Source organism: Exiguobacterium sp. s193 (assembly GCF_018618755.1).
Classification (GTDB): domain Bacteria; phylum Bacillota; class Bacilli; order Exiguobacteriales; family Exiguobacteriaceae; genus Exiguobacterium_A.
The window spans coordinates 288,237-403,579 of the sequence record NZ_JACSMR010000002.1 but is presented as its reverse complement, the minus strand read 5'-3'; the positions used below and the strand labels follow the sequence as shown (position 1 = coordinate 403,579).

Here is a 115,343-nt window from a genome sequence, read left to right as displayed (position 1 = left end):
ATAGAAGTCGTACCATGATAGACCCGATCCTGTTCTTCCGCTCGTTTGGCTTCATTCCAGCGTGCCATCGTCCCGACAAGATATCCCGTAATCCGCCGAATCCGCTCAATGTCTTCTCCGCCACAGACCGGACACGTCTGCTCGATTGTCTGTTCCGTTCGACACGTCAAACACCGATCAATCGGATGATTGATCGAGCCATAGCCGATTCCTTCTGCCGCCATCAACCGAACGATATCTTCGACGGCTTGCGGGTTTTCCGCGAGTGCCCCGTCTGTCTCGACATAGGTGATATGTCCTCCGTTACACAGCGCGTGAAACGGGGCTTCGATGCGGATTTTCTCGCGTATCGTCACCGCTGCCTCCACCGGTAAATGAAATGAATTCGTATAATAGGTTTTATCGGTCACACCGGCAATTAAACCAAATGCCTCGACATCACGCGCCGTGAATTTCCCGGACAACCCTTCAGCGGGTGTCGCAATCAGTGAAAAATTCAATCCTGTTTTGTCACCGAATTGATCAGTCACACCACGCATCGTCTGAATCAAGGCACAACCGATGTTGTGGGCAAGCTCTGATTCACCATGATGCTGTCCGGTCAACACGATGAGCGCTTCCGCGAGACCAATAAATCCGACTGATAATGTCCCGTGACGCAGTACCGGTTCGACACGATCCGTCGGTAGCAGTGTCTCCCCGTCCCGCCAGACGTGTTGGTAAAGAAACGGAAATTCCTCTGCCCGTCGATTCGCTTGGTACTGATACCGTTCGAGCAGCTGCTCGCAAGCAAGTTTCGTATACTCCGTCAATGTCGTAAACATATGATCGACGGTTTGACTCGTCAAGGCAAGACGAACGAGATTCACGCTCGTAAAGGACAGATTTCCCCGCCCCGTCACGGAAACTTCCCCTTGGCGATGTTCGAAGACGCGTGTCCGGCAGCCCATGTACGCAACTTCTTCTGTTGTTTGACTGACGTTGAACGGGGCATCTAAAAACGCAAAATTCGGAAACAGCCGTTTCCCCGTCACTTTCGTCGCGAGCTGAAATAAATCGTAGTTCGGGTCACCCGGATTAAACGACACGCCTGCTTTGACTTTAAAAATCTGAATCGGAAAGATGGGCGTTTCCCCTTTCCCGAGACCTGCCAGTGTCGCTTCAAGTAAGGCTTTTGTTAGCATTCGACCGTAAAATGACGTGTCCGTCCCGTAATTGATCGAGATGAACGGGACTTGACCGCCACCGCGTGAGTGCATCGAATTCGTATTATGAATAAAAGCTTCACACGCCTGGTAGGTCATTTCATATGTTTCGCGATGGGCATAGGCTTCCTGGCGTGCTTTTGACCAGGTTGGAGCAATCTGATGGATTTTCTTCATCTGACGTTCGTATGTTTTTTTGACGAACGGGGCTAAATCAAAGTCAAACGTCGGAAAAGCTTGCCCACCATGCTGCATGTTTTGATTCGCCTGCATGATGATTGCAGCGAGGGCAAGCGCGGAGCGGATATCTTTCGCCGGACGGATCGAACCGTGACTCATCTGAAACCCGTTCGTCAGCAAGCGGCCTAGCGGAATTTGGGCACAAGTCGTCGTTCCCGTGACATAGTAGTCAGCGTCATGGATATAGAGGATGTTGTCCGCTAACGCTTGTTTGACGGTAGGTGTCAAAAGTAAGTCTTCCATCATCGCCCGCGCTGCCGCACTCGCAATCCGGTTCAACTTCGCAAGTGGTACTTTCCCATCGATGTTGGCATTTTCTTGGACATGATTAGTCGTCGGTTCCTCAATCACTTGTTGGTATAAGGTGTTCACTTCCATTTTCTTCACTCCCTAGATATCGGTTTGTTCTGTCTGTACGCCTACTATATCTAGGAAGAATCTGCAGCAGCAATCCCTGCATACTTTTGATTTTTTGCAAGTAAACATGCTAATTTTTCACGAAATGGTTGTAGAATTTAGGTGTTCTTCAGCTCCGGACAGGCTTTTCGAACTTCCAGTGCGCTATGAGGATTCTCACGACCGTCGAGCCACTCCGTCAAAAAAAGAACATCTTCCGGATACATGTGTTCGATAGTGCCGAGTGCAGCACGGGATAGCCACGCCATCTGTTCAATCGTTTCGTCCGGGTCGTTGATTCCTTGACTGTCACCGATTCGGATGACTTCAAAATAGGTCGTTTCCACTTGAATCGTTTCGATGACGGTCTGTTTCGTAAACAAGTGTTGTTTGATTTCCACCGGATAGCCGGTCTCTTCCATGACTTCCCGAACACAGCATTCGGCTGCTGTTTCCCCCGGCTCAATCCCGCCGGACGGAACGGCCCATGCCTCGGATCCATAACTCTTGACCATCAACACTTCATTTTTTTCATTGACGCAGACTGCTGCTGCACCATGCCACTCTCGCATCGTTTAATCCCCTTTCAGCTACTTGTTTCCGTTTAACCATTCGCGATGCCCTTAAACATCTCCTACAAAAAAACTGTCTCTCCAACAAAATAACTTGTTGAAAAGACAGCTTCTTTCATTACTTTTGAGTTGCGTTCGGTAACATGACTTTAAAAAATGCACCGTCTCCTAAGACAGACTCTACTTCAATCGTTCCGTCATGCTCACGGACGATTTCTTTACAGATTGACAATCCGAGTCCCGTTCCGCCGATTTTACGACTATCCGAGTTGTCGACGCGATAAAACTTACTGAACAAGTGCGGCGTCGAACTGACAGGAATCCCGACACCAAAATCACGGACACTCAGTTCGATGTTTACATCATGCTCGAGTAAACCAATGATGATCTCACCGCCGTCTGGCGAGTATTTCACAGCATTGTTCAGTAAATTGCCAAGCAATTGCCTCATGCTGTTACGATCGGCTTCCACCAGGAATGTCCGCCCTTGATCCGCATCGAGTTGCAGGTTATGCCGTTCCGTCGTCGCCTGATGAAACTGAATTTGTTCTTTGACGACATCGAGGAGATTAAATACTTCTTTTTCGTATGACTGCTTGCCTGATTCCATCCGTTGTACGTTCAAGAAATCACTGACGAGATCAGTTAGACGTTTTGATTCGTCATGGATTGTCTGTAAATACCGTTTACTCCGATCCGGGCCTAAGTCCCGTTTTAACATCAACTCGGTAAACCCATAGATTGACGATAAGGGTGTCCGTAGTTCATGTGAGACCGTCGAAACGAGTTCGGACTTCATTCGGTCAACTTCCGTTTCAGGCGTTACATCCCGGAAAACGAGGATCGTCCCGATTGGTTGTCCCTCATGAACGATTTCTTCAGCGTAGACTTGAATAAAGTACGTGCCGTCATCTATCGATAAGGAAAACATATCTGTCGGAATCTGACCAGCGAGAACTTCCTCGAAATACGTTCCGAACGCCTCTCGTTGATCCATCTGTTCGAACATCGTCGTGGGATTGACTTCAAGAAACGTCGTCATATCTGTTTTTTCTTCAATCTGAAGCGACTGGAAGATTTCAAACAATGCTCGGTTACCGAGTATCACTTGTTCTTCATGTTTGACATATAAGATTGCTTCTCGGACAGAATTTAACAGCTGCGCCGTCTCCGCCCGCTCATAGTCCATTTGTTCATATAACGTCATCCGCATCCGTGAAATCGCAATCTGTTTTGCGAACGATGCCAGTTCGGTGATATCATGTTCCGTGAACACTTCATCAAATCGTGCTAAATAAAGGCAAGCAATCAATTCATCTTTTGCCGGGTCCATGATCGGAATGACCGCTTCATGAATGTAGTACGGGTAACCTAACAATCGATCTTCGGTCACTTGTTTCGTCGATTGTGCACTTTCTTTAGAGACCATGACCCGTTTCAACAGTAACGATTCCGTTTTTAAACTCTCTTGCTGCTCATCAGTCATCTCTTTTGGTACAACCGACGTAATCTCATTATTTTTGATGAACAATAATGCCCCGAACTCCGTTTTCGTCAAACGGACGATTGTACTGATGACGGAAGAAAAATCAAACAAACTTTCTTTAGAAGCCAACGTCTCAATCAATTTATTCCGATCTTTCAAGTGCAATTCATTCGAACGTGTTGCCGTCAACGACTGTTCGAGTTCACGTTGCTTACCGGTCAAATCATCTTGTTTTTGTTCAAGCTCTTGGTTTTGTCGTGATAGCTCGGTATGTTGGGACGAAATTGAATCAGCCATCTTGTAAAAGGAGTCTGTTAATTGACCGACTTCATTATTCGATTGGCGGTCATACTCTAAGGAAATCGACTTCCCTTCTGCAAGACGGTGACTTTTCTTCGTCAGCTCTTGAAGCTGTTCCGTCAACCGATTGATGATTGGTCTGACGATGAACATAAGACACAAAATGAAAATCAGTAAGTTCAAGAACCAGAACCATTGTGTTTTCTCTAATTGGTCGAGTACTTGACGTTTCGTCTGACTTGCTGCGCCGTCGATATATAGGTAACTCGCAAATGACGTCAATGCCCCAATCGCGAATACCCCATAAAAAATCGCCATCAGTTGTCTTCCTATCTTTTCAGTCATCCATTTTCTCATAAAAAAATCCCCCTACTTATATTCATAAAAATACAGGGATGTCTTTAACCCATCTCGTATCTTCCTGTTAATTCCCTGAATTCGGGTGAATCAATCATAAAAGATACGTTTACGACGTGGCGGTGCTACATGCAGGTCACAACTTAACAGAATCGCATCAACGACACCTTGCTTCGTCAGTTGATCTGTCTCGATGTGTTGATTGAAAAGCGGATCAGACAATGCTTGAATACGGGCCTCGGCCTGCCGTCCTCCCCAGGAATCCGGTCGTTCGAATCGCCGAAGTAAACGTCGTTTGACGGTAGTCGCAGAAGCCATTAATGAAACATGATGGACGAGGTGCCCCGCCGTCTTAATTCACCGACGATTTCATCAAAATAGACCGGGTTCGTCACCGTCATCGGTACAATCATCGTCCGCTCGCCGGATTGATCACTCTGTTCGAGAAGCATCCGTGTCAGTTCCCGCCACAACGGTTCATCTTGGAAATCACCGTACATGCGTGTCGACGGGATTTGTTCTCTTAACAATTGACCGACTGATTCCGGATCGAAGATTACAGATTCCGGTATTCTATTTTGTAATCCCTTAGCCGCCGTCGTTTTTCCGACTCCAAATGTTCCGTTAATCCAGATAATCATGATTTCCCCGTCTCCCCTGTCCCCTAGCATGATGTACATACGAAAAAGCCGTCCCGCCGGTTTCAACCGTCGGACGACTTTTTGCCTGTTAATAAATGAAGCGGATGATGAAGGGGGCAAGGATGCTCGCAAAAATCGCCGTCAGCACCATCGTCAGCAACCCGACCGCCCCCTCCCGCTGGTCGAGTGTCATCGATTTCGTTGCACCCATGACATGGGCAATCGAAGCCAGTCCGACACCCCGACTGACGAAGTGACGAATCTTTAATCCCGTCATCAAGCGTGGACCGACGAGTGAACCGACGAGCCCTGTCATCAGGACGAACGTCGCGGTTAAGGTCGCCGTTCCACCCGAACGCTCAGAAATCGACAAGGCGACGGGCAACGTGACGGATTTCGGGAGCAGTGCCAGATTCGTCGTCCGTCCGAGATGTAACAACAGTCCGAACAGGATATCTGACGTCAAGGCGATGCTCGTCCCGATGACGACCCCTAGCCCGATTTCCGGTAAAAAACGCCGGACGTGGTGACGGACCGTATAAAGCGGAATCGCGAAGGCGGTGATTGCAGGACCGAGCATTTTCGTCAAGTATTGCCCGCCCGTCATATAGGTCGCGTGGGAGACACCCGTCAGTGACAAAATCAAAATCATCGCTGCCGTCACCGTCAAAATCGGTAACGTCCAGACACGCGGATACCGCCGATATCCGGCAAACCCGATCAAAAAGATGACAATCGTCAGAATCAACCAAAAGAGTGCCTTAATCACGTGGCGTCACCTCGTCTTTCCGGTGGGCGAGCCGATCGACGATGTACGCAGAACCGACGAGCGTCAGCAAGCTACTCATGATGACAATCAATACGACCTGCAGGCCATACTGGCGTAAGAATGCCGTATAGTCCATGATTCCCGACAATGCCGGAACGAAGAACAACGGCATGATGAGCAGCAACAGCCGGCCGCCCCGTTCAACGTGTTTGACTTGGACGATTTTTGCCTTGAGCGCTAAATAGAGCAACAAAAGTCCGACGATATTCCCCGGTAACGCTAAGTCAAAGCTTTTACTGATCAGTTCACCGATTGTCGCAAAACAAGTGATCAGTATCACTTGCCCAATCAATGAAAGAAGTGCGCGCATTTTTGTAGACATAATTCCTTTTCCCCTTGTATGAACCGAATTCACTGTTCATTATCCGCTTCTGTTTGTGAACAATCAATGAAATGAGTCAAATTAGTTGATGTAATCGTTCTCACATGAATTGAAGGGACACTTCTTGATGCACGACAGCTTTAAAGACGAAGAACTGTTCTTGAACAGACAGACGTGTATGAAGCGTGAACATGCGATAACGAGAGACAATCCGGTCGCGCTTCCCTGTCTCGCCTCGTCTTCAAAGCGGCAATCTTCCGCGCCGCTACAGCAAAGCTGCAGGGTCGCGACCGATTGCTTTTCGCGGTTCTAAGCGATTCGAGACGGATTGCGCCCTAAACCGTCTGCATGACTGGCTTTCCCTCACGGTATTTCCTAAAAAGCGTCACGTTTCGTTGACTCCTACGGGGAAAAGTGCGTTTTTAACGCACTTTTAGAGGCAGGCAAGACCCTGCTCGTTGTCCGTTAGGACGAAGGAGCAACGGCTTGCGCCTCGCCCGAGGAAAGCAACGAAAACAGACGCTTGATCTCCCGATGGCACTTTGTCTACAGCCTGAGCGCGTTTTCACGCGATGATAAGAGGCGGGCAAGCAACGAAAAAAAGAAGCTGTTATTGCCTAACACTATGCTTAGACAGCCGGTATTTGACGGGATAGACCATGACATATAAAACACCGATAATTCCATTTTTCATACGGAATCATCGGCGCTGTTTAGGCAGATTTTTTTCGTTTACGATGGGCAAATCGTCTTCTCACATCACCCGTTTAAACAATTTCTCCAGTTCATACGTCGTCCATTCGATGATGACCGGTCGACCGTGTGGACACGTGAACGGCATCTCGGTTTGTGACAGGTCGACGATCAACCGTCGCATCATCTCTTCATTTAACGGATGATTCGCTTTGATGGATTTTTTGCAGGCCATCATGATCGCCGCATCTTCCCGGTACTGTTCGATATCGACTTTTTGTTTTACCAACGCTTCATCCATTAGCTCTTGAATCGTTTCTTCCTGACGGTGTGATGGGAACCAGGTCGGCACTTCACGGACGATGAAGCTTTGTGGGCCAAACGCTTCCAACTCAATTCCGACTTCGAGCAGTAACGGTAAGGCTTCCTCCATTCGTTTCATATCGTCAGACGAGACTTCAAACGTATACGGCAATAACAGTTGCTGTTGTTGCTCAAGCGGACGGCCAAACATCACTTTGTACGTTTCATACTTGATGCGCTCCTGGGCAGCATGTTGATCAATCAAATACATCCCGTCCTCGCCGGAACAGACGATATAAGACGAGTGCAGTTGACCGATGACATCGAGATGGGGAAACTTCGGTCGAGTGTCCTCCGGTTGTCGAACGTTCGCTTCTTCCCGTTGCTCCCCTTCAAAACTGTCTGCTCGATCAGCCGGTCGCTCTTCTGGCTCGTGAACGGCTTCGCGTTTTGGAATCGGGTAGTTCCAGACTGCACGCGACGACGTTTCTTCGACCGGATCAACACTGTACGAGAAGTCGAGCCGTTCCTGAGCACTCGGGTCTTTTTTCGGTTTTGGTTTCGTCACTTGCGGAATCAATGTCTCGCGACTGAGTGTCATCCGAATCGTCTCTTGAATCAATTGACATAGCTCCGCTTCCTTCGACAAACGGACTTCCCGTTTTGCCGGGTGGACGTTGACATCAATCAATAGCGGGTCCATCGTCACCTCGATGACGGCAATCGGAAAACGACCGATCGGCAGCAGCGTATGGTACCCATTCAGGACGGCTTGCGATAAGGCAAAGTTTTTGACCGATCGTCCGTTTAGAATCAAGGTGATGTAGTTTTTTGACGCCCGCGTGACTTCCGGTTTAACAAGATGACACGTCAATTGATAATCTGCGTTTGATGCTGTCGCAACAAGCGTCCCTTGGATCGTCTGATGTCCGTAGACGCTCGCTAAGGCTTGCCGGACGTCTCCGGAACCATTTGTCTGGATCAACATTTTTCCTTCATGGACGGCACGGAACTTGACCTCCGGGTGGGCGAACGCCATCCGGTTCAAAACATCCGTGATCGCCGCAAGTTCCGTATGTGTCGTCTTCAAATACTTCAGCCGCGCTGGTGTATTAAAGAATAAGTGTTCGACCGTCAGCTCTGTTCCGCGGTTCATCGCACTAGCCAAACGCTCGAGTAATGTTCCGTATTCGAGAATCAATTGGACCCCTTCTTGATCGGCCCGCTTCGTCTTCAATGTGACTTTACTGACGGACGCAATCGAGGCTAACGCCTCGCCGCGGAATCCGAGTGTCTTAATCCGGAATAAATCGTGTTCATCCTTAATCTTACTCGTCGCATGACGGACGAAAGCGAGTTCCGCATCGTCCGGATAAAATCCGTGTCCGTTATCACGAATCGTCATCCGTTTCATCCCTGCTTCTTCAAGTTCGACATCGACTTGTGTCGCTCCGGCATCGAGTGCATTTTCGACGAGCTCCTTGACGACGGAAGCCGGTCGCTCGACGACTTCTCCCGCCGCAATCCGGTTCGCTAACGAATCCGATAATTCACGAATGATGCCCATCCCTTATCTCCTCACTTTCTTGCTTCTGCTTGCAACCGATACAACGTATTGAGTGCATCGAGTGGTGTCATGTTGATTAAGTCCAGTGTTGCGACCGTCTCCTTGACAGGGTCCGGTTCTGCAAACAGGCTCATCTGATCGACGGATTCCTTCACGGCAGGTGCCGGGATATCGGCCGGTGGTTTGACGACTTGATCGGCTTGTTCGAACTCTGACAACAGGACCTCTGCTCGCGTAATCAAAGTTTCCGGTAAATCTGCGAGCCGTGCGACATGGATTCCGTACGATTGATCGGCTTTCCCGTCCCGGACTTCATGCAAGAACACGACGCGTCCGTTTTGTTCGACGGCGCGGACGTGGACGTTCGCAAGCTTCGCAATCGTTTCTTCAAGCACCGTCAACTCATGGTAGTGGGTCGAGAAAAGCGTTTTCGCGCCGACTGAGTCAGCAATGTGCTCGACAATCGCTTGGGCGAGTGCCATTCCGTCATAAGTCGACGTCCCCCGTCCGATTTCATCTAGTAAGATGAGTGACCGGTCCGTTGCCCGTGTCAAGGCCTCTTGCGTCTCGACCATCTCGACCATGAACGTCGATTGTCCACTGACTAAATCATCCGCTGCCCCGATCCGGGTAAAGATTTGATCGAAAACGGGAAGTTCTGCCCGCGATGCCGGAACGAACGAACCGATTTGGTGGAGTAAGGCAATTAAGGCAAACTGACGCATGTATGTTGATTTACCGGACATGTTTGGTCCCGTGATCAATAACATTTCCCGTGCTTCGTCTAGCGCAATCCCGTTTGCAACGTATTCACCACGCGGTAAGACCGTTTCGATGACCGGGTGACGCCCGTCTTCGATCGCTACGCTTCGACCATTCGTCGTCACCGGACGAACGTAATCGTGCGTTTCCGCGATTTCCGCGAGCGCGACGAGGACGTCGAGTTCCGCAATCCGGCGGCTGACCCGTTGCAAACTCTCAATGTGTGTTTTGACTTGGTCACGGACACCACAGAAGAGTTCATATTCCATCGTGATACTTTTTTCTTCCGCGCCGAGAATCAATGCCTCTTTTTCTTTCAGTTCCGGCGTAATGTAACGCTCGGCATTCGCAAGCGTCTGTTTTCGTTCGTAGCGTCCTTCTGGGAGCAACTTCGCGTTAGCCCGTGAGACTTCGATGTAATACCCGAACACACGGTTGTAGCCGATCTTTAACGTTTTAATCCCCGTCGCCTGCCGTTCACTCGCTTCAAGTGTCGCAAGCCACGTCTTGCCGTCTTTTGAAGCGGTCAACAGTTCATCGAGCTCGGCGTTAAAGCCCGTCCGGATCATGCCGCCGTCTTTCGTTGAAATCGGTGGGGCTTCGACGAATGCCGCATCAAGTAACGCTATTAACTCGTCATGCGGATCTAGCCCAAGCGCCAATTGACCGAGACGCTGGCTGAGCAGTTCTTCGAGCGCTGCCTGTATCCGCGGAATCAGCCGTAATGTCGTTTTCAGCTGGACGAGATCACGGGCAGAAGCTGTGCCATAGCCGACTTTCGCGACAAGTCGCTCGAGGTCGTAGACTTCCTTTAACGTATCTTTCAACTGTTGACGCTCAAAGTAGTGGCCAAGCAGTTCTTCGACCGCATCAAGCCGCTCCGTAATCGTCTGTTCCGACAGGAGTGGTTTTTCAAGCCACCGCTTAAGCATCCGGCCGCCCATCGCGGTTCCCGTGATGTCGAGTAATCCTAGCAACGAACCCTTTTTATCCCCGGTTCGCGCTGACCGGACAAGTTCCAGGTTTTTGACCGTATTCGGCTCGAGCTGCATGAAGTCCGTCGCTTCGTACACAAGCGCCGGTTGCAAGTGCGACAAGGCACGTTTTTGCGTATCATGCATGTAGGCATAAAGGACAGCGAACGCATCCGCTTGTGCTGCATCGATTGCCCGGTCACCATGCGGGTGACTTTCGCGACGCGTGCTTTCTGTCAATGGAATCCGTAACGACTGTAATGCTGCAACGTGCTCCGGATTCGTGACGACGATTTCCCGCGGCAAAATGATACTCAGTTCCTTGATGACGGCGTCAAGCGACCGGACACTCGTCAAGGCACTTTCGCCTGTCGAAACATCCCCGCGGGCAATCCCGAACCGTCCTTCTTGTTCCGTCACGGCAACAAGATAACGGTTTTCCTTTTCCGTCAGGGACGACATCAGTGTACCCGGCGTGATGACTTGAATGACTTCCCGCTTAACAAGGCCTTTCGTCAGCTTCGGATCTTCGACTTGGTCACATAACGCGACTTTGTATCCCCGTTCAATCAACTGTTCGATGTAACCGTTCGCCGCATGATGCGGGACACCGCACATCGGAATCGGATGTTCAGCATTTTTCCCGTTCTTCGCCGTCAACGTCAGTTCCAGTTCATGCGCCACTTGTTTTGCATCGTCAAAAAACAATTCATAAAAATCACCTAATCGGTAAAATAAAAAGGCATCGGGGTAATCTGCCTTAATTGAAAAATATTGTTTCATCATTGGTGTATTGTGTACTGCTTCCATCTTTCCACCTCATTCGTAGAAAAAGCCGACGGATTTCCGTCGGCTTCCCCATTCATTTCATTGATTAATAGCCGCAACCGCCGCTTTTGTTTTCAGCTTCCATGCCACTGCCGGTTTTTCCAGCTAAGACATCGCCATCTGTTGCTTCGATGATTTGATCCGTAATCCCGTTCGAAATCGTCACCGTGATGTACTGAAGTAAGCCGTTGACTTCTTCTTGTGACTCTTGGAACTGTTGGACGACCGGCATTTCATCAAGCTCAGCAAATAATTTATCCAGTTTTGCTTCGACACGTGCGAGTGCCTCGGTTTTTCCGTAGTGCTGGCAATTGACTGCTTCTTTTTGGAGGAACTTGATTTGCTTCATCATCTTTTGGACTTTTTCATTGCCATTGATGTTGGCTTCGGCTGCTTTAAAGCGTTCCACTTCTGATGTTTCAGAAATCATTTTAGCGATTTCATTTGCTTTTTCGATGATTTGTTCATCTGTATACATACACATTCGTCCCCTCTATGTCGAGCGGTCAGACCGCTACTCGTCGTTTCTGCGAACGATGACTCGTTCTGTCGCATTCATTATACCGTTCTCACTAGAGGGTGACAAGAATTGTTCCTTATTCAATCGAACGCCACAATAAGTAAGCAGCGTGACTGCGGTACGGGGCGAATTGTTCGGCGAGAACCATCGCTTCATTGACAGTCGGACGCTCGCCGTTCAAGCGTTCGAACGCCCGTAAGATTCCGATGTCGGACGACGGAAATAAATCACTCCGTCCGTATCCGAACATCAACACATTTTGGACCGTCCAGGGACCGACGCCTTTTAAGGCAATCAATTGTTCCGCGATGACCGCATCTTTCGCCTGGCGGAGTTGTTCAAAATCGAGTTCGGCGGTCGCCGCCCGTAACAAATAATCGACTTTACGGCCCGATAGCTGCAGCGCCCGTAGTTGTTCTTCCGAAGCACCCGCCAGTTCAGCTTGCGTCGGCGGGAAAACAACGCCGTCAATCGTCGTTCCGAACGTTCGAAAGACCCGGTCCGTCAAGACGCGTGCGAACGACAGATTGATTTGCTGGTGAATGATGGACCGTATCAAGGCCGTAAAGGGATCGACATCGAGCACCAGCCGTTCCGCACCAAACGTTTCAACAATCGGAGCAAGCGTCGTCTGCTTTAGTTCGTGCGACGGGTTCGGTTCATTCAAGCGAAACCGCCGTTGCATCGCTTCGACCATCACGTCTTTCGGTCCGTCCCCTGTCAGCACGATCGTCCGACGGTCTTTCGCCCCGATTTGACCAATCCAAGGCTGGGCGTCAACACGAATCGGAACCCGTAAACCGTCTCCTGTCCGTTGCTGTAACGCGTCATTCAACAGTCGGGTCCGGATGCCGTCAAAATCATAATCCGAGGTCAAAATCACTTCCTGTTGCCACATCAAAAGTCTCCTTTTACGCGAAAAATAGTTTGATTCCACCTAACAATAAACCGATGAAGAATCCGCAAATCGCTCCGTTGACTCGAATCCATTGCAAGTCGCTGCCGACTTTATCTTCAATCATGTGGATCAATGTGTCTGTATCGAACCGGTTCAAGTTCTCACGGACGAGACCACCGATCCGGGCATGGTTTTGGTCGACGAACCGGACGAGTTGTTTTTTCATCCAACGGTCACTCTCATCTTTGAACGTCGGGTGATGTTCCCACTCATCGAGTGCCTGGTACATCAACGGGAGGGCCCGTTGTTCCCAAAACGCATCCGACACTACATACGCCTCAAGCTCCGCAATGCCTGACGTATAGGCGCGGTCGAGGATCGGTTCTAAATCGATCCGCCCGATTTCTTGCATCTTCCACGCGTCGATTTTCCCTAAGCGGACATCGTCTTGTGCGAGCTGTGCCAAGTTACGCCGAATGTGATCGATGATTGCCAGTCGATTCGGATGGTGGACGTGTTTCATGTCTTGAATCACGCTCAAGAGGACACTTTGGATGACAAGACTGAGTCGTTCCTCCGAATAGACTTTTTGGACCGTTTTCGCCGTCACCCGCAGGAACGTATTTTTTTCTTGATCGATCATCGCCTGATAGGCCAGGCGTCCGATTTGATCGCGGATGACCGGGTCTTGGAGCAGTTTTTGACCATAACCGAGCAGTTGATCAATCGCCAGCTCGTCGAGTTTGCGCTCGTCGTTTAAATCAATCAACCGGTCGGCGAGTTTCTTCGCCGGATATTTCTCAATCATGTCGACAATCCGTGCGTCGACCGCCTTGATGATCGATTCGCGCGGCAACTTCCGTAAGATGCCGACGAGCAGCTCCGTCACGGTCGACCGAAATGCAGGCACGAGTACAATCGAGCGTAACAACTTGATGAAATGATCGGCGAGTGTCTGATGACGTAACTTTTCGACGATACTTTCTTTATTCAATAAATCTTTTTCAAGCATCTGGACAATCGATTCGATGACACGCTCGCGATTTTTCGGCAAAAGATTCGTATGGGGAATCTTTAGACCGAGTGGATGCCGAAACAGCGCCGTAATCGCAAACCAATCGGCGATTCCACCGACGAGTCCCGCTTCAAAACCACTCTGAAGCCAAAAAATCCAAGCATTTTCTTTAAACGGTAACGACACAAAAAAACCGACTGCCATAAATATCAAAGAAACCGTCGCGAGACGTCGCGTCGAAGTTTTTGGTGTATTCAACTCTTGTTGCAAAACACTTCCTCCTTTTCTTAAAAAGGGATTGGTTACGCTTATACTTGATTATACGCTATCCTGCCCGGATAAGTTTCGACGTGAAAGAGCCCCAGCCAGATTTGACCGGGACTCAGCTATGTAGTTAAAACGTATACTCTCCAAAATTCTGTCCATCCCATGTTGCCGTCGCCGTCGAGACGAAATAAACTAATCCGTTACCGAACGTATTTTCCATCAACGAAACGAGTTGTTGTCCATTCGTTTGTTCGACGAAAGCTAAACGTACTTCTTCTTTGCCTTGGTAAATCCGTTCATAAACACTCAGTCCACGGGCATTGATGAATGTCCGTGCTGTCATGAAGACGATTGGACCGACTTCAGGACGGCGCTCTTGGATGAAGTCTTGACATTTTTCCTCGAATTGAATCACGCTGCTTCCTCCCTCTCTTTTTATGTGCATGATTACTTAGTTCCCACTTCTTCCCCATCATAATCCTGTTCTAATGAAAAAGCGACCAAACGGCCGCTTCTTTCATTATTTCACAAAGTCGGTCAGAGCTCGACACCAAACTGACGTGCGACATGAATCGCAGAGGTCGTTGCCCCGATCGTCCCCGCTCCCGGAAAAACCGTATCGCCGATCACGTAAAGATTCGGCACACCTGTCCGAAACGATGCCGCCCGAAACAGGCTCGTCGACGGCAGTTGCGGATACCCACCGACTCCTCCGTCCGGTCGCGATGTATACCGGACCCAAGCCCCCGGTCCACCCGGATGGCGTTCAATCGCCTGCTCTTGAAAACCAGGAAACTCCTGCTCGACGATCGTCTCAAATACATCTTGCATCGCCGTGACTTGTTGCTGATAGTGTGTCTTGTCCTGTTTATCAAAAAACCCAATCGGAACGTGACACGACATCGTCAACGTCCGGACGCCGTCTGGTGCACGATTGGTATCTCCTTGACGTGACAAGGAGATGAAGGCATGACCGGACGGTAAACGCCGGTCATGGATTTGACGAAAGGCAACATCCTGCGCAACGAGGTGCTCCGGAAAAGCAGCGTAATAAGTGAACGTCGCCCATTGTGATAACTTTTCTTGCCGGGTATAGTTTCGTTTTAAAATCCGCTCAAGTGACGGACTGACGATACGTTGCACCGCTTCGAGCGGCAGTGCCCCGATGACCGCATCGGCTAGAATAAAACGTCCCCTGCGGTCTTCTAGTATAAATCCGTCCGCTGTTTGTTTGATTGACGTAATCTTCCGACCGAGGAGCACCGTTGCCCCGTCCTGCTCCGCCGCGTCTTTTAATACTTCTGCCACTTTATATAAACCACCGGGGACGTAATAGGCGCCTTCATGATAAATCGATAGGGCGACGGCACCGAGTAACGCCGACGCTTCTTGCCCCGTCTGCATGCTGTCGAGTAAAATCCCATCGATTAACTCCGCGAAGGTCGTCCCAGATAAACCGTGACGGCGCAGCAAATGTCCGACGGTCTGTGTCAAATACGGCAACAGCGGAAGACTCGACCGGACTTCCTTCACAATCAATTGTGCATCCCGGAGCGTCCGGAGCGGGAGCGCCGGCAGCGCACGCATGAGTGGTGCGACATGCCGTTGAATTTGATCGATTTCCTCAAAGAAGGTACCAATCGCATTGGCATTCTCTTTAAAAACGTTTTTTAGCTCGGCGATGAACCGGTCACGATCACGGAAATAAGACACATCGAACCCGTCAATTTTAATCGTCATCACAAGATCGAGTAATTCTGCTTCGAGACGCAAGCCTAAATGGTGCAAGACACGGTCATGAATGCCACCCGGTTGGAAGCCCATCCCGAGCGTCGCCCCGACCGGATACGTCAAGTCTTTCCGGGTGAACTTGCCGGCCGATCCCCCCCATTCACGACTTGCCTCGAGCAACGTCACGTCATGTCCCTCTCGCGCAAGCAGCGCAGCCGCTGTCACTCCCGCAATCCCACCACCAATAATCGCGACTCGTTTCATTGCTCCTTTTCCTCCTCTGCGACTAGATTTTCTTTAAACAAGAAATCCCGGACTTCACGGAAGACCGGTTCACGCCGGTGAATCGTGAAGTGGTCGTATTTATAGGACTTCGTTTGAATATTGTCCGTATAGTTCTCAAGTGCAAACGAACTTTTTAAAGGAATCAAGTTGAAGTCGCCTCCTTTGGCACCAAAGGAATAGACGAGGACGTCCCGCGGCCACGTCTCAAGCCGTGCTTTCAACCGTTCGATTGCCTTTGATTTCTCCGCTAAATCTTGAATCGCGGGACTGTTCGTATTCGTCCCGAACGGTGCAAGCGTCAAACCGAGTGTCGCATAATCAGAACCCCCGATCGGTGCATCGAGCGTGACGACTTTACGAATCGTATAGGGCAGGTTCTCATTCAACGTATATTCGACGACGTCGACGCCCCCCATGCTGTGACCGACGAGTTGAATGTCTGTAAATACTGCTTTCTGTTGTTTATCATACTCGGCGATTGCTGCTTCAAGCCAGACTTGCTGCTTCGCGAGGCTCGCTTCATCATCTTCAAAAATGATCCGGACGAGCGGATAGCCCGTCGAAGAATTGTGAATTTTACATGTCACGTTTCCCGTCCGCGAAACATCACACCGTCCACCGTCATCCGCCAGTTTCTTTTTCGTAAAGTTTTCAATCATCGGTAAGAAGGTCCGTTCCGTCCCGAATAAACCGTGCACCATGAACGTCGGGGTGATTTCCCCTTTTGATTCGGTGACGATTTGAGTTGTCGGTGGTGGTGCACTTGCCGTCTCATCGGCAAAGATTAACCATGCCCCACCCCCAAGTAACAAACAGACGAGGAGCGAGATACTGATCGTTTGCAGTTGTTTTCGCCGCAATTTCCGGACGTGGTGAATGATCCAGAAGATGAGTAAACCAAGTCCAATCAATAAGACGATTCCCGTGATGATCCAGCCGGTTGGATTGGGGACATAGGCGACGAGTTGCAGTTGATTGTCTTTCGTCCCGTATAGCTTCCATGAGACATCATTGTAATTCGCCCAGTCAATTGTTTCAGCATTTTGCAGGGCGACGACTTCCGGAACATGCAACTTGACTTCAATGTCGGCCTGGCGAATGTAGCGATCTGCCAACTTCTTGATTTGTCCTTTCGGATGATAGCCTTTGATATTTAAACGATCGATGCTCAAGTCAATATTTGTATTTAAGCGATACGTATTAAACCAAAATCCCTCATGCTTTTTGACATCATACGTCGTATCGGGTGGAATCAAAATTCCGCCAATGCCCGTCTTCCATTCATCTTTGATCGATGCCAAGTCTTCGAGCTTCGCAAACTTCTTTTGCATATGAATGCCTTCATAATCATCTTTCGTCTTAAAGGTCGATGCCGCATACCCATTTTTTTCAGCTTGTTTGGCGTACATCTCCCAGTCTGGATTAAAGTTCAACAGTCGGGCGACTGGATGCTCTTTTGCTGCATACGTCGTTTTTAAGGTCACACTTTGATCGAGGTGAACCGTTGCATCATACTGAATCCGGATGCAACCACCGAGCAAAAGTGTCAACACCATCAGCGACAAGAGAAGCAGCTTTTTTTGTATCGTCATAAAGCACGTGCACTTCCTTTCTGATGTTCTCTTTTCCCTATCTTACAATTGAAAAAACAGCCGAATCCATCTTCGGCTGTTTTTGATCGACTTAAATCAAATTTAATTCTTGTCCGACTTGCTTAAAGGCTTCGATTGCTTGTTCCAAGTCGTCCCGTGTATGCTCTGCCGTGACGATTGTCCGGACACGTGCTTTCCCTTTCGCGACCGTTGGGAAGGCAATCCCTTGCGCGAAGACACCGTGTGACCGCAATTTGTCGGATAGCTCATGACAAAGGGCTTCATCGCCGACGATGACGGGCGTGATTGGTGTTGTCGATGTCCCGATGTTAAAACCAAGATCACGTAACCCTTGTTTGAAGAACTCCGTGTTTTCCCAGAGACGGTCGAACAGTTCCGTTTCTTCTTCCATCACACGGAGCGCTTCGCGGTTTGCTTCGACGACAGCCGGTGGATGTGACGTCGAGAAGAGGAAGGGACGTCCTTTATGAATCAAGTAGTCTTTGACATGCTGTTCACACGCGACGTACCCGCCGAGGACACCGATTGCTTTCGACAATGTTCCGACCTGCAAGGCGACGCGGCCATCCAGTCCGAAGTGATTGACCGTACCGCGGCCACTTTTTCCGAGTACACCGGATGCATGGGCGTCATCGACCATGACGAGCGCGTCGTATTTTTCAGCGAGCTCAACGATTTCAGGTAAAGGTGCGATGTTCCCATCCATCGAGAAGACGCCATCCGTAACGACGAGCCGTGTCCGCGCGTCTTGCGTTTCTTGCAATGCCGCTTCAAGGTCTGCTAAGTCGACGTGGTTATAAATGCGGCGTTTCGCTTTCGTCAAACGAATCCCGTCGATGATTGAGGCATGGTTCAATGCGTCAGAAATGACGACGTCTTCCGGTCCAAGCAAGGCTGACAAAACGCCAAGGTTCGTCGCAAACCCTGACTGGAACACGAGTGCTGCTTCTGTATGTTTAAATGTCGCGAGTTCCTGTTCGAATGCTTCATGCATCTCGAGTGTCCCGGCGATTGTCCGGACCGATCCCGTTCCTGCACCGAATTCAAGCGCTGCATCCGCTGCCCGTTTTGCGAGACGCGGGTGTGCCGCGAGACCGAGATAATTGTTTGACGACAGTTGAATCAGTTCTTTTCCATCGATTGTCACGCGATTGTGTTGTGCACTTTCGAGTGGGACAAGCTTGCGGAATGTCCCCGCTGCCCGCATATCATCTAATTCTGTCCGTAAGTGTTCGAAACCCATCAATTCGTCCCCCTTGGTTGTAGTACAACTTTTCCACATTTCCCTTGACGCATCAATTCGAATCCTTCTTCAAATCGTTCGAGTGGTAACGTATGTGTGATCAACGGTTTGACGTCGACTTTTCCACTTGAGAGGAAAGCAGAGACTTGGCTCCATGTTTCATACATCTTCCGTCCCGTGATCCCTTGCACACGAACCCCTTTAAAAACAACATGATTCGTCAAGTCGATTTCGACCGGTTTGACAGGAAGACTTAAGATGTTGACATCTCCACCTGCCGTCACCATTTCGAAGGCTTGACTGATTGCGACGGGATGACCACTCATCTCACAGACGACATCGATCCCGTCGCCGTCCGTCATCATCATGACCCGTTCGATGACATCTTCATGGCGTGAGTCGATGACGACATCCGCGCCCATCGTTTTCGCGAGCTCTAAGCGGTACGGATTGACGTCAATCGCGATGACTTCTGCCGCTCCTGCTGCTTTCGCAACGGAAACCGCCATCAAACCGATTGGACCACAGCCGACGATGGCGACCGTCTTGGCACTGACGTCGCTTGCGAGTACCGTATGGACGGCATTCCCCATCGGTTCTTGAATCGATGCGATACTTGCCGGCATCTCTTCCGGGTTGACCCAGAGGTTTTCTTCCGGCATGACGACATACTCAGCAAAACAGCCCTGTGTGTCGACACCGATGATTTTTGTATTTTTACAAATGTGGTACTGTCCGCGCAAACATTGTTTACACTGATGACAGACGATATGCGTCTCAGCCGAGACATGATCGCCGAGTTTCAGCCGTTTCGTCCCCTCACCGAGTTCGACGACTTCTCCTGAAAACTCATGACCGAATACATAAGGTGGATTGACGCGCGATGCAGCCCAGGCATCCCACTCATAAATGTGGACGTCCGTCCCACAAATCGATGTCGCTTCGACACGGATCAATACTTCGCCACGCCCCGGTTCAGGAACAGCAACTTCTTTTAAGACCGCTCCGAAACCACGCTCTTGTTTGACGAGCGCTCGCATCGTTTTTGTCTTTGTCGTCTGTTCTACCGCCGTCACTAATTTCGTCATCATTCCCCGACTCCTTCATGGGTCATCCCGCTTTCTCTAATTCGGTAATGACCAAATGTTTAGCATCCCCAAAAAACCAAACCATTATTCGTCTCTATTTTACATGAATTCAGCAGCGAGTTGGTTAAATGTTTCTTCATTCATCTCAAGATCAGCAAAGGTCAGCCCGGCTTTATCATACCCATCGATTTGTGATTGGTAGTCGAGTCGTGACTCGTCTTGATAAATCAGACCCATGACGAGACCGTCGTGTTCATGGACGACACGTTTCGCTGTATCGAGATTCGACGCATCATATCCTTCGATCTCATCGAGCTTTGTCAAGTTTTGTTTGAACCAATCATACGTATTGACCTTGTTAAACGTCACACACGGACTGAACACATTGATGAAAGCAAACCCTTTATGTGCCGTCGCCTGTTCAATCAAACGTGTTAATCCTTTTAAGTCGTTTGAGAAACTTTGGGCGACGAACGTCGCGCCGGCCGTCAACGCGAGTTCGACAGGTGAAATACTTTTCTCAATCGATCCCTTTGGTGTCGACTTCGTCTTGAATCCAGGAGCAGATGTCGGCGACGTCTGCCCTTTTGTCAAGCCGTAGATTTGATTGTCCATGACGATATACGTCATGTCGACATTTCGTTTAAAGGCATGGACCGTGTGCCCCATTCCGATCGCAAACCCATCTCCGTCTCCACCAGACGCGATGACTGTCAACTCACGGTTTGCCATCTTGACGCCTTGGGCAATCGGGAGTGAGCGACCGTGGACGCCGTGAAACCCATACGTATTGATATAACCAGAAATCCGGCCAGAACAGCCGATTCCGGAAATCAAGGCGAGTTCTTCCGGCTCAAGACCAACGTTTGCGACTGCACGCTGAATTGCCGCTTGAATCGAGAAGTCGCCACATCCCGGGCACCAGTTTGGTTTGACATCATTTCGAAAATCTTTAAAGGTTGCCATTGAGAACGCCTCCTGCTACTACTTGTTCGACGACTTCCGCCGGATAGAACGGATCACCATTGAATTTCAAGATATGCTCAATCTTGTCTGCACATCCGCAATTCATCTGAATTAACTTCGCGAGTTGGCCGGTCGCATTGTACTCGACGACAACAACTTTTTTCGCCCGTTCGAGGTGTGGACGGACGAATTCGCTCGGGAACGGATGCATCTGACGAATATGCAGATGATCGACTTTGATGCCGTCTGCTTCTAATCGTGGCATCACTTCTTCAATTGTCCCGCGTGTCGAGTTAAAACCAACAAGTAAGATGTCTGGTGTTTGATGGTGCTCCGTCACGAGGACGGCGTCCGCTAGGCGGAATTGGTTCAGTTTACGTAAGCGCTTCGTCATTTGATCGACCCGGTTCTTCGTTGCTTCCGAGGGACGTCCTTCTTCGTTATGTTCGACGCCTGTCACGTGATGAATCCCGTTTTTCGTCCCGGGAACGACGCGTGGACTGATGCCGTCTTCCGTCACTTCGTAGCGCTTGAAATAATCTTTCCCGGCAAGTTCCGGTAAGTCGCCTTGCAGCAGTTTCCCGCGTCGGATTTCGACCCGTTTTAAGTCGAGCGGTTCGACCGATTGTTTTCCGAGCGACAACATCAAGTCGGTCAAGAGGATGACGGGACATTGATACTCTTCCGCGATATTGAACGCTTCTGCCGCATCATAAAAGGCTTCTTCGACCGTAGACGGTGCGAGGACGACTTTCGGAATCTCACCGTGTGTGCTGTAAATCATCGCCATCAAATCCGATTGCTCTTGTTTCGTCGGAAGTCCCGTTGACGGTCCCCCCCGTTGTGTATCGATGATGACGAGTGGTGTTTCTGTCATCCCGGATAACCCGATGGCTTCTGCCATCAACGATAATCCCGGTCCGGCTGACGCCGTCAAGGCACGGACACCGGCATAGTTTGCGCCGATTGCCATCGTCACGGCAGCCAGTTCATCTTCCGTCTGGACGACCGTTCCACCGAACTGTGGTAATTTTTTGATTAAGTACTCCATGATTTCTGACGATGGTGTAATCGGATAAGCTGCCATCAAACGGGCTCCCCCTGTCACAGCACCGAGGGCAATCGCATCGTTTCCGATCATAAACATGCGCTGTACCCCATCCGCCGGCTCTAAGATGAACCGTTCTGCGTCGAGTGCCATCGTTTCAAAGGCAGCTGCCCCTTCGCGAATTGCCGACAAGTTCTTTTCGACCATCTCCGGACCCTTTCGTCCGAAAATTTGTTCGACGACGGCTTCAAACCGTTCCGGATCAATTCCGAGAATCGCGCTCGATGCACCGATTGCAACCATATTTTTCATTAAAGCAGTTCCGAGTCCAGCCGCGATTTCCGTAAACGGTATCGGATAAAGAACGGCACGCGAATCATCCGGATTCGTCGGATTGAACTTCGCATCAGCAATGATGATCGCCCCTTGGCGTAACTCATGGAAATTGACATCAATCGTCTCTTGATCGAATGCAACTAAAATGTCGAGATCGTCCGCGACCGTCCGGACTTCATGTGTCGCTACACGAATCTTATTGTTCGTGTGACCGCCCTTGATTCGTGAAGAAAAGTGACGGTATCCATATAAATAATAACCAAGGCGGTTGAGGGCAATCGCAAAAATCTCACCTGTCGATTCGATTCCCTCACCCTGTTGACCGCCCACTTTCCATGATAATTGATTGTACATCGACGTTCGCTCCTTCTCTGTCCCCTGAAATGATGGAAGCGTCTTGCTTCACTATCCTCCCTCATGATACCGATTTACAGATAGTTGTACAATCCTCCTCGTGAATCTACTGAAAATTTTGTTCATTGTTCGACAACAAAAAGACCATCTACTCCAATCGAGTAAATGGTCACGTGTATTTAGGACCTATGTCCGAACGATGTTAGCGTGGCTCGATGATTAGTTTGATTGCAGTCCGTTCCTCTCCATCAATCATGATGTCGGTAAAAGCCGGGATGCAGATTAAATCCATGCCTGCAGGTGCAACGAAGCCGCGCGCGATCGCGACTGCTTTGATGGACTGATTGAGTGCACCAGCACCGATTGCCTGAATCTCGACAGAACCTTTCTCTCGAAGTACACCCGCAATCGCTCCCGCGACGGCGTTCGGATTCGATTTAGCTGATACTTTCAGGGCGTCCATGCATGTACCTCCCAATCAAAAATGGCACTTAATCAAAGAAAATCGATTGATCCGTCAAATGAATCCGCTCAATTTTCGTCGCTTTTTTCGTCGTGTCGTCAATATGAATCAAGACTCCATTTAATTGTTCCCGTCCTTCCGCAACTTCAAACCGTGTTGGGAGCTGTGTCTTGAATTTTCGTAAGACATCATCTTTACGCATACCAAGGACTCCGTCGAGTGGTCCCGTCATCCCGACATCCGTGATATATGCCGTCCCACCATCAAGGACACGCTCGTCGGCTGTCTGGACATGGGTATGGGTTCCGACGACTGCTTGGACACGTCCATCAAGGTGATAGCCCATCGCAATTTTTTCGCTCGTTGCTTCCGCATGAACATCAACAAAAATCGCATCAACTTCCCCTTCGACTTCCGCTATCAATTCATCGACGGTCCGGAATGGATCTCCGAGAGCAGGTAAAAAGACTGTGCCTTGGACATTGATGACGGCAATTTTTTTGTTCCCGACTTTTAAGACCATCATGCCACGACCGGGAGTCCCTTCCGGATAGTTGGCCGGACGGACGATTCGGTCTGCGTCATCAATCCAGTCAAAAATGTCCCGATTGTCGAACGTATGGTTTCCCATCGTGATGCCATGGAAACCGAGTTCGAGCAACTGATGATAAATCGACTTCGTGATTCCCCGACCATGGGCCGAGTTTTCACCGTTGACGAGCATGACGGTCGGATTGTACTTCGACTTCAGGCGTGCTGTGAATTGTTGTAAGATGTGTCGGCCCGGTGCGCCAACGACGTCTCCGATAAATAGAATTTTCATGCTTTTTCCTCCAATACATTAAAAAAGTGGCGGTCGCCCGCCACTTTGCTTATTTTGCGTATTCGACTGCCCGTGTTTCCCGAATGACCGTGACCTTGATGTGACCCGGATAATCGAGTTCTTCTTCGATTTTTTTCCGGATGTCACTCGCCATCTTGTGTGCTAAGACATCATCGACGACATCAGGACGGACGATGATCCGTACTTCACGACCTGCTTGAATCGCAAACGATTTTTCAACGCCATCAAACGATTCTGAAATTTCTTCCAACCGTTCAAGACGTCGGATATAGCTTTCAAGTGTTTCTTGTCGTGCACCTGGACGGGCTGCTGAGAGCGCATCCGCTGCTGCGACGAGGACCGAGATGACCGAAGTCGCTTCCGTATCCCCGTGGTGGGAAGCAATCGCATTGATGACCGTTGGGTGCTCTTTGTACTTCGTACCGAGCTCAACACCGATTTCAACGTGACTTCCTTCCACTTCGTGGTCAATCGCTTTCCCGATATCGTGCAGTAGACCTGCCCGTTTCGCAAGCGTGACATCTTCGCCAAGTTCCGCTGCCATCATTCCCGCAAGATGCGCGACTTCAAGTGAGTGGAACAAGACGTTTTGTCCGTAACTCGTCCGATATTTCAAGCGACCGAGAATTTTGACGAGATCTGGATGGATCCCGTGAATTCCAACATCATATGTCGCTTCTTCCCCGATTTCGCGAATTCGCTCATCGACTTCGCGACGTGATTTGTCGACCATCTCTTCAATCCGTGCCGGATGAATACGACCGTCTTGGACAAGTTTCTCAAGCGCCATCTTCGCCACTTCTCGGCGAATCGGATCAAATCCTGACAAGATAACCGCTTCCGGTGTATCATCGATGATTAAATCGATACCCGTCAGTGTTTCAAGTGTCCGGATGTTACGCCCTTCACGACCGATGATTCGACCCTTCATCTCATCATTCGGTAGGTTGACGACCGATACCGTCGTCTCCGCGATATGTTCAGCGGCGAACCGTTGAATCGCAAGTGACAAGATGTTACGTGCTTTCTTGTCGGCTTCTTCTTTTGCTTTTTGTTCGATTTCTTTTTGTAGCATTGCCGCATCATGCAGCGCAGCTTGTTTTGTCTCATCCATGATGATAGTGCGCGCTTCGTCTTGCGAAAGATTCGCAACACGTACGAGCTCTTGGCGACCTTCTTCATACAGATCCTCAACTTTGCGTTCTAACGCTTCAGCTTGTTGCTTCCGTTTCGCGATCTCAGCGTCTCGTGTGTTGATTTGATCTTCCTTCCGGTCGATTGCATCGACACGACGATCGAGAGTCTCTTCTTTTTGGAGCAAGCGGGCTTCTTGTTTCGTTAGCTCTTGACGACGTTCACGAAGTTCTTTTTCGACTTCATTACGAAGTTTAAAAGCTTCATCTTTCGCTTCGAGTAATGCTTCTTTTTTCGTTGCTTCCGCTGACACTTGTGCCCGTTCGACGATTTTCGTCGCTTCGGTTTCCGCGCCTTGAATCTTCGCTTCAGCAATCGATTTCCGCAAGAAGTAGCCTACGATGAATGCGATGAGCAAAGTGAGGAGAAGTATGATAATCCAAGTTATTGTATCCATGGGTTCACCTCCCCTTTGCAAGGTGTTTCTTAGTTCATTTCGGTATTTCATCGAAGCTGTCTAAAAAACGTACATCTATATTGTAAGGATAGCACTCGTTCATTGTCAACGAACGTGGGGGAAAGAATTCCTATGATTTCCTCTTTTCAACAAAAAATGTGTTGAAATGACGGCGATTTAACGAAAAAACGATAACGTTTACTCAAGGCGAGTCAACGTTATCGTTTAGTAGCATCATCAACAGTGATACTTCTTCGTGTCTTATTCTGCGAATAGATCTTCCGTTTCTTCTTCTACTTCCGCATCAAGCGCACGTTCAACAAGACCGTGATGTTCACGAATCAAACGTTCGACTTCTTCAGCGACTTCCGGATGCTCGACCATGTATTGCTTCGCATTTTCACGACCTTGGCCAAGACGTTCAGAATTGTACGAGTACCATGCGCCACTCTTTTGGACGATATCAAGATCTGTTCCGATATCGATCAATTCGCCGACTTTTGAAATCCCTAGACCGTACATGATGTCGACTTCAGCTTGTTTGAACGGTGGTGCGATTTTATTTTTAACAACTTTGATTTTTGTTTTGTTCCCGACGATATCCGTTCCGTTCTTCAATGCTTCTGCACGACGAACTTCAAGACGGACAGACGAATAGAATTTCAAGGCACGTCCACCCGGCGTTGTTTCAGGGTTACCGAACATGACACCGATTTTCTCGCGAATTTGGTTGATGAAGATGACGATGGTCTTCGATTTATTTGTGGCACCAGACAATTTACGTAAGGCCTGACTCATCAAACGTGCTTGAAGACCGACGTGCGAGTCACCCATTTCACCTTCGATTTCAGCTTTCGGCACGAGTGCCGCAACGGAGTCGACGACAAGCACATCTACTGCACCTGAACGAACGAGCGCTTCAGCGATTTCAAGTGCTTGCTCCCCTGTATCCGGTTGCGATAGCAACAATTCATCGATGTCGACACCGAGCTTGTTTGCATACGCAGGATCGAGTGCATGCTCTGCATCGATGAACGCGGCTTGTCCGCCTTGTTTTTGAACAGCAGCAATGGCGTGCAATGCAACTGTCGTTTTACCAGAAGATTCTGGTCCGTACACTTCGATTACCCGTCCACGTGGATATCCACCTGCACCTAACGCTATATCTAATGTGATTGATCCAGAAGAAATTACGGATACCTTCTGATCTGCGTTTTCACCTAGTTTCATGATTGAACCTTTACCAAACTGTTTCTCTATCTGGCGTAACGCCATCTCAAGTGCTGCTTTACGATCACTCACGTAGCAGGCCTCCTTCTATTTATCTTACTGAGATTATTGTACTTCTTTTGAGACCGGATGACAAGCTTTTTACGAACATTTATTCGCATACTTGAAATTAGACACCATTCGATTCGTTTACGTTTTTTTTGAGATATTTCAACAGAAGGAAGTACGCATCCTTTACAGAACGCAGTCTAATCATACCACGGTCGAACGCAGGATAGGTAAATTCAACGACTTCCGTCCCGTTCGGTGTTGCGAGGGCACAGTAGACCGTCCCGACAGCTTTTCCACTGTTACTCGATGGTCCTGCCTCTCCGGTCAACGCGATGGCGAGATCTGCCCCGTAGCGCTTCCGTGCCCCTTCCGCCATTGCGACCGCGACCTCTTGACTGACCGCCGTCTTCGCTTGAAGCAGTTTTTCGTCAACACCTAACAGATTGATTTTGGCTGCATCATCATAGACGACAGCACTCCCCCGAAAACTCTGACTCGCACCATTGATATCCGTCAATCCACCTGCAAATGCACCTCCAGTCAATGATTCTGCCGCCGCAAGCGTCAGCCCTGCCTGTTCGCATGTCTGTAAGACGACTTCCGGTAAACTCGTCTCCCCATATCCGTAAAAGTACTGGCCGACTTCCGCGAGGACATGTTTTTCCAACTGGTCCAGCATCTCAGTCGCCACTCGCTCTTCTGCTGCTTTCGCCGTCAAACGTAACCGGACTTCAGCGAGTTCCGCGTACGGTGCGATGGATGGATTTTGCGACGAACGAATCAAATCCGTCAGCCGGTCATTCAACGCCGATTCACCGATTCCGAAGAAACGTAGCGTTCTCGATTGAATGGTCTCTCGTCCGAACAGATGACCGAAATGGTCCGCGATAATCTGTTTCATTTCTCTCGGAACACCCGGTAGCAGGATGTACTGGTGCTCGCCGGTCTTCAGTGACATACCTGGTGCAAGCCCGACATCATTCGATAAGACGTCTGCACCGTCGATGACGAGTGCTTGTTTCTTCTCGTTTTCTGTCATGGTGCGACCACGCGTCTTCAAAAATCCTTCGATCCGGTCATAGGCTGCTTCATCGAGCTGAAGACGGCGTCCGAGCAGCTTCGCGAGCACTTCTTTCGTCAAGTCATCTTCTGTCGGGCCAAGCCCTCCCGTGATGACGAGGAGATCCGCACGGGCCTGCGCCTGTTTGAAGACGTCCGTCATCCGCGCCTCATTATCCCCGACGACACTGTGATAATGGACATCGATGCCGCAGCTCGCAAGCCACTCCGATAAGTACTGTGCATTCGTATTGGCGATTTCGCCTAACAACAGTTCACTTCCGACCGCAATAATTTCCGCTTTCATCTACAATCCCTACTTTCTGAAGTATATAAAAAGACTGTCCGAATAAGCGAACAGCCTTGTTTACGATAAGTTACATCGATTTCGTAATTAATTTGATGTTTTTCGAGAAATATTCGACGCCTGAGTAAATCGTTAAGATTAACGCAAGCCACATCGTGATTTCGGCGAATGGGATATTCAGTAATGCAAACCCGACGTCGTGAAGCAAAAATGCGATGATTGACGTGAGCTGGACCCATGTCTTCGCTTTCCCAGAGTTACCGGCCGCTAAGACGATCCCTTCATCTGACGCGACAAGACGAAGTCCCGTCACGGCAAACTCACGGCAGAGAATGATGACGACGACCCAGGCTGCGACGAAGTCCAGTTCGACGAGATAGACGAGCGCTGCCGCGACTAACATCTTATCGGCGAGCGGGTCCATGAACTTTCCGAAGTTCGTCACCAATTTATTTTTACGTGCGAGGTAACCATCCAACCAATCGGTGATGGCCGCGACTGAGAAAATCATCGCCGCAACAAAATGGGAAACCGGCAGTTCGGCACCTAATACGTCCCACTGTCCCCAGTCTGGGTCGATCGCTAAGACTGCAACAAAAACAGGGATGAGTAAGACACGCAACACTGTCAATTGATTTGGCAAGTTCATACTGGTATCCTCCTCCTTTTCTATGTAAGTTCAGTAGCTATGCCGTCTTACGGCGTAGCTACCTTTTTCAAGTAGATATTTTGAACGAGCAGCGAACGGTTTAATTTCAGTTCCTGATTGTTGACAACGATTTTATCGATTCCTTTAATGGAACCGACCCGGATTCGAATTAAATCCGTTTTTGCATTTTTGACGACAATCGGGTTCGGGTCAGACGCGTTGATATGGTCTGGCGCAAGTGCCTCGCCCTCAAGTGACGTATCCCTTACACCTACGAAAGGAGACGGGGATGCATCTTTTTTAATGCTAATTGAAACATTCATCGTTTTATCCGTCGGAACTTCATAAGTGATGTCTTGCCCAGCAGTCGTTTTCGCGACCAATGGTTTCTTTACTTCTTTTTTCGGTTGTTCTTCTTTTTTCGGTTCTTCTGTCGGTTTTTCTTCCGTTGCCGGTACGTCTGTTTCCTTGCTTGGCGCGTCGCCTTTGTCAATCGTGACATCATTTTGTTTCGGCGTCGTCGTTTTCGATTTATCGCTCGAGTCAAGGAATGCCTGGAATGCGTAATATAGCGCGACACCAATCGCAAAGATTAAGAGAATGATGATGATGTTTGGAATCCATCGTTTCGCGACACTCTTTTTCGGAGCGGATGATTTCGAGTACGTCGCGCGCCGTGACAACTCAACAGCAGGTTGTGCTTCCGGTTGCGGTAAGTCACGTTTATATGTTTCAAAGACTTCGTCGACATCAAGACCTAATGCTTCCGCGTATGTCTTGATGAAGGCGCGTGCATAAAAAGCACCCGGCAATTGATCGTAATTACCTTCTTCAATTGCCACGATGTAGCGTTTTTGAATTTTTGTCGTACTTTGGATTTGCTCAAGCGAAACACCTAACGTCTCCCGCTGCTCCTTTAAGTAGGCTCCGAGCTCGGTCATCGGTAACACACCTTCCATTTTCATTACTTATTCAAAATTGAACCATTCATTTCCGCCAACCGAACGTGGTTCCGTGACGATGATTTCTTCCGTCGTATTCCGTAGTTCGATGATATAATCGAAATCATCCCATGTGTATTCACTGGATTTAACGAACGCATCTGGATGCTCGACGATTTTTGTAGCTGGTAATCGCATCACTTCACGCAGAATTTGCCAGTGGCGTTCATCAAAGTGCCGTTGTGAGACGAGTGCATCGATGATATAAACATAATCACCTGACCGTTCATCATCAAATAAAGACGTTCTAACCGTCTGTTTGATTAAGGTCGAAGACAAAAACAGCCATTTTTTATTCGCACTGACACTTGCGGCGACGATTGATTCCGTTTTGCCGACGCGTGGCATGCCGCGGACTCCAATCAGTAGATGACCGTCCTGCTTACATAATTCAGCCATGAAATCGACGAGAATCCCTAAGTCTTCCCGGACGAAGCGGAACGTTTTCCGTTCATCACTGCTATGGTCGATATAGCGTCCATGTCGGATCGCAATGCGGTCACGCAACTTCGGTTTACGCAGTTTGACGACCTGAATCGTCGACATCGTCTTTAAGATGGCTGCGAGGCGTGGAATTTGATCCGGTTGTTTTGTTTGAAGCAACATCCCGCGGCGTTGATGATCAACGCCGTTAATCGTAACGATTGAAATATGGAGCATCCCCATCAGTGACGCAATGTCACCGAGGACACCAGGGCGATCAACGTTTAATTCATATTCGAAATACCATTGCTCGAATTCACCCACTCGCAAACCCTCCTTGTATACACGGTTATCCATTCCCCATCTTAAATGATTTTTTGAAAAATGAAAAGCATTCCTCAATCAATTCTCAAGGGGTTACATCCATGCACCATCGATTTTCAGAACAGCGCCCGAAATATATCCGGCTTCTTTCCCAATCAAAAACGTAATCGCTGCCGCGACTTCGTCTTCTGTCCCGAAGCGACCTGCCGGAATTTCTGCTAATGCCTGTTCCCGGTCCTGATCCGTAAAAACGGCATTCATCGGCGTATCGATCCAACCTGGTGTCACAGCATTGATCCGCCCATTCATCGGACCGATTTCTTTACTGTATGCTTTGACGAAACCGAGTTGCGCCGCTTTACAGCTTGAATAGACGACTTCACCGGCAGCACCGAACTCACCGAGGACACTACTGACGACGACGATTGATAACGGAGCGGAAAATCCTTTTTTAAGTGTCAAAAACTGACTGATCCGAATGAGCGATTCGACGTGTAACGTCATCATCGACTCAATCGAACCCGTCGTTTGATCAATCAATAATCCACTAAAGCTCGTCCCGGCGATATGAACGAAACCTTCGACAACCGGTAATTCCTCACACAACGCTGTGATTGTGTCGCGATTCGACAAATCGCCTGCGACGATTTGGGTCGTCACAGGCAACTCTTGTACGAATTGCTCGAGTTCTTTTTGTCGTGTATGTGTGTGCAGGACAAGGTCATGCCCAGCGTCAGCCAAGCGTTTTGCTGTCGCAAGACCAATCGCCCCACTCGCACCTGTAATAAAAATCCGCATCAGGTCAGACGTACGGTTTGACGATTGAGACGGCCCGGTTCTCGAGGGCGAACAATTCGTCAAAACGTGCTTCGATTTCTTCTTTCGTGATGGAAGCAATCAATGTCGGCAAAGCGAATAAATTCGTACCGGCTAACGCATGACGTGAAAACTGGTTGGCAATGAATTCTGGTGAATTGAGCGAACGCAAGAACTTCCCTTGCATCATGTTCCGTTTACGGACGACTTCCGTTTCGCTGAACGAAGGTCGTGTTGCCAAAAGTTTTTCGTACGCTTCGATGAATCGGTCCGGATCTTCCGTTTCCATGCCGAACGTCGCAAAGGCAAATTCCTCTTCGCTCGAGTAATCAAAGCTAAACGTATCGTCAATCAATCCGTCGTCATACAATTCGAGGTACGTCGATGATGTTTGATCAAATAAGAGATGCAACAATAATTCGCTCGTCATCTCACGACGGACTTGTTCTTCTCCTCGAAGGGACTGATCTTTATAACCAATCAAAACTTTCGGTGTCTTGACGTCAAGTTCAAGCTCAAAGCGTGGACGCGCGACTTCTTTTGGTTCCGTTCCATAATCCCGTTCGATTGCCGGACGGTCCGTATAGTCTTTTTTCGCTTGATTTTGTTTGATCAACTCAAGCGTTTCCGCGGGATTGATATTCCCGACGACGAACAAGACCATGTTCGACGGGTGATAAAATGTCCGGTAACACGTATATAAATCATCCGCCGTAATCTGGTCAATCGACTCCGGTGTTCCGGCGATATCGATGCGGACGGGATGATTCGCGTACATTGATTCGATGAGACCGAAAAATAGACGCCAGCCCGGGTTATCTTGATACATCTGGATTTCTTGCGTGATGATTCCTTTTTCCTTTTCGACACTTTCCGGTGTGAAATAAGGATCTTGCACGAAATCAATCAAAGTCTCGAGGTTCTGCTCAATCAGTGATGTCGCAGAAAACAAGTAAGCGGTCCGCGAAAACGACGTAAAGGCGTTCGCTGATGCACCGAGACGGCCAAATTCTTGGAAGACATCCCCTTGTTCCGACTCAAACATCTTATGCTCGAGGAAGTGGGCGATTCCGTCCGGTACGGTAATCCAGTCGCCGTCTTTTTTAAAGCGATTATCAATTGAACCGTAACGCGTCGTAAACGTCGCATACGTTTTTTCATATCCTTTTTTCTGAAGCAAATAGACCGATAACCCATTGTCTAGTTGTTCGAAGAATACGGTTTCATCTGTGTCATGATACGTTAACTGTTCCATTATTCTTCACCTCGCAATAAATAGACTGCTTCAAGCTCGATTTTCGCCGCGAGTCGGATGACATCCTCACGCGTCGCTGTCTCGATGATATGAATCTCATCTTCGAGTGTCAATCCACGCATTTTCGACCCGTTTAACCAGCCAATCAGTTGTCCCGGTTGGTCGAGAATCTGACGCCGGGCATTGATCAACATCGCCTTCGTTTGTGTCAATTCTTCATCCGTAAAGTTCCCGGCTTTCAACTCCACCAATTGTTCTTTAATGATCGTCTCGGCCCGTTCCGCTTTTTCGGTTTCAACGCCCGAATACACGTACAAGGCACCGTTCAAGGCTGCGTAGCGTGAAGCAGCGTAGTATGCGAGACTCTCTTTTTCACGGACGTTCATGAACAACTTCGAGTGCGGGAACCCGCCAAAAAGTCCGTTAACGATCTGCATCCGAATCGAATCGGCAGACGTCGGATCGACTGCAACACGGTAGCCTAAATGTAATTTCCCTTGTTTGATCGGCTGTGTTTCCGATGACCGTTTAACACCCGCGACTTGTTTTAAAGCCGGAATATAATGACTTGGCTTCTCACTGTGTGAAGGGAGGAAGGATAACGCATCCTCCATCTCGTCACGCGTCACATGACCGACGACGAAAACATCGATCCGGTCGTCCTCGATCATGGACCGATATGTATCGCGTAAAGTCTGTCCTGAAATTTCTTCTAACGCTTCCAGCGTACCGAGTGAAGACAACGAGACGGCTTCGCCTGGCGCCATCAGTTCGAGGAGACGCTGCTGGGCAAAGCGCATCTTATCATCATAAAGTGAGCTAATCCGTAGCGCGTGGAGACGCTTCTCTTGTTTGACGAACTGTTCACGGAATCCACCTTCCGTCAAGTCGGGATAGAAAATCATTTGTTCAAGTAAATCAAGGGCTTCTGCGAGCAGTGTCTCATGGCGGACGAGGTCACCGCGGACGACATCGAGTTGGAACGAGATGACGTGTTCTTCCCCGAACTTCGAGGCATCTGCGTAGAGTCCCGCATCGTACAGCGTTTCGAGTGGTTCACGTAATGCTTTCATCGACGGATAGGCAGCCGTCGATTTTTCCATGATATAGGGTAAAATTGCACGACTCGTCAACGTTTTTTCTTCAAGTGGTGCCGAAAATGTCACGAGGACGGTCGTCGTCTTGAATTTTTCAGTCGGGACGAGATGATACGTCGTCCCCTCTTTTTTCCATGCTTCGAATGACTGACTCATTTACTCTCCATCCTTTCGTTTAAACACATGTGCACTGCGCAGGTATTCGATATCTGCCGTTTGATTAACCGCATTTTCATAACGCGCTGCTGCAAAGAAGAAATCGCTCAATCGATTGATGAACGGCAACAGATGACGTGCCCGTTCGACACCAATCATCGACCGTTCGGCGCGGCGGCAAATCGTCCGGGCGACGTGTAAGGTCGCCGCCGCTTCCGTTCCACCTGGCAAGATAAATTTATCAAGCGGTGGGGATAGTGCAGTTAAACTGTCAATCCAGCTCTCTAAATCTTCCGTCGCTGTTTCACTGAGACGGGACGTTTTCGGTTCGACGTACATCAAGTCACTCCCGCAATCAAACAGGGCGTGCTGAATGACGGTTAATTGTTCTTTCACTTCGATTGACGTTGCTTTCGTCCGGGCCAGACCGACGAAACTGTTCAGTTCATCCAGTTCACCCATCAAGTCGATTTGGACATCATTTTTCTTGACGCGACCACCGACGAGTGACGTATCCCCTGAGTCCCCGGTTTTTGTATAGATTTTCATCTCATTCACTCCTAATAGCGAAAGGAAGCGAATCAGAGAGTTCGCTTCCTTTGTTTTTTTGGTAATTGGATCCGGAAAGTCGATCCTTCGCCGAGTCGACTTTCCACTTCGACCTCTCCCTCATGCGAGCGGACGACGTTCATGACAATCGCAAGACCAATTCCCGTTCCTGTTTTTCCACGCGTCCGGGCTTTGTCCGCTTTATAGAACCGGTCAAAGACGAACGGGACATCTTCTTCCGGGATTCCTGTCCCGGAGTCAATCACGGATAAGAATATGTTTTCCCTATCTTCCGCGATGTTAATCTTGATTTGACCATCCTCCGTGTAACGAAGTGCATTCCCGAGTAAGTTCGTCAAGACTTGCTCCATCTGATCAGGATCGGCTTCAAATACGAGATTTGGTCCCGTGACTTCGAACGAAACGTGTTTGTCCCGTCCCATCTGCTTGAACTTTTTAATCATCCGCTCGGCAAACGGCACAGTTTCCATTCGTTCGATTCGTAATTCTTGATGACCCGCCTCCATCCGGGCAAGGTCAAGTAAATCATTGACGAGACGCGACAGACGTTGTGATTCATCATAGATGATCGAAGCAAACTCTTTTGTCGCATCGTCACTTTCTGTCATTCCGTCGACGATCGCTTCTGAGTAACCTTGCAGCATGACGAGTGGTGTCCGTAACTCATGGCTGACATTCGCAACAAAATCGGCACGCATCTTCTCGAGTTGTTGTGCTTCCGTCATGTCCCGTAAGACAGCGACGGCACCAATCTGTTCTTCGTGTTCGAGTAACGGACTGACGATGATGATATAGTACCGCCCTTCCCGTTCGAACGAGACGGTCATTTCCGTTTCCTCCCGCATGACCGTCTTGAATAAATCAATCAATTCGTCCGGAATCGGTGCCCCTGCTAAAAAGGCTTCCGCTGGTGGATTCGTCGCGAGCAACTCGCCAGATTCGGAGAACGTCAACACGCCGTCTGCCATACAGCGTAAAATCGAAGACAACAAGTGGCGTTCCTTATCAAGATCGGTGACGTATTGGTTCAACTGGCTACTCATCTCGTTAAAGGCTAACGCCAGGTCTCCGATTTCATCACGTGAACGTTGTGTCAGACTTTGGTCGAACTTTCCTTCTCCTGCTTCGACGACGGCTTGGCGGATTGTCCGCAGCGGCGCCGTGATGCGCGTCGATAAGAAAAAGGCAAAGACCGTCGTTCCGATGATGGCGAGTAAGACACACAGTTGAATAATCTGCCGGGCGCCTTCATTCGCTTGTTCGATGTTCGTCAGTTGCTCGATTAAGTACGTCGTTCCGGTCCCACTCGCTGTCACGAGCGGTGCCCGGTAGGCGAGCGCAGCCTTTCCATCGAAGACCTCATAGTTTCCGATTGCCGTCTCTCCTTCTTCACCATCGACCGCTTTCCAGTTTTGACGTTCTAACTCCTTGATGATCCGTCGTGCCTTCTCTTCTGAAATATTCGTTTGAATCGTTTCGTCCTTCGTTGTCGCAATCAACGTCGCCCCGTAGATATCCGTGATTTCGACGGCAGTCGCCGACCCTTCTTCAAGCCCGTCGTGCGCTTGAAAAACCGTTTCAACCTGTTGTCCAAGTTTTGCGAGGTGTCCCCGCTCTTGTTCAATGTGGAACGAATTGAAAAATTCAAGCAATAAAATCGTCAAAGCAATCAAAACGACGGAAACGAGTAATAGAATCGTTCCCCATAATTTGATGACGACACTCTGTAACCACTTCATCGTCAAGCGGGGTTATTCTCGAATTTGTAACCGACACCCCAGACCGTCGTGATCATCTGTGCCGCATTCGGAGATAGGCGGTTCAGTTTTTCCCGCAGGCGTTTAACGTGCGTGTCGACCGTCCGTAAATCGCCGAAGAATTCATAGTTCCAGACTTCTTTTAACAATTGTTCCCGTGAGAACACTTTGTCAGTCTGTTTCGCCAGGAAATACAGCAGTTCGTATTCTTTTGGTGTCAAGTTGACTTCCTGACTTTCGACCGTCACGCGGTGGGCATCATTGTCGATCGTCAAGTGCGGGAAGACGATGACGTCTTTCGTTTTCGCATCCGTGTGTAAGAATTTCGTCGCACTGGCGCGACGTAAAATCGCTTTGACCCGCAGGACGACTTCGCGCGGACTGAATGGTTTGACGATATAATCGTCCGCGCCCATCTCAAATCCATGGACCCGGTTCGTCTCTTCACCTTTCGCCGTCAGCATGACGATTGGTGTCGCTTTTGTCTTGCGCAATTCTTCACAGACTTGCATACCATCAAGCTTCGGCATCATCAAATCAAGTAGAATGACATCATATTCGGTTTCGAGCGCCATCTCGAGCGCCGTCTCTCCATTGTCTGCTTCCTCAATCGTAAAGTTTTCGCGTTCGAGGTACATCTTTAACAAGCGGCGAATCCGTTCTTCATCATCGACGACTAAAATACGTGCTTCTTCTGACATCAGTTGATTCCTCCCATGAACTAGTCTCTCTCCTCTATCCTACTACTCTTTTAGTATACTATGAAACAAAAAGAAAAATCCTGCCGAACTGTCTTCCTTTGCATCGCAAAAAAAGGATTCAACAGTCGACAACATACATCGATCGTTGAATCCTTTTTAATAGTCATTATGCGTAAGAGTGAAGTCCTGCGACAACGAGATTGACGAACACCAAGTTGAACATGATGACACCAAATCCTCCGACACATAACCATGCTGATTTTTTACCAATCCAGCCACGCTGGATCCGCATATGCAAGTAGAAGACATAGAACAGTGCCGTAATCAGTGCCCAAACCTCTTTCGGGTCCCAGCCCCAGTAGCGGCTCCATGCCATTTGAGCCCAAATCATCGCGAAAATTAATCCTCCGAGGATGAAGACAGGTAAACCGATCGCAATCGCCCGGTAACTGATTTCATCCGCCGTCTCTAAATCGATTTTACGCGCAATCGGTTTTAAGCTTTCTGCAAGCCGTTTCCGGAGGATGACGAAGCGCAGCAGCACGTACAAGACGAGACCACCAATCAAGGACCAAAGAACCGTGTTGACTTTATTTGCGTTCAAGAAGTTCGGCAATTCGACGACTGCACCTGATCCAGAGATGACTTTTCCGCCTTCCGGACCTGTCAGGACGGGCATCGTGTAATCGTGTTGCATCGTTGCACCGTTTTTCGCGACATATTCAATCGTCGCATTTGTCGAGAGAGCATTAAATAAAAGACCAACGAGAATGTAGCCGACGACACATGTTAATGCGAACATCACGACTTCAAGCCATGTACGTGTTTTTGATTCTTTTTTGAAGTCCGTTGCGTGGACCAAGTACAGCAATCCTGTCGCAAAACTGACGGCAAGGATTCCTTCGCCGAGCGCTGCTGTCGTGACGTGAATTTTTAACCAGACGCTTTGAAGTGCCGGAATCAACGGTTGAACCTCATCCGGGAACATCGAAGCGTAGGCGATGACGAGCAAAGCGATTGGCATCGCGATCAATCCTAAGACGTTATTGCGGTAAATCCCGTACACGATCAAGAAACCGAGTACCATCATCATGCCGAAGAACGTCGTATATTCATATAAGTTCGACACCGGAACGTGTCCTGCCCCTGCCCAGCGTGTAAAGAAATAACCGAGCTGTGTTGCAAATCCAATGATCGCGAGTGTAAAAGCAATCTTCCCTGACCGTGTCGGTCCCTTTTTCCCACTTGTTGCGACAGCAAAGAATGCCGTACTGATGAGATACAGGATAAACGACGTCAAGAGTAAGTTCCCACTCAAATTAAGCAAATTCATTCCGCTTCCCCCTCTTCCCGCAACTTCTGCCGGTCTTCAAGTTGCGGAAGACCTACTTCTGTCAAGGCGAGATTGACTTCTTTTTGAAGTCCTAATGCATTCTTATTCGTATAACCCGCAATCTTAACCTGACCAGCCGTTTCTTTTAACCAAAGACGGCGGTGCGGCCAATACATTCCGATCAAGAGACCTGCCATGAAGATGATACCTCCAACGAACAGGAACGGTAACGTCAAATCTTTTTTGATACGGACACCCGAGATGTTTGAAAGTTCCGTCCCGGCAAACCCGAGTTTGTATTGATTTTCATCGCCACCGACGTTGAGCTTAATCCCGATCAAACTCCGTTCACCTTTCGGATGTTCCGGTGATTTAATATTAAAGACGAAGGCCGGATTGACAGGGCGTGAAGAATTCGTCGTCGGTTTTCCGTCTTTGACGACAAAGTCCGGCAGGAAGTCTTTTAACTCGACTTCATATCCGTTCTTCAATTCATACGTCGCATCTGGATTCCGCAAGTCGACTTTGATCGTATCGACGACTTTTCCCGTCTTCTGGTTTTCGATGTTAAACGACATCGTTTTGAATTCAGGGTCTGCCGCATATTGTTCTTGGAAGACTTGATAATCATTAAACTCGAACGGTTGGTTAACAGCCGTCTCACCGGACTTGACTTTTTCAAGTCTCGGTTTGAAATCGTCTGTCATCCCCGTTTTTTTGTATAACGTCATCTTCGTGTCGTAGTTTTTCGGCACGCTGCCCCCCGCCCGTTTCAATGCTTCACTGAATTTCTCATCGACCTTTTCAGGATCATAAAATTCAATGTTGAAAGCATTGTTTTCGAGGTAATACTGATTATCCGTAGCTTCAATCGGCAGGGTCTCCCCTTCCCGGAGCCACAACAGTTCATCTTCGTGCATACCGGGGACGATCCGTAACATTGCACCACCAAAGAACAAGACGAGTCCGATGTGGTTGATGTAGGGACCCCAGCGTCCGAAGCGTTGTTTTTCTGCTAAAAGCGCGCCGTCTTGCCGACGGATTTTATAGCCTTTTTTCTTGAGTAACGGTTCAACCGCATCAATTTGCGCGACCGTCCCATCCGTCTCAGCGCCAAATCGCTGACCGCCCATGAAGCGGTCTGACTGGATGACCGGTTGTTTCTTCAACGCCCGATAGAGCGGAAAGAAACGGTCAATCGATACGATGATGATTGACAGTAATAAGAGCGTGATCAGTCCGATGTACCACCAGGATTCAAATAAGTTATGAAAGCCTAATGCGTAGTAAATATCGCCGGCCGTCCCGTATTCTTTTCCATAAAATTCTTCCGGCGGTGACGCTTTCGGAATATACATTTCTTGTGGGAAAATCGTTCCGACACCACTCGCGAGAATGATTAAACCAATCAACCATAGGCCGACTTTGACAGAAGAGAAGAATGTCCATGTCCGGTCAATCCACGACTGATTTTTTCGTTTTGAACGAAGCTCTGCTTCTTCATAACGCATATCCAGTTGTTTATATTCCTGCTGCATCATCAATTCCCCCTCGATGCGTTACTCGTTTGCTTTTTTTATCATTTCTTCTAACTTCGCTTGATCAATTTCACCTTCATACTTTTCAACGACTTCACCCTGTTTATTGATGATGAATGTCACAGGTAAATTATAGATGCCATACGCTTTTTCGACGGAACTGTTCGTATCCATCAAGACCGGATAATCCGTTCCACCGATGTCTTTGATGAAACTCGAGACGCGGACTGGTGTCTCACCGACGTTGACCGCAACAAAATTGACGCCTTTGTCTTGCATCATACTGTAATTATCGTTAATCAACGGCATCTCTTTTTTACACGGTTCACAAAACGTTCCCCAAAAATTCAGCAATAGACCTTTGCCTTTATATTCGTCCAATGAATGTTGTTTCTCACCATACAAGTCGACGAGTGCAAAATCTGGTGCATCGTCTCCCGCCATGACACGACCATTTTTATCGCGTGTCGCTTGATCGACGAACTGCATGATAACGACTGCCCCAGCAAACAGAACGATCGTCATGATCATCAGTCGCCAGAATGAACGCTTTTTCTTATTTTGTTTCGCCGCTGCCAGCCGTTCTTCCGGGTTTTGATTCTTTTTTTTCATGTTATACCGCCTCCACCCATATTGTACTTGAAATCGCTTAAATGTTGAGACTATGTGAAATACGTTAATCGTTTTGTCACAAAAAAAGAAAACTCAACCGATTAGGTGAGCTTTCCGCTTTACAAATTAACGTTTTTTTGTGTTCTTACGTCTTTTCGTAGGTGGCGCGACAGGATCCGCAAGCTCACGCAATTGATTGACTTCTTTTTTTGAAAGTTCACGCCAGTCTCCTGAAGTAAGCCCTGCTAACGTCAAGAATCCAAACTGTTCCCGCTTCAACTTGATGACTTCTGCCCCAAGCGTTTCGACCATTTGACGGACTTGACGGTTATGCCCTTCATAGATGACCATTTCAAGAATCGCCGTATTCTTTTTCTTATCGACGTCACGCATTTCAACCCGTGCTTTCCCTGTCTTGAATCCGTCCGGTAAGACGACACCTTTTTCAAGACCTTTGACGTGGTAATAATCCGGCACACCTTTAATTTTGACGATGTAGCGTTTTGGGACTTTAAATTTCGGGTGCAGCAAGAGGTTTGAAAATTCACCATCATTCGTCAATAAGAGTAATCCACTCGTGTTGTAATCAAGACGTCCGACTGGGAAGACTCGGTGTCCGGGTGGGACAAGCTCAACAACTGTTTTGCGCCCTTTATCATCTTCAACTGTCGAAACGACACCCGTTGGTTTGTACAACATGTAGTAGACGTGTTCTTCCCGTTCGAGCTTGACGCCATCGACTTCAACCTCAGCACGTCCGCCGACTTTCGTCCCAAGCTCCGTGATGACTTTTCCGTTGACCTTGACGCGACCTTCTGTAATTAATTCTTCTGCTTTGCGTCGTGATGCGACACCAGCTTGTGCGATAACTTTTTGTAGACGTTCCATTAATTTATTCTCTCCTCTAATGACGGTTCATTTCTAAAAAATAGATCGCCGTCCGCTTCGAACGTTTCTTCAAATTCGAGCGGTGGTAATTCCTCGATGCTATTGAGACCGAAATGGTCTAAGAAATGATCCGTCGTTTTATACAATTTAGCACGCCCGACACCTTTTGCGCGTCCGGCTTCTTCAATCAATCCTTTTGCACTCAGCGTGTGGATGACACGTTCCGTCTTGACACCACGAATGACTTCAATGTCTGCACGCGTGACGGGCTGTTTATAGGCGATGATGACCAGTGTCTCCATCGCAGCGCGCGATAAGCTGTCTTCTGCGAGCGACCCTGCATAGGCTTGAATGTATGGTGACATGTCTTTTCGTGTCACCATCTTAAAGACGCCGCCCGATTCAACGATCTGGAGTACACGCCCTTCCGATTCAAACAGATGCTGGAGCGCATGTAGCTGTTCACGCGCCGCTGCTTCACTGATTTCAAGCACTTGGCTCAGGCCACGTGGATCGATGCCGTCGTCTCCGACGACAAACAACAGACTTTCAATGATTCGGTCATACGCCAATCGGATTCTCCTCCTTTGCCAAGCTCCGTAATAAGATATCATCATTCATCTGTTCACAGACGATGACACGCTGTTTGACGAGTTCGAGCACAGCAAGGAAACTGACGACCAGTTCTTCGACGGTCGGTTGTTCGGCAAAGAATCCAAAAAAGGTCGTCCGTTCTTTTGATGTCACGTAGTCAGCTACATGAATCATTTGCTGCTCAAGTGATCGTTCTTCTCGTTTGACTGTCTTCGAGCGTCTGACTTTCCAAGCGACACGTTGCCGCATCTTTTCATAGGCACGTAACAAATCACTGAACGATAATGTTCCATTGTAGTCATTCGCTTCCGTGTCGAGATAGCGTAACAAGTCTTCCGGCTGTTTTGAAAAGAGTTCGAGGCGCGCCTCTTCCTTTTCTTTTAAGACAAGCGCTGCTTCTTTATATGCTTTGTATTCAATCAGTTGCTGAATCAAACCTTCACGTGTCGGTTCCTCTTCAAAATCAGGAACATCATCGAAGTCGGTTTGCTCAACCGGCAATAACTGTTTACTTTTCAGTTGCAAGAGTGTCGCAGCCATGACAAGATATTCACTAGCCACATCGAGTTCAAGATGCTGCATCGCCCGAATATAGGACACATATTGATCCGTCACGATCGAGACGGAAATATCGTAAATATCGATTTCTAGTTTCCCGATCAAGTGTAACAGTAAATCGAGCGGGCCTTCAAACGCATCCATCTTCACACTATATGATTCCATGATTCTCCCTGCCCATCAACGTTTTTTGCGCCTAAGTATACCATACATCGCTAGTGTTCGACTATGCTATATTAAAAGGAAAGGAGGAGTCTTCATGCACCCAATCGAACAATTCGCTTTCGAGTTCAATATACAGGAAGACTACTTTGAATGCCATGAGGTATTAGAAGAACTCTGGCAAGCTGGAGGACGGACGGATGAATCACTTGTCGCCTTGATTCAGCTCGCCGTCGCACGGTACCATCATCGGCGCGGTAACTTGACCGGTGCTTTACGGACTTACCCGAAGGCCTTCCAAAAAATCGAGCGGCACGCCGCGTCACTGACTGCAGCCGGAATCGATGCCGGTCGGCTCATCGAATTAAAAGATACGTTCATGACAAACGATTATCAACGGATTGAGCTCCCAATCGATGACCACTTGGCACGGTGCCTGACAAAGCAGTCACTTGAACCACTTGATCGGCCCTTTTTAGTGGATAAGCACCGCTTGCGGAACCGTCAGGATGTCATCGATGCGCGCCAAGCTGCACTCGTCACCCGTGGAAAATGGAAAAACCGGTCCTAAAACATACGGACCGGTTTTTTTCATTGATTTTTCCACTTTTCAACGAGCCGCATCGTTTCTTCTGTCGTCCCGACGATATCGACGCGCAACATTTTCGCTGCTTCGTCCAGTAACGTGTAGGACATCCGTTCGCCACGGAATGACGGTGATAAAGCGATGTGCTCCAATTCAGCGTGGCCATCCACTAATTGAAAACCGATGACGCCGACGAAATCTTCCTCTTGTTTATAGAGATACAGTTGGCGATCTTCTTCTTGTTCATAGGCTTGAACCGTTTCAAGCAAATACTTCGGATCCTTCACGTCGCACGAAAAAGCAATCAACCCCATCGCGGTCCGCTCATTCAACTTCTTATATTTTACTAGCATCTGATTCTACACCTTCCTAATTTCAACAACTCTCAGAACAACGAACGACTGAGACTCATTTATTCTACACCTTCTCACCACGAATTACTTCATTTTTTTGTTTCTGACGGCAAAAAGAAGGAGTGAATCGCTTCACCCCTTACGTTTTATTTTGCTTGCGTCATTTTTCTAATACAGCGATGAATTCACGCATGTAGTCTGGTAAATCGGGTGGTCTCCGACTCGAAATGATATGACCATCGACGACGACCGGCTCATCATGCCAAATTGCTCCGGCATTTGTCATGTCATCTTTAATTCCCGGTGTACTCGTGACGTTGACGCCATTTAAAACTCCTGCTGAAATCAAGACCCATCCCGCGTGGCAAATTTGACCGATCGGCTGTTTTGTTTCATCAAAATGGCGCACCATGTCTAGTACGGCATCAAAGCGGCGCAGTAAGTCCGGTGACCAACCACCCGGGACGAGAATCGCATCATAGTCGCCCGGATTGATATCTGCAAAAGCCGTATCCGAGATGATTGGCACACCGTATTTGCCGATATACTTTTCATTTGCTTTTTCGCCGACGATTTCAACGATCGCCCCTTCTTCACGTAACCGGTGGACCGGGTACCATAACTCTAAATCCTCAAAATCGTTGCTGACGAGTTGAATGACTTTTTTTCCTTGTAAACGCATCATGAAACGCCTCCTGAAATTCTATTTGTTCCTCCGTTACCTGTTCCCTTCGTCCAAAAAACAAAAACTCCTCTTCTAGTTGAAGAGGAGTCAGACACTTATGCTTCTACGCGAATTTCTTTGATGCCTGCGCCTTGCTTCATTTTTTGAGCGTGCTCAAGTCCTGAAGTGACTTGTCCGAAGACCGTATGGACACCATCAAGGTGTGGTTGTGGCTCGTGAACGACGAAGAACTGGCTCGAACCTGTGTTGCGACCAGCGTGCGCCATCGAGAGTGAACCTGCTTTGTGTTTGTGCGGGTATGAAGTCGATGTTTCACATGGGATTGTTTTCCCAGAACCACCTGTACCGTTCCCGATTGGGCAGCCGCCTTGTGAGACGAAGCCCGGGATGACACGGTGGAAGTTCAATCCATCGTAAAAGTTCGAGTTCGCAAGGTTCTCGAAGTTTTCTGTCGTGATCGGTGCATCGTCGTTAAACAATTCAAATTCAATTTTATTTCCGTCTTCTAATAAGATATATCCAGTTTTTTGCATCGTATACCAACCTTTCGCGCTTTTCAGCTAATGGTGTTCGTCACAAGCAACTTGTGACTCCATGGAACAGTGTACCAAATTTTTTCGGAAAACGCAGGTTTTTTACTCATTCCACTGCGGATTCGAGGATTTCGAGCACAACCGTTTCACCTGCAGTGACCGATGCCTGAATGCCGTTTGGTAATGGGAAGACCGGATCGGTATGCCCGAAGTCGGCGTTAAGCACAATCGGGAAATCGTAGCCGCGGGTTGCCCGCAGGATGATATCTTTCAGCGGGAAGTCCGGATCAAACTCAACTTTCCCGTGAAAACGTCCGACAACAATCGCGGAAATCTTTTCATATGCCCCGAGATGACGGAGTTGTGTAAAGTACCGGTCGATCGTCTCCGGCGTCTCACTTTCGTCATCTTCAAGCATCAGGACAGCCCCTTCAAGCGATGGCATGTACGGTGTCCCGGCAAGTAACAGCAGCGTCCCGAGATTGCCGGCAATGATTGGACCCGTTCCCGTACCTGCGCGGGCGACGAGATATCCGTCATTGACGACATGCGTCCGTCTCCGGTCATCATTGACGTCCCAGCGCAAACCTTCATCCGTCCATTCGTCGGATGCTTCGATTTGACCAATCGGTTCCGTCTGCATCAACGTTTTTTCAAACCACTTTTTTGTATACGCATCAAGACCATGCAGTTGACCAAATTGAGGTAAGATGGCTGGCCCGACGAATGTCGTCAAACCGGTTTTCGTATGAATCCCGGACAGAAGAGCCGTAATGTCGCTGTAGCCCATAAAGATTTTCGGATTGTTGCGGATTAAATCGTAATCGAGTTCATCGAGCAACTGATGTGAGTTGAAACCACCGATTGTCGTAATGATTGCTTTGACGTCTGGATTTTGAAACGCCATATGTAAGTCTTGCACCCGTTCGCCGATCGTTCCTGCCGTGTGGCTATGGATTGCCGTTGTGTTCGGCATCACGATGACATTAAAGCCCATCCGTTCTAATGTTTCGATACCGCGTTGCAGGCGACGTGGTACGTAAGCTGCGACCGCTGACGCCGGTGAAAGAATCGCAATCGTATCGCCTTGTTTCAATTGAGTTGGTTTCATGTTTTCTCCCCCTTCACATTTTGGAAAAACCTGACTCTCATCATAACAAAAAAAGTAGCGAATTGGGAAGAAGACCCAACTCACTACTTTAAAGGAGTTAATCGATGACAGCGTGAACGAGCGGACGTGCGACCGGTTTCGTTTCACTGATATGGTATGCGTGATCCATTTTTTCAATCGCTTGATCAAGCGTTTCTTTGTTTGAACGGAGTGTCGCGATGACATCACCGACTTCAACATAATCGCCGACTTTTTTCAGCAACGTGACGCTAGCTGCGTGATCGATGACGTCAGCTTTCGTTGCCCGACCAGCTCCAAGAATCATCGCTGCGACCCCTACTTCATCCGCGATGATTTCAGAGACATATCCTGCTTTTGACGCGACGAAGTCTTTTTGGTATTTCGTCTCAAGCGCTTTAGACATATCGTCGACGAGTGACGCATCGCCACCTTGTGCTGCGATGAATTTTTTGAAGACGTCGAGTGCTGCACCGTTCGCGAGACGTGTCTCGAGATCGGCATAGGCTTCGTCGAACGTCGGGTAGAACTCACCAAGAACAGCCATATGTGAAGCAATCGTCAAGGCGATGACTTTCAAGTCACGGACATCTTTACCTTGTAAGACTTCGATTGCTTCTTTGACTTCATTTGCATTCCCGATTTCGTTACCGAGCGGCTGATCCATGTCCGTGATGACGGCGATCGTCTTCCGGTTGACACTTTTCCCGATCGATACCATCTCCGTCGCGAGTGCTTTCGCGTCCTCGAACGACTTCATGAAAGCACCTGAACCCGTTTTAACGTCAAGGACGATGCTGTCCGCACCGGCTGCGATTTTTTTCGACATGATCGAGCTTGCGATCAACGGAATCGAGTTGACTGTCGCTGTCACGTCACGTAATGCGTAAAGTTTTTTGTCAGCAGGTGTTAAGTTCCCGGTCTGACCGATGATCGCCATCTTGATATCGTTGACTTGACTGACGAACGCTTCTTCAGACAACTCGACATCAAATCCTGGGAAGGCTTCCAGTTTATCAATCGTTCCGCCCGTGTGACCAAGACCGCGGCCGCTCATCTTCGCTACCGGAATTCCGATTGACGCGACGAGTGGTGCGACGATCAGACTGATTTTATCGCCGACTCCGCCTGTTGAGTGTTTGTCGACTTTTTTGCCGTGGATGCGTGATAAGTCGATCACGTCACCTGATTCGACCATCGCCATCGTTAAATCGGCGATTTCACGGTCTGACATCCCTTGATAAAAAATAGCCATCGACATCGCTGACATTTGATAATCCGGAACGTCTCCGTTCGTGAATCCTTCGACCATTGCTTTAATATCGGCTGTTGACAACTCGCCACCGTCTCGTTTCGTTGCAATCAAATCTACCATACGCATAATCTATTTCCTCCTCTAAGGTGTTATTACATTTTTTTGATCGAACCACGGACGAGCGACAGGAAATGTGCCCGGACCCGTTCCGTCGTTTCGATGACTTCATCGTGATGGAGCGGCTGATCTAAGATACCTGCTGCCATGTTCGAGACACATGAAATACCGAGCACACGCATATCTGAATGACGGGCGACGATGACTTCAGGAACCGTTGACATGCCGACGACGTCCCCACCAAGCATTCGAGCCATTTTGACTTCAGCCGGCGTTTCATATGTCGGACCTGTGTTCCCGAAGTAGACACCTTGGCGAACATTGATTCCGAGTTCATCGGCTGTTGCTTGGGCAAGTTTCAGTAATTCTTTATCATACGGTTTCGACATGTCCGGGAAACGCGGTCCCATCTCATCGACGTTCTTACCGATTAACGGATTCGTTCCGAAGAAATTGATGTGATCCGTGATCAACATGAGATCTCCCGGTTCGAATGCTTCGTTACAAGCACCCGCTGCGTTCGTCACGATTAATGTTTCGACGCCAATCGCTTTCATGACACGGACAGGGAATGTGACCATTTCCATCGAGTAGCCTTCATAGAAGTGGAACCGCCCTTGCATTGCGACGACTTGTTTGCCTTCGAGCGTCCCGAAGACGAGTTGTCCCGCATGCCCTTCAACTGTCGAGACAGGGAAGTTCGGGATATCACCGTACGGAATCGCGATTGGATTTTCAATTTCATCAGCGAGGACGCCGAGACCCGATCCGAGGATTAACCCGATTTCCGGTTTCGCCTGCATTTTACTTTCTAAATATGAACGTGTTTCATTCCAGTTGACTGTCATTCAAAATCGCTCCTTTGAAATTAAAGTTCTGTTAAAAAGCTTTTTCCATGTGCCGGCATTTTGACACCGAAGTTCTCTGCGACCGTCGCTCCGAGATCGGCAAATGTCGCACGTGTCCCTAAATTGTTCGCCACTTCACTCTTTTGATACGCAAGAAGAGGAACATACTCACGCGTGTGATCCGTTCCGGCATGAATCGGATCGTTTCCGTGGTCTGCCGTGATGATTAAGAGATCGTCTTCTCGCATCCGCTCGAACACTTCCGGGAGACGGGCATCAAATTCTTCAAGTGCATCCCCGTACCCTTGTGGATCACGGCGATGACCGAACAACGCGTCGAAATCGACGAGATTCAAGAAGCAAAGTCCTGTGAAGTCACGTTCGAGTTGACCAACGAGTTGATCCATCCCATCCATGTTCGATTTCGTACGGATCGCGTCCGTCACGCCTTCACCGTCAAAAATGTCAGCGATTTTCCCGAGTGAGATGACATCGAAGCCCGCTGTCTCAAGTTCATTCATGACAGTCCGGTCAAATGGTTTTAAAGCATAGTCATGACGGTTCGACGTCCGAACCCATGCCCCCTGCTCACCTAGGAACGGACGGGCGATGATGCGACCGAGCATGTATGGATCGTCGCGCGTGATATCACGTGCATATTCACAAATCCGGTACAGTTCTTCGAGTGGGACGACTTCTTCATGCGCTGCGATCTGTAAGACCGAGTCAGCTGATGTATAGACAATCAATGCACCAGTCTCAACGTGTTCTTGACCGAGTTCGTCTAGGATTTCCGTACCGGAAGCCGGTTTGTTTCCAATGATTTTCCGACCCGAAAACGCCTCGAGGCGGTCAATCAAGTCAGCCGGGAACTTTTCGAAGACTCGGAACGGTGTATCGATGCGAAGACCCATGATTTCCCAGTGTCCCGTCATCGTATCTTTACCCGCTGATACCTCTTCCATCTTCCCGTACGAAGCGATTGGGGCTGCGTCAGTCGTGACACCCTTTACTGCTTCAATATGTGCAAGACCAAGCTTCTCTAAATTCGGAACCTTCAAGCCATTCATATGCTCTCCGATATGTCCGAGCGTGTGTGCGCCTAAATCTCCGAATTGTTCCGCATCCGGTGCTTCACCGATCCCAACAGAGTCCATGACGACTAAAAATACCCGTTTGAATTGTTGTGCCATTAGTAGTTCCTCCTATACGTACTGTATTAATCGAATCCCGTTATAATTTTCCCACATTCGGCCTAGACAAAACGTTACATTTGTCTGAAGTCAGACCTTTATACTGTGGAATCATCACGCACGTGGATGATGATTCTTATAGACTTCATGTAACCGCCCTTTATTGACGTGGGTGTACATTTGCGTCGTCGATAAATCGGCATGACCGAGCATTTCTTGGACGACACGTAAATCAGCACCATTTTCAAGCAGATGTGTCGCAAACGAATGCCTAAGCACATGGGGCGTGATTTCTTTTTCGATTCCTGCTTCTTTCGCACGACGTTTAATCATTTTCCAAAATCCTTGGCGTGACAACCGGCTTCCCCGACTATTCAAAAAAACGTAGTCCGTCTGCTGTCCACCTAAACTGTTGCGTGCCAGGTCAAGATAGGTCGTGACACTCTCGATTGCTGTCGTACTGATTGGAATGATCCGTGTCTTGTTCCCTTTTCCGAGGCAGGATAAGTAACCGAGCTCCAGCTGTAAATCGTTTAACGTCAGCTGTAACAATTCACTGACACGCATCCCCGTCCCGTACAGCAATTCAAGCATCGCTGCATCCCGTCTGACGAGCGGATCATTTCCAACGACCGAATCGAGTAACTTGACGACATCCGTCTGACTCCAGACGACCGGCAATTTCTTTTCCGGTTTCGGTAAATCCAGATGACGCGACGGATCACCATCGACTTGACGTTCTTCGACAAGATACTGATGGAATGAACGAATCGAGCTCGTCGCCCGCCTGACAGTCGACCGTGACTTTTGTGCATTCAATAAACTTTCGATATGAAGCACGATATGATGCCGCGTCACGACTTGAAACGAAGATATTCCTGCTTGTTCGAGCGTTACGAGATACTGATTTAAATCATTACGGTAAGCAGCTGCCGTATTGGCCGACATCTGCCGTTCAATGACAAGATAGTTGATAAATGCTTCCAGTTGTTGTCGCACTGAATTCATCCTCTTAGTTAAGAAATCGCTTACTTTCCCATCATATCAAAGGTGTAAACCGTTGTGAAGAGGTCTGACCTATATTTTCAAAAAAGAAAAACCGTCTCTTCTTTCGAAGGACGGTCAGACACTTTGTGTTTGTGTTTGTTCTAACGCTTCACGCGCATGCCGCTCTTGACAAACACGGCATACACCGTGAAACGTCAGGCGGTGATCCTTGATTTTAAAATGAAACCGGGAGACGATTTCTTTTTCGACATCTTCGAGCATATCATCTAAAATCTCTTCGACAGCACCACATTCGATACATACAAGGTGGTGATGCGAATGACTCGCCCCTTCTTGTCGTAAATCGAACCGAGATACGCCGTCTCCAAAATTGACTTTATCGACGACTTCGAGCTCCGTCAACAATTCAAGCGTCCGGTAAACGGTCGCAAGACCAATATTAGAGTTTTTATCTTTCACTAATAAGAACACATTCTCAGCACTGAGGTGATCCGACTCATGTTCAAGCAGGATACGCACAGTCGCTTCACGTTGGGGAGTCAGCTTATATCCTTTACCGCTCAGCTGTTTTTTAATACGTTCAACACGACTTTCCATCATAGCGCCCCCTTAGGTCGAAACTGATGCTTTTATCATAGCTGATTCTCAATAAATTTTCAAATTAAAATGATTATCAACTGAAAATCATTTTAATTAGAATGATTTTAATGTACGGATGTGCCAATGTTGAATCGCCATGATCGTTTTCGCATCAACGATCGTTCCATCCGCTACAAGTTCAAGCGCCCGTTCGAGTGTTAACGTCTGATTCTCAAGAAATTCATCCGCGTCGAGCTGTCGTTCTCCGGCCGTCAAACCAACCGCCTCATAAATATGTACACGTTCACTACAAAAACCGGGTGCCCCGTAAAAATCAAAGACGTGTTTCAATTCATTCGCCGCGTATCCCGTCTCTTCTTTTAGCTCACGTCCCGCACAGTCAATCGGGTTTTCTCCCAGTTCCAGTTTTCCTGCTGGAATCTCAATTGATAATTGTTCGAATGCTTTTCGGTACTGCTCGACGACAATTAAATCCCCTTGCTCGTCAAAAGCGATGATCGCAACGGCTCCATTATGGTAGACCAGTTCGCGGACCGATGTATTCCCATTCGGTAGGCTGACGACATGTTTCTCGACGTTAAAAACTTTTCCTTCATATATTACTTCACGTTCAAGTGTTTTTTCTTCCAAATGAAGCACCTCTTCCTTTTATAATAATCGATTCCCGTGTCACTCTTCCTCTTCAGTATGCCTGTTATTTGATTCCCGATGCAAGTTTGTTTTTTTAGTCGTCAAGAACGAAACAGTTTCGCAACAGGGGGATGGGGAAATAAGTATGCTAAACTGTTCTGTAGTAGCACATATCGAAAGAAATGAGGGATAAAGCATGACACTTGGATTAGGCACAATGACAATCTTGAAACGGGGACAAGAGGAAGCAACAGACATCCTCCGAAAGGCACTCGACGAAGGAATCGTTCATTTTGATACGGCAGACGTCTACGCAAATGGTGCTGTCGAATCATTGATTGGTCAAACTTTTTCGCAAGAAGACCGAAGCCGCATCTTTCTCGCCTCTAAAGGCGGCAACCGGATGAACGCAACGGGGACAGGCTGGACGTGGGACCCGAGTTATGATTACTTAAAACAAGCTTGTCTAGAGAGTCTCAATCGGCTCGAAACATCTTATCTTGATCTCTATTATGTTCATGGCGGAACGATGGAGGATGATCTCGATGCATCGATTCAAGCCGTGAAGGATTTAAAGGCGGAAGGTAAAATCAAAGCCTACGGACTGTCTTCTTTACGCCCAAACGTCATCAAGTACTGGCTCGAACATAGTGAGCTCGATTATTTAATGACCCCTTACTCTTTACTCGATCGACGGATTGAAGCATTGTTGCCTCTCCTAAACGAAAAAAATGTCAAAGTCGTTGCCCGTGGACCGCTTGCAAAAGGGTTATTGACGACAGAAAGCACGTCACGCCTCCAGTCAGTCGATCAGTTCGAACAATATGATAAAGAACAACTCGAGCAGACGTTAACGTTTTTACAAGATTATCCGCTCCCTGCACTTGCCCTTCAAGCAATCGATCAGCAAGTCGCCATCGTCTTACCGGGTGCGTCAAGCGTGTCTCAATTACAAGCGAATTTACAGGCGATGAAAGAACCTGTCACAGCTGAACAAATTCAAATTGTTCGTAAAAAATTACCGGTTCATTCGTATACTGCACATCAATAAGGTTTGAGTTTAAGGAAGCAAGGGAATCCTCTTATTTGTAACGTTAACCCTAGAGGAGGAATTTTATCATGGCACGTATTTTAATCGTTTCAACAAGCGCAGATGACATGAACGGACATGCAACAGGACTTTGGTTCGAAGAGTTTGCTGCACCGTTCAACTTATTCAACGAAGCAGGACATGACGTCACAGTCGTTTCTGTCAAAGGCGGCGACGTCCCAATCGATAAAGCGTCACTCGTCAAAGAAATCTTACCAAAATTCCAAACTGCCCGTAAGGCATTAAAAGATACAGCGTCACTTTCAACAGTTGACCCATCGTCATTCGATGCTGTTTATTTCCCAGGTGGACATGGTGCGGTCGTTGACTTCCCGAACAACCCACAAGTTGCCGGAGCAATCGAAGCAATGGTCAAAAAAGACGGAATCGTCGCATCTGTTTGCCACGGACCTGCAGCTTTCGCTCACGTCATGATCGATGGTAAACCATTCGTCGAAGGTCGCCAAATCAACGGCTTCACAGATGAAGAAGAAAAATCAACAGGTCTTGAAGAGAAAGTTCCATTCTTACTCGAAACAACATTGCGTAATGAAGGTGCAACGTTCTTGACTTCAGACGCAGGTAAAGAATTCGCAGTCATCGATGGTAACGTCATCACAGGTCAAAACCCGGCTTCAAGTGAAGCTGTCGCTAAATTGATTGTCGCTAAACTCGCGACTGTCTAAAATTTTAGTTGATGCTAAGCCCCTCCACTGAACACCAGTGGAGGGGCTTTTTTGCGGATAGACAAACCGGATGCAAGATCTCTTGCATGTGATTCCCCATCTTTTTCGCTCTCTTTCCTTCCTAATCGTTTTGCTGTAGCAATCATTGCGCCACTACAGTAAAGCTGCAGGGTCGCTTCTGTTTGCTTTCCACTAGGAAGCGATTAGATTGGAAATCGAGACTTTTTTAGCTTTCTTTGAACATTAGTGGAGGTGCTCAGGCTGTAAGCAAACTCTTATCAATAGTAAACATGCTAGATCGAAAAAAAAATCAGTTCGCGCTTCCCTGTCTCGCCTCGTCTTCAAAGCGGCAATCGGTCACGCCGCTACAGCGAAGCTGTAAGGTCGCGACCGATTGCTTTTCGCGGTTCTCAAGCGATTCGAGACGACTTACGCTCTAAACCGTCTGCATCTGGATTTCCTCACGGTATTACCTAAAAATCGTCTGTTTTCGTTAACTCCTACAACGAAAACAGACGATTTTATCTCCCGATAATACTTTGTCTACAGTCAAAGCATCTCCACTGAACATCGGTAGAGGTGCTTTTTTGTTCATTTCGAGTCATTGCCCTTCGTCAAGCGCCCGCTGAAGCATCAGCATTTCCCGTTCGACTGCTGCCACCGTACGATCTTCTGTAACGAGCTGTTGCTGTAGCACTTCAAGCTGCCCGTCAAGCTGCTTCCGCTCTTCATCGGTAAACGACTGTTCCAGTACACGTTCTCGTCGATACCAACGCTTCGGAATAATTTTTGGTGCCGGTCCTGTCTCAATCGTCCGTTCGGTTTCATTGAACGCCGTCTGCGCTTCTGCCTGACGCTCTTGAAGCGGTCGAACCTCTTGAGCGAGTACTTTTAGACGTCGCTTAATGAACGGACGTGTTTTTAACGCCAACATGTCTTTTACATCCATCCGTAACACGTGTTCTGCCTGCTGACGTTGCATCTCTTCTTCATGGACGGCTGGTTCGAGAAGTTCCACCCGGTCGCTGTTTTCAGACACTGCCAACATCTCTTCGATTTCACTTATCAACAGCCACGGGGCGTGCCGCATGACGAATTGATCAATTAGCCCTGCATCGACGTAATAGTCACCAACTTCTCCACCTAATGCCAGTTCAGCGACGGCATATGCCGCATGTCTGTCGATGATTTCGTCTGTTTCTTCATCTAACCAGTCTTCGTAATCATTAAATACACTCACCGATTTCTACTCCCTATCTCACTACAATCAAACACTTGCTTGATTTTTTTTGATTTCTTCAATCGCCCAGTCACACCAGTCGAGGTAATTCAACATCATCCGTAAGCCGTATTCACTCGTCAAGGTCTCTCCGAGCGTCGCCCCGTTCTCTAAATGATCGTTTCGCCACACTTGCATCATCTCGACTGCAAATTGATGATGGCGTTTTGATTCTTCGAGATACGCGACGGCTTCATCAGGCGGCAATAAATGCAACAAAGAGACACGCATCAAGTTCTCATCTTTCATCTTCGGCTTAAATTCGCTCGGAGCTCGCAGCCAGGCGACAAGTTCCGTTTGACCTTTATCGGTAATCGAATAAACTTTTTTATCCGGAAGATCTTCCTGGACGATATGCACACTCGACACAAGAGCAGCATCTTCCATTTTTAATAATTCCCGGTAAATTTGTGTGTGGTGTGCCGTCCAAAAATGCGTCATCTGTTTTTTGAACGTCGTACTTAAATCATAACCTGTCGCTTCTCCCTGGGTTAGCAGTCCGAGCAGTGCGAATCGTAATCCCACTGGCTGCACCTTCTTTCATCAATAATATATATTGTTAATTATCTCAAATTACCGGTCATTATGCCACTTTCGACTTTTTTACATAAGAAAAAACTGCAGATTGGCAGTGCCTCCACAGTTTTTCCTCTTATTCCGCTCTTGATTCGATGGCTCGTACGACCATGTCCACGTAGGCAGGCGGATGCGGTACGAACCGGGTCCGGTCAAACCGTTCCCCATCCATGCTTGTGATTCCCGTTGTCTTTACGTCGATCAGTTCTGAAAACATGTCAAACGAAAACGCAACCAGTCGCTTGACCTCCGTCGTCTGCAAACGGTAATCTGTAATAATTTGATTCGATTCGGTCAAAAAAACATGGGTCCGTTCGCGGTCAATGAATCCAGGTAACGTCAATTCTTCCAGGAACACACCGACCGGTTCCAACTGATCAAACGTCCGGATGAGTCCTAATTCCTCTTCCAGTTCACGAACGCCATCAGCAACCGTTTCCCCAGCGAGTAAGTGTCCGGCTGCCGTAATATCCAGACAATCCGGAAAATCTTTTTTTCCAGTCGCCCGTTCTTGAAGTAAAATGATACGTTTTGCACGGTCAATCACGAAACAATGGAACGTTTCGTGCCACAATCCGTCACGATGGACTTGCGCCCGTGACGCGGGATAGAGCGGACGACCAGCTTTATCCGTGACCATCAGTTGTTCGTGTTCACTCATCGTAACACTTTAGACGCTTGATAAAAGCGCTCGCCGACCGTATAGAGTTCCGCAATCAAGAAGACAAGCGCAATCCAGATGATTGCACCCGGAAACAGCAACATCGCCGTCAAGAACAAAAATCCTTCCGTCCGTTCAATGAGACCCGGTTGGTATTGAAACGACTTGAACCCATAATTCTCACTGACTGCACCGATTGCAAGAAACATCGTCATTCCAATCACGAACGATGCGATTAAAAAGAGCATGACGATTTGTGTCTCCGGAAAACGCAGTGCAAGTCCGATTAAGACGGACAGTTCGACGACCCGGTCGAGCACTAAATCAAGAATCGTCCCGATTGGCGTCGTTTTTTCGCGACGGGCCATCGTCCCGTCCACGACATCAAGCATACCGGAAATCCACAATAGTAAAATCGCGATCCCCATCATATCGTTATAAACAAAAAATCCAGTCGCCGCACCGATGATACCGGAAATGATCGTTACTTGGTTCGCCGACAAACCGAGTTTTTTTAACCCGGTCGCTGCTTGGTCAAACAACGGTTGCACGACTTTACGTGCTCGTGTATCTAACATGTTATGCCTCCTTCCTGACGACGTAGACCGTCATCGCTTCAGCAAACCGCTCTGTCGTTTGGACGACAAGCCGTTCACCTGATGCCCGTTCGATCTCATAGAAGCGGACTCCGTATTGAATCAGTTCTTTCGTAATCGTAACACGTTCACTCACTTGATTCGTCGGTCTTAAGACCAACTCGATTTCAGATAACGGCTGCCACGTACCACCCAGTTCAAGCCCGTCACCAAAAAAGGGACTCGCCTCACTCAAGGCGACAGGTCGTCCTTGTTCAATGATTCGTCCCGCCTGCATGACATACACATAATCAGCCATCGCCATCGCCTCTTCCCGGTCGTGGGTGACGAGTAACGTCGTCACCCCCTGTTGCTCCGTCAAACGGCGAATCAACGTCCGCAATTCACGCCGACGCGGCAAATCAAGGCTCGAAAACGGTTCGTCGAGCAACAAAAAATCTGGCTCGCCCGCAAGTGCCCGTGCAAGGCTTGCCCGTTGTTGTTCACCACCGGATAATTGATGAACAAAATCCGCCTCGCGTCCTGCCAAACCAACGCGTTCCAGCCATTTTGCGACACCGTGTTCCTCATTCCCCTTCATGCCCAGGCGAATGTTTTGTCCGACATTGAGATGGGGGAATAAGAGCGGACGCTGAAACAACATCGTCACACCCCGTTTGTTCGGGACACGCTTCGTGACATCCTTCGTCCCGAAATGAATCGTACCATCCGATACTTTTTCAAGACCGGCAATCAAACGCAGTAACGTCGTTTTGCCGCTTCCGCTTGGTCCGACGAGCGCCACACATTGACCTGAAGCAATCGTTAATTCGATGTCCTGTAACACGGTCGTCTTTCCGAAACGCTTCGTCACTTTATTAATTCTTACGTCCATCTAACAACCTCCGTACTATTCGAATCCATAGGGAAAAGAAACCGACTTGTCCCACATGGATCACTAAAGGTAAACCAATTAACCAAATCGTTGCTTCTTTTGCCGCATCTGCCGCATTCCCAGAGTAAAGTGGGAAGACTTCAAGCGCCAACATCCGGACGACACCGCCGCCAATTAAAACGACAAGCGCATATTGGCTGAGCGTGATAACGGTGACAAGTAACGTCACCGATTGTAGCGTCGGCCGCAGTAACGGACCAACCAAAAAGAAAAATCGTTTCCAGCGATTTGCTTCGACGAGGACGGTCTGTTCGAGTAATTGTTCCCCGAGCGCCTGAAACCCATTCGTATACAATCGGACTGTATACGGTAACGTCGGTAATAACAAGACGAGCAGGACACCGAGAAATTGATCCGCAAGTCCTAACCGAATCCATGTTAAATAAAGACCAAATGAGAGCAGTAAGACAGGTAAAAATAACGGTAAACTAATCAATAATTCAGCTATCTGAATGAAGCGTCCTGTTTGAAAGGCAATTGCTTTTCCTGCCGCATAACCAATCAGATGGTTCAACGCCGTGACGGCGACAATCATCAAAAGCGTCGTTCCTAACGTTTCGACGATTCGTGGATTCAGCGTAAAGGTTTCCGGAAAAATCCCGACTAATGGTGCGATAATGAATCCTGTTATACATATCGTGACGAGGCGCCTGTTCATTCGATCCGCCCCTTACTGAGCCGCTCCGTAATTGGTCGGATCCACCAGGTGAAGCCTGCAAGAATCAGCAACAGGCAGACCGTTAAGACGACACTGATTGCAAAGGCCGTCGGTTGTTGCGATAAATCACCTTGTGTATATAAATCGAACACATAGACACCAATCATCTTCGGATACGTCACGCCGAGCAGTGCCGGGACTTCGTAGGCGAATAACACGAACGCAAAGACGATGAAACTTGCTTCAAGTGCCGGGAACAGTAAAAAAATTCCCTTACCGTGCCAAAACCGTCGGATTTTCGATAACCCAAGCAGCTGCCCGAGTTCCTCATAACGATGGTCAAGTCGACGAAAGACGGGTAAGAGATAAAAAAAGATGAACGGTGTCTCTTTATAGATATAGGTCAAGATGAGGCTCAGATGACTTGTTTCATGTGGTCCAATCACAGGGATGTTACTCAAATAGAGAATCGCGAGATAGGCTGCCCCAAGGTGCGGAATGAACAGCGGGAGCGCCAGCACTTGCTCCGCAAGCCCAGTCCGCTGAGTAAAGAACTGTGCTAAACCGAACGCGATTCCGAGTGAGAGTAGTGTGCTGCTAGACGCGACATACAAGCTTAAGGTAAGACTTTCAATCAAGACCGAATCCGTTAAAAGTGACTGGTAATCAGCGATTGTCGTCATCGACACACTGACGAACAGTCCGTAGAGGACCATGCCAGCAATCAAAAAGACGGCGGGAAAGGCATTACCGCGCCACACGTTCCGGCCAATCCTTTCGAATCACCTCGAAGAAGGCAGGATCGAGTTCCGGACGTACTTTTCCTTCAAAGGCATCCGGTGTCGGCGTCGATTTTGCCGCCGGGACATCCGTAAAGGCTTGTTGTTGTGCTACTGTTAGCTTCGTCAAGTCGAGACTCGTCCCGTCCCCCCAGTAGGTTGCGTCATATTTTTTCAACTGCGCGTCTGCCGATAACAATTCGTTGATTGCAACGAGCGCCCCTTTTGGATTCGGTGCGTTAAATGGAACCGATAAGAAGTGGGTCGAAGCAATCGAACCTTCTTCTAAGATGAGCGGACGTGTTTCTTTCGGGAATGTCCCGGAAGCGACTTCTTGCTCGGCCCGGCGTTCATTGAAGCCCATCGTGAAAGCAACATCCCCTTTCGCATACAGTTGATCGAGCTGTGCGAGTGTCTTCGGATAGGTTTTACCTTCTTTCCAAAGATACGGTTTTAAGTCATTCAAGTAGGCCCATGTCTTTTTGAAGTCGCTCTTCGGATTCTTCAGCGTTTCATTTGATTCGACACCATACATGACGTGACGAACAAACGCATTTCCTGTGAAATCCGTTACTTCCGGATAGGTGAATTTTCCTGGATTTGCTTTGACCCAGTCTTTTAACTCGTTTAAGTCCATCGGTGGTTTGGCAACACTGGCTTGATCATAATGGAACGCGAACTGGACTTTTCCCCAAGCTGCTTCGAGTCCTTCCGTCTTCGTCCCACTATCTGAAGCTTGCGCCGCGGCGTCGACTTGTTTGATGTTCGGTAAAACGCGCGCGATATCACCATATAAAAGACCATCTTTTTTAGCATTTCGGAAGTTATCGCCGTTAATCCAGACGACATCAATCACGCCTGTGTCCTTCCCGGCTGTTTTTTCGGCACGTAATTTTTGAATGATGTCCGCTGTTTCAATCGGCACACGTTTCAATGTGATTTGATGCTCTTTTTTCAACTTGGGTGCGACGTATTCGTCGATGTAGGCATTGATTCCGTCATCTCCACCCCACATGTACATCCGAACCGTCGTTTTTTGTGCTTCTTGTTCGATCATCTTATAAGAAGAACCGAGGACATTCTTTTTCTCCGGCATGTCGGATGTCGCGCCGCATCCTGCAAGCAACATTCCTGTCGCGGCAACACCTATCATTTTCTTTAACATTTGTTTCATCCCCACCCTATTATTTTTTATCAAATCCTGATTTACCGAGCCATTCAATCAATCGGGGACAAACGGCATATACCTTCGCTGAAAGTTCCATCCACCACGGTGCATTGACCTCTCGTTTTTGACGCTCGATTGCTCGGACCACCGACTGTGCAAGCGATTCTTTCGATAACAAAATCGAGGCGACATTTTTTTCATACTTACGACTGAGATCAGCGCGAATGAAAAATTCCGTCGCGATTGGTCCTGGATTAACCGTCATCACATGAATTCCTTTTGGTCGCAATTCAAGTCGCAATGCATTTGAGAACTGAAGCAGACTCGCTTTCGTCATGCAGTAGATTGTCGATTTCGGAGTCGGTAGCTTCCCTGCCTGACTCGCGACATTGACAATCATTCCATCCGGACGTAGTAAAGGTAGACACGCTTTCGTCAACCGGACGGGCGTCAAGACATTGATCCGGTGCATCGATTCAATCGTCTCGATCGAGGTATCGTGCAAGAAACTGAATTCTCCGAATCCGGCATTATTAATCAATACATCAATCATGCCATAGTCGGCCTGAATTCGTTCTGCGAGACGCTCCGGTGAATGTTCTAAGTCATAAACGACATAGCGGGCATTCAGCTCCCCGGCTAATCGTTCGAGTCGATCGGCACGACGGGCAATCAAAATCAAATTCGCTCCTTGACGGTTCAAGACGCGCGCTAACGCTTCACCGAGACCGCTTGATGCTCCCGTCAAGACCACCGTTTTATTCATTAGGTTCATCCGCTAACCCCCACCTTTGAATAATAAAGAACCGCGTCTCGTTTTTCGACTGTGATTTGACCACTTGCGACTAAATGATCGAGTCGCGCTTTCATCTCACTCATCACGAGCGGGAACGATTTTTTCAAGCGATTTCCGTATGTCAACCGTGCTAAATCAAACAACGTCTGCTCTCCTGTCAGGTGTTTCAGAAGTTGCTCACCGCGGGCCTTTCGTTGGAGCAACCGTTCTTCAATCAGTGTTGACACGTCATGAATCGGTTCCCCGTGCCCGGTGTAGGCAATCGTGATTCGTTCGCCTTGGAGTTTTTCGAGCGAACGCATGTAAGCAAGGACGGGCCGTTTTATGTCTGAATCATCCCCTGATTGCGGCTGTTCAAGTAATGGATTCGGCTCAATCCGTGCCAGTAAATGGTCGGCTGCGAACAATGTCCCGTCTTGACCGAGAATTCCAATCTGGTCACTCGCATGTCCCGGTAGTTCAATCACGCGGTATGTACCTGCCGCCGTGATTGAATCGCCTTCTTTTAGAACGTGATCAAGTTGTCCTTTTCCGAGCCATTTCAGAGCCGACAGGTAGCTCGGTAGTAATGCCCGTATTTCTTGCGGCACCCCGAACGACATTGCTAAGCGTTGCAAAAAGGCATCGCCACTAGTCAAGAAATCCGTATCTTGTTCTAAATAGGGACGCAGTCGAGCGTGCCCGTAAATTGCAATTCCTTTTTCAGAAAAACGATAGGCCATTCCGGCATGGTCGGCATGGTGATGCGTCACGATTACTTTGTCGAGTTCTCCGACAGACAAGCCGATGTTTCGTAAGCCCTCTTGCATGGCTTGCCAAGCTTCTGCCGTATCGGGTCCACAATCAATTAAAATATGTTCAGTCTCCGTTTTTAGGACGTAACAATTGATATCACCGACTGGAAACGGCGTTGGGATCGGTAGCGTGAAGATTTCATCTTTGCTGTTCACTTGGAATCCCCTCATTTCTCTCACTAGTTTCCTTCATTATAGAGAAAAATGAACCTGAGCCGCAAACTTTGTCTTTCACTCTCTTGCATCCCTTCACTAAAGCATACGTAAACTGTCTACAATTGGATGCAAAAAAGCGACCTTTCGCAGAATGAAAGGTCGCTCGTTTATTGCAAAGCTTATTTTAAGTTAAGGACAGTCAGTTTATCACGTGTCATCGAAGCAAGGCTTCGTCCGACACCTTGAACACCAAGTCCAGATGATTTAACGCCGATGAATGGGAAGTGGTCTGGGCCACGTTCCGTCCGACCGTTAATTTGAACAGAACCTGTCTCAAGGGCATCCGCTACAGCGAAAGCTGAGTCAATGTTTTCTGTGAAGACACTTGCTTGAAGACCGTATTCCGATTCGTTCGAGTACGCGATCATCTCTTCGACCGAGCTGACACGAATGATTGGCAAGACGGGTCCGAACGGTTCTTCCCAAGCAACACGCATGTCACGTGTCACGTTGTCAATCAGTGTTGGTTCAATCAAGTTGTTCGTCCGGTTTCCACCAGTGACGATTGTTGCTCCTTGATCTTTCGCGTCCGTAATCAAGCCTTCAACGTAATCCGCTGATTTTGTATCAATCAATGGAACGACGACACTGTCGTCTTCTGGTGAACCGACCGTTAACTTCGCGATCCGTGTTGTTAATTCTTCAACAAGCGCATCCGCTTGATGATCTAAGACGAATACACGTTTAATCGCTGTGCAACGTTGTCCAGAGTAAGAGAACGCCCCACTGATGATGTGATCCGCTGCGAGCGACAGATCAGCATCTTCCAAGACGAGTGCTGGATCTTTTCCACCAAGTTCAAGTACAAGTGGAATCATCGCTGATTGACGAGACAAGTGACGTCCAGTCCCTGTACCACCCGTGAAGGTAATCATATCGATTCCAGGATGTGCCGTTAAATAGTCACCGATGACTGACCCGCGACCTGTCACGACGTTAACAAGACCTGACGGAAGACCGGCTGCGACGAGTGCTTCAATCATCAAGATTCCGCTGATTGAGCCTTGTGTTGCTGGTTTGAAGACAACCGCATTTCCTGTCATCAAGGCCGGCGCAAGTTTCGCTGCCGCTAAGTTGACCGGATAGTTGAATGGTGAAATCGCAAGAACGACGCCGAGTGGTGCTTTTTTGATGACAGCGAGTTTTTTAGCGCTACCACCTGGGAACGAGTCCCCTTGCATCATTTGACCGTCAAAACGAAGACCTTCTTCCGCTGTATAGCGAATGATCTCAGCTGTCCGTTTTACTTCTTTAACACCGTCTGCACGGCCCTTACCCACTTCACGCATGATGACTTCGCCGATTTCGTCAGCGCGTTTCTCAAGTTCAGTTGCCCAGGCATGCAATAACTCCGCCCGTTTGTTCGCCGGTTGTTTCGCCCAAGTCGCTTGTGCTGCTTTTGCCGAAGCAATCGCACGGTCGACTTCTGGTTTCGTCATCGCTTGCACACGGCCAACTACTTCTTCTTTATATGGTGAAGAGATTTCGATCGTCTCTTTTGACTCACTCTCATACCATTGTCCATCTAATAAAAATGTATACGTTGTTGCTGTAGTCATTCCACTCTACCTCCATATGTTTTTTCTCTCTGTCACTTCAGTGTGTGGCTGCATAGCTATTGTAAACAATTGGTCAGACAAATGCCAAACATTTTGCTTAACATATTATGAAAGCGATTACAATAGTTTTTTTATCGAATTTGATATGGAATGTTTTATGAAATGTGCCGATAACTAGTCAGAAGTGAATGTGTAGGAACGAAAGGGGATAAATCACGTGTACAATCAACACGATATTTTGTTAGAAGCGGGTACGAATGAATTAGAAATCGTCATTTTCCATTGCGGTCCTTATACCTTTGGGATTAATGTCATGAAAGTGCGTGAAATCATCGTCCCATTACCGATGACACCACTCCCAGGAACACCGGATGCCGTCAAAGGATTAATCGAACTGCGTGGTGAAGTCATGACGGTCATTGATTTGCCGACGGTTATCGGCGTTGCGCATGACGAAGCAACCGAAGATCGGTTAATCATCTGTGAATTCAATGGTGAGAAGAGTGTTCTCCGCGTCGATTCCGTCACGGAAATCAGACGAATCTCATGGGAACAAATCGATACTCCGAACGAACTCGCTCGTGGAATCGAAGGCCTGACGAACGGTGTCGTCAAAACAGGCGATAAGATGATCATCTTACTCGACTATGAAAAAATCGCGCTTGAATTGTCTCGTAAAGACATCTTCGCCCGCGAAGAAGGACGCCGCGTGCAACACCGTGACCGGAAGAATAAGACAATTTGGATCGCAGAAGACTCGGAGATGCTCCGGACACTCATCATCGAGACACTCGAAGAAGCGGGCTACCACGGCTTAAAATGGTTCATCAACGGAAAAGATGCGTTCGATGCCTTTGAAGCAGGTAGCGATTGTGACTTATTGATCACAGACATCGAGATGCCGAAAATGGATGGTCTCCATTTATCAAAACGTCTTCGTGAAGATGACCGGTATGCAGAACTCCCAATCGTCGTCTTCTCTTCCTTGATTTCAGATGACCTTCGCCACAAAGGTGAATCCGTCGGTGTCAACGCACAGATTACGAAACCGGAAATCGGTCGCTTGATCGAAACGGTTGATACATACGTGCTGTAAAATATCGACTGGCTGTCAAGTCAGCGTTCACTCCTCTGTGAACGCTGACTTTTTTAATCAACAAAAAGACGTCCACGAAACCGTGAACGTCTCAGCGTATAGACAAACTCTTATGAAGCGTGAACATGCGATAACGAGAGACAATCCTGTCGCGCTTCCCCGTCTCGCCTCGTCTTCAAAGCGGCAATCGGTCACGCCCTAAACCGTCTGCCTGCTGGATTTCCGTCACGGTATGACCTAAAAAGCGTCATATTTCGTTGACTCCTACGGGGAAAAGTGCGTTTTTAACGCACGTTCAGAGGCAGGCAAGACCCTGCTCATTGTCCGCGAGGATCAAGGAGCAACGGCTGCGCCTCGCCCGAGGAAAGCAACGAAAAAAGACGCTTGATCTCCCGATGGCACTTTGTCTACAGCCTGAGACGTCCACGAAAACGTGAACGTCTTTTCAAAAGTTTTTTTCTCATTTACTGAATTGAGTCGGGATTCTTTCCGATAAAAGCATCCAACCAGACTTTTCTAAACTCAATCATATATTGATCAATATTTTGTAACACTTTATCTGCATTTTCAAGCGAACCGTTTTCAGCTTCTTTTTCGAGTTGTTCAAAATCATCTGCCAAACCATCTGCTGCAACCGAATAGGAGGCGCCTTTAAGTAGATGTGCGATTTTTTCTGTCTGGACAGGATCATTGTCGTCGACCGCTTGTTTTAATTCAGGAAATTTCCGATCGAACTGTGCAATGTATGTTTCACCAATTTTTTGCAAAAATACGTGGTCTCCGCCGGCGATGGAACGTAATTCGTCTAACTTCTTTGGATTAAAAAAAGGCATCTGATTCCCCCCTCTGTTTTCATTTTACCATTAAACGTTCTAAAAAAAAATGTGAGAATCATTTACACTTCCCATCTTCTGTCCCTATAATAAGCAAGTGAAGAGCAGGAGGGATAGACCTATGTTGACGATTTATCGAAGTGATGTGACGGGGGCAGTCAACGAAATTCAAGAATTTACGAAAGGTTCTTGGATTCATCTTGTCAATCCGACAAAAGACGAAGCCGACCAAGTCATTGCTGCCACGAAGATTCCTGAGGATTTTATCTATGACCCGCTTGACGTCGAAGAAAAACCTCGCTTTGAAAAAGATGATGAAGGGCTCTTGATGATTGTCGATGTTCCGTACATCGAAGAAGAGTCATCGGGACGCCGCTATAACACGATCCCGCTCGGTATCATCGTGACGTCGAGGCATTTCATCACCGTCTGTTCGCAACAACTCGACGTACTGACGTTGTTCTCAAACGGTAAATTACGGACGTTCCGGACGAATTATCGTTCGCGCTTCGTCTTCCAGATTCTTTATAAAGTCAGTTCTTCGTATCTTCGCTTCCTTCGCCAGATTGATCGTCGAATGGATGAACTCGAGGATGAACTCCAACGTTCGATGCGAAACCAAGAGATTTTTCAACTAATGAACTTACAAAAATCACTCGTTTATTTCATGACATCTCTCAAATCAAACGATGGTGTCCTTGATCGGATCATTAAAACACCTAGTCTTGAGAAACACGAAGATGACGAAGACTTGTTAGAAGACGTTTTCGTCGAGCACCGCCAGGCGATGGAGATGGCACAAATCTACAAGGACATCATTAGTTCGACGATGGATACGTTTGGTTCTGTCATCTCGAATAATGTCAACTTCGTCATGAAGTTTTTAGCTTCGATCACGATCGTTATTTCGATACCGACGATGATTTCAGGAATGTTCGGCATGAACGTCCATGTTCCGTGGGAAGGTGAAGTCATCGGCTTCTGGATTGTCTTTGGGATGATGATTTTCTTCTCCGGACTTGCTGCCTTTATTCTGTGGCGGAGACGCTTTTTCTAGCACAAAAACCACTCGCTGTTACATGCTGCAGATGCAGAGACCGTTTTCGAACATCCGTGTTCCAAAACGTCCCCTCTCTCTAGCGCGTGCAACAACGAGTGGTTTTTTCATTTAATTAATTTCGACCGTGACAAGACATAAGTCATCCGCTTCATCACTTTGATCGGGCTGAATCAAGTGATGAATATTTGGTCCTTGTTGTTCAATCAACTCACGAATCGCACTGATTCCCTCGTCAATTCCTTTGCTATACAACTCCATGAAACCGTCCGTATATAAGTAGATACAACCAGGAGACGTCAAATGAATCGTCCGGCTCGTATACTGTGAATCCTCGAACATCCCGACCGGTAAGCCTGTGTTCTCGAGCGCAATGATTTGGTCCCCCATCCGTAACAGCCCCGGTGGATGACCCGCATTCGCATAACTCAGCTGCATCTCGTCCAAATCGATGTACAAGTAGACTGCCGTAAAGTAAATCTCCGTCTCATCTCCAGGGAACAGACGACTCATTTGCCGGTTTAATTCCTCCAGCACTTTCGCCGGATCCCCGATACGATGAACGAGTTCAAATAAAATCGAACTCATCCCCATCGTGATCAAAGCAGACGAAACACCGTGTCCCATGACATCAAACAAAATAATGCCATATTTATTTTGCGAAATCCGGTACCATGCGTACATATCACCCGCTAATTTTTTCGAAGGAATATACGTCGCCATGATTCGAATATCTTCGTCCTCGATGTTTGCACTCAAAACGCTTTGTTGGAGCTTTTGGGCAAGGTCAAAATCTTCTTGTAATACTTTTTCATACCGTTTCCGTGCATCAATCGCTTGTTTTAATGACATAGCATTACGGACACGGGCTAACAGTTCTGTTTTGCGAATCGGTTTTGTCGTATAGTCAGATGCTCCAGCGTCTAAACCATCCGCGATATCCTCTTCATTCGAGCGTCCCGATACGATGACGATTGGTAACTCATCTAACCCAAATCGTTTTCGAATCAATCGTGTCGCGTCAATCCCGCTGATCCCTGGCATCTCAACATCAAGTAATACAACGTCCAAATCGTCGATAAAAGCAGGGTCTTCCATTAATTCCATTGCCTCTTCTCCACTCATCGCCTTGACGACATCATACCCTTCATTTTCAAGCAGACGCTCCAAAATCATTAAATTCGTAAATTCGTCATCGACGACTAAAATACTCATACCGTCACCTCGTCCCTAAACATGTTAATCTGAACATAGTTTATCACACCACGACCACTTTCGTTTAGACGAACGGATCGTTTTCCGTCATACTAATATATAAGAATGAAAGGAGGAATGGACCATGTGGCTCTATGTCGTTTCCATTCTAATCATCGTCTTTGTCTTAGTTGCTTCAATCATCGTCATTTCAAAAGGCTATGGTTACAAAGGCAATCAAGATGATATCGAGATTGACTACGATGAAATCAACCGTAAACTCACTGAAAATAAGGAAGAGCATAAGCAAAACTAAACAAATTTGACCGTCTGAGACCATCTTACCATTGGTGGTCTTTTTGTTGCATCTAAAATGAATGTTTTTATTTTTTCTTTGCAGGGTATATTCCTATCATGGTCAAATAATATTTTAAAGGAGTGTCTATCCATGGAACCAAATCTACAACATGATCCACACGCAGCTCAGGCGCAACATCCAAATCGTCAGTTCGATCAAGAAGAATCATCAGGTCGTCGTGTCAATTTACTTACGGGTATGTTGCTTGGCGCCGTTGTCGGTGGACTACTTACACTGCTTAGCTCAACGAATCGTCAAAACACAAAACAAGGACTCAGCGGTGCAAAAGATTCTGTTTCATCATTAGCCTCTACCATTAAAGAAGACCCTTCAGGAAAAGCTTCACAAGTCATCGAACAAGTAAAAAGCGCTTCAGGGATTATCCAAGAAGTCGCTAGTGACGTTCAAAACGTTTATGACAAAGTCAACGCTGAACTCGATACAGTGAAATCAGATGCTTCTTCTGTAAAAGATACAGCAACGGAAGCAAAAGATGACTTGTCTTCAATCAGTGAAAAAGTGGTCGAAGCAAAAGACGTCGCACTTGGAAAAGAACAAGCACCACAAAACAATCAATCCGATTCGACACAACAAAACAAATAAATCGTTTAATCGAAAACCACCATGGCTGTTGCTTGGTGGTTTTCGTTCGGAGATAATCCATCACTCAAAAAACTTCACGATGATTGCTACACGTTCACGCATGCCATACCGCAATACACCGGACAAAGGAGTTTTCGCAGGAATGGCATCACTACTTAAACCGATTTTTTTCGCTTCTGCACGCGCACGGTACAAATGAAAATCCGATGTCACGATTGAAACGTGATGTTCGCCTTGCGGTAACAAGACTTTTGAAAAACGTAAATTCTCTGTCGTCGACGTCGATTGGTCTTCGAGAATCAGTCGTTTTTCAGGAATTCCGGCTGCCACCATACCACGTCGCATCGCTTCCGCTTCCGAAATCGCTTCCCCCTGCCCTTGTCCACCACTCAATATGAAAGTCGTCCGCGGATGGTTTTTGCCGTATTCAGCAGCTGCCTGAATCCGGTTCTTTAAAATCAACGACGGGGTTTCCCCTTTCACACCGGCACCGAGGACGATGACAAATACGTTTTTCCCATTTGCTGCCGGACGTTTTCCCTCTTCGACAAACAAGCCGATGCTGAACCAAAAAATGATGAGTCCTCCTAAAATGCCGGCTACTACCATCCGATATCTTTTCAAAACGTGCTTGATTCGTTTCATCCTTCGTATGATTCCTTTCAGACTGCTATTTTCGATTACATCTGTGCCTACGAAACTTTTCTAAGAAAAGTTTCATTTAAAAAAGGCAGATGACAACACGCGCCTGAACCATAAGAATTTGGACAGAAATGACCGATGATTCCGTGGAAATTGGAATCATCGGTCATTTGATTGCTTGAGGACGGTACCGTCCGTCACAAGGATTGATGTGGATTTAACTTATGTGTCAGTCCGTTTTTGCTCAATTAATTTCCCCAAATTGCTGTCGCATACTCTGGATGATCAATGAATGGATTGCGGTTTTTTTGCCACTTTTCAAAAATGATGTCATTCCGTTTCTTTTCGAATGCATCGACTGGGTCAAGCTTGTTCCACGCTTTTAACGTCGACAGTTTTCCGTGAAGCGGATTCGAACCATTGTTGACATTTTCTGACGTCTCTAAATCGATTTCGCCTCCACCTTCATAACGGACAGCCATGTAGAAGATCATCCGGGCGATATCGCCTTTGACACGAGTCGGTGGTTCCCATGAATCACCATCTCGGTTACAGTCACATCCGCTATACTTCGTCCCGCCATTATCAAAGTCAAGATTTCCCCGTGCACTATTGACGACGACGTCTGATGGACGTAAATGATGTAAGTCCGTCCCAGGTCCCATACTTGTTCCGAAGTCCCCGTGTGATTTCGCCCAAACATGTTCCCGGTTCCATTGGCCGACGTTTCCGCCGTTACTCGCTTTTGAGATTGACTTCCCCGTGTACAGTTCGATGACGTTGTTCACATTACTTGGATCTTGATCGGTTTCTTTTAAAGCCGTCCACACCGTGTCATACGAAACTTGCGTATGATTATCAATGATGTCGTGCAGTGATGCTTTTAATGCTGCACCCGTTTTCCCCGCTGCCGGCTGATAATAGGCATCGATCGTTGACTGTGACGTGACTGCCTGCGGCCCTGCGACAATTTTCGTTGAATCCGTTTTGGCAATAACCGGTGTAAAGGCAAGTGACCCCAGTGCAAGTGTCGCGACAAGCGCCCCACTCATTTTCGACTTCCAGTTCATGCTTTTTCCCCCTCAGGTTAAGTATGGACATGCAATGTCAAACCGTATTACCTCCTCATTTTCACATCCCTTGTCCTCCCTTAGGAAGATGGACGAAAGACCTCTTATTTTGAGAGGAATGATCCAATCAAAAAACTCCTGATTGTTCAACGGTTAGAAGGTCCTGTTTTTTTCGTGAATACGAACCGATTGAAGTTGAATTATTATTCATCCGAACTATTCTAGGGTCAAAAGTCATGGTTTTAAAGGAATGATAAATGAGTTTTCAGGATGGTATCCCTTTCATTCCAACTTGATATACTAATGAATGCAAGCGTTTTCATCAATGAATCGAGGAGGCTTTTTAATGAACCGTAAAGGCTTGATTGTCGCATCTCTTGCGACCGCTACTTTTTTAGTACCACTTGCGCAACCGATTGCAGTTGGTGCGACGGCAGACAACGGAACGATGATGCAGTACTTTGAATGGTACGTTCCGAATGATGGTAATCATTGGAATCGTTTAGGGGGAGATGCCTCAAAACTTGATCAGCTCGGGATTACATCGGTTTGGATTCCCCCTGCTTATAAAGGAACGACTCAAAATGATGTCGGGTACGGCGCCTACGATTTATATGATTTAGGTGAGTTTAATCAAAAAGGAACGGTACGGACGAAATACGGAACGAAATCGCAATTGAAGTCCGCCATCGGTCAGCTTCATACGGCAGGAATCGATGTGTATGGTGATGTCGTCATGAATCATAAGGGCGGTGCTGATTTTACGGAATCGGTCACGGCTGTCGAGGTGAATCCAGGGAATCGTAATCAGGAAGTTTCTGGCGACTATCAGATTCAAGCCTGGACGGGATTTAACTTCGCGACACGCAACAACGCCTATTCAAACTTTAAATGGAAATGGTATCACTTCGACGGGACGGACTGGGATCAGTCACGCTCAAAAAGTGCCATCTATAAGTTCCGCGGGACAGGCAAGGCGTGGGATACGAATGTTTCTACTGAAAACGGCAATTATGACTACTTGATGTATGCCGATATCGATTTCGATCACCCGGAAGTGCAACAGGAAATGAAGAACTGGGGGAAGTGGTACGTCAATGAGCTCGGACTTGATGGATTCCGTCTCGATGCCGTCAAACACATCAAACATACGTATCTCGCTGATTGGTTGGCGAACGTCCGCCAGACGACAGGAAAGGAATTATTCACGGTCGCCGAGTATTGGCAGAACGACCTCGGGACGCTCAAAAACTACTTAAGTCAGACCAACTATAAACAGTCAGTCTTTGACGCTCCGCTTCACTATAAATTTGAACAGGCGAGTAAAGGCGGCGGCTATTATGACATGCGTACCATCTTTAACGGCACACTCGTCCAAGATAATCCGACCCTTGCCGTCACACTCGTCGAAAATCATGATTCCCAGCCTGGTCAGTCGCTCGAATCAACCGTCCAATCCTGGTTCAAACCGCTTGCGTACGCCATGATTTTGACCCGGGAACAAGGATATCCGTCCGTCTTCTACGGGGACTATTACGGCACGAAGGGATCCTCGAATCGGGAAATTCCCGCCCTCGGCTCAAAAATCGATCCGATTCTTAAAGCGCGGAAAGATTTTGCCTATGGCAAGCAAAATGACTACCTTGATCATCAAGATGTCATCGGTTGGACACGTGAAGGCGTCAGTGACCGGTCAAAATCGGGTCTTGCGACACTCCTGTCTGACGGCCCTGGCGGCAGTAAATGGATGTATGTCGGTACACAAAATAAAGGTGAGGTCTGGACAGACATCACCGGTAACAATTCGACTGCCGTCACGATCAATGCTGACGGATACGGTCAATTTTTCGTCAATGGTGGCTCTGTCTCCATTTACCGCCAACAATAATTCATTTCTAAAAAAAAGCCGCATCTCCACGACCGTTCCTTCATCAGGAGTGGTCTAGGAATGAGGCTTCTTTTTATTCGGCGAGACCAACACTTTCACGAATCGATTCGTCTTGTTCAATCGCTCCGAGCAAGAAGTGTGCGACATCAGCCCGATTGATTTGTTTTGCTTGATCCGGTACCCCGTCAGCTGCTTGGCGGTACATCCCGGTTAACGGTCCATTCATCAAACGGAGGGGTCGGGCGACTGTATAGTCGACGTCCGCCTGTTTCAACAAGTCAATCGCTTGCCGGTGATCCCGTAATGGATTTTTTAAGATTTGTTGTGCCAGTAACCCTTGTGCACCTGGTAACTCTTTATCGACCCCAGCCGATGCGACATAGCCAATCCGCGTCACACCACTGACTTTCATCGCATTGATGATCCGGACGAGACTTCGCTCTAAAAATCCGCTATAGGCAAGGCTTTCCGTTCCTAGCGCCGTCAAGACCGCATCTTGTCCGGCAAGCGCCGCATTGACATCTTCTTGATTCAAGACGTCTCCCGTGACGACCCGGAGCCGTTCATCTTGTAATGCCAACTTGTCCGGATTACGGACGAACGCTGTCACGTCATGGTCATGTGCAATTGCTTGTTTGACAAGTTCCTGCCCGGTCTGTCCCGTCGCACCAAAAATAATCAATTTCATACATAACATCCTTTCCCTTTCAAAACCCACTGATTGAATGATACCCTCAACGCTTGAAAATGAATCGTCTTCTCCCGCCCTTGTTTTCAGAAAATTGTTTTTATTTGTTAACAGGGTATGCTAAAATCTTCCTAAGTAAATATGGATATATTTTCCTTAAAGGGCAGACCGCTTTGTTTTCTTTCTTTAAGTAAGGCAGAAAGGAGGGTGACGGGTGTGACGGTAACACTTCATCATGTCATTCTGATCAGTTTTGCTTCATGATTCGGAAACTCGTCATCCGCATTGAACAACAATTAGCTCACTATACATCACCTTAACCTTGGAGGGATTCTCTATGAAACTACAACAGTTAAAAGACCAGCTCAATTCAATTTATCTTGGTAAACCGGACGTCATCGATCTCTGTCTGACGGCACTTATCGCCGAAGGTCATATTCTGCTTGAAGATGTACCGGGAACCGGGAAGACGATGCTTGCCAAAGCGCTCGCCCAAAGCTTCGAGAGTGCCTTTTCCCGAATCCAGTTCACGGCGGACCTCCTCCCATCCGATGTCATCGGTTCTGACTTCTTCAACTTAAAGACGCAGGAGTTTGAGAATAAACGCGGTCCGCTGTTCGCGAACGTCGTCTTAATCGATGAGATCAACCGTGCCGTTCCGCGGACACAATCGGCATTGCTTGAAGCGATGGAAGAACGTCAAGTCTCGATTGGCGGAACGACGTATCAGATGCCAGCACCATTCTTCGTCATCGCAACTCAAAACCCGATCGAGTCAGCAGGAACATTCCCGCTGCCGGACGCGCAACTCGACCGCTTCATGGTCGCAATCGAAGTCGGCTATCCGGATTTTGAGAACGAACGCCGCTTACTGTCTGAAATTCTGTCGAATGTCCGCCGGTCTGCCGTCGGAATCGCGTCAGGCGGGGACTTGATTTCATGGCAGGAAGAAGCACGACGTGTCCATGCATCGCAAGACGTGCTCGATTACCTGCTGCATATCGTCCAGGCGACACGGGATCACGAACTCGTTGAAGTCGGTGTCAGTCCTCGTGGTGCAATCGCCCTGCTTCGCGCGTCCCAAAGCTACGCTTTCTTGAATCAACGCGACTTCATCATTCCGGAAGACATCAAACACCTTGCAAAACATGTCTTGGCCCACCGGTTGACCCTGACACTTGAAGGTGGCATCAAGACGACGAAGGCACAAGTGTTGCATCATCTCCTTGATGCCATTCCAGTTCCAGTTGAAATCGGGTGACACAGATGAAAATCGAACGTTCCGTCCCTTTCTGGCTTGAACAAAAATTGTTTCCCGTCTATTGCATCTTGACATTTTTATTCCTGTTCCTCCCCGTCGTCTCGGGACTCGGCTTTCTTTTTGCCGCACTTGCGACAATCCATGTCGTCGTCAACCGGACGGAACGGCAACTCCGCCGGGAAGTCGCGTTAGAATGGAAACATTATGAACGATTGATGTTTAACCAAGAACAAACGAATCTCCAGCTGCAGCTTTTCGGACTGGAACTCTTTTCTTCACTCGGACTCAAAGCCTCGCTCCGGCTTCACGCTGCTGACGGAATTATTTTCACGACGAGTGACATGCTTCACCGCCACACGTATGATACCGAACTCATGTTGTCGAACGACTTGATTACGGTTCCGGTCCAGACCGTCAAACGTGGTCCGACGGCACTCGACGAAATCATCTTAACGATTCGTTTGCCTTGGCGGATGGGTGTTTACTTATTTTCGTTCGACAGTTATCCGCAGTTCACGGTATTGCCTTCGTTAACGGCACAAGCGACCCCTCTCCTGTTGAACCGTTTACGGATTGGTGATCGCCCGGACCGGTATTCGCCACTTAAAAACAAGTTGGTCCAACTCGGATCAAAAGCGTATACGACAGAACCGTCGAAGGATATCGACTGGTACGCGACGGCAAAAACGGGCCGTTTGCAAGCGAAAGTTTATGAGACGAGTAACCAGGACACGTTCACGATCGCGCTCAATTTATCGGGTCCAAGTGGATACGGCTTACATAATCAATCTGAACGCTTCATTGAACAAGCCTCTTTCTTAATCAGTGAGTTGATTAAGGAAGACTGTAAAGTCGAATTGTTCTTGAACCGACTCAACGAAGCAAATCTTATGACACACTTGACGTTAGGAGAAGGACAACCGCATTTAAAGCAGGTTCTTGTCCACCTGTCGACATTATCCGACCGGGATTCCTATATCGCGACAAAACAGTTCGAACGGTATGTCCTTCGTCGAAAACATCTCAATAGTCAGTTAATCCTGGTCGGCAACGACCGGATCCAAGCGATTGGTTGACGCTCACAAAGGAGTTTTTAGTATGGTTTCCCTAGTCATCCGAAAGTCGCTTCAGTTTATCGTCTCGTTGGTCGTTTTACTGTGCATCAGTGCCCTACCTGCACTAATCGTCCAGTTACGCCCGAACTTTTCGAATTATACGGAGGCGCTCAAACAACAAGTCCTGTTTTTGACCGGTATCGAACCGATTCTGTATTACAATGTGACGGCACAACAACTCCGTCCATTGTTACCGGACTTACAACCGTTCATCCAGGAGACGCTGATTATCTTCAGTAGTGCCCTTGTCTGTTCGTTTATCGCCGCGCTTGTCTACGCGTTTTTCTTTTATCGCGCACGCCAGCGGACACGTAGCTTGCTGAAGCAGACGACGCGTGTGCTCGAGATGGTCCCGGATTTATTTTGGGTGATTTTTTCACAGTACATCATCATCGTTCTTTTTAAGACAACCGGATTCGACCAAATCGAAGTCGCCGGCGGTTTTGCTGATTCAATCCGTTTCCTTCCGATTCTGACGTTGTCGCTGACAACCCTCTTCTTCTTCATCAAATGGTTGACGGGACAGATTCAAGAAGAGGAAAGTGCCAGTTATATCGAACTGGCCCGTGCCAAAGGAACAAATGCGAATCACTTATTCTGGTCCCACTTGATTCCAAATTTATTCTATCGGTTTTATTTGTTTTTCCGCGCCAACGTCATCACGATTTTATCAAGTCTCGTCGTCATCGAATACACATTCAATGTCCAGGGGTTGTTTCGGTTCGTCCTTTCAAATCCAGACCTCCCCGTCCTGCTTGTGACGCTGCTCTTGATTTACTTACCGTTTTTTTTGATTGACTTGATTGTTGAGCTTTGTATTCCAAATGCTTGGAAAGGAGGGGTCTCATGAAACGTGTCTTATTGCGTGATCCGTTCTTTTGGGGCTGTATCCTGATTTTTGCGACACTTCTCCTGCTCAGTGTCGGACATACCTTGTTTCGTGATGGACAAGTCGATCAAATCTCGAACCGGTACGCAGCCGATGGCACATTCCTCGCGACGTCGCCGCTCGAACCGTCAAGTGAGCAGTGGTTCGGTACCGACCGGTCGGGCAATGATTTGTTCCAAATCATGATTGCCGGTGCTAAATGGACGATTGGGATTTGCTTCACCGTCGCCTTCGGGCGAATCCTGCTTGCTCTGTTGATCGGAGTCCCGCTCGCTTTTCGGGGCAAGACATTAAATACGGTGATCCGTACCGTTCTTGACGGCTTTTTGATTTTACCGATTTCATTACTGGCTTACTTCATTTTGGTGACGGGCTTATTTTTTGCAAGTCCGGAAGACATTCCGTCATTGTCTTCTCGCGTCCTGTTCGAGACGGGTTTGCTGATTTTACTTGGGTTACCGGCCTTACTGATGTATTTAGTCAGTGAAACGCGTCACTTGTTGACACAAGAATTCATGATCGTCGCCCGGACGCTTGGCGGCAGTTCTGCCTATCAATTCAGAACACACATTTGGCCACACCTCTTACCGACGCTCGCCATCGTCTTTATGCAACAGTTCGTCCAGACGTTAATGGTCTTGATCCACCTGTCCTTGTTCGGGTTATTTTTCGGGGGCACACTGGCTCGCTTTGCAAATGATGTTTCACCGACGATGTTTGAATGGTCTTCCCAGTTCGGCTTTTACTACTTCCAGTTCACAGCCGTTTCTTGGATCAATCACCTGTTCCTGATTCCGGCAATCAGCCTGGCAGCGCTCGTCTTTTTCGGGAACTTATTGACGAGCCGCCTCGAGCGTGCCTACCGCTTACGGCGCGAACAGCTACTCTTCACGGAACCGGTCGCACAGGCAGAAGCCGCTGCGACACAGTTGACAGGTCCGTTCGATTCCGTCTTACGCCACACGCCAAAGGAGAAGTTATGAAGCGAATGTTTACCTGTGCCGTCATTGTTCTCTATATGACGGCATTTGGCTTGTCTTATGTATCTTACGAACAACGTGAAGTCACCGTGTCGGACCAATCCCGAATTTTGCCGATGCATGTCAAACAAATCCAAGCGGCGACGTCAACGAGCGACTTAACGGACTGGATTCGGCAATTCGCCGCGAAACAGCAACATGTCTCGATTGCCGGTCTGCAGCACAGCCAGGGCGGCCAGACCTATCTCCCGGGTGCAACCGTTCTCGATATGAAATCGTACAATCGGATTTTAAGATATGAACCGAAACAACGCAGAATCACCGTCCAAAGTGGCGTCACCTGGGCCGACATCCAACAAAAAATCCAGCCCGACCGTCTCGCCATCAAAGTCATGCAGTCGCAAAATATCTTTACGGTGGGTGGTGCGCTGAGCGTCAACGTGCACGGTCGGGATATCCGCTATGGTTCCTTACTGGATACGGTCGATTCGTTTCGCTTGTTGACAGCGGATGGTACCATCTTGAATGTCAGCCGCAGCGAAAATAACGCCTTGTTCCACCTTGTCCCGGGGGGTTACGGATTGTTCGGTATCATCCTCGACGTCACTTTACAGTTGACGCAAGACGAATGGTATCAGCAACAGACGATTGCCTTGTCGTACGAAGATTACCCGGCTTATTTTCGGAAACACGTGTTAGGAAACGATGCGGTCCGGATGCACATCGGCCGGATTTCAGTTGCACCCGATGGATTTTTCCGTGACATGTATCTGACGAACTATTTGCGGTCGAGCCGTACGGTTCCGATTGAAGACGAACCGTTGAAACAAGAAACCATCATCGCCTTACCGAAAGCCTTGTTAGGTCTCTCACGCTACAGTGATTTCGGAAAGAACCAGCTGTGGTCGTTCCAAAAATCCTACTTCTTAAACCAGACCGGTACCGATGAATCACGCAACAACGTCATGCGGTCAGATAGCGCCTTCATGGAGTACACGAACCCGGGGCGAACCGAGCTGTTGCAGGAATATTTCATCCCGGTCGATGCGTTTGTCCCGTACATCAATCGCATCCGCTCGATCTTAACGCAGGATGATTTAAACGTCTTGAACATCACGATTCGCTACGTCGAACAGGATGAGACGGCCGCATTGTCCTATGCGAAACAGGATATGTTCGCACTCGTCTGGCTCATCCATACGAAAACCGATCCGGCGTCGCTCGCTAAAACGAAACGTGTCATTCAAAAGCTGATTGATGCGACACTCGATGCGGATGGAAGCTACTATTTACCGTACTACCCGTTTGCGACGCGCCAACAATTCAATCGTGCCTATCCGCACGCGACAGCGTTTAAAGCGGCCAAGAAGCAGTATGACCCACACGCCGTTTTCCTCAATCAGTTTTATATCGACTACTTCCAGTAAGGAGATTTTTTATGAACTATCCGCTGTTTCTCCGTGTCCAAAGTATTGTTTTGATGAGCAGTAGCGTCATTTTCCCCTTTTACTTGCTCTTGATTCGCGAACTGGGTGACTCGTATGCTCAGTTCGGACTCGCTTACGGTCTCTTTACCGTGACGTCCGCTTTCGCCTACTTAGCCATCGGTCGTTTCAGTGACCGGTTCGGGGACCGGGTCTTACTTGTCGTCCATACGCTAGGCATGGCACTGTTGCTCCTGTACATCCCTGTCGTGACGGCAATCAGTCATGTCTACTTCATTCAAATCGCGATGGGTCTCCTTGGTGCCATCCAGAAGAATACGGAAAAAACCGTCCTCGCCCGGCAGGAGATTGCCACGGCCGTCGTCGGCCGTCACATCGGGGGCTATCATTTTAAAACGTCACTTTGGTCAGCCGGAGGCATCATCCTCGCCGGTTACCTGATTGACTTCTTGACAATCGGCAGTCTGTTTTACATCATTTCCGTCTGTTATTTCTACGCGACACTACGTCTGTTACTCCCGTCTGCGACTGGACAAAAAAAGTAAGCTTCCCCTGCTCCGGTTTGAGGGTATAGAAAGAGAGAAGGGACGTGAAAATGATGATTGAAGTCAGGAACTATTCCCAACGCTTCGGAAAAATCGACGTGTTGACGGATGTCAATTTTTCGATTGGTCCGAGTGAAATCGTCGGACTGATTGGACCAAGCGGATCTGGTAAAACAACATTAATCAAATCGCTGATCGGTCTCCAAACCCCGTCAAGCGGAACCGTCACGGTACTCGGATCAGAGCAACCGTCGTTACGTCAGGCAGAAAAAATCGGCTATATGGCGCAAGCCGATGCCTTGTATGAGGATTTGACGGCACGAGGCAATTTACGCTATTTCGGCAAGCTGTACGGCTTAAAAAAAGACCGCCTCCGCACCCGAATTGAAGCCGTCCTCCAATTCGTCGACTTAAAGCAAGATGCCGACCGCCCCATCCATCAATTTTCCGGCGGGATGAAGCGGCGCCTCAGTCTTGCAATCGCCTTGATTCATGAACCGACTTTGCTTCTGCTTGATGAACCGACCGTCGGAATTGATCCCGCCCTCAAGAAAACGTTTTGGCATGAGTTCGACCAACTGCGGAAGTCTGGCGTCACAATCCTTGTCACGACACACGTCATGGATGAAGCCGAGCGGTGCGATCGTTTATTATTGATTCAACATGGGCGATTGATCGACGCCGGGACGCCCGCGGAATTAATTCAGCGATTCGGTTCAATCGATGAAGCCTTCATTCGAAAGGAGCGAGTCTGATGCAGACACTGACCGTAGCAGAACGTGTCATCTCGCAAATTTTTCGGGACAAGCGGACAATTGCGATGATGTTCCTCGCCCCCCTGTTCGTCCTCTTTTTATTATCGTCAATCCTCGGTTCGAGTTCGGACGAAGTCACGATTGGCACCGTCGACCTACCTGAAACGTTTGACGAGGTTCTCGCATCGAAAACGGCGACGACGACCTATCCGAGTTATGCGGACGGTAAACAAGCGATGGAAGATCAACACATCGAGGCATTGATCACGTACCGGGATGATGCCCCAGACATTTTGATTGAAGGCGGCGACGTCTCTAAAAATGCCCACGCCATTCAGGTCATCCGCGAAACCTTAACAGCAATCGAGATGAAACAAGCGACGACAGCGAATGCACAGTTACGTGAAACGGTTAATCAACTGCAACGACGGCTCGAACAATTGACGAATCAGAACTTGACCGTCCCCCCTACCGCTTCACAATCAATGACGGAACCAGATATCCGCTTTTTATACGGAAATCAAGATGCGGAACTGTTTGACCAAATCGCGCCTGCCTTGATGGGATTTTTCATCTTTTTATTCGTCTTCATCATCGCCGGGGTCAGCTTCCTCCGTGAACGGTCCAGCGGGACGCTCGAGCGGACCCTTGCTACTCCGCTCAGACGGTCGAGCATCGTCTTCGGATATTTTGTCGGTTTTTTCTTATTCGTCACGATCCAGACGATTTTAATACAATTATTCATCGTTAATATCTTAAACGTGACACAACAAGGCAACTATTTTCTGTTACTCTTCGTCAATTTATTGACGGCAAGCGTCGCTCTGGCACTCGGACTACTGCTGTCGAGTTTCGCACGGACGGAATTCCAATTGATTCAGTTCATCCCGCTCGCAATCGTCCCGCAAATCTTTTTCAGCGGTCTATTCGATTTGACGGATGCCCCGACCTGGGTCGAAGTCATCAATCGGCTGATGCCGTTGACCTATGCCGCCGATGCCCTGCAAAACATCATGATTCGCGGGTACGACTTCCGTGAAATTTGGCTCGATCTTATGGTCCTTGGCGGATTTATGCTTGTCTTCGTCCTCCTGAACATGCGTGCCTTACGGAAACAGCGGCCGGTGTAAGGGCACTTCGTACAAAGGAAATTGACAATCCATTATTTTCCTTATATACTTTAGTCAAAATTGACCGAAATGAGGCTGTCCAATGTAAATTCATCTAAACTCCTAACCACTAACTAAATATGATTGATGTGGAGGTTTTTTAGATGAACCGTTTTACGACTTTACTGGTCAGCCAGTGGATAGCGAATGCAGGGGACGCGCTCTACATCGTCGCCCTCATCGCTACCTTGTATCAACAAACAGGACAGGCCAGCACAGCTGCGCTCTTTCCGATTGCCGTAACGGCAGGCATGATGGTCAGCGGCTTCTTTTTCGCCCGCCTTGCGAAGCAGATGCCCCATGCAACGCTTATGTTGCTCAGCCAGCTCATTAAGACCCTCTCGCTCGCCTTGATCGTCCTGCTTGATTTACCACTCGTCGCGTTGCTCATTCTCGTGGTTTGGATTGCCTTTCTCGACGGCTTTGCCCGACCGATTGAAAGTGCCTTTATTCCGCAAATCACGACCGATTTCCAAAAAGCCAACAGCATCGTCCAAGGAACGAATCAAGTCGTCCAACTGATCATGTGGCCGCTCGGCGCAATTTTAGTCAGTACAGGGTCGCCCCAGTCCGTCTTATTCGTCTCATTACTGCTCTTTCTTTTTGCAAGTATCGGAACGGCGTTATTTCGTTATCAAGTGCGCTCGCTTGAAAAACCGATCGAAGAAGAAGGCTTTGAACCGTCTTTTCGTTCGAGCGTCCAATATACCCGGACTCACTTATCTGCCCGTTTGAATACGGCATTGCTCGGCATCGATGCCTTTGCGAGTACCGCCTGGATTTCAGCGTTGTTCCTCGTCTACATCGATACGCACCTGCATGTCTCCGACAGTTGGTGGGGCATCTTGAATGCGTTTTACCTGCTCAGCATGATTGTCGGGAGTTATCAGATGCTGCGACGCCGACAGGAAGGATCACTGCTTCAAATCAGTGTATTTCTTTCGATTGCCGCGACACTTCTATTCGGATTTGCTCCTCATGTGGTAGTCGCCTTGATTGCATGCATCATCCAGGGATATGCCAGTCAACTCCGGGCGATTGAATTGAATACGCGCCTACAAGCCGATACACCGATTGCAAAGTTACCCTACGTTTACAGTGTCCAGCAGACCGTCTATACAGTCAGCTTTTGTTTCGGTAGTCTTTTGTTCGGTCTTCTCGCCGATTGGCTGAGCATCGAAGTCGTCTATCTCATCGCGAGCATCATTGCTCTGCTGATGATTCGTCCGGCACGCCAATTACACAAGCAACCATCAGCTGAACGGACACAACGGATTTCTTAAGTAATGGTTCGTTTTAAACATTCAACTGAAGGCATGTGTTAGAGACACTTCGTCTTTTCACAATGAAACGCCGCTGACCCGTTTTTAATACGGAATCAGCGGCGTTTTCGTTGTTTTCTAAGACACGGAAATCGTTCCCACGAAACCGTCGACGATCCGCGTCATTCCCATCGTCTGCTTAACCACGTAACGCATAACCAAAGAACGAACGATACGAGACACAGATACACATACGCCATATTCAAACTCACCCACTCACTGACGAATCCGAATCCAAGACCGACGACGATGATCAGTATACTCTCTAGCCAGGCAACAAACGAAACAATCGTGGCCCGCTCTTTTGCCGCAGCATAAGTTTGCAAGAGACTGCTCGTCATCGGCTCCGACAGACCATATAACAGAAACGTCACGAACAGGAAGATGAGACTCACCGCTTCCGTGAATGAAAAGCTGACGACACTTACGAAAAAGACGATTAACATCCCGTTCAACTTTGCCTTCAACGAACCCTTCTTCAACGCCGGCAATAGGTTGCCGGCGCCTTGTGCCACCATAATAAAAATGAACACGAGACCGAATCCAGTCACAGGAATTCCCCGATCCCGCATCGACAATTGCCAAAATTCTTCGATGAAATTAATCGTCGTCCCGAATACGATACTGAACAGAAAAATCCGGATTAAAATGGGGCGTGTTCTCAGTTCTCGCCAAACGAGACGAAGCGGACGGGCGGTCGATTCTTCAACCTCCGAGCGCGTTTCGCGTAACGTCAGGCTGATGAGTGCCGCACTCATTAAACTGACAAGCGCTATCGTGTAATGAAATTCAAACGCAGTGGACTGCGTTAACCAACTGCCGGTGAGGGCAGCCAGTCCCGCTGTCATGAGACTGACTGCATTCAGTCGACCAACTATCCGTTCGAATCGCTCGACCCGACCGATTTGTTCGAGCGTCTCGTATAAGAAGGCTTCTTCTGTCCCACTGATGGCAGTAGCCCCGATTCCCGCGAGTACCATCGCACTTAAAAAAGCAGCCAACGTATACGCGTTCAATAGAATCGCGAAGGACAAACATTCTGCCACCATCCCGAAGACGAGAAACCACTTTCGACCGAAGCTATCGGTGGCCCGTCCGAACGGCAGTTCAAGCGACAATTGAGTCAACGCAAAAACAATTTCCGCATAGATTACATCGAGAACACTCATCCCACGCGCTTCCCAAAATAAACGCTCAATCACATAGGCAGGGATGAAGGCGGTCGCGAACCGCATCATATACAGTTTCCAAATGTTTTCCTGTATCGTCGATCAACAAGGAGGGCGGATTTTTCGCATCGGTCAACATCCTTTCTTATTTTTGAACCGTTAGTTGTTTTTTCCCCATCTCCTGCGGTTTAACACAAAAGTGTATGTTTTATTTTAAATCACACAAAAAAGACGAGAGCAGATGGTACATCCGCTCTCGCCTATTCATTGCAAACTGGTCATTAAGCCAGCCTCATGTTTCCTCATTCAAAATCAGTCATTTCCAATGTTGGCGCCAGTTTCGACGCATCTGCTTGAATGATCGGAAGTTCGACTGTAAAGGTCGAACCGGATCCTTCCGCCGAATCAACGTGAATCATTCCTTCATGGGCACGGACGATTTCTTGGCAGATTGCAAGACCCAGTCCTGTTCCACCAATCTTCCGGCTATCGGAATTATCGACCCGGTAGAACTTGCTGAACAACTCCGTCAACGCATGCTGCGGGATGCCGATTCCTTGATCCTGAATCCGAATCCGCAACAAGTCTCCTGCCGACTCAATTCCGATCATAACCTCACCACCGTCCGGAGAATACTTGATGGCATTGTTGATCAAGTTGCTAAACAATTGACGCATCTTTTGTTCATCAGCTTGAATCATTTTCACTGCCGTATCCTCTGTCTCGAGTAAAACGGTGTGGTGTTGAGACGAACCGACTTGGAATTCAGCGATTTCCCGAATCATGGCGGCGACGTCAAGCTCCTCGAAATGATACTGTTGTTGACTCGACTCCATCCGCTGGACATCAAGGAAATCATTGACGAGTCCCGTCAATCGATTGGTTTCAGCATGAATCGTTTCTAAATACCGTTGCTGACGATCGGGTGCCAATTCTTTCACTAACATCAATTCGGTATAACCAAAAATCGAGGCTAGCGGTGTCCGCAACTCATGGGACACCGTCGAGACGAACTCCGATTTCATCCGGTCGACTTCTGTTTCGACGGTAACGTCACGCAAGACGAGCATCGTTCCGCGGAAGCGTCCGCCATAATGAATCCCTTCTGCATAAAGTGTGACGAAACGCTCCTCTTTATTAAGAGATAATGAAAGGCTTTCTGTCGGCACTTCATGACTGCAGACTTGATTCATGTACTCAAGGAATGCTTCATGTTGATCGACTTGAACCGCTAACTCTTCGATTTTTACATCAAGTGTCAACAATCCTTCGTCATTGAACCGGTCATGCGCCGGGTGATGGAATAAGGCGAGCAACGGACGGTTCGCAAAGATTCGGCCGTCTTCGATATACATGACCGCTTCACGTATTGAATGCAGGAGTTTCGATGTTTTCTCACGTTCTCGCTCAATTTCATCGAACACACGCATCCGTAATAACGATAATGCGAGTTGACGGGAGAATGACCAGATTTCGGCCGTTTGATCCTCATTGAACTGATCCCGGTAACGCACGAGATAAATGCTTGCAATCATCATATTCGTCGATGGGTCCATGACCGGTACGACCGTCTCATACATGCTGTACGGATAAGGTAACGGATGATCGCTCGTAACTTGTTTTGTCGAGCGAACCGCTTTTTTGTGCAGTTTTGCCCGCTCGAGTAACGATAAGGAAGAAGTCAGGAGAAGATGCTCCTGATCAACCGACATGCCGTACGAGACGATATCCGTGTATTCATCTTCGTCAAGAAAGACGATGGCCCCAAATTCGGCATCCGTAATCGAAATTAATTTTTCGATGATGGCCGGATAAGCTGTCAACGTCTCGCGAGAAGCAAGTGTTTCCGTCAGTTCATTCCGGTAGCGGAGATGGGTTTCGTTGCGTAACGTCACATCGAGTGCTTCTTCAAGTTCCTCCTGTTGCGTTTGCAGTTCCTCTTGTTGGGCGACTAACTCTTCCTGTTGGCTCTGAAGTTCATCGTTACTTGCCACCAGTTGTGATTTCTGGTGCGAGATCGACGTCGCCATCTGATTGAAGGTTGCCGTCAATTCTCCGATTTCATCATTTTTGTTCACGACCTCGATTGGTGAAGCGTCCTCTCCTTTTGCAAGGCGACTGCTTTCCCGGTTTAATTGGCGCAGTTGCCGCGTAATTTTTGCGACGAATGGACGGACGAATAAGGCAATGATGAGTAAGACGACTGCTAAATTAATCAGACCGAGAATTTGAGCAGAATTTACTTGTTTCCCCAGTTCATTTTGGGCAGCAATTTCTTTATCATTTAAAGAGTTTCGATATTTGGTGAATACCGTCTCCATGTCGACAATACTTGAACTCATATCGGCTGCACTTTTCGTGTTGATATTAAATTTGCGGTCAGGATCAAGATTTGGCGCTTTAGTCACTTTCCCTAAAGTGGCCATTTGCAGAAACGGCTCGTCGACTTCCCCGGCTTTTTTAGCTTTCACATAATTAATCAAGCTCGGTAAAACCCGTTCATCGTACGCACTGTATAACTTCCGTGCGTCTGACGCATACTGCTTTTCTTCTTTAAATTTGGCGTTTTCTTCAAACCAAGTCGTTTGATCATCAATGCTCTGTTTTTTATTTTTGATTTCTTCTAACATCGTTTCGTCACCAAGTAACACGAATCCGCGTACTTCATATTGAAGACTCTGCCACGACTCATATAAATTCGTCGCATTTGTCCGGTGTTTGTTTAACATCGAAAGTTCTTGCCGCGTTTCCTTCACTTGATTTTTTGTGTACACATAGACACCAGCCGAGGTCAGCAATAATACAGTCAAAATTATATAGAAAGCGGACATGATTTGTCGTCCGATCGTTCGATTAACCCATTTTTTCATAAACGAAAAATCCTCTCCTTCCTCCCTTACTCTACACTCTACTTTTACGTTAAAGGAGACGTCTGTTCCTCTTATTGTAAAGGTTTTTAGGTTATTTCCATCAAATATGCTCATATTTCTCTACTTTTCATCTAATTTTAATATAATGCGTTTTTTATTACAAAAAGATGACGGAAACGCCAGATTTAGCGTGTAGACAAACGCTTATGAAGCGTGAACATGCGATAACGAAAGACAATCCGGTCGCGCTTCCCTGTCTCGCCTCGTCTTCAAAGCGGCAATCGGTCGCGCCGCTACAGCAAAGCTGCAGGGTCGCGACTGATTGCTTTTCGCGGTTCTACGCGATTCGAGACGGATTGCGCCATAAACCGTCTGCATGCCCGGCTTTCCGTCATAGTGTTACCTAAAAAGCGTCACGTTTCGTTGACTCCTGCGGGGAAAGCAACGAAAAAAGACGCTTGATTTCCCAATGGCACGTTGTCTACAGCCTGACACCAGGTTTTCACCCGATTTTTGAGATGAAAAATGCCCCGCCACATCATCGTGACCGGACATATTTTTTCATGAGTGATGTGAATGGTGTGTCGAATGATGATGGACAGGTGCTTCATCTGCCAAGATGTCGCCGTCGAGCAGACCGAGCCTTGCATACTGTGCCGTGATGTCTTGTTTCGTCATCTCGGCGATTTGGTCCGTCGTGCTGATCAACGTTGAGATTCCTTTCACTAACCGGACCGGCTCTAAATTTGTTTTCTCGACCGGGAACGTCGACAAGGAACGGAGATAGGCGACGTAGGCTTGCGCCCCTTCTTCCGTCGGTGTAACGAGCTCAGAAGCATGATGGCGCAAACTATTCGTCAAACTGTTCGTCGAGACGCCTTTCGTGACGGCGCTGATCAAGGCAAAAGCCATAAAAGACAAGATAGCGATAAAAAAGATGACCATGAATACCGGCATACCTGAAAACAAGCCTTCGTCTTCCACATAAGCCATCGTCCCTCCCGTCTTCAGCAGCGACAGGAGCGGACCCGTAGTAATACTTGACATGAACATTTCCCCCTATTTCGTTTGTTAACTGTTCATACGCAAACGACGCACAAAAGGTTTCTAGTTCTTTCCATCTCCAAGTAAAACTTCCGCATTAAACCAATCTTCAACATAGAGCGATCCGGCAGATCCATCAATCTGATAGGAATACAGGACGGAAAAATCGCCTTCCGTCATCATCGGTAAGGTCAGTTCCCGTAAGACTGCTTTGACTTCTTCTGTCATCGCTGTCTCATACTGAACAAATCCGTCTTCCCGTGTTTGCTGTTCCGTCAAATATGGCATCAACAGTGCTTTACCGTATGATTGGGGGTCATCGATGACTTCCGCTACTACACCAAACAGTTCTTCCGCTTCAAAAATCAAATCATCGGCTTGTCCGACCGTCACTTCATCGGGAAACCAAACTGTCAATTTTGTTCCCTCCTTCAAAAATCGTTCGAACATCGGAATGAATGTCCTGTTTTCCATTAAATCGTAATGCATCATGACCCTCCTTTCATAAACTCGAATTTGAGTTGATCGCGTTCGAGATACAACATCGCCTTGAATGTTCGGCCATTTTTCTTCATTTCGAGCGGTTTTGTTTTTTGAGTCGCTAAGATTTTTTTGACTTCCGTCTGTGTCACGCGCGCTCCGAGGATTGTTTTCGGTAATGTAAAACCGCAGTTCGTCTTTTGATACCCGCTGCAGCCATAAAATTTTCCACGGTCAAGCACTTCCGCCTGACAGAGCGGACATGGTCCGACCGGGCGATTCGTTGCCGCGGCGTGACGGGTTTTTGATTTGACTTGCGACGGATCGACGTGTAGTTGCTCGACACGCGACTTCGCATCATCGACAAGGTGTTGCGACAGTTTTTTCGCTTGTTCGACGAACTGGGCAGCGGATGCTTCCCCTTTACCGATTTGGTCGAGCCGGCTTTCCCACTTCGCCGTCATCTCAGGTGATGCCAAAATGCTTCCACTGACAGCTTCGATTAAAATTCGTCCTTTCGCCGTCGGATGGATCTCTTTTTTCTTCAGTTGGATGTAATCGCGTCGCTTCAACCCATCGATGATCCCGGCACGCGTCGCTTCCGTACCGAGTCCCTCGATTTCCTTCATGATGGCTTGTAACTCATTTTCAAGGACTTTCCCCGCTGTCTTCATGCCGAGGATTAGCGTCCCTTCCGTATAGCGTTTCGGTGGCTCCGTTTGTTTTTCAAGTACCTTCGCCCCCTTGATCGCGACGTGTTGTCCGTGTTCGACTGCCGGCAGCTCGACTTCCTTCGCCTCAATTTGTAAAACTTCTTTGAAACCGCGCGCAATCGTCCGGCTTCCTTTCGTCAAGAAACGATCCTGCTCCCTCGTCGTGATGATGTCTGTTTTTTCAGCGCGCGCGGGTGGCGCAAAAGCTGCTAAAAACCGTCGGACGATTAAATCATATACTTGTGCGTCACGCCCCGATAACTTTGCGACGGCTCCTGCTTCTTCTGTCGGGATGATCGCGTAGTGATCACTGACTTTCGCTGAGTTGACATACCGTTTATCGTGTGTCGGATCTTTCGTCAAAATTTCCTTCAATCCACCGTATTCCGGTTGCTTCAGCAGTCGGTTCAAAATCGTCGGGAACTGACCCGCTTCCTCTTTTGAGACAAACGATGAATCGGTCCGCGGGTAACTGATCCAACCGCGGATGTAGAGTTTTTGGGCGATATCAAGCGTTTCTTTAGCACCGAGTCCAAAGCGGCGGCTCGCTTCCGTTTGCAATAACGATAAACTGAACCAGAACGGCGGTTTCTCGACTTGTTCCGTCTTCGTAATTGACGCAATGACGCCTTCCCCTTTCGTCCGCTCCTTGATTGCTTCTGCGAGTGCCCGGTCGGTCAGCTTCGTTTGTTTTTTTTGATCAATATACTTTCCTTTATAAAGTGAAAAATCAGCCTCGACTTCAAAATAGGTTTCCGGTTTGAATTGCTCGATCTGTTTTTCCCGTTCGACAATCAAGGCAAGTGTCGGTGTCTGGACACGTCCGAGCGAAAAGACATCGGCAATACCTTTTTTCTTTAATAACGTCGTGTAGGCACGCGATGCGTTCATCCCGATCAGCCAATCGGCGCAAGCCCGGCTCATTGCCTCATGAAAAATATTTTCCGTTGCTTTTCCGTCCAGTAAATTCGCAAATCCATGATCGACGGCTTGCGGTGTCAAACTTGAAATCCACAGTCGCTCAATTGGTTTTGCATTGTTGGCAAGGCGAAGAATCAATCGGACGATTGCCTCTCCCTCTCGCTCGGCATCAGATGCTATAATGATGGAAGTCGTCGTCCGCTCGTTCAATAATTTTTTGATGACTTGAAACGCTTTACTTTTCCCTTTCGCGAGCCGGTAATCGAACCGTTCCGGAATGATTGGCAGATGGTCATAGTTCCACCGTTTCCACTTGGCATCATAATGGGCCGGTTCCTGTAATTCACAGAGATGACCGACGGCGTAAGCCAGTTTCGCTCCACTCGGGAAACGCTCACACGGTTTGATTTCGATGTATCCGTCCCGCTTGACCGATGGGTACGGCGCTGCGAGCTTTTCAGCCTGCTTTGGTTTTTCCGCAATGATCAATTGCATTGTTACACCCTCATTTCCTAACTACAGACACGTGGAGGTACTCATGCCGTATTTTACTTTATTCATGGCGTTATTCTTTATTTCGACATCGGCTATTTTCGTGAAATGGGCAGACACGCCAATCGAGGCCGTCGCTTTTTTCCGGATGTTATTCTCGACGTTTCTTTTACTGCCGCTCATTCAAGTCAAAGAATTGTTCAGTCTCAGTTCCTCAACGATCCGCCACATGATTTTAAGTGGCGTCTTATTAGCCGGACACTTCTGGCTATGGTTTCTCTCTCTTGATTATACGACAGTTGCCAGCTCAACGCTCTTCGTAACCGCGAGTCCCATCTTCGTGTTAGTCGGGAACGCCGTCTTCTTTAAGCAACATCCGTCACGTAAAGCGCTGTTCTTCGTCGGCGTCGCCCTGCTCGGCGGTGGACTGGTCGCATATGGTGACATCGCAGTCGGAACACGTGCCTTGATTGGTGACGGGTTGGCCCTGCTTGCGACGATTTTAGTCGCCGGATACTGGTTACTCGGACAACATGTCCGGACGAGCGTCTCGACGAATACATATTCCTTTGCGGTTTATGCCGTCGCATCCGTCGTTTTGCTGCTGTTTTCGCTGATCCAGTCCGTCGACTTGGTTTCGGCTTTTCAAACAGATTGGTTGATTTATGTGTTGCTCGCCATCTTCCCGACGTTACTCGGGCATAACTTGTTCAACTGGGCACTGTCCCGTGTCAGTGCGAGCATCGTCAGTATCACGATTCTCGGTGAAGCAGTCTGGGGAATGATTTTCGGGTACTTCTTATTCCAGGAATCACTGACTTGGATTCAAATCACGGGTGCCGCGTTACTCCTTATCGGTATCGGTCTGTTCTTACGCCGAAACGAAAAGGATATCCGAGCGCAACTCGTCGCACGTGAAACGGCGACCTCCGTTTCTGAATAACAGCAAACCGCTGAACGTCCTCCTCTCACCTGCGAGTCGGACGTTCAGCGGTTTTTTTAGTTTGGTTTATCGTCCGGACGCACTTTTGGTAAGCGGAACGTCAGCGCGAACGCGACGAGGGCACATAACACACCCCCGATGAAGACGAGCCGTAACCCATCTGCCAAGGCAAGTTCCGCCGCCGTATGGACGGCGTCCCCGTACTGGTTCGCCGTCGACGCCTGGAAAAATGGATCAATCGAATAACCGGATAAGATGTCCGAATCATGGAACGCTTGAATGATCGACAGATTAAAAATCGTCCCGAAGATGGCGACGCCAAGCGTCTGCCCCGTCGTACTCAAAAAGGAGTTGACGGCTGTCGCTGAACCACGGAGCGACCGTCCGACCGATGTTTGCAAAACTACGATGAACACCGGTTGCGATAAACCGAAGCCGATCCCAATCAAGGAGACCGCAAGATAGAGGAACACATCACTCGTCTCACGTGAGAGGAAAACTAAAATCATCATCCCGGTGACGAGCAATCCTATTCCGGTCATCGTCCGATAACGGGGTGACGCCGTACCAATCGTCCGCCCCCCGATGATTGCCGTAATCGTCCAAAATAACGAGAGCGGCATCAACATGAAGCCGGCTTCAGTCGGGCTTTTTCCGAGGACACCTTGTGCAAAAATCGGGATATAGGCTGACATCGAGACGAGGACCCAGGCGGAGAAGAACACCGCTAGATTAATCACGGCAATGACCGGATGTTTAATGACAGCGGGTGGTAAGAGCGGATCACTCGCCTTTTTCTCGGCCCGGTAAAAGAGGAACAACAGCACCGCACTGATCAAAAAACTGCCGATGACCGTCGGACGTAAAAACTGTTCCGCTTCACTCCCTGACAACAGACCGTACAGTAACGCACTCATCCCGACCGCAAACAAGAGCGCTCCCCGATAATCAATCTTTCGCGAAGTTTCCTTGACGGTTTCCTTATAGAAGACGACAATCATGATGAACGATACGAGCGCAAACGGAACGTTCAACAGGAAAATATACCGCCAGGATAACGATTCGACTAAAAATCCACCGAGGAGTGGTCCGGCAACACCGGATATTCCCCAAACGGCACTCAAAATCCCTTGAATTTTTCCCCGCTCTTCATATGTATACAAATCGCCGATGATCGTCATCGCAATCGGAAGAACCGCTCCTGCCCCGATTCCTTGGAGTCCGCGGAAAATAATTAGTGTTTCCATCGACTGGGCGAGTCCACATGCTAACGAAGCGACTGTAAAAACACCGATCCCAAATAACAAAACGCGTTTACGACCGTATAAATCAGCCATTTTCCCATAAATCGGTGTCGAGACTGCCATAAACAAAAGAAAAGCTGCAAAAATCCAGCTGACGAGCTTCGCCCCATTAAGTTCACTTGCCATGACGGGCGTTGCCGTCGCGACGATCGTTCCTTCGATCGCTGCTAAAAAGGTTGCTAATAACAGCGCAATCGTGACATTTTTTCTCATTCCTCCGCACTCCCTCTCTCTTTCTTATCATAACGGTTCTGCCCCGCGTTTCGAAAGTAAATGCTTACGCTGCAGGATTCAAGGGAACAATAGGGAATGATACAATTAGAGAATGATTCAATATTGGAATGGAGGATTTTGTTATGTTACGAAAAACAGCTTTAATTACAGGGGCTTCTGGCGGAATCGGCCTTGATCTTGCCGTGCTCGCAGCGCGCGACGGGTTTGATTGTGTATTGATTGCCCGAAACGAAAAAAAATTGACAGAACTTAAAAACGTGCTTGAAAAACGTTATCAAATCAAAGCCTATACGTTCGCTGCCGATCTCTCACAGGCCGACAGTGTCTCGCGCGTCCTGACGTATCTTGAGGAACAAGAATTGACTGTTGATTTGTTATTCAACAACGCTGGTTTTGCGACGTCCGGCCGCTTCGCGGAAATCGATCCTTCGGAAGACATCGACTCGATTCATGTGAATGTCGTCGCTTTGACGGAGCTGACGAAACGATTGTTACCAGGTATGGTCGACCGCGGATTCGGACGTATCTTAAACGTCGCTTCCGTCGCCGCCTTCATGCCAGGTCCATACATGAGTGTCTACTACGCAACAAAAGCCTACGTCTTGTCCTTCTCTGAGGCACTCGCTTCTGAACTCGATGGCTCAGGCGTCACGGTCACGTGTCTCTGTCCGGGACCAACGGATACGAACTTCTTTAATCGAGCGAACATCACCTTGCCTTTCCAAAGCATGCCTTCGCACCTCGTCGCCTTTGCGGGTTACCGCGGTACACTGAAAGGGAAACGTGTTGTCGTGCCCGGCGCGAGCAATCGCGCGATGGTCTCGTTCGCTAAATTCTTACCACGCCGCCTCTTGACGGAACTCACTGGTCGGATTCAAGACCCGGCACGTCAAGAACAACAGACGCATGAAGAAGATCTCGCGTACTCGAACTGAGCGCGAACAGCTTAAAGCAGGCACCTTACCCCTGATACGTACTCGGGAAAAGGTGCCTGTTTTTTAATACACTTACTGTGCTTGTTTTTTACGATGGAATCGACCCGCAAACTGTGTTCGGAGCGTCGCCGGTAACGAGGTGTACCGATAGAGGTAACGAACTGTAACCGCACTCGTCACGAGCAGCATATAGCCGGTCGCTAAAACGAGTACCCAGGCGATAACACCGGTAAATCGACCATTTTCAAAATACAGTTGCGCCGTCAACGCCCCTTCTGAAGAAGTGATGAGCAGCGCTGCAGGGAACACCGCTGCCGCAAGCAAATACAACCCAGCATATCGTCCACGGACCGTTCGCTTCAGTAACAGAATACTGCCAAAGACGAGACAACTTCCTGACATCAAGGTGAGTAAAAGAATTGCTACGATTGACACGGATGAACCCATCATCACGCTTCACTCCAATCGAATTGAGTTAATTCTCTTTACCCGCCTTTTGCCCGATTGAATGCAAAATCCGTAAAAAAATCGGTTGCAGTACGAAAAGAAAACAAGCATTTCCGAGACCATGCAGCAAATCAAACACGCCACCCGAAATCAACAGGGTCAAAAAGGCTTCCCGCGAAAAATCCGTGAACACTAAAAAGCCGATGTTACTGATCCAGCCGTACAAAAATCCGGCTACGAATCCATAAAGGACTAACAGGACTCTTATTTTCAATACAGGCAAGGCACAGAGGACACTAATCGCGACATAGGCGAGCGCCTGAAACAAGACGAACGGTCCGCTCCCTAAAAACAAGCTCGTCAAAACGACGACCAACAGACCGGAAATCGCACCGACAACCGGACTGACGTAGACCGCAAGCAACAAAACAAGTGCCGTCGCCGGTTGGATATTCGGCAGACTCGCGAACAGTAAACGCCCGACGATCGCCGCCGCCGTAACAAGGGCGATAAAACGTAACATCGGTTCAGAGATCTCACGACGTTCGAACCAAATCAACAAAAAGACAATGACCACACCAGCTAATCCGATCAGTTCCATCCATATAACCTACTCGACTGTAAAAAGTGTGCTGCCGGACCGTCAAATGCGACTTGCCCTTGCACGAGATAAAGGACACGTGTCGCATGACGGATTAAAAACTCATCATGTGTCGCCATGACGATTAATTTCGCCGGTTGCTGCAAGAGACGTTCGACGAACTGTCGCCGCATGTCATCCGTTAATCCCGCTGTCGGTTCATCAAAGTAATAGGCGTCGTCGCTCCAATCAAGCCGCAAGAGCAACGCCTGCTTTTGCATGGTAAACGAGCCGCTTTCGTCTTCTAGTTGTGGTGCTAATGCAGGGTGGGCCGGCACATATTTTTTTCGTCCACGTCGCTTGATTTTCCCATATAACGGCCGCTCTACACCAAGCAACAGACGTAATAACGTCGACTTCCCACTTCCGTTTGCTCCAACGAGAACGACCCGCTCACCTGCTTGCAAACGAAGACTGGGGACGTCTAACGCATAACGTTCTTGTATCGGATACCGGTGTTCGACGTGTTTCATCTCATCGTAGACATGCCCAAAACTAACTGGTGGATGTGGAATATCAGCTAAGGCTGCTTGATCCGTGACGGAATAATGAATCCGACAACCAAAGCGATGCTCGATTTCACTTAATAAGCCGAGCAATCGTTGTTTTCGAACCTGGTCTAAAAACAGAAACGGATTTGCTAAAAAAATACTCGGCGGCAATGCCGCGAGCGCGTACCCTAACGAAACGAGCTGCTGTTCGCCTGAAGACAGCTCACTGACCTCACGATCAAAGAACGGTTCAATTCCGAGCAATGTCGCGAGTTCGCCCGCGACGAACAGACTCGTTGTCGCGAGTAAATCACGGACACGCCCTTGCAGAAGACGTTCCGGATAGATGACCGGCTGTCCTTCGGTCGCAGCTAACCGTTCAAGCTGTCCGCTTGATTCGCTGTCGGTTGAAATAATCGTAGGCATCACGAAGCGCCCCTTTCGAACAGAGTAAAATCAAAGGTAACAAAACTGCACCGAACATCGCATAGGGTGTCAGGGTTAACCATCCAGCTGCGAGCAACATGACACTCAGCCGGTAGTCGCGCGGCGCCAGCGGACGGAGTCGACTAGGTACGGCATCAATCGGAAGTAAATGGTACTTCGCGATTCGTTCGAGACGAACCGATAATGACTGATGCGGATGACTCATCTTCACTTCCGGCCATGTCCGGAGTAGCGACGGAACCAAAGCAAGAACGAGTCCTGTCAGTCGTGTCAGTCGCGGCAATATCCGAAACAACGGACCCATTTGTTCGAGTCGGACCAGTGTGAAGACGAGTTGGCTCGACGTGACGAATGCCGTAATTCGCACGCCGACCGTCACGATTCCGACAAGATCAACCGAAGCCCCATAAAGGAGTGGCATGAGCATCATCCCCATGTAGAGGAGTGGCAATCCTAAATAACGAAAGATGTCAAATTGACGGATTGACAGGAAAAAACTCACGTGTGCGAGCACGAGCACCCAGAGATGATTCTGTAGTAAGAACGGGACCGCTAGCATCACCATCAAAAAAAGAGCAACATTCAGTGGATGAAGTCGCTCCCGTTCTGTTTTACTGAAAATAAGCCACGGCATCTTTTTCGAACCGCCATTCGAGTTGGTCTCCGTCTTTCAATTGGTAGCTCCCAGCACCGACTTCTCCCGGTTTGTCATTGACACCGAATACCCAGCCGCTACTCGCACCGGCCGACTTTTCACGAATCCCGTCAACCGCCGTGACATAGGCCATTTCACCTTTTCCGGTTTTAACGACATCTAACTTCGTTTCTTCGAGTGCGTCAAGTGCTGTTTCCTTTTGATCGAAGCACAATGCTTTATCAAATAACGTCTTGTCCTTCGCATGATTAACGACCGAAACATCCACCTTGACGTCACATGCTTCTGATTTCGAAGTCGTCACGGGTTCTGCTTTTTCAGCACACCCCGCTAAGACAAGTAAACTCCCTGCTAATAACATCCGTTTCATCGAACGACACCCTTTCGCCTTGATGTCTCAAAGCTGTAATTGTATAACAAAATCTTTTTTTCCCGTAATGATTGTCCATCTGCGCGCAAGTACGTCAAGCGGATGGCGTTTGCGAGAACATCGTCGCCTGTATTGACATAAGGAATCAAGTCTCCGTCATCATCAATCAATAACACGGTCGCATCTTGAAGACTAAACGTCTCATAGAGACCGTCCATGTCCATCTCGACATACGGCGTCTTCGAGTCATGTAAAATCGATTTAATCGATAAGTTGCGTAACGTATTGAACGACCGTGACGCATCAATTAATTTTTGATAATACGACTCAAGTGAACGCCCGATTAATTCTTCGCGTGGCCGGTACGTAATCGTCCCCGTAATTTCTTGATAGGACACATCATAGCGCACAAATCGCTTCGGACTTTTTGCGATCAATTCAAACGTCGCGTTCCGTAGATTGCCACCCCGGTCAAACAGGAGCTGGCTCTGTTCAAGCCGTAAGGAATCGTCTCCAACCCGTTTCTCGACTTGACTCAGCAGCTGGTCAAACGAATCGTCTGTGATCGTCACGCGACCAATCTGTTGTGTCTCTTCCCGTAGCGTCAACGTATCGAACGGTCCAACAAATAACTGCAATAAAAAAAATAAAAATCCGAATAACGCCATGTAGCGTTTGTAGCGTGAATTTTTTTGCGGATGGAGGACAATCAAAAATAAAATGATTCCGAGTGGTAATTGGATATCGTAGACCGGGAAGGACACCGATCCGAGACATGCGTAAAAAACGAGCTTCATGTAGAGATAGTTTTCTTTTTCTGTCCGCTTCTCTAGCACAAAGGCTAACAGGAGCGTCGCCAGTAAAAAAAGTGCCCACTGAATCAAAAAATCCATCGCTTACCCCTTCACCATGACGGATTGATGATCCACCATGAGATACGATTCCGGAAAGACATCGCGCGCTTCGCGTTCTAAACGATCTTCTTGCTCAACATAGCGGGCGGAGACATGGGTCAATAACAATTTTTTGGCTTGTGCTTGTTTGGCAATTTCTGCTGCTTGTCGCGCTGTCGAGTGACCGAAACGTCCTGCATGCTCCGTTTCTGTATCGGCGAATGTCGCTTCATGAATCAAGACATCGACACCTCGGGCTAAGCGGATACTTGCTTCGCAAGGCGTCGTATCGCCTAAGACGGCTAACTTCACCCCTGGCTTCGGCAAACCTAAAAAGTCTGCTGATTGGTAAAGTGTTCCCTCAAACTCGAACGACTCGCTTTGCTTGATTTGTTTATAAATTGGACCAGACGGAATACCGTGCTCCTTTAAACGATCGACGCGCAACATCCCTTTTTCTTCGTGTCCTTCGATGCGGTAACCATAAGCTAAAAAACGATGTTCGAGCGCATCAACCGTCACCGTGAATCCCTCGTGCTGATACGTTTGCCCAGCTTCGACTTCAATTACTTCTAGCGGATACCGTAAATACGTGCCTGTGACACGAAGTGTCGCGTCAAGCCACTCTTTTAATCCTTTTGGTCCATAAATCGTCAATCGTGTTGTTCCCTCGAGTGCCGCACGTGTACTGATAAAACCAGGCAAACCGAAAATATGATCACCATGCAGGTGGGTAATAAAAATTGTACTGACTTTTCGTGGTTTGATTGGACTATGCAGGATTTGGTGTTGCGTCGCCTCTCCGCAATCAAATAACCAAGTCATCTTCGGGTGCATCAAGGCAATTGCCGACACATTACGTTGCTTCGATGGCATGCCCGCTCCCGTTCCTAAAAAATAAAATTCCATCTTTTTCCCCTTTTCGTAAAATTAGCATTTTTTATACACAAAATACATCTTTCACACAACGAACCATGGTAAACTGTAGCCATACTGATTCGAAAGGTGGTTTTTCTCCATGACCAAAATCGAACGGACCTATGCACGAATCGTACATGAAGCCCGAATGCTGAACGAGAACTATCGTCAAAAGTACGGCAAATCGATTCAAATTCGAGAAATCGCGATGACCTTATTATGTACTGAAGAACTTGTTCTTGAGTCAATGGAGTTCGTCGAACGCCCTCAATTAACTTAATCGTAAACGAACAAAGAGTGTACCGCAATATAGCGGTACACTCTTTTCAATATCTTATCACTTATTTGTGATGTAATCGACGAGCGTGACACATAGTTCTGCCGTCTTGACGAGTTCTTCAATCGGCATTCTTTCATTTGTCGTGTGGATGTCTTCGTATCCGACAGCTAAGTTGACAGTCGGAATACCGAAACCAGCGATGACGTTCGCATCCGAACCACCACCCGAGTGAAGTAAGCGTGGTGTCCGTCCAAGTTGCGTGATGGCAGCTTTCGCGACTTCGACGACTTGATCACCGTCTTCGAATTTGAAGCCAGGGTACATGACTTTGACTTCGACTTCAGCACGTCCGCCGAGTTCTGCGGCTGCTTCTTCAAAGGCAGCTTTCATTTTTTCAGTCTGCGCTTCCATCTTCGGTGCGACGAGTGAACGGGCTTCCGCGAAAATTTCAACATAGTCGCAAACGATGTTCGTTGATGGTCCACCACCACTGAATCGGCCGACATTTGCAGTCGTCTCTTCATCGATTCGACCAAGCGGCATTTTCGCGATTGCTTTCGCAGCAATCGTGATCGCGGAGACACCTTTTTCAGGAGCAACACCAGCGTGTGCCGTTTTGCCGTAGATTTTAGCATTTACTTTTGCTTGCGTTGGAGCAGCTGTGATGATATCGCCCACTTTACCGTCTGAATCAAGGGCAAAACCATAATCGGCATCGATTTTTGATTGATCGAGTACCATCGCCCCAACAAGACCCGACTCTTCGCCGACTGTGATGACGAATTGAATCTGCCCGTGTGGTTGTTTCGCTTCGTTCAAGACGTGGACCAATTCGATGATGGATGCAAGTCCCGTTTTATCATCTGCCCCGAGGATTGTCGTACCATCTGTTTTGACGTAACCGTCCTCGATGATCGGTTTAATGCCCTGCCCCGGGAAAACTGTATCCATATGTGACGTGAAATAAATTTTATCGACACCGTCTTTTGTTGCTGGCAGTGTGACGATTAAGTTATTTCCTTTATGTTCCGTTTTCGATGATGCATCATCTTCAAACACGTCACACCCGAGTTCTGTGAACGTTTTTTTCAGATGGGCACAAATTTGTGCCTCTTCTTTTGATTCTGAATCGATTTGGACTAACTCTAAAAATGTATCAAGTACACGTTTCTCATTGACCATGCTAGATTCCTCCTCATGTAAGTACTATTCGACTAGCGCTTTTTCAGTATACCATCAACTGATCGATTTGCACTTCAGAAGGGTTGTTTGTACAATAGCTGTAATTATGTTTTATTTTAGAAAGGAGTTGCACCCGCATGTCACGCCCATCTAAACAACAACGTCTCATCAAATGGACGACAATCACAATCTTAGCGATTTTCTTACTTGGTACGTTTGCCTCGACGATGTTTTATTTCTTCTGATTTCGCGATGAAACGCTGTTTCAATTGTAAATATTGCTCCGTTTCTTGCAACATATGCAACAGTGCGGACCGGACTTCAAATTCTTCGCGTGTCGTCGGCAACGGCGAAGCACGGAATGTCGCGAGCAAGTCCGCCAGTTCTTGTAAAAACAAGCTTGCGTCGGCCTCCGGACGGACATTGTCACCAATCGTCCGAAACAGGTCGGCGACTTTTTTGCCTTCTTCGACGATCAACACCAAATCATCGACATTTCGGACGATCCCGCGGAGCAATTCGAACTGTTGCTCCCGCATACGGAAATAGCTGTAATCCTCGTCATCGTTTCGACGTCCGATTGCATTCCCCATTCGCTTTAACGAAGCCTCTTTTCCTTCATGCAACAGGCGCTCCGTTTCTTCAAGCGTCAACGAATGATGATTGATCCGCCCCGTCTCGATGGCTGCTGCGACTTCAAAAAACAAGGCAGCAATCCGTTTGTCGATTTGTTGGCGGCGCTCCGTAATGACGCGGTCAAGACTCGGCATGTACATATTGACGAGCAAGCCGACACCGACGCCAATCAAAATCAAGTAAACTTCATTTAAGAAGATCGCAAGGTTGAGTTGGCGTGCCGTGTAGAGGTGCGTCAAGATGACGACACTCGTGATAAAACCGTCCTGTAGACGGAGGCGTTGTGTCAACGGAAGGAATAGAATGAAATAAAGTGCTAAAGCAACTGGGCGATAACCAATAATTTCGAAAACCAAGAAACCGATTCCGATGGCAAGAATCGACGCCATGATGCGTTCATATGATGCGCGAAAGGATTTTTTCCGCGTCGCTTGAATGCTCAAGATGGCGATGATGGTAGCGAAGACATAGTAGTCGAGTTTCATCTGTTGTGCAATCCACATCGCAAGTGCCGCTGCGACGGCCGTTTTCAAAGTCCGATATCCAATAAACATCGAGTTCCCCCCTATTCTTTGTTAGACTACCTATCCTTTACCCAAGTTGTCTATCGATTTTTTTGAAGGACGTGATTTTTTGAATACACGCACGATCCGTCCCGGTCGCCCCGCAAAAAAAGCGGGTTCACTGAAAGGACTGTTATTTTTCTTTTTGCTCGGAATTCTTCTATTTTATTTATTGAAGGACGATCCACCCTCCGTCTTAAAACCAGCTGCACCGTACATCGCCGAAAAATATCAAGCAGGTCAAGTCTCGACGGAACAAGAATTTGATACGTTCAACGAAGCGAAAACCTTTCTTGGTGACGACCGTGGTGCTGTCAAACGAACGCAAGATGACCGTTACCTCTATTTGACTGGACCTGGCATCGGGATCGTCGACCCAGGCGGTACGCTCAATATCTACCAAGACCGTTCGTTAACAAAACGATTGACGTATGTCGCATCCGGTAGTCGCTTGACACTGCGCGACTTCGCTCAAGATGTCAGTCGGATCGAAATCGCTGGTGTCCGTGGCTTCGTCGCGTCGGATCGTTTGACATTGTATCCCCTTGAACGGTCAACAAACCGCTCATTTTACGAACCGACGGGCGACACGTTACGTCACTACATCGTCGCAAATGCAGGACTCGGTGGCTGGATCACCGTCGGCCGTGCTCCGAACAACGTTTCAGAGCGGACGACTGATTATGTCGAAGTATCGACCTTAACAAAAGATTTGCGGAAACCGACTTCCTTGTCTGCAAAAGAGCTAGATTCCTTCATCAAAAAGAATGCTCCCGATAGCCCACTGATCGGTACTGGAAAGACATTTAAAAAAGTCGAGCGTGATTTTGACATCAATGCCGCCTATCTCCTCGCCCATGCCGTCCACGAGTCGAATTATGGTCGATCAGCGATTGCCCGGGAAAAATTCAATTTGTTCGGCGTCAATGCAACGGACATTGCACCTGGTCAAAATGCAACAGCGTATAAATCGCTTGACGACTCGATTCGAAAAACAGGTCAGTTCATCGCCCGCGACTATCTCGCAGAAGACGGAAAGTATCATCGCGGACCGTTCCTTGGGAATAAAGCAAAAGGAATGAATGTTTTTTATGCCTCTGACCCCTATTGGAGCGAAAAAATCGCTGGTATCCTCTACAAAATGGACGCCTTCTAATTCGGAGATATGATACACTAATGGGCGAGACATTAACCATTGAGGAGTGATTCAGCATGGAAAAAGTATTGATTTTTGGTCATAAGAATCCGGATACGGATACGATTACATCAGCGATCGCATACGCTGAACTGAAGAAAGCATTAGGTGTGAATGCCGAAGCAATTCGTTTAGGCGACATCAACGATGAAACACAATTCGCACTCGATCAATTTAAGATTGCCGCACCACGGCTCGTCACGGCGGTCGCTGCCGAGGCGTCACACGTCATTCTCGTCGATCACAACGAACGTCAACAAAGTGCCGACGATATCGCTTCAGTCACAGTCACTGAAGTCATCGACCACCACCGGATTGCGAACTTCGAAACATCGGATCCGATTTACTACCGCGCTGAACCCGTCGGTTGTACGGCAACGATTTTGAACAAACTCTATAAAGAGCATGGTGTCGCAATCAAACCGGAAATCGCAGGTTTGATGTTATCGGCAATCGTTTCCGATTCATTATTGTTCAAGTCACCGACATGTACGGAAGAAGACATCATCGCTGCACGCGAACTTGCAGAAATCGCCGGTGTTGATGCAAACGTCTACGGACTCAACATGCTCAAAGCAGGTGCCGACCTCTCGAAAAAATCAATTACAGAATTGATTTCACTTGACGCAAAAGAGTTTTCGATGGGTACGTACAAAGTCGAAATCGCGCAAGTCAACACAGTCGATACAGCTGAAGTGTTACTGCGCCAAGCTGAACTCGAAGAACAAATCGATGCCGTCATCCGCGAAAAGGAACTTGACCTTTTCATTTTGATCGTCACAGATATCTTGACGAACAACTCTGTCGCTCTCGTCCTCGGTGAAGAAGCATCACTCGTCGAACGGGCATATGGCATCGAAGCGACGAATCACCTCGTGTATCTCGAAGGTGTCGTCTCGCGTAAAAAACAAGTTGTCCCGATTTTGACGGACACAGCAGTCCATTCAAAATAATCCGCTACAAAAAAGAAGGAGTTTACTCCTTTTTTTTGAATACTAATAATGAATGGTTGTTCATTCAGATTGAAGGGGGAGATTTTAATGACACAAACGATTATGGTAACCGGTGGCACGAGCGGCATGGGCAAAGCAATGGCACTCGCCTTAAAAGAAGCCGGGTGGAACGTCATTGTTACAGGACGTGACTTGGAACGGCTGCAACAGATGGACCATGAACTAAAGCAGATTGCCGGAGAGCATCTGACCATCCAGATGGATGTTCGTGATACCGATGCCTGTATCGCGGCCGTCAATCAAGCGCGGGAAACGTTCGGTCGCTTAGAGGCACTCGTGAACAATGCCGCCGGAAACTTCATCTGTCCGACGGACGAGCTGTCCCCGAACGGCTGGAAGACCGTCATCGACATCGTCCTCAATGGGACATTCAATTGTTCACACGCGCTTGTCAAAGGCTGGCAAGAAGATGACGTCAAGGGTGGACAGATTTTAAACATCGTCGCTTCTTACGCGTGGCAAGCAGGAGCCGGGGTCGCTCCGAGTGCTGCCGCGAAAGCTGGGGTCTTGAATTTGACGCGGACACTCGCCGTCGAGTGGGGATATAAGTATCATGCCCGCATCAATGCGATCAGTCCAGGACCGATTGAACGGACAGGTGGCGCCGATAAACTCGCGATGTCTCCGGAACACGCGGAACGAATTCGTCGTAATGTTCCACTCGGACGGTTCGGGACACCGGAAGAAATCGCGGGACTTGCCGTCTGGATGCTGTCCGATCAAGCAAGCTACTTGAACGGGGAATGTATCGCGCTAGACGGTGGACACTGGCTGAACAAACAACCGTTCTAAAGCACACTCACCTTCCAAAGCGGGAGGTGAGTTTTTCATGTTACTTTCCCTCCAAAAATTAACTATGTTTATAAACCATTAACAACAGGGAAAAAGGGCAAAAGAAAGGTGACCAAAGGAGGAATCATTCATGTGGATGGCTTTAGGTTGGGGTGCACTCGCTGGCGGCGCAGTCGTCATCGGGGCATTGATTGGATTATTTTTACCGATGAAGCAACGGTACATCGGATACGTCATGTCGTTTGGGACGGGCATCTTGATTGGGGCGGCGACGTTCGAGCTGCTCGACGAAGCCTTGAATAAATCAACGACGTTCATCGTCGCTATTTCTTTCATCATCGGTTCGCTCGTCTTTACAGGATTTGATTTTTTTGTTTCTTCCCGTGGCGCGAGCAAACGAAAACGTTCAGGTGGTGGGAACGAAGGTACAGGGACCGCAATCTTTTTCGGGACGATTTTAGATGCGATTCCGGAATCGATCATGATCGGGGCAAGCTTATTGTCGGGGAACGTCAGTGCGGCGCTCGTTGCGGCGATTTTCGTCAGCAATATTCCGGAAGGTCTCTCAAGTACGACCGGACTTCAAAAAGACGGATTTTCAAAGAAAAAAATCTTAATCATGTGGGGGGTCGTCTGGTTGATTTCCGCCCTCGCCTCGCTCGCCGGCTATTCCGTGCTTGCTAACCTACCCGATATGCAATTTGCGATGATCGGTTCGTTCGCAAGCGGCGGCATCATCGCGATGCTCGCTTCGACGATGATGCCGGAGGCGCACGAAGAAGGCGGGACGATTGTCGGTCTACTTGCTTCTCTTGGTCTCATTACAGCTATTGTTCTTAGCTGACTGTTAATAATTTTTTAAAAGACATTGAAACGCCGATGCCTCCGTCTGATAAACGAAGACATCGGCGTTTCAGCGTGTAGACAAATGCTTATGAAGCGTGAACATACGATAACGAGAGACAATCCGGTCGCGCTACCCTGTCTCACCTCGTCTTCAAAGCGGCAACCGATTGCGCCCTAAAGCGTCTGCATGACTGACTTTCCGTCATAGTGTTACCTAAAAAGCGTCACGTTTCGTTGACTCCTGCGGGGAAAAGTGCGTTTTTAACGCACTTTTAGAGGCAGGCAAGACCCTGCTTCTTGTCCGTTAGGACGAAGGAGCAACGGCTTGCGCCTCGCCCGAGGAAAGCAACGAAAAAAGACGCTTAATCTCCCGATGGCACGTTGTCTACAGCCTGAAACGCCGATGCCTCCGTCTGATAAACGGGAGCATCGGCGTTTCTTGCGTCGGTCCCAATTTCAAAACTCCCATTCCTTCTGAAAACGTTCTAAAAATTCAACCATAAACGTATGCCGCTCCGCTGCAAGATGTTTTGCTGTTTCCGTATTCATCAAATCTTTTAACAGAAGTAACTTCTCATAAAAATGATTGATTGTGCTCGAAGGACTCGTCCGGTCTCCCGGCTTGCGTGGTCTGAAACCGGGTACATGCATCGGTGCTTGTGTCAATGCTCCATATTGAAAGGTCCGGGCAATCCCAATGGCCCCGATTGCATCCAACCGGTCCGCATCCTGGACGATTTTCCCTTCAAGCGTTTTGACGGCCGGACGGTCCCCACCTTTAAAAGACATACTCTCGATGATTTGAAGGATTTGCTGTTTCCGGGCATCTGAGACTTTCCCGGATAAAAACGCATCGACGGAAGAAAGTGTTCCCCCAAGTTTCGTGTCAGCGACATCATGCAAAAGTGCCGCCAGTTCAATCGTCAGTAAGTCGCCGCCTTCCGTCGCAGCAATCCGTAAAGCCATCTTCCGGACGCGTTCGATATGGGCATAGTCATGTCCTGAAAAATCCGTCGCGTGAAAGGCACGGACGAACTGTTCCGTTTCGTTAATCATAAAAATCCTCCCATTCCGTCCGCAACAATCCGTAAAGCAGCATGTCATGCCGGATACCATCCCGCTTTAAAAATTGCCGGTATGTCCCTTCGTGAACGAAGCCAAGTCGTTCGTATAACGCAATCGCTCGTTCATTATAGGCAAAGACCGTCAACTGGATCCGCTCGAGGTTAAGCTCATAAAAGGCGTATCGCAGTAATAGTTGTAATGCTTTACGCCCATACCCTTTCCCGGCTTCACTTGGATCGATTCCAATCATCAACCAGGCCGTCCCGTTTGACCATAAGATATCTTCGAGTGAAACGACGCCAATCAGACGCTCGGCATCCGTCCGGCGAACGGCGAACCGAAACGTCTCATGGGCATCACTCGCAAGCATCCCGTTGATTTTTTCATCTGACAAGAAGCGATATGGTGTCGCACTCAAGTTTCGTGCAAATGTCGCATCGTCAAGAAAACTTCGGTAGACGTCCGTATCTGCCGCTTGGAAACGTGTCAGCCGAATGTCTTTCTCCTCTAGTAACTTCATCGTAATCGTCCTCCTCAAAAACCGCCACCCCTTTGATGAAAGAGATGGCGGTTATGTGTTATAAGACTTTTTCCAAGAATTTTTTTGCACGGTCGGTTTTCGGATGATCGAACAACTCGACCGGTGTTCCTTCTTCCATCAAAATGCCTTCGTCGAGGAAGAGGACACGGTCAGCGACTTCTTTTGCGAAGCCCATCTCATGCGTGACGATGACCATCGTCATCCCGCTTTCCGCCAGTTGCTTCATGACATCAAGGACTTCATTGACCATTTCCGGGTCGAGTGCTGACGTCGGCTCGTCAAATAACATGACGTTCGGTTCCATCGCGAGGGCACGGGCAATCGCAACACGTTGCTTTTGACCACCGGATAGCTGATTCGGGAAGTTATCCCGTTTCTCCGCAAGACCGACGCGGTCGAGTAACACTTCTGCCCGCTTGACAGCATCCTCTTTTGATAAACCGAGGACATTGATCGGGGCATAAATTAAGTTGTCGAGCACCGACTTATGGGGGAACAGGTTAAACTGTTGAAACACCATCCCGATATTTTGTCGTGCTTTTGCGATGTTCGCTTTCGGTTTCGTCAATTCGAAACCATCGACGTTAATCATCCCACTCGTCGGTTGTTCGAGCAGGTTGATACAACGTAAAAACGTCGACTTCCCTGATCCCGACGGTCCGATGACAGCGACGACTTGCCCGCGTCCGACTGTCGTCGTGATACCTTTTAATACTTCTAATTTACCGAACTGTTTGTACAGATCAGTTACTTGAATCATAGGTTCCATCTGATTACCCACTCTTTCTCATAGCTTTTTCGACTTGTTGACCAATCAAGGTCAATCCCATGACAAGGGTGAAATAGACGAGCCCCGCAAATAATAAGGGCTCAAAGTACAACGCTTTTTCTCCACCGACGACCTGCGCACGACGCATGATGTCGAGCACACCAACCGTCGAGACGAGGGCCGATTCTTTTGTTAACGTGATCAATTCATTCATGATGGCTGGTAAAATATTTTTGAACGCTTGTGGTAAAATGATCGACCGCAATTGTTTCATGTACGGGATACCGAGTGCATCTGCTGCTTCCCATTGTCCCCGATCGACTGCTTGAATCCCTGCCCGGATGATTTCCGAGATGTAAGCACCTGAGTTCAATGAAAAGGCGATGACGGCGGATTGATAACCTGTCGTAATATAACCAGTAAGTTGAGGTAGTCCAAAATGAATGATTGCCAATTGCAAAATGAGCGGTGTCCCACGAAATACTGCCGTATAAGCATGACCGATGAAGCGAATGAACTTACTTTTCGTAATTTTAAGTGCTGCCACGATGATTCCGATGAACATCCCTGCGATGGCAGCGACGATCACGACTTGGAACAGGACCGGAATCCCTTGCAGAATATATGGGATTGAATCTTGAATCTTTGTAAAGTCTATCATAACCAAACTCCTAACGTCGCACAAAAGGGATGGGGTTACCCCCACCCCTATGCGCTTCTCTTATTTTGCTTCTTTTTGGAACCATTCTTCTGCAAGTTTGTCGATTTCACCTGAATCGATCATCTTTTTCAACTCATTGTTGAACTCGTCACGCATCTTGTCGCCTTTTTTGAAAGCAGCGGCTGACCCCGTTGGTCCATCTTCTTTGATTTCGTACGTTTTTAATGATGCATCTTGATCCATGTATTTCACCGCTACCGCATCTTCAATGATGAGCGCGTCAATCCGGCCTGTGTTCAATTCTTGAATGATTTCCGGAATCTTGTTTAACGAAACGGCTTCGCTGTCTTTATAACGGTCTTTCGCAAGTCCTTCTTGAATCGAACCGAGTTGCACCCCGATTTTTTTACCTTTGAGTTCATCTTCCGAACTGATGGCTTTATCCTTCGTCATGACAAGGTTTTTCGATTCAAAATATACATCTGTGAAGTCGGCGTTTTTCTTCCGCTCGTCTGTTGGTGTCATTCCCGCCATGACGAAATCGATTCGTCCTGAACTGAGTGCTCCGAGTAAGCTACCGAATTCCATATCTTCAATTTTTAAGTCATATCCGAGATTTTTTGTGACTTCCTTTGCGATCGCGACATCAAATCCAACGATGTCGTCCCCTTTCGCCGTATCGATGTACTCAAATGGGAAGTAGTCTGCTGACGTTCCCATCGTCAATACTTTACTCTTGTCACTTGTACCGCCTGTTGACTCTTCCGATGCACCACAAGCTGCCATCGTAAGTGCGAGAATGCCTGCCATTGCCGTTGCTACTAATTTTTTCATAAATAAATTCCCCTTCCAACGCTCAATTGTCAGAACTTTAACAATAGTATGACTTATGTCTTTTTCTAATTCAATACTAACTCGTTCTGATTTGATTTATTAATTTTAGGATATACGAATATTTATTCATTGTAAAGTATAATTATCTCGTAATAATGCATAAAATGCTTCTTTTTATACAAAATGTGATTAATTAACCATTTATGAATCCGCTTACATTTTTTATTGTTATCCTCAAATTTTAATCGTGCGTACTTATATGTCGTCCTCTGCTTCAGCGCGACTTCTAGAAAAAACGTCCGTTTCGCGCAGACTCACGTTCTCGACAAACTAAAAACCGTGTTTCAATTAAGAAACACGGTTCCAGACTGTAGACAAAGTGCTATCGGGCGATAAAAGCGTTTTTTTCGTTGCTTTCCTCGGGCGAGGCGCAAGCCGTTGCTCCTTCGTCCTAACGGACAACGAGCAGGGTCTTGCCTGCCTCTGAAAGTGCGTTAAAAACGCACTTTTCCCCGTAGGAGTCAACGAAACGTGACGCTTTTTAGGTAATACCGTGACGGGAAGCCGGGCATGCAGACGGTTTAAAGCGCAATCCGTCTCGAATCGCTTTTTAAGCGAAAAGCAATCGGTCGCGACCCTGCCGCTTTGAAGACGAGGCGAGACAGGGAAGCGCGAACTGATTGCACTTAGATATATAGCATATTCACTCTTCATAAGCGTTTGTATACACACGGGAGCCGTATTTCAATTAAGAAACACGGCTCCCGTTGATTCACTTATGCGTAAATTTCAATCAATGATTCTAATTTTTCAACAACTTCTTCTGCTGTAAACGATTCGATATCGAAACGCTCAACCATCGAGAGAATGTTGCCATCTTGCATCAACGCAAATGAGGGTGATGAAGGTGGATACCCTTCAAAGTACTCACGTGCCCGGTCCGTTGCTTCACGGTCTTGTCCCGCGAACACTGTTACGAAATGATCCGGCTTAACGCCTTCCATTCGATTGACGTAAGCAGCTGCTGGGCGAGCGATCCCACCGGCACATCCACATACTGAGTTGACGAGGACAAGTGTCAATCCTTCACGCTTCATCGCGTCATCGACGCTTTCAGCTGTCGTTAATTCTTCAAAACCAGCAGCCGCCGCTTCTTTGCGTGCTGTCTGGACGACGTCTTCAAAATACATTTGGAAATCCATCGGTCTAATTCCTCCCTTATTCGTTCTCTTTCTTATTGTACGAGTTTAGACGAAATCTGTCCAAGTCTGCCGCTTAATTCTTGCGCCAAATATGGTTTCGCATGTAGTAGATCACGGAAGGCGACGTAACGATCAATTTTTTCTTCCGTCGGCTGACGATCATTTTTATATGCACGAATCAAGACATTTTTTGGTGTATGCTCTAAATCAATGAACTCAAGCAGTTGTGTCTCGTAACCGACGAGCGTCAAGATTTCAGCACGGATTGAATCCGTCGCAAGCGAAGCGAACTTCTCTTGAATCAACCCGTGTTGCAACATGACGTCGAGTGGAGAGCAATCAAGTTGACGATTGAGTTCTTTTTGACAACAAGGAACACTCAGAATGACAGACGCATTCCAATCAACGGCTCGGGCCAGGGCGACATCCGTCGCAACGTCACACGCATGAAGCGTCACCATTAAGTCGACCTCTGTATCCTCGTTATAATCATGGACGTCACCGACACGGAACTCTAGATTCGTATAGTCGAGATCGCGGGCAATCGCTGTACACTCTTCGATGACTTCTTTTTTGAGATCAAGTCCGGTCACTTTCAAGTCAAAACCTTTGACGACACTCAAGTAATGATACAAAGCAAACGTCAAATACGATTTTCCGCATCCAAAATCAAGAATCCGTAGCGTCCGGTCAGTCGGTAATGCGGAAATACTATCTTCGACGAACTCGAGGAACCGATTGATTTGTTTAAATTTATCGTACTTTTGCCGTTTGACTTGCCCGTCTTCCGTCATGACACCGAGCCGGACTAAAAACGGTACTGCGACTCCGTCTTCAAGGAGATGACTTTTTTTACGGTTATGCGACAGTTCTGCTTGAAGTGGTGACTGTTGCGTAGTTTTTAAAGAGACTTTCATTTTTTTTGATAACTGGAACTGGACTTCTTCCGTCTCGAAGCGGAATAAAAATTGACGGAATTCTTCCATCAATGCGTCGAGTCGGGCTAAAAATTCGTCGATCGACAAATTTTCATGTTTAATTATCCGTTCATATTGAAACTCTAATTGGATTGCATACGTATCTTTCAGTAGAATCGGTTTTAGTTTGATTCTTCGAAGATCATTTGACTTTTGGCGCGGACCACTAATCGTTGCATGCACGAGAGTAGAAGCCTCGATTTTTTGACTGAGTATTTCTTTTACTTGATGTAGTTCCACTGTAGTCCCGTCCTTTTCTGATTGTTCTTTCGAAACTGTAGCAAATTCCGCCCTATTCGACAAGTAAGGTAGCTTCATCATTAAAGGAGGAACTAACGATGTTCAAAAAACTTTTATCACAAATCGGAATCGGTGCAGCAACAGTCGACACACGACTCGACAGCGAACGCTGTGAGCCCGGCGGACAGATTCACGGGACCGTCCATATTAAAGGCGGCAATGTCGACCAAGAAATCGATCGGATCTATTTGGCGTTTAATACACAATATAAAGAAGAAGTCAGGGACAGCACGACATTTACGACGTTCACACTCGATCGTTTTTCGCTAAATGAAGCCGCCTTTACGATTGAAGCAGGTGTCGAACGCGAAATTCCGTTTACGCTTCAAGTGCCGTTTAATACGCCGCTATCGGTCAGTCAATCGAAGTCATGGATCGAAACGGGTTTAGATATCGCCCAAGCGGTCGATCCGTCAGACCGGGATGCCATCATCGTCCAAGCCAATGACCTCCAATCCGTCATCTTAGAAGCGATGGAAGAACTTGGCTTCCGACTCAAGAAAGCCGACACGGAAAAACTTCCCGGGCGTTATCGGAAGGATTTACCGATCGCCCAAGAACTGGAGTATTCGGCTCGTAATACGTACTTCGCCCATAAACTCGATGAAGTCGAAATCATCATGCTCCAAGACCGTGACGGCATCGACATCATCCTGCAAATTGACCGTCGTGCCCATGACTTAGGTTCGCTTTTCAGTGAGATGGCGGGTGCGGATGAGACGATGGCGAAGTTATCGCTAACGAATCAGGACTTGATGGACCGGGCGGCTGTCAAACAGCAATTGAACGATTTGATTGAGCGGTACAGCTGATTCCCTTGCCATAATCTTCATCATGCCTGTAATCCATCCACAAAAAACCTGAGCGATTGTCATGACTTTCTTTACGAAAGATGAGAATTGCTCAGGTTTTGTGCGGTCTGCTGTCTGATCGCGCTGATAGATCGCGGCCAAACTTGCAATTATGGTTTCGTCACTTTTGCTTGACCTGTAACCCGTGTAAAAACACGTTCAAACGTCTCTTCCGTCCAGCCCATTTCCCAGAAGAGTAATTCGTAATAACAACTTTTGACAAAATGTTGTTTCATCCGTTCCCGTTCTGCTTCAGTCGCTTGCGCCGCCAATGCATCGAGACGGTCGACTTGTTCAAAGACGACCCGTTCGAACCATTCTGAACTGTATGTTGCAATCCACTGCTGATACACCGGTGACGCCGGTGACTTCGTCAACAGTTGTTGTCCGACCTCATAATAGAGCCAGTAACAGGGTAATATCGCTGCAATCGTCTCACCAAGCGTCCCCTCACTCGCATGATGCATATGCGAGACATAGGCATAAGCAGTCGGTGCCGGTTCGAACGTTGCTAAGTCTGCTTCCGTGATAGCAAGCGGTTCGAAAAAAGACTGGTGGAGCGACAGCTCAGCCGCATATGTCGACGTCGCATGTTCCGCGAGTTCGGCGATCGTCGCGAAATCCGTTGCTTTGGAGGCGGCCCGGGCTTGAATTTTTGCGAAATGTTTTAAGTAATACGCATCTTGCATGACATAATGTCGAAATTTTTCGAGCGGTAACGTCCCGTCACCAATCCCCGTGACAAATGGATGGGTAAAGCTGCTGTCCCAATACGTTTTTGCGGCTTCCCGAATCTCTTGACTGAATTTCATCCTAATTCCCCCTTTTGTTAAATCAAAAAACGCCACACCCTACGAACAGGGCATGACGTGAAAAGACCACAAAAGAGACGTTCACGCCACTTCCCTCCGTAAGTCCAAACTTAATCAGGTTCAAAGGGTCCGAACGTCTTCGTCGTCTCAGTCGGCCTACCGACTCCCCTAGTGGTCATTATTTAATTCTTGTTCAATTATACCACTTTTTCAGTCAGACAGTCCGTATTTCAGGAAAAATTTAGTATACTGTAAGGGACAAGAGGTCAGTGGTCCGTTCCGCCTCAAGACCGATTCCGTTCTGGAACACGTCACTTACAATAGGATTAGTACCTGATACTATCTACTATACTCGGAGGATTCCTACTATGAATAAAGCAACAAAAATCATGACAACAACGCTGTTAGCGACAAGCTTACTTCTCCCGACTGCTGCTTCAGCAGAACAAGTCGTCGATAAAACGATCATCACGCTTGGTGAATCGCTCGGTGCAAAAGACAAAGCCTGGGTGCTCGCCCGATTGAATGCGCCGGAAGGCATTACGCCCGTCATCGCAACGGCGGCAGATGAAGAAAAATATTTAGGTAAGAACGTTCCCCAATCTCAACTCGGCGGCAACATGTACTCTTCCGCAAAAATTGAACTCGCTGAAAAAGGAGACGGATTATCTGTCGCAACCGAAAACATTACCTGGGTCACAAAGGACATGTATTTGAACGCCCTCGTCACAGCGGGTGTGACGGACGCCGACATCACGATTACTTCGCCTTATAAAGTTACCGGAACCTCTGCTTTGACGGGAATCATGAAAGCATACGATCAAACGTCGGCTGAAACCGGTATTAAATTGACGGATGAACGCAAAGATTTAGCCCAACAAGAACTATCGGTCACTTCCGATGTCGGAAAAACGGTCGGGACAGACAAAGTCGCTGAACTGATGAATGAAATCAAAGCAGAGATTGCAAAACAAAAGCCGGAAACCAAGGTCGATATCGAGAATGTCATCATCCAAGTCATTCAAAATAACAACATTCAATTGTCAGATGCCCAAATGGACCGGTTGACGTCATTGTTCAGTCAAATGGAGAAAGCAAACTTGAACTGGGGACAAATCGAGACCGGATTAAAGGGTGCCGGTCAAGATATTCAAGCATTCGCAACCTCGGAAGAGACGAAAGGGTTTTTCGCAAAATTGTTTGACGGTCTAAGTAATTTCTTTAAATCCATTTCCGGACTGTTCAAGTAACTGACAACGGTATCATTTCCAGTTTAACATATGATAAACTGGCTTTATCGAAACGAAAAGGTGGTGTAGAAGATGGGTTTTGCTGCGTGTAAGCATTGGTTGATGGAACAACTTTATCTGTTGCGCGCGATTTTTCATGGAATGGCGTTCTAAGGGACGAGTCTGCCCTTTTCTTAGGAACATCCATCTGAAAAATAAAGCAAAGCGCACCTTTTACGGTAAACGGAGAGCGCTATTTGCGTTCTCCGTTTTTTGATGCGCATGAAAGGAAGTTATTGATCATGATTTGCGACATCCAACACCTGACAAAACAATTCGGAGGAGCATCCGTCTTAACCGATGTCTCGCTCTACCTTAAACAAGCTGACCGCATCGGATTGATCGGTCGAAACGGAACCGGAAAAACAACGTTACTGCGTTTAATCGCTCAACTCGACACACCGGACAGCGGAACCCTTTATCTCAAAAAAGGACTTTCCATCGGTTATTTGGCTCAAATCCCAGAGTTCGCAGAAGAATTGACGGGCCTTGATGTTCTTTGGACCGCATTTGCCCAGGTCGTCGCCTTACGGACGACGATGCATCAGCTTGAACAACAAATGGCAAGTGCTGACTATCTGGACGACGTGCTGAACGAGTATACGCGCGTGACCGACCAATTCGAAAGACAGGACGGTTACCTGCTTGATTCGAAAGTTCAGCGTATGATTAACGGCCTCCACCTCGATACTTTGTTGACACGTCCCTTTTCTCAATTAAGTGGTGGCGAACAAACCAAAATCTGTCTCGGTCGGATGCTGCTAACGGAACCCGACTTGTTGATTCTTGACGAGCCGACGAATCACCTCGACCTCGCAGCAATCAAATGGCTCGAACAATTTTTAAACAGCTATCCGGGCGCAGTCATCATCGTCTCACATGATCGCGTGTTCCTCGACGCGAGTGTCAATTTGATTGCTGAACTTGAAGATGGCGAATTGACGATGTACCCCGGGAATTACTCGGCGTACATCGTCGCGAAGGAACGCCTGCTCCTCGAACAGTTCCACGCCTACACGGAACAACAAAAGAAAATCAAACAAATGAAGGATGCGATTCGGCGTTTGCGCCAATGGGCAAATGAAGCATCTCCTCCGAGCGAAAAACTGTTC

Annotated in this window: 116 protein-coding genes and 1 riboswitch (3 of these 117 running past the window's edge); of the genes, 27 read left to right on the top strand and 89 right to left on the bottom strand. The window is 48.0% G+C overall.

The features are described 5' to 3' along the window. Positions 1 to 16, bottom strand: the 5' end (the start) of a protein-coding gene (nrdG, locus tag KNQ04_RS05675; RefSeq protein ID WP_214847954.1) for an anaerobic ribonucleoside-triphosphate reductase activating protein. Its footprint begins 455 nt before the window's first position; the window shows 16 of its 471 coding nt (coding positions 1–16); the start codon lies at positions 14 to 16; its stop codon lies beyond the left edge, outside the window. Then, positions 1 to 1,823: the 5' portion of an anaerobic ribonucleoside triphosphate reductase gene (locus KNQ04_RS05670; protein ID WP_214847952.1), read on the bottom strand. It extends 13 nt beyond the left edge of the window; only the first 1,823 of its 1,836 coding nucleotides appear in the window; its start codon is at positions 1,821 to 1,823; its stop codon lies beyond the left edge, outside the window. Before KNQ04_RS05670 ends, nrdG begins: the two co-directional genes overlap by 29 nt. Positions 1,824 to 1,960: 137 nt before the next feature. Next, positions 1,961 to 2,413 (bottom strand): NUDIX hydrolase, encoded by a 453-nt coding sequence (locus KNQ04_RS05665; RefSeq protein WP_214847950.1) that lies wholly within the window; start codon positions 2,411 to 2,413, stop codon positions 1,961 to 1,963. Between the two features lie 118 nt (positions 2,414 to 2,531). Next, positions 2,532 to 4,556 (bottom strand): HAMP domain-containing sensor histidine kinase, encoded by a 2,025-nt coding sequence (locus KNQ04_RS05660; RefSeq protein ID WP_214847949.1) that lies wholly within the window; start codon positions 4,554 to 4,556, stop codon positions 2,532 to 2,534. Between the two features lie 90 nt (positions 4,557 to 4,646). After that, positions 4,647 to 4,874, bottom strand: coding sequence for a hypothetical protein (locus KNQ04_RS15605; protein ID WP_251136895.1), 228 nt, complete (start codon positions 4,872 to 4,874; stop codon positions 4,647 to 4,649). Further along, positions 4,874 to 5,197, bottom strand: coding sequence for an adenylate kinase family protein (locus tag KNQ04_RS15600; RefSeq protein ID WP_251136894.1), 324 nt, complete (start codon positions 5,195 to 5,197; stop codon positions 4,874 to 4,876). The genes KNQ04_RS15605 and KNQ04_RS15600 overlap by 1 nt, the downstream gene beginning before the upstream one ends. Positions 5,198 to 5,285: 88 nt before the next feature. After that, entirely contained in the window at positions 5,286 to 5,966 is a 681-nt protein-coding gene (locus tag KNQ04_RS05650) for an LrgB family protein (RefSeq protein WP_214847947.1), read from the bottom strand. Further along, the gene (locus KNQ04_RS05645) at positions 5,959 to 6,348 is read right to left on the bottom strand and encodes a CidA/LrgA family protein (RefSeq protein ID WP_214847945.1); all 390 of its coding nucleotides are present in this window, start codon (positions 6,346 to 6,348) and stop codon (positions 5,959 to 5,961) included. The genes KNQ04_RS05650 and KNQ04_RS05645 overlap by 8 nt, the downstream gene beginning before the upstream one ends. Before the next feature lie 754 nt (positions 6,349 to 7,102). Further along, positions 7,103 to 8,911: a DNA mismatch repair endonuclease MutL gene (mutL, locus tag KNQ04_RS05640; RefSeq protein WP_214847943.1), complete on the bottom strand. Its 1,809-nt coding sequence runs from the start codon at positions 8,909 to 8,911 to the stop codon at positions 7,103 to 7,105. 11 nt (positions 8,912 to 8,922) lie between these two features. Further along, a complete protein-coding gene (gene mutS, locus KNQ04_RS05635) occupies positions 8,923 to 11,457 on the bottom strand; it encodes a DNA mismatch repair protein MutS (RefSeq protein ID WP_214847940.1) in 2,535 nt (844 codons plus the stop codon). Between the two features lie 64 nt (positions 11,458 to 11,521). Then, positions 11,522 to 11,959, bottom strand: coding sequence for a YlbF/YmcA family competence regulator (locus KNQ04_RS05630; RefSeq protein ID WP_029333202.1), 438 nt, complete (start codon positions 11,957 to 11,959; stop codon positions 11,522 to 11,524). 112 nt (positions 11,960 to 12,071) lie between these two features. Then, complete coding sequence (locus KNQ04_RS05625) at positions 12,072 to 12,893, bottom strand: DNA-3-methyladenine glycosylase family protein (protein ID WP_214847938.1); 822 nt, start codon at positions 12,891 to 12,893, stop codon at positions 12,072 to 12,074. Positions 12,894 to 12,906: 13 nt separating this feature from the next. After that, entirely contained in the window at positions 12,907 to 14,178 is a 1,272-nt protein-coding gene (locus KNQ04_RS05620) for a DUF445 domain-containing protein (protein WP_214847936.1), read from the bottom strand. Positions 14,179 to 14,302: 124 nt separating this feature from the next. After that, positions 14,303 to 14,590, bottom strand: coding sequence for a hypothetical protein (locus tag KNQ04_RS05615; protein WP_214847935.1), 288 nt, complete (start codon positions 14,588 to 14,590; stop codon positions 14,303 to 14,305). A 122-nt stretch (positions 14,591 to 14,712) separates the two neighbouring features. Beyond that, the gene (locus KNQ04_RS05610) at positions 14,713 to 16,170 is read right to left on the bottom strand and encodes a phytoene desaturase family protein (protein ID WP_214847934.1); all 1,458 of its coding nucleotides are present in this window, start codon (positions 16,168 to 16,170) and stop codon (positions 14,713 to 14,715) included. Beyond that, positions 16,167 to 17,783: an alpha/beta hydrolase gene (locus KNQ04_RS05605; RefSeq protein WP_214847933.1), complete on the bottom strand. Its 1,617-nt coding sequence runs from the start codon at positions 17,781 to 17,783 to the stop codon at positions 16,167 to 16,169. Before KNQ04_RS05605 ends, KNQ04_RS05610 begins: the two co-directional genes overlap by 4 nt. A gap of 91 nt (positions 17,784 to 17,874) precedes the next feature. Next, positions 17,875 to 19,047 carry a glycine C-acetyltransferase gene (locus KNQ04_RS05600; protein ID WP_214847932.1) on the bottom strand — a complete coding sequence of 391 codons (1,173 nt, stop codon included), beginning with the start codon at positions 19,045 to 19,047 and terminating at the stop codon, positions 17,875 to 17,877. Continuing rightward, positions 19,047 to 20,138, bottom strand: a complete 1,092-nt coding sequence (gene tdh / locus KNQ04_RS05595; protein ID WP_214847931.1) for an L-threonine 3-dehydrogenase — start codon at positions 20,136 to 20,138, stop codon at positions 19,047 to 19,049. The genes KNQ04_RS05600 and tdh overlap by 1 nt, the downstream gene beginning before the upstream one ends. Positions 20,139 to 20,234: 96 nt before the next feature. After that, on the bottom strand, positions 20,235 to 21,101 hold the full coding sequence (locus tag KNQ04_RS05590; RefSeq protein WP_214847930.1) for a 2-oxoacid:ferredoxin oxidoreductase subunit beta: 867 nt from the start codon (positions 21,099 to 21,101) through the stop codon (positions 20,235 to 20,237). Further along, positions 21,088 to 22,839: a 2-oxoacid:acceptor oxidoreductase subunit alpha gene (locus tag KNQ04_RS05585; RefSeq protein WP_214847928.1), complete on the bottom strand. Its 1,752-nt coding sequence runs from the start codon at positions 22,837 to 22,839 to the stop codon at positions 21,088 to 21,090. Before KNQ04_RS05585 ends, KNQ04_RS05590 begins: the two co-directional genes overlap by 14 nt. A 202-nt stretch (positions 22,840 to 23,041) precedes the next feature. Then, complete coding sequence (locus KNQ04_RS05580; protein WP_214847926.1) at positions 23,042 to 23,302, bottom strand: stage V sporulation protein S; 261 nt, start codon at positions 23,300 to 23,302, stop codon at positions 23,042 to 23,044. A 28-nt stretch (positions 23,303 to 23,330) separates the two neighbouring features. Further along, positions 23,331 to 24,125, bottom strand: coding sequence for a TIGR00282 family metallophosphoesterase (locus KNQ04_RS05575; protein ID WP_214847924.1), 795 nt, complete (start codon positions 24,123 to 24,125; stop codon positions 23,331 to 23,333). A 49-nt stretch (positions 24,126 to 24,174) separates the two neighbouring features. Next, positions 24,175 to 25,737: a ribonuclease Y gene (rny, locus tag KNQ04_RS05570; protein ID WP_214847922.1), complete on the bottom strand. Its 1,563-nt coding sequence runs from the start codon at positions 25,735 to 25,737 to the stop codon at positions 24,175 to 24,177. A gap of 261 nt (positions 25,738 to 25,998) precedes the next feature. Next, the gene (gene recA, locus KNQ04_RS05565; RefSeq protein WP_029333186.1) at positions 25,999 to 27,039 is read right to left on the bottom strand and encodes a recombinase RecA; all 1,041 of its coding nucleotides are present in this window, start codon (positions 27,037 to 27,039) and stop codon (positions 25,999 to 26,001) included. A gap of 97 nt (positions 27,040 to 27,136) precedes the next feature. After that, entirely contained in the window at positions 27,137 to 28,384 is a 1,248-nt protein-coding gene (locus KNQ04_RS05560) for a competence/damage-inducible protein A (protein ID WP_214847920.1), read from the bottom strand. Positions 28,385 to 28,454: 70 nt separating this feature from the next. Then, positions 28,455 to 29,033, bottom strand: a complete 579-nt coding sequence (gene pgsA, locus KNQ04_RS05555) for a CDP-diacylglycerol--glycerol-3-phosphate 3-phosphatidyltransferase (protein ID WP_214847918.1) — start codon at positions 29,031 to 29,033, stop codon at positions 28,455 to 28,457. A gap of 47 nt (positions 29,034 to 29,080) precedes the next feature. Beyond that, positions 29,081 to 29,974 carry a helix-turn-helix domain-containing protein gene (locus KNQ04_RS05550; protein WP_214847916.1) on the bottom strand — a complete coding sequence of 298 codons (894 nt, stop codon included), beginning with the start codon at positions 29,972 to 29,974 and terminating at the stop codon, positions 29,081 to 29,083. 27 nt (positions 29,975 to 30,001) lie between these two features. Next, entirely contained in the window at positions 30,002 to 30,814 is an 813-nt protein-coding gene (locus tag KNQ04_RS05545; protein WP_251136892.1) for a DUF3388 domain-containing protein, read from the bottom strand. 60 nt (positions 30,815 to 30,874) lie between these two features. Further along, positions 30,875 to 31,579 carry an elongation factor P 5-aminopentanone reductase gene (gene ymfI / locus KNQ04_RS05540; RefSeq protein WP_214847912.1) on the bottom strand — a complete coding sequence of 235 codons (705 nt, stop codon included), beginning with the start codon at positions 31,577 to 31,579 and terminating at the stop codon, positions 30,875 to 30,877. Positions 31,580 to 31,583: 4 nt separating this feature from the next. Next, entirely contained in the window at positions 31,584 to 32,852 is a 1,269-nt protein-coding gene (gene yfmH, locus KNQ04_RS05535) for an EF-P 5-aminopentanol modification-associated protein YfmH (protein WP_214847910.1), read from the bottom strand. Then, positions 32,852 to 34,105: an EF-P 5-aminopentanol modification-associated protein YfmF gene (yfmF, locus tag KNQ04_RS05530; protein WP_214847909.1), complete on the bottom strand. Its 1,254-nt coding sequence runs from the start codon at positions 34,103 to 34,105 to the stop codon at positions 32,852 to 32,854. Before yfmF ends, yfmH begins: the two co-directional genes overlap by 1 nt. Next, on the bottom strand, positions 34,106 to 34,654 hold the full coding sequence (locus KNQ04_RS05525) for a cob(I)yrinic acid a,c-diamide adenosyltransferase (protein WP_214847908.1): 549 nt from the start codon (positions 34,652 to 34,654) through the stop codon (positions 34,106 to 34,108). It abuts the gene before it with no gap. Between the two features lie 32 nt (positions 34,655 to 34,686). Continuing rightward, a complete protein-coding gene (locus tag KNQ04_RS05520) occupies positions 34,687 to 36,414 on the bottom strand; it encodes an ATP-binding protein (protein WP_214847907.1) in 1,728 nt (575 codons plus the stop codon). 2 nt (positions 36,415 to 36,416) lie between these two features. Further along, positions 36,417 to 37,133 (bottom strand): response regulator transcription factor, encoded by a 717-nt coding sequence (locus KNQ04_RS05515; protein WP_012369919.1) that lies wholly within the window; start codon positions 37,131 to 37,133, stop codon positions 36,417 to 36,419. 166 nt (positions 37,134 to 37,299) lie between these two features. After that, on the bottom strand, positions 37,300 to 38,466 hold the full coding sequence (gene ccsB, locus KNQ04_RS05510; RefSeq protein ID WP_285801171.1) for a c-type cytochrome biogenesis protein CcsB: 1,167 nt from the start codon (positions 38,464 to 38,466) through the stop codon (positions 37,300 to 37,302). Next, a complete protein-coding gene (resB, locus tag KNQ04_RS05505; RefSeq protein ID WP_251136891.1) occupies positions 38,463 to 40,004 on the bottom strand; it encodes a cytochrome c biogenesis protein ResB in 1,542 nt (513 codons plus the stop codon). The genes ccsB and resB overlap by 4 nt, the downstream gene beginning before the upstream one ends. A 21-nt stretch (positions 40,005 to 40,025) precedes the next feature. Beyond that, the gene (gene resA / locus KNQ04_RS05500; RefSeq protein ID WP_214847904.1) at positions 40,026 to 40,616 is read right to left on the bottom strand and encodes a thiol-disulfide oxidoreductase ResA; all 591 of its coding nucleotides are present in this window, start codon (positions 40,614 to 40,616) and stop codon (positions 40,026 to 40,028) included. Between the two features lie 126 nt (positions 40,617 to 40,742). Beyond that, on the bottom strand, positions 40,743 to 41,504 hold the full coding sequence (locus KNQ04_RS05495; RefSeq protein ID WP_214847902.1) for a pseudouridine synthase: 762 nt from the start codon (positions 41,502 to 41,504) through the stop codon (positions 40,743 to 40,745). After that, positions 41,504 to 42,076 (bottom strand): SMC-Scp complex subunit ScpB, encoded by a 573-nt coding sequence (gene scpB, locus KNQ04_RS05490; protein ID WP_214847900.1) that lies wholly within the window; start codon positions 42,074 to 42,076, stop codon positions 41,504 to 41,506. Before scpB ends, KNQ04_RS05495 begins: the two co-directional genes overlap by 1 nt. After that, positions 42,066 to 42,821: a segregation/condensation protein A gene (locus tag KNQ04_RS05485; protein WP_214847898.1), complete on the bottom strand. Its 756-nt coding sequence runs from the start codon at positions 42,819 to 42,821 to the stop codon at positions 42,066 to 42,068. The genes scpB and KNQ04_RS05485 overlap by 11 nt, the downstream gene beginning before the upstream one ends. Positions 42,822 to 42,915: 94 nt before the next feature. Here KNQ04_RS05485 and KNQ04_RS05480 point away from each other — a divergent pair, with 94 nt between their 5' ends. Continuing rightward, positions 42,916 to 43,389, top strand: coding sequence for a DUF309 domain-containing protein (locus KNQ04_RS05480; protein WP_214847896.1), 474 nt, complete (start codon positions 42,916 to 42,918; stop codon positions 43,387 to 43,389). 20 nt (positions 43,390 to 43,409) lie between these two features. Here the strand turns inward: KNQ04_RS05480 and KNQ04_RS05475 are convergent, their stop codons facing one another. The 10 genes from KNQ04_RS05475 to KNQ04_RS05430 all read right to left on the bottom strand — a co-directional run bounded on the left by KNQ04_RS05475 (position 43,410) and on the right by KNQ04_RS05430 (position 51,755). Beyond that, positions 43,410 to 43,757 (bottom strand): GNAT family N-acetyltransferase, encoded by a 348-nt coding sequence (locus tag KNQ04_RS05475; protein ID WP_214847894.1) that lies wholly within the window; start codon positions 43,755 to 43,757, stop codon positions 43,410 to 43,412. Positions 43,758 to 43,917: 160 nt separating this feature from the next. Continuing rightward, a complete protein-coding gene (locus tag KNQ04_RS05470; protein ID WP_214848075.1) occupies positions 43,918 to 44,439 on the bottom strand; it encodes a type 1 glutamine amidotransferase domain-containing protein in 522 nt (173 codons plus the stop codon). Positions 44,440 to 44,537: 98 nt separating this feature from the next. Next, positions 44,538 to 44,975 carry a peptidylprolyl isomerase gene (locus KNQ04_RS05465; RefSeq protein ID WP_014969984.1) on the bottom strand — a complete coding sequence of 146 codons (438 nt, stop codon included), beginning with the start codon at positions 44,973 to 44,975 and terminating at the stop codon, positions 44,538 to 44,540. A 106-nt stretch (positions 44,976 to 45,081) separates the two neighbouring features. Then, positions 45,082 to 46,086, bottom strand: a complete 1,005-nt coding sequence (locus KNQ04_RS05460) for a S66 family peptidase (protein ID WP_214847892.1) — start codon at positions 46,084 to 46,086, stop codon at positions 45,082 to 45,084. Positions 46,087 to 46,183: 97 nt separating this feature from the next. Continuing rightward, positions 46,184 to 47,485, bottom strand: a complete 1,302-nt coding sequence (locus tag KNQ04_RS05455) for a pyrimidine-nucleoside phosphorylase (protein WP_214847890.1) — start codon at positions 47,483 to 47,485, stop codon at positions 46,184 to 46,186. A 26-nt stretch (positions 47,486 to 47,511) separates the two neighbouring features. Beyond that, positions 47,512 to 48,324 carry a purine-nucleoside phosphorylase gene (locus KNQ04_RS05450; RefSeq protein WP_214847889.1) on the bottom strand — a complete coding sequence of 271 codons (813 nt, stop codon included), beginning with the start codon at positions 48,322 to 48,324 and terminating at the stop codon, positions 47,512 to 47,514. A 20-nt stretch (positions 48,325 to 48,344) separates the two neighbouring features. Next, positions 48,345 to 49,517, bottom strand: coding sequence for a phosphopentomutase (gene deoB, locus KNQ04_RS05445; protein ID WP_214847888.1), 1,173 nt, complete (start codon positions 49,515 to 49,517; stop codon positions 48,345 to 48,347). Between the two features lie 114 nt (positions 49,518 to 49,631). After that, complete coding sequence (gene xerD / locus KNQ04_RS05440; RefSeq protein WP_214847887.1) at positions 49,632 to 50,516, bottom strand: site-specific tyrosine recombinase XerD; 885 nt, start codon at positions 50,514 to 50,516, stop codon at positions 49,632 to 49,634. Between the two features lie 123 nt (positions 50,517 to 50,639). Further along, positions 50,640 to 51,122 (bottom strand): ferric iron uptake transcriptional regulator, encoded by a 483-nt coding sequence (gene fur, locus KNQ04_RS05435; RefSeq protein WP_214847886.1) that lies wholly within the window; start codon positions 51,120 to 51,122, stop codon positions 50,640 to 50,642. A gap of 96 nt (positions 51,123 to 51,218) precedes the next feature. Further along, complete coding sequence (locus tag KNQ04_RS05430; protein ID WP_214847885.1) at positions 51,219 to 51,755, bottom strand: NUDIX domain-containing protein; 537 nt, start codon at positions 51,753 to 51,755, stop codon at positions 51,219 to 51,221. A gap of 196 nt (positions 51,756 to 51,951) precedes the next feature. Between KNQ04_RS05430 and KNQ04_RS05425 the strand changes: the two genes are divergently transcribed. Then, positions 51,952 to 52,806, top strand: a complete 855-nt coding sequence (locus KNQ04_RS05425) for an aldo/keto reductase (protein ID WP_214847884.1) — start codon at positions 51,952 to 51,954, stop codon at positions 52,804 to 52,806. A gap of 68 nt (positions 52,807 to 52,874) precedes the next feature. Continuing rightward, positions 52,875 to 53,531 (top strand): type 1 glutamine amidotransferase domain-containing protein, encoded by a 657-nt coding sequence (locus tag KNQ04_RS05420; protein WP_214847882.1) that lies wholly within the window; start codon positions 52,875 to 52,877, stop codon positions 53,529 to 53,531. Positions 53,532 to 54,132: 601 nt separating this feature from the next. Here KNQ04_RS05420 and KNQ04_RS05415 read toward each other — a convergent pair. From KNQ04_RS05415 to KNQ04_RS05365, 11 genes are all read right to left on the bottom strand, one after another. Next, entirely contained in the window at positions 54,133 to 54,771 is a 639-nt protein-coding gene (locus KNQ04_RS05415; RefSeq protein ID WP_214847880.1) for a hypothetical protein, read from the bottom strand. A gap of 27 nt (positions 54,772 to 54,798) precedes the next feature. Beyond that, the gene (locus tag KNQ04_RS05410; RefSeq protein ID WP_214847879.1) at positions 54,799 to 55,335 is read right to left on the bottom strand and encodes a PadR family transcriptional regulator; all 537 of its coding nucleotides are present in this window, start codon (positions 55,333 to 55,335) and stop codon (positions 54,799 to 54,801) included. 127 nt (positions 55,336 to 55,462) lie between these two features. After that, positions 55,463 to 56,047 carry an NUDIX hydrolase gene (locus tag KNQ04_RS05405; protein ID WP_214847877.1) on the bottom strand — a complete coding sequence of 195 codons (585 nt, stop codon included), beginning with the start codon at positions 56,045 to 56,047 and terminating at the stop codon, positions 55,463 to 55,465. Continuing rightward, positions 56,044 to 56,625: a CDP-alcohol phosphatidyltransferase family protein gene (locus tag KNQ04_RS05400; RefSeq protein ID WP_214847875.1), complete on the bottom strand. Its 582-nt coding sequence runs from the start codon at positions 56,623 to 56,625 to the stop codon at positions 56,044 to 56,046. Before KNQ04_RS05400 ends, KNQ04_RS05405 begins: the two co-directional genes overlap by 4 nt. Position 56,626: 1 nt before the next feature. Continuing rightward, positions 56,627 to 57,517 (bottom strand): ABC transporter ATP-binding protein, encoded by an 891-nt coding sequence (locus KNQ04_RS05395; RefSeq protein ID WP_214847873.1) that lies wholly within the window; start codon positions 57,515 to 57,517, stop codon positions 56,627 to 56,629. Continuing rightward, positions 57,501 to 58,235: an ABC transporter permease subunit gene (locus tag KNQ04_RS05390; protein ID WP_214847871.1), complete on the bottom strand. Its 735-nt coding sequence runs from the start codon at positions 58,233 to 58,235 to the stop codon at positions 57,501 to 57,503. Before KNQ04_RS05390 ends, KNQ04_RS05395 begins: the two co-directional genes overlap by 17 nt. Then, positions 58,232 to 58,996 carry an ABC transporter permease gene (locus KNQ04_RS05385; protein ID WP_214847870.1) on the bottom strand — a complete coding sequence of 255 codons (765 nt, stop codon included), beginning with the start codon at positions 58,994 to 58,996 and terminating at the stop codon, positions 58,232 to 58,234. Before KNQ04_RS05385 ends, KNQ04_RS05390 begins: the two co-directional genes overlap by 4 nt. After that, a complete protein-coding gene (locus KNQ04_RS05380; protein ID WP_214847869.1) occupies positions 58,983 to 60,179 on the bottom strand; it encodes an ABC transporter substrate-binding protein in 1,197 nt (398 codons plus the stop codon). The genes KNQ04_RS05385 and KNQ04_RS05380 overlap by 14 nt, the downstream gene beginning before the upstream one ends. Positions 60,180 to 60,198: 19 nt before the next feature. Then, positions 60,199 to 60,957, bottom strand: a complete 759-nt coding sequence (locus KNQ04_RS05375; RefSeq protein WP_214847868.1) for an SDR family NAD(P)-dependent oxidoreductase — start codon at positions 60,955 to 60,957, stop codon at positions 60,199 to 60,201. Next, a complete protein-coding gene (locus KNQ04_RS05370; RefSeq protein ID WP_214847867.1) occupies positions 60,954 to 61,928 on the bottom strand; it encodes an MBL fold metallo-hydrolase in 975 nt (324 codons plus the stop codon). The genes KNQ04_RS05375 and KNQ04_RS05370 overlap by 4 nt, the downstream gene beginning before the upstream one ends. Positions 61,929 to 62,107: 179 nt before the next feature. After that, positions 62,108 to 63,547, bottom strand: coding sequence for an NADP-dependent glyceraldehyde-3-phosphate dehydrogenase (locus KNQ04_RS05365; protein WP_214847866.1), 1,440 nt, complete (start codon positions 63,545 to 63,547; stop codon positions 62,108 to 62,110). A gap of 217 nt (positions 63,548 to 63,764) precedes the next feature. Here KNQ04_RS05365 and KNQ04_RS05360 point away from each other — a divergent pair, with 217 nt between their 5' ends. Beyond that, entirely contained in the window at positions 63,765 to 64,643 is an 879-nt protein-coding gene (locus tag KNQ04_RS05360; RefSeq protein ID WP_214847865.1) for a chemotaxis protein CheV, read from the top strand. A gap of 464 nt (positions 64,644 to 65,107) precedes the next feature. Here KNQ04_RS05360 and KNQ04_RS05355 read toward each other — a convergent pair whose 3' ends face one another. Next, positions 65,108 to 65,476, bottom strand: a complete 369-nt coding sequence (locus KNQ04_RS05355; RefSeq protein WP_214847864.1) for an Hpt domain-containing protein — start codon at positions 65,474 to 65,476, stop codon at positions 65,108 to 65,110. Between the two features lie 121 nt (positions 65,477 to 65,597). On the opposite strand from KNQ04_RS05355, the gene KNQ04_RS05350 reads away from it, so the two are divergent. After that, a complete protein-coding gene (locus tag KNQ04_RS05350; protein ID WP_029333146.1) occupies positions 65,598 to 66,533 on the top strand; it encodes a magnesium transporter CorA family protein in 936 nt (311 codons plus the stop codon). Positions 66,534 to 66,644: 111 nt separating this feature from the next. Here the strand turns inward: KNQ04_RS05350 and KNQ04_RS05345 are convergent, their stop codons facing one another. Then, complete coding sequence (locus KNQ04_RS05345; RefSeq protein ID WP_214847862.1) at positions 66,645 to 67,748, bottom strand: PP2C family protein-serine/threonine phosphatase; 1,104 nt, start codon at positions 67,746 to 67,748, stop codon at positions 66,645 to 66,647. Positions 67,749 to 67,872: 124 nt separating this feature from the next. Here KNQ04_RS05345 and ytzI point away from each other — a divergent pair, with 124 nt between their 5' ends. Next, the gene (gene ytzI, locus KNQ04_RS05340; RefSeq protein ID WP_214847860.1) at positions 67,873 to 68,043 is read left to right on the top strand and encodes a YtzI protein; all 171 of its coding nucleotides are present in this window, start codon (positions 67,873 to 67,875) and stop codon (positions 68,041 to 68,043) included. 132 nt (positions 68,044 to 68,175) lie between these two features. Then, on the top strand, positions 68,176 to 68,688 hold the full coding sequence (locus tag KNQ04_RS05335; protein WP_214847858.1) for a YtxH domain-containing protein: 513 nt from the start codon (positions 68,176 to 68,178) through the stop codon (positions 68,686 to 68,688). A 60-nt stretch (positions 68,689 to 68,748) separates the two neighbouring features. On the opposite strand, the gene KNQ04_RS05330 is transcribed toward KNQ04_RS05335, so the two are convergent. Further along, the gene (locus KNQ04_RS05330; RefSeq protein ID WP_214847856.1) at positions 68,749 to 69,333 is read right to left on the bottom strand and encodes a YdcF family protein; all 585 of its coding nucleotides are present in this window, start codon (positions 69,331 to 69,333) and stop codon (positions 68,749 to 68,751) included. 245 nt (positions 69,334 to 69,578) lie between these two features. Continuing rightward, positions 69,579 to 70,400, bottom strand: a complete 822-nt coding sequence (locus tag KNQ04_RS05325) for an endonuclease I family protein (RefSeq protein WP_214847854.1) — start codon at positions 70,398 to 70,400, stop codon at positions 69,579 to 69,581. Between the two features lie 346 nt (positions 70,401 to 70,746). On the opposite strand from KNQ04_RS05325, the gene amyS reads away from it, so the two are divergent. Further along, positions 70,747 to 72,288 (top strand): alpha-amylase, encoded by a 1,542-nt coding sequence (gene amyS, locus KNQ04_RS05320; RefSeq protein WP_214847853.1) that lies wholly within the window; start codon positions 70,747 to 70,749, stop codon positions 72,286 to 72,288. A 73-nt stretch (positions 72,289 to 72,361) separates the two neighbouring features. On the opposite strand, the gene KNQ04_RS05315 is transcribed toward amyS, so the two are convergent. After that, positions 72,362 to 72,976: an NAD(P)-dependent oxidoreductase gene (locus KNQ04_RS05315; RefSeq protein ID WP_214847851.1), complete on the bottom strand. Its 615-nt coding sequence runs from the start codon at positions 72,974 to 72,976 to the stop codon at positions 72,362 to 72,364. Positions 72,977 to 73,313: 337 nt separating this feature from the next. Here KNQ04_RS05315 and KNQ04_RS05310 point away from each other — a divergent pair, with 337 nt between their 5' ends. From KNQ04_RS05310 to KNQ04_RS05270, 9 genes are all read left to right on the top strand, one after another. Continuing rightward, positions 73,314 to 74,237 (top strand): AAA family ATPase, encoded by a 924-nt coding sequence (locus KNQ04_RS05310; protein ID WP_214847849.1) that lies wholly within the window; start codon positions 73,314 to 73,316, stop codon positions 74,235 to 74,237. A gap of 5 nt (positions 74,238 to 74,242) precedes the next feature. Then, positions 74,243 to 75,313 (top strand): DUF58 domain-containing protein, encoded by a 1,071-nt coding sequence (locus KNQ04_RS05305; protein ID WP_214847847.1) that lies wholly within the window; start codon positions 74,243 to 74,245, stop codon positions 75,311 to 75,313. Between the two features lie 22 nt (positions 75,314 to 75,335). Then, the gene (locus KNQ04_RS05300) at positions 75,336 to 76,202 is read left to right on the top strand and encodes an ABC transporter permease subunit (RefSeq protein ID WP_214847845.1); all 867 of its coding nucleotides are present in this window, start codon (positions 75,336 to 75,338) and stop codon (positions 76,200 to 76,202) included. Continuing rightward, positions 76,199 to 77,224, top strand: a complete 1,026-nt coding sequence (locus KNQ04_RS05295; RefSeq protein ID WP_214847843.1) for an ABC transporter permease subunit — start codon at positions 76,199 to 76,201, stop codon at positions 77,222 to 77,224. The genes KNQ04_RS05300 and KNQ04_RS05295 overlap by 4 nt, the downstream gene beginning before the upstream one ends. Beyond that, positions 77,221 to 78,648: an FAD-binding oxidoreductase gene (locus KNQ04_RS05290; RefSeq protein WP_214847842.1), complete on the top strand. Its 1,428-nt coding sequence runs from the start codon at positions 77,221 to 77,223 to the stop codon at positions 78,646 to 78,648. The genes KNQ04_RS05295 and KNQ04_RS05290 overlap by 4 nt, the downstream gene beginning before the upstream one ends. An 11-nt stretch (positions 78,649 to 78,659) precedes the next feature. Beyond that, on the top strand, positions 78,660 to 79,211 hold the full coding sequence (locus KNQ04_RS05285) for an MFS transporter (RefSeq protein WP_214847840.1): 552 nt from the start codon (positions 78,660 to 78,662) through the stop codon (positions 79,209 to 79,211). Positions 79,212 to 79,264: 53 nt separating this feature from the next. Beyond that, on the top strand, positions 79,265 to 79,966 hold the full coding sequence (locus KNQ04_RS05280) for an ABC transporter ATP-binding protein (protein ID WP_214848073.1): 702 nt from the start codon (positions 79,265 to 79,267) through the stop codon (positions 79,964 to 79,966). Then, the gene (locus KNQ04_RS05275) at positions 79,966 to 81,096 is read left to right on the top strand and encodes an ABC transporter permease (protein ID WP_214847838.1); all 1,131 of its coding nucleotides are present in this window, start codon (positions 79,966 to 79,968) and stop codon (positions 81,094 to 81,096) included. Before KNQ04_RS05280 ends, KNQ04_RS05275 begins: the two co-directional genes overlap by 1 nt. A gap of 143 nt (positions 81,097 to 81,239) precedes the next feature. After that, on the top strand, positions 81,240 to 82,418 hold the full coding sequence (locus tag KNQ04_RS05270) for an MFS transporter (RefSeq protein ID WP_214847837.1): 1,179 nt from the start codon (positions 81,240 to 81,242) through the stop codon (positions 82,416 to 82,418). Between the two features lie 161 nt (positions 82,419 to 82,579). Here KNQ04_RS05270 and KNQ04_RS05265 read toward each other — a convergent pair whose 3' ends face one another. The 5 genes from KNQ04_RS05265 to KNQ04_RS05245 form a co-directional block, all read right to left on the bottom strand. Further along, on the bottom strand, positions 82,580 to 83,695 hold the full coding sequence (locus KNQ04_RS05265; RefSeq protein ID WP_214847835.1) for an MFS transporter: 1,116 nt from the start codon (positions 83,693 to 83,695) through the stop codon (positions 82,580 to 82,582). A gap of 233 nt (positions 83,696 to 83,928) precedes the next feature. Continuing rightward, complete coding sequence (locus tag KNQ04_RS05260; RefSeq protein ID WP_214847833.1) at positions 83,929 to 86,496, bottom strand: sensor histidine kinase; 2,568 nt, start codon at positions 86,494 to 86,496, stop codon at positions 83,929 to 83,931. 561 nt (positions 86,497 to 87,057) lie between these two features. Beyond that, complete coding sequence (locus KNQ04_RS05255) at positions 87,058 to 87,543, bottom strand: hypothetical protein (protein ID WP_214847830.1); 486 nt, start codon at positions 87,541 to 87,543, stop codon at positions 87,058 to 87,060. Positions 87,544 to 87,603: 60 nt separating this feature from the next. Continuing rightward, complete coding sequence (locus KNQ04_RS05250; RefSeq protein ID WP_214847829.1) at positions 87,604 to 88,029, bottom strand: hypothetical protein; 426 nt, start codon at positions 88,027 to 88,029, stop codon at positions 87,604 to 87,606. Then, a complete protein-coding gene (locus KNQ04_RS05245) occupies positions 88,029 to 90,149 on the bottom strand; it encodes a type IA DNA topoisomerase (RefSeq protein WP_214847828.1) in 2,121 nt (706 codons plus the stop codon). The genes KNQ04_RS05250 and KNQ04_RS05245 overlap by 1 nt, the downstream gene beginning before the upstream one ends. A gap of 43 nt (positions 90,150 to 90,192) precedes the next feature. On the opposite strand from KNQ04_RS05245, the gene KNQ04_RS05240 reads away from it, so the two are divergent. Further along, positions 90,193 to 91,089, top strand: coding sequence for a DMT family transporter (locus tag KNQ04_RS05240; RefSeq protein ID WP_214847827.1), 897 nt, complete (start codon positions 90,193 to 90,195; stop codon positions 91,087 to 91,089). 56 nt (positions 91,090 to 91,145) lie between these two features. Here the strand turns inward: KNQ04_RS05240 and KNQ04_RS05235 are convergent, their stop codons facing one another. Further along, complete coding sequence (locus KNQ04_RS05235) at positions 91,146 to 92,606, bottom strand: MDR family MFS transporter (protein WP_214847826.1); 1,461 nt, start codon at positions 92,604 to 92,606, stop codon at positions 91,146 to 91,148. Between the two features lie 143 nt (positions 92,607 to 92,749). Between KNQ04_RS05235 and KNQ04_RS05230 the strand changes: the two genes are divergently transcribed. Further along, positions 92,750 to 93,562: an SDR family NAD(P)-dependent oxidoreductase gene (locus tag KNQ04_RS05230; protein WP_214847825.1), complete on the top strand. Its 813-nt coding sequence runs from the start codon at positions 92,750 to 92,752 to the stop codon at positions 93,560 to 93,562. A gap of 72 nt (positions 93,563 to 93,634) precedes the next feature. Here KNQ04_RS05230 and KNQ04_RS05225 read toward each other — a convergent pair whose 3' ends face one another. Genes KNQ04_RS05225 through rnz form a run of 7 tightly spaced genes read right to left on the bottom strand, consistent with a single transcriptional unit; the run spans position 93,635 to position 98,414 of the window. Beyond that, the gene (locus KNQ04_RS05225) at positions 93,635 to 94,012 is read right to left on the bottom strand and encodes a hypothetical protein (protein WP_214847823.1); all 378 of its coding nucleotides are present in this window, start codon (positions 94,010 to 94,012) and stop codon (positions 93,635 to 93,637) included. A 25-nt stretch (positions 94,013 to 94,037) separates the two neighbouring features. Further along, positions 94,038 to 94,610 (bottom strand): ECF transporter S component, encoded by a 573-nt coding sequence (locus KNQ04_RS05220; RefSeq protein WP_214847822.1) that lies wholly within the window; start codon positions 94,608 to 94,610, stop codon positions 94,038 to 94,040. Then, entirely contained in the window at positions 94,601 to 95,566 is a 966-nt protein-coding gene (locus tag KNQ04_RS05215) for an ATP-binding cassette domain-containing protein (RefSeq protein ID WP_214847820.1), read from the bottom strand. The genes KNQ04_RS05220 and KNQ04_RS05215 overlap by 10 nt, the downstream gene beginning before the upstream one ends. Further along, positions 95,520 to 96,221, bottom strand: coding sequence for a hypothetical protein (locus KNQ04_RS05210; protein ID WP_214847818.1), 702 nt, complete (start codon positions 96,219 to 96,221; stop codon positions 95,520 to 95,522). The genes KNQ04_RS05215 and KNQ04_RS05210 overlap by 47 nt, the downstream gene beginning before the upstream one ends. Further along, complete coding sequence (locus KNQ04_RS05205; protein WP_214847817.1) at positions 96,199 to 96,612, bottom strand: DUF4430 domain-containing protein; 414 nt, start codon at positions 96,610 to 96,612, stop codon at positions 96,199 to 96,201. The genes KNQ04_RS05210 and KNQ04_RS05205 overlap by 23 nt, the downstream gene beginning before the upstream one ends. Continuing rightward, entirely contained in the window at positions 96,609 to 97,505 is an 897-nt protein-coding gene (locus KNQ04_RS05200) for a hypothetical protein (RefSeq protein ID WP_214847815.1), read from the bottom strand. The genes KNQ04_RS05205 and KNQ04_RS05200 overlap by 4 nt, the downstream gene beginning before the upstream one ends. 3 nt (positions 97,506 to 97,508) lie before the next feature. After that, on the bottom strand, positions 97,509 to 98,414 hold the full coding sequence (gene rnz / locus KNQ04_RS05195; protein WP_214847813.1) for a ribonuclease Z: 906 nt from the start codon (positions 98,412 to 98,414) through the stop codon (positions 97,509 to 97,511). Positions 98,415 to 98,523: 109 nt separating this feature from the next. On the opposite strand from rnz, the gene KNQ04_RS05190 reads away from it, so the two are divergent. Further along, on the top strand, positions 98,524 to 98,703 hold the full coding sequence (locus tag KNQ04_RS05190) for a hypothetical protein (RefSeq protein WP_214847811.1): 180 nt from the start codon (positions 98,524 to 98,526) through the stop codon (positions 98,701 to 98,703). Positions 98,704 to 98,760: 57 nt separating this feature from the next. Here KNQ04_RS05190 and KNQ04_RS05185 read toward each other — a convergent pair whose 3' ends face one another. Further along, positions 98,761 to 99,885 (bottom strand): M20/M25/M40 family metallo-hydrolase, encoded by a 1,125-nt coding sequence (locus KNQ04_RS05185; RefSeq protein WP_214847809.1) that lies wholly within the window; start codon positions 99,883 to 99,885, stop codon positions 98,761 to 98,763. A 203-nt stretch (positions 99,886 to 100,088) separates the two neighbouring features. Next, the gene (locus KNQ04_RS05180) at positions 100,089 to 101,075 is read right to left on the bottom strand and encodes an aromatic acid exporter family protein (protein WP_214847807.1); all 987 of its coding nucleotides are present in this window, start codon (positions 101,073 to 101,075) and stop codon (positions 100,089 to 100,091) included. 79 nt (positions 101,076 to 101,154) lie between these two features. On the opposite strand from KNQ04_RS05180, the gene KNQ04_RS05175 reads away from it, so the two are divergent. The 4 genes from KNQ04_RS05175 to KNQ04_RS05160 all read left to right on the top strand — a co-directional run bounded on the left by KNQ04_RS05175 (position 101,155) and on the right by KNQ04_RS05160 (position 104,928). Next, positions 101,155 to 102,240: an N-acetylglucosaminidase gene (locus KNQ04_RS05175; protein ID WP_214847806.1), complete on the top strand. Its 1,086-nt coding sequence runs from the start codon at positions 101,155 to 101,157 to the stop codon at positions 102,238 to 102,240. 56 nt (positions 102,241 to 102,296) lie between these two features. Beyond that, on the top strand, positions 102,297 to 103,232 hold the full coding sequence (locus KNQ04_RS05170; protein WP_214847804.1) for a manganese-dependent inorganic pyrophosphatase: 936 nt from the start codon (positions 102,297 to 102,299) through the stop codon (positions 103,230 to 103,232). Positions 103,233 to 103,319: 87 nt separating this feature from the next. After that, complete coding sequence (gene fadH / locus KNQ04_RS05165) at positions 103,320 to 104,084, top strand: 2,4-dienoyl-CoA reductase (protein ID WP_214847802.1); 765 nt, start codon at positions 103,320 to 103,322, stop codon at positions 104,082 to 104,084. A gap of 130 nt (positions 104,085 to 104,214) precedes the next feature. Continuing rightward, positions 104,215 to 104,928 (top strand): ZIP family metal transporter, encoded by a 714-nt coding sequence (locus KNQ04_RS05160; RefSeq protein ID WP_214847801.1) that lies wholly within the window; start codon positions 104,215 to 104,217, stop codon positions 104,926 to 104,928. A gap of 458 nt (positions 104,929 to 105,386) precedes the next feature. Here KNQ04_RS05160 and KNQ04_RS05155 read toward each other — a convergent pair whose 3' ends face one another. The 7 genes from KNQ04_RS05155 to KNQ04_RS05125 form a co-directional block, all read right to left on the bottom strand. Next, positions 105,387 to 105,986 (bottom strand): HD domain-containing protein, encoded by a 600-nt coding sequence (locus KNQ04_RS05155; RefSeq protein WP_214847800.1) that lies wholly within the window; start codon positions 105,984 to 105,986, stop codon positions 105,387 to 105,389. Next, positions 105,979 to 106,515, bottom strand: a complete 537-nt coding sequence (locus KNQ04_RS05150) for a GNAT family N-acetyltransferase (protein WP_214847799.1) — start codon at positions 106,513 to 106,515, stop codon at positions 105,979 to 105,981. Before KNQ04_RS05150 ends, KNQ04_RS05155 begins: the two co-directional genes overlap by 8 nt. 58 nt (positions 106,516 to 106,573) lie before the next feature. Further along, the gene (locus KNQ04_RS05145; protein WP_214848072.1) at positions 106,574 to 107,296 is read right to left on the bottom strand and encodes an amino acid ABC transporter ATP-binding protein; all 723 of its coding nucleotides are present in this window, start codon (positions 107,294 to 107,296) and stop codon (positions 106,574 to 106,576) included. Between the two features lie 13 nt (positions 107,297 to 107,309). Next, the gene (locus KNQ04_RS05140; RefSeq protein WP_214847798.1) at positions 107,310 to 107,966 is read right to left on the bottom strand and encodes an amino acid ABC transporter permease; all 657 of its coding nucleotides are present in this window, start codon (positions 107,964 to 107,966) and stop codon (positions 107,310 to 107,312) included. A gap of 60 nt (positions 107,967 to 108,026) precedes the next feature. Continuing rightward, the gene (locus KNQ04_RS05135; RefSeq protein WP_214847797.1) at positions 108,027 to 108,800 is read right to left on the bottom strand and encodes a transporter substrate-binding domain-containing protein; all 774 of its coding nucleotides are present in this window, start codon (positions 108,798 to 108,800) and stop codon (positions 108,027 to 108,029) included. Positions 108,801 to 109,576: 776 nt separating this feature from the next. Then, a complete protein-coding gene (locus tag KNQ04_RS05130) occupies positions 109,577 to 110,002 on the bottom strand; it encodes a BrxA/BrxB family bacilliredoxin (RefSeq protein ID WP_029333102.1) in 426 nt (141 codons plus the stop codon). 32 nt (positions 110,003 to 110,034) lie between these two features. Next, positions 110,035 to 111,219 carry a class I SAM-dependent methyltransferase gene (locus KNQ04_RS05125; RefSeq protein WP_214847796.1) on the bottom strand — a complete coding sequence of 395 codons (1,185 nt, stop codon included), beginning with the start codon at positions 111,217 to 111,219 and terminating at the stop codon, positions 110,035 to 110,037. A 98-nt stretch (positions 111,220 to 111,317) separates the two neighbouring features. Here KNQ04_RS05125 and KNQ04_RS05120 point away from each other — a divergent pair, with 98 nt between their 5' ends. Continuing rightward, positions 111,318 to 112,091: a sporulation protein gene (locus KNQ04_RS05120; protein ID WP_214847795.1), complete on the top strand. Its 774-nt coding sequence runs from the start codon at positions 111,318 to 111,320 to the stop codon at positions 112,089 to 112,091. Positions 112,092 to 112,240: 149 nt separating this feature from the next. Here KNQ04_RS05120 and tenA read toward each other — a convergent pair whose 3' ends face one another. Beyond that, positions 112,241 to 112,942 carry a thiaminase II gene (tenA, locus tag KNQ04_RS05115; RefSeq protein ID WP_214847794.1) on the bottom strand — a complete coding sequence of 234 codons (702 nt, stop codon included), beginning with the start codon at positions 112,940 to 112,942 and terminating at the stop codon, positions 112,241 to 112,243. Between the two features lie 74 nt (positions 112,943 to 113,016). Beyond that, a riboswitch (TPP riboswitch) is annotated at positions 113,017 to 113,122 on the bottom strand. A gap of 188 nt (positions 113,123 to 113,310) precedes the next feature. Between tenA and KNQ04_RS05110 the strand changes: the two genes are divergently transcribed. Further along, on the top strand, positions 113,311 to 114,192 hold the full coding sequence (locus KNQ04_RS05110; RefSeq protein ID WP_214847793.1) for a DUF1002 domain-containing protein: 882 nt from the start codon (positions 113,311 to 113,313) through the stop codon (positions 114,190 to 114,192). Positions 114,193 to 114,473: 281 nt separating this feature from the next. After that, positions 114,474 to 115,343 carry the 5' portion of an ABC-F family ATP-binding cassette domain-containing protein gene (locus KNQ04_RS05105; RefSeq protein WP_251136889.1) on the top strand. The gene runs 369 nt beyond the window's last position, so 870 of the gene's 1,239 nt are visible here — the first part of the coding sequence; its start codon is at positions 114,474 to 114,476; the stop codon falls past the right edge of the window.

Coding starts and splice junctions, on each gene's coding strand:
- KNQ04_RS05155 (WP_214847800.1), bottom strand. CDS start 105,986: ATGATTAACGAAACGGAACAGTTCGTCCGTGCCTTTCACGCGACGGAT.
- KNQ04_RS05575 (WP_214847924.1), bottom strand. CDS start 24,125: ATGAAAATTCTATTTATCGGAGACGTCGTTGGCGCACCGGGCCGACAC.
- KNQ04_RS05225 (WP_214847823.1), bottom strand. CDS start 94,012: ATGATGGGTTCATCCGTGTCAATCGTAGCAATTCTTTTACTCACCTTG.
- KNQ04_RS05275 (WP_214847838.1), top strand. CDS start 79,966: ATGCAGACACTGACCGTAGCAGAACGTGTCATCTCGCAAATTTTTCGG.
- KNQ04_RS05160 (WP_214847801.1), top strand. CDS start 104,215: ATGTGGATGGCTTTAGGTTGGGGTGCACTCGCTGGCGGCGCAGTCGTC.
- KNQ04_RS05460 (WP_214847892.1), bottom strand. CDS start 46,086: ATGAAACCAACTCAATTGAAACAAGGCGATACGATTGCGATTCTTTCA.
- KNQ04_RS05130 (WP_029333102.1), bottom strand. CDS start 110,002: ATGGATTTCCAAATGTATTTTGAAGACGTCGTCCAGACAGCACGCAAA.
- tenA (WP_214847794.1), bottom strand. CDS start 112,942: ATGAAATTCAGTCAAGAGATTCGGGAAGCCGCAAAAACGTATTGGGAC.
- KNQ04_RS05255 (WP_214847830.1), bottom strand. CDS start 87,543: ATGTCAAGTATTACTACGGGTCCGCTCCTGTCGCTGCTGAAGACGGGA.
- KNQ04_RS05235 (WP_214847826.1), bottom strand. CDS start 92,606: ATGAGAAAAAATGTCACGATTGCGCTGTTATTAGCAACCTTTTTAGCA.
- KNQ04_RS05325 (WP_214847854.1), bottom strand. CDS start 70,400: ATGAACTGGAAGTCGAAAATGAGTGGGGCGCTTGTCGCGACACTTGCA.
- KNQ04_RS05250 (WP_214847829.1), bottom strand. CDS start 88,029: ATGCATTACGATTTAATGGAAAACAGGACATTCATTCCGATGTTCGAA.
- KNQ04_RS05305 (WP_214847847.1), top strand. CDS start 74,243: ATGAAAATCGAACGTTCCGTCCCTTTCTGGCTTGAACAAAAATTGTTT.
- KNQ04_RS05660 (WP_214847949.1), bottom strand. CDS start 4,556: ATGAGAAAATGGATGACTGAAAAGATAGGAAGACAACTGATGGCGATT.
- KNQ04_RS05485 (WP_214847898.1), bottom strand. CDS start 42,821: ATGGAATCATATAGTGTGAAGATGGATGCGTTTGAAGGCCCGCTCGAT.
- yfmF (WP_214847909.1), bottom strand. CDS start 34,105: ATGAGTCAGTCATTCGAAGCATGGAAAAAAGAGGGGACGACGTATCAT.
- KNQ04_RS05525 (WP_214847908.1), bottom strand. CDS start 34,654: ATGAAAATCTATACAAAAACCGGGGACTCAGGGGATACGTCACTCGTC.
- KNQ04_RS05335 (WP_214847858.1), top strand. CDS start 68,176: ATGGAACCAAATCTACAACATGATCCACACGCAGCTCAGGCGCAACAT.
- KNQ04_RS05230 (WP_214847825.1), top strand. CDS start 92,750: ATGTTACGAAAAACAGCTTTAATTACAGGGGCTTCTGGCGGAATCGGC.
- KNQ04_RS05315 (WP_214847851.1), bottom strand. CDS start 72,976: ATGAAATTGATTATTTTTGGTGCGACGGGACAGACCGGGCAGGAACTT.
- tdh (WP_214847931.1), bottom strand. CDS start 20,138: ATGATGACGAAATTAGTGACGGCGGTAGAACAGACGACAAAGACAAAA.
- KNQ04_RS05170 (WP_214847804.1), top strand. CDS start 102,297: ATGGAAAAAGTATTGATTTTTGGTCATAAGAATCCGGATACGGATACG.
- ytzI (WP_214847860.1), top strand. CDS start 67,873: ATGTGGCTCTATGTCGTTTCCATTCTAATCATCGTCTTTGTCTTAGTT.
- KNQ04_RS15600 (WP_251136894.1), bottom strand. CDS start 5,197: ATGATTATCTGGATTAACGGAACATTTGGAGTCGGAAAAACGACGGCG.
- KNQ04_RS05345 (WP_214847862.1), bottom strand. CDS start 67,748: ATGAGTATTTTAGTCGTCGATGACGAATTTACGAATTTAATGATTTTG.
- KNQ04_RS05265 (WP_214847835.1), bottom strand. CDS start 83,695: ATGATGCGGTTCGCGACCGCCTTCATCCCTGCCTATGTGATTGAGCGT.
- KNQ04_RS05420 (WP_214847882.1), top strand. CDS start 52,875: ATGGCACGTATTTTAATCGTTTCAACAAGCGCAGATGACATGAACGGA.
- KNQ04_RS05215 (WP_214847820.1), bottom strand. CDS start 95,566: ATGCCTACGATTATTTCAACCGACAGCGAATCAAGCGGACAGCTTGAA.
- mutL (WP_214847943.1), bottom strand. CDS start 8,911: ATGGGCATCATTCGTGAATTATCGGATTCGTTAGCGAACCGGATTGCG.
- KNQ04_RS05610 (WP_214847934.1), bottom strand. CDS start 16,170: ATGAAACGAGTCGCGATTATTGGTGGTGGGATTGCGGGAGTGACAGCG.
- KNQ04_RS05355 (WP_214847864.1), bottom strand. CDS start 65,476: ATGCCTTTTTTTAATCCAAAGAAGTTAGACGAATTACGTTCCATCGCC.
- KNQ04_RS05560 (WP_214847920.1), bottom strand. CDS start 28,384: ATGAAAGCGGAAATTATTGCGGTCGGAAGTGAACTGTTGTTAGGCGAA.
- KNQ04_RS05405 (WP_214847877.1), bottom strand. CDS start 56,047: ATGAGTGAACACGAACAACTGATGGTCACGGATAAAGCTGGTCGTCCG.
- KNQ04_RS05390 (WP_214847871.1), bottom strand. CDS start 58,235: ATGAACAGGCGCCTCGTCACGATATGTATAACAGGATTCATTATCGCA.
- KNQ04_RS05240 (WP_214847827.1), top strand. CDS start 90,193: ATGCCGTATTTTACTTTATTCATGGCGTTATTCTTTATTTCGACATCG.
- KNQ04_RS05580 (WP_214847926.1), bottom strand. CDS start 23,302: ATGGACGCCCTGAAAGTATCAGCTAAATCGAATCCGAACGCCGTCGCG.
- KNQ04_RS05400 (WP_214847875.1), bottom strand. CDS start 56,625: ATGTTAGATACACGAGCACGTAAAGTCGTGCAACCGTTGTTTGACCAA.
- KNQ04_RS05300 (WP_214847845.1), top strand. CDS start 75,336: ATGGTTTCCCTAGTCATCCGAAAGTCGCTTCAGTTTATCGTCTCGTTG.
- KNQ04_RS05455 (WP_214847890.1), bottom strand. CDS start 47,485: ATGCGTATGGTAGATTTGATTGCAACGAAACGAGACGGTGGCGAGTTG.
- KNQ04_RS05465 (WP_014969984.1), bottom strand. CDS start 44,975: ATGCAAAAAACTGGATATATCTTATTAGAAGACGGAAATAAAATTGAA.
- deoB (WP_214847888.1), bottom strand. CDS start 49,517: ATGGCACAACAATTCAAACGGGTATTTTTAGTCGTCATGGACTCTGTT.
- KNQ04_RS05515 (WP_012369919.1), bottom strand. CDS start 37,133: ATGTCAGAAGAAGCACGTATTTTAGTCGTCGATGATGAAGAACGGATT.
- KNQ04_RS05665 (WP_214847950.1), bottom strand. CDS start 2,413: ATGCGAGAGTGGCATGGTGCAGCAGCAGTCTGCGTCAATGAAAAAAAT.
- rnz (WP_214847813.1), bottom strand. CDS start 98,414: ATGGAATTTTATTTTTTAGGAACGGGAGCGGGCATGCCATCGAAGCAA.
- KNQ04_RS05630 (WP_029333202.1), bottom strand. CDS start 11,959: ATGTGTATGTATACAGATGAACAAATCATCGAAAAAGCAAATGAAATC.
- KNQ04_RS05135 (WP_214847797.1), bottom strand. CDS start 108,800: ATGAAAAAATTAGTAGCAACGGCAATGGCAGGCATTCTCGCACTTACG.
- KNQ04_RS05310 (WP_214847849.1), top strand. CDS start 73,314: ATGAAACTACAACAGTTAAAAGACCAGCTCAATTCAATTTATCTTGGT.
- KNQ04_RS05600 (WP_214847932.1), bottom strand. CDS start 19,047: ATGGGTTTCGAACACTTACGGACAGAATTAGATGATATGCGGGCAGCG.
- KNQ04_RS05120 (WP_214847795.1), top strand. CDS start 111,318: ATGTTCAAAAAACTTTTATCACAAATCGGAATCGGTGCAGCAACAGTC.
- KNQ04_RS05200 (WP_214847815.1), bottom strand. CDS start 97,505: ATGGATTTTTTGATTCAGTGGGCACTTTTTTTACTGGCGACGCTCCTG.
- KNQ04_RS05245 (WP_214847828.1), bottom strand. CDS start 90,149: ATGCAATTGATCATTGCGGAAAAACCAAAGCAGGCTGAAAAGCTCGCA.
- KNQ04_RS05590 (WP_214847930.1), bottom strand. CDS start 21,101: ATGGCAACCTTTAAAGATTTTCGAAATGATGTCAAACCAAACTGGTGC.
- KNQ04_RS05380 (WP_214847869.1), bottom strand. CDS start 60,179: ATGTTAAAGAAAATGATAGGTGTTGCCGCGACAGGAATGTTGCTTGCA.
- KNQ04_RS05110 (WP_214847793.1), top strand. CDS start 113,311: ATGAATAAAGCAACAAAAATCATGACAACAACGCTGTTAGCGACAAGC.
- ccsB (WP_285801171.1), bottom strand. CDS start 38,466: ATGAATTTGCTTAATTTGAGTGGGAACTTACTCTTGACGTCGTTTATC.
- KNQ04_RS05350 (WP_029333146.1), top strand. CDS start 65,598: ATGTTGACGATTTATCGAAGTGATGTGACGGGGGCAGTCAACGAAATT.
- KNQ04_RS05470 (WP_214848075.1), bottom strand. CDS start 44,439: ATGCGTTTACAAGGAAAAAAAGTCATTCAACTCGTCAGCAACGATTTT.
- ymfI (WP_214847912.1), bottom strand. CDS start 31,579: ATGCGGATTTTTATTACAGGTGCGAGTGGGGCGATTGGTCTTGCGACA.
- KNQ04_RS05220 (WP_214847822.1), bottom strand. CDS start 94,610: ATGGAACTGATCGGATTAGCTGGTGTGGTCATTGTCTTTTTGTTGATT.
- KNQ04_RS15605 (WP_251136895.1), bottom strand. CDS start 4,874: ATGGCTTCTGCGACTACCGTCAAACGACGTTTACTTCGGCGATTCGAA.
- KNQ04_RS05520 (WP_214847907.1), bottom strand. CDS start 36,414: ATGAAGTGGTTACAGAGTGTCGTCATCAAATTATGGGGAACGATTCTA.
- KNQ04_RS05210 (WP_214847818.1), bottom strand. CDS start 96,221: ATGCCGTGGCTTATTTTCAGTAAAACAGAACGGGAGCGACTTCATCCA.
- amyS (WP_214847853.1), top strand. CDS start 70,747: ATGAACCGTAAAGGCTTGATTGTCGCATCTCTTGCGACCGCTACTTTT.
- KNQ04_RS05450 (WP_214847889.1), bottom strand. CDS start 48,324: ATGACAGTCAACTGGAATGAAACACGTTCATATTTAGAAAGTAAAATG.
- KNQ04_RS05290 (WP_214847842.1), top strand. CDS start 77,221: ATGAAGCGAATGTTTACCTGTGCCGTCATTGTTCTCTATATGACGGCA.
- resA (WP_214847904.1), bottom strand. CDS start 40,616: ATGAAAAAAAAGAATCAAAACCCGGAAGAACGGCTGGCAGCGGCGAAA.
- KNQ04_RS05550 (WP_214847916.1), bottom strand. CDS start 29,974: ATGACCGAGCTCGGAGCCTACTTAAAGGAGCAGCGGGAGACGTTAGGT.
- KNQ04_RS05585 (WP_214847928.1), bottom strand. CDS start 22,839: ATGTACAATCAATTATCATGGAAAGTGGGCGGTCAACAGGGTGAGGGA.
- KNQ04_RS05295 (WP_214847843.1), top strand. CDS start 76,199: ATGAAACGTGTCTTATTGCGTGATCCGTTCTTTTGGGGCTGTATCCTG.
- KNQ04_RS05545 (WP_251136892.1), bottom strand. CDS start 30,814: ATGGATAACCGTGTATACAAGGAGGGTTTGCGAGTGGGTGAATTCGAG.
- KNQ04_RS05140 (WP_214847798.1), bottom strand. CDS start 107,966: ATGATAGACTTTACAAAGATTCAAGATTCAATCCCATATATTCTGCAA.
- KNQ04_RS05395 (WP_214847873.1), bottom strand. CDS start 57,517: ATGGACGTAAGAATTAATAAAGTGACGAAGCGTTTCGGAAAGACGACC.
- KNQ04_RS05285 (WP_214847840.1), top strand. CDS start 78,660: ATGAACTATCCGCTGTTTCTCCGTGTCCAAAGTATTGTTTTGATGAGC.
- KNQ04_RS05145 (WP_214848072.1), bottom strand. CDS start 107,296: ATGATTCAAGTAACTGATCTGTACAAACAGTTCGGTAAATTAGAAGTA.
- yfmH (WP_214847910.1), bottom strand. CDS start 32,852: ATGGAACAGTTAACGTATCATGACACAGATGAAACCGTATTCTTCGAA.
- fadH (WP_214847802.1), top strand. CDS start 103,320: ATGACACAAACGATTATGGTAACCGGTGGCACGAGCGGCATGGGCAAA.
- KNQ04_RS05625 (WP_214847938.1), bottom strand. CDS start 12,893: ATGTGGCAACAGGAAGTGATTTTGACCTCGGATTATGATTTTGACGGC.
- resB (WP_251136891.1), bottom strand. CDS start 40,004: ATGCAGCAGGAATATAAACAACTGGATATGCGTTATGAAGAAGCAGAG.
- KNQ04_RS05270 (WP_214847837.1), top strand. CDS start 81,240: ATGAACCGTTTTACGACTTTACTGGTCAGCCAGTGGATAGCGAATGCA.
- KNQ04_RS05260 (WP_214847833.1), bottom strand. CDS start 86,496: ATGAAAAAATGGGTTAATCGAACGATCGGACGACAAATCATGTCCGCT.
- rny (WP_214847922.1), bottom strand. CDS start 25,737: ATGGATACAATAACTTGGATTATCATACTTCTCCTCACTTTGCTCATC.
- KNQ04_RS05475 (WP_214847894.1), bottom strand. CDS start 43,757: ATGCTAGTAAAATATAAGAAGTTGAATGAGCGGACCGCGATGGGGTTG.
- KNQ04_RS05495 (WP_214847902.1), bottom strand. CDS start 41,504: ATGGAACGTCTACAAAAAGTTATCGCACAAGCTGGTGTCGCATCACGA.
- KNQ04_RS05330 (WP_214847856.1), bottom strand. CDS start 69,333: ATGAAACGAATCAAGCACGTTTTGAAAAGATATCGGATGGTAGTAGCC.
- KNQ04_RS05180 (WP_214847807.1), bottom strand. CDS start 101,075: ATGTTTATTGGATATCGGACTTTGAAAACGGCCGTCGCAGCGGCACTT.
- KNQ04_RS05425 (WP_214847884.1), top strand. CDS start 51,952: ATGACACTTGGATTAGGCACAATGACAATCTTGAAACGGGGACAAGAG.
- KNQ04_RS05190 (WP_214847811.1), top strand. CDS start 98,524: ATGACCAAAATCGAACGGACCTATGCACGAATCGTACATGAAGCCCGA.
- pgsA (WP_214847918.1), bottom strand. CDS start 29,033: ATGAACTTGCCAAATCAATTGACAGTGTTGCGTGTCTTACTCATCCCT.
- fur (WP_214847886.1), bottom strand. CDS start 51,122: ATGGAAAGTCGTGTTGAACGTATTAAAAAACAGCTGAGCGGTAAAGGA.
- KNQ04_RS05375 (WP_214847868.1), bottom strand. CDS start 60,957: ATGAACCTAATGAATAAAACGGTGGTCTTGACGGGAGCATCAAGCGGT.
- mutS (WP_214847940.1), bottom strand. CDS start 11,457: ATGGAAGCAGTACACAATACACCAATGATGAAACAATATTTTTCAATT.
- KNQ04_RS05480 (WP_214847896.1), top strand. CDS start 42,916: ATGCACCCAATCGAACAATTCGCTTTCGAGTTCAATATACAGGAAGAC.
- KNQ04_RS05605 (WP_214847933.1), bottom strand. CDS start 17,783: ATGACGATACAAAAAAAGCTGCTTCTCTTGTCGCTGATGGTGTTGACA.
- KNQ04_RS05205 (WP_214847817.1), bottom strand. CDS start 96,612: ATGAAACGGATGTTATTAGCAGGGAGTTTACTTGTCTTAGCGGGGTGT.
- KNQ04_RS05280 (WP_214848073.1), top strand. CDS start 79,265: ATGATTGAAGTCAGGAACTATTCCCAACGCTTCGGAAAAATCGACGTG.
- KNQ04_RS05645 (WP_214847945.1), bottom strand. CDS start 6,348: ATGTCTACAAAAATGCGCGCACTTCTTTCATTGATTGGGCAAGTGATA.
- KNQ04_RS05150 (WP_214847799.1), bottom strand. CDS start 106,515: ATGAAGTTACTAGAGGAGAAAGACATTCGGCTGACACGTTTCCAAGCG.
- KNQ04_RS05365 (WP_214847866.1), bottom strand. CDS start 63,547: ATGACTACAGCAACAACGTATACATTTTTATTAGATGGACAATGGTAT.
- KNQ04_RS05185 (WP_214847809.1), bottom strand. CDS start 99,885: ATGGTCAATGAGAAACGTGTACTTGATACATTTTTAGAGTTAGTCCAA.